Below are 96,616 nucleotides of genomic sequence, written 5' to 3'. Positions count from 1 at the left end.
TTCGCAACATCCAGATTTCCGGAGACCAGGGGCGCCTTACGTCACCGACACGCCGGTCCGCTGACCAGGCATTGCCCGCTCAACCTTGAAGAGCCACCAAACACAACAGGAGCCCAGCCTGACGGCTGTGCTCCTGAGCTTCACCCCTGAACGACGGACACCAGTCCTTTCGTTCGCGCGGGGTTTGAACTACGCGTCTATGGCGGAAGCGGAAGTGTGTGAGTTCACGACATAGGTGACACATGAGTCGAGACATGAGTGACACCAGCGGCGACGGTTGATGAGTCGCGACATGGTTAACACTCCTGATGGATGTCGAAAGCGCGCGTCGTCGTCCTCGAAGTTGTCTCTGGCCGGTTGACAGTCACCGAGGCTGCCCGGACTTACCAGATCTCACGCCAACACATTTACCGCCTGCTCGCTCGCTACCGAGAAGATGGACTCGAGGCGGTCGACCCCCGCTCACGGCGACCACTGAGCAACCCCCGAGGCACCCCGGCAGAGGTCATCGACGCCATCGTGACGCTGCGCATGCAACTGACTCGCGACGGACTCGACGCCGGTCCGCTGACCCTGCAATGGCACCTACGCAATCAACACCTTCCGGTGCCCTCAACCTCTACCATCCGCCGCATCCTGCACGCCCACACACTGGTCACACCCCAACCCCGCAAGCGGCCGAAAAGCTCCTACCGGCGATTCGAAGCCTCCCAACCCAATGAATGCTGGCAATCTGACATGACCCACTGGCGATTGGACGCCGGCGCCGATGTCGAGATCCTGTCCTGGCTCGATGACCACTCCCGCTACCTACTCGGCTGCAGCGCCCACCGACGAGTCAGCGGCCCCGACGTCGTGTCTGGATTCCTGAGCACTGCCGAGCACCACGGCTTCCCGTCCTCCACACTCACCGACAACGGATCGATCTACACCTCACGATTCACCAAAGGACACAACGACTTCGAACGATTACTCGCCAGCCTCTGCATCATCCAGAAGAACGGACACCCCGGCCACCCGCAATCCCAAGGCAAAATCGAGCGATTCCACCGCACACTCAAACTCTGGCTCCACACCCAACCCGCGGCACCAACCATCACCGACCTGCAAACCCAGCTCGACAGCTTCGCCACGATCTTCAACACCCGACGACCCCATCGAGCGCTGCGCCACGTAACGACACCAACCATCGCCTACCACGCTCTACCCAAAGCGCACCCCGCAGCCGACCACCTCGACCACTTCCGTCTACGCCACGACACCGTCGATCAATTCGGCAAACTCACCCTGCGCCACGCCAGCCGACTACACCACCTCGGCATCGGCCGCCAACACGCCGCGACACCAGTCCTGATCCTTGTCACCACCACGGTCATCGTCGTAGCCCGCACCGATCACCGAATCATCGCCAGCCACCACATCGACCCCGACCGCAACTACTGGCCCAACCAACAGAAAAACCCCGGCCGATAGCCGGGGTAAATCTGTAACCGATGACGCGACTCAGGTGTCACAGATGTCGCGACTCATCACACTGCGGAAGCGGAGGGATTTGAACCCCCGGTGCTGTTTAGGCACGCTCGCTTTCAAGGCGAGTGCATTCGGCCGCTCTGCCACGCTTCCCTGCCGGACAAGGGTACGTCAGCGATTTCGGGTAAGACTGCGCGGGCATGATCGCCGACCCCGCCTACCATCGGCTGCATGCGTGCCATCACCGTCGACCCCGACACCTCGCACCTGAACCTGACCGAAGTCCCCGATCCACAGCCCGCTCCCGGCGAGGTGGTGATCGACGTGGTCGCCGCCGGAGTGAACCGCGCCGACCTGCTGCAGCGCCGCGGTCTCTACCCGCCCCCGCTGGGTGCGTCGGAGATCCTCGGGATGGAGGTGTCCGGCCGGATCAGCGAGGTCGGGCCGAATGTGATCGGCTGGCGGGTCGGCGACGAGGTCTGCGCACTGCTCGCGGGCGGCGGGTACGCCGAGCGCGTGGCGGTGGCCACACCGCTGCTGCTACCGATCCCACCGTCGGTGGACCTGGTGTCGGCAGCAGGATTACCCGAGGTGGCCTGCACCGTCGTCTCAAACCTGCTGCTGACTGCCGCGCTCCGCGAGGGTGAGCTGGTCCTCCTCCACGGCGGCTCCAGCGGCATCGGCACCCACGCAATCCAGCTCGCGCACGCGCTCGGAGCGCGGGTCGCGGTCACCGCGCGCACCCCGGAGAAGCTCGAACGCTGCGCCGAACTCGGCGCCGATATCCTCATCGACTACTCCAGCCAGGACTTCGTCGAGATCATCCGCGACGCGGGGGGTGCCGACGTCATCCTCGACATCGTCGGAGCGGCCTACCTCGCCCGGAACGTGGCGGCGCTCGCCACCGGCGGGCGGCTCGTCGTGATCGGCATGCAGGGCGGTGCGAAGGCCGAACTCTCGCTGGCCACACTGCTGAGCAAACGCGCCGCGGTCTTCGGCACCACCTTGCGCTCACGGCCCCTGGACGGGGCCGACGGCAAGGCAGCGATCGTCGCACGCACCCGCGCCCACACGTGGCCGAAGATCGCCGACGGCCTCATTCGGCCGGTCATCGACTCTGTTTTCGATCTCGCCGACGCCGAGTCCGCGCATGCCCGGCTCGACAGCGGAGAGGCGATCGGCAAGGTGCTGCTCACGGTGTGATGAGTGGAGACCGTTGCCGGCGCGCATCACCTTCGGCGGGCCTGCGACGCGGGATCGCATACGGCAGCGATCTTGGCGAACGCCGCACCGAGCGCGCGGTACTCCTCGGGAGTCAGGGAGTCCACCACGTAGGTCCGGACGAGCTCGTCACGCAGCTCGAGGTGCCGGTCCAGGTTCTGCCGTCCCGCCTCCGTCATCCGCACCAGGCGGTGCCGACCGTCGGTGTCCGACCGCACGCGCACCACGTCACCACTCTCGATGAGCCGGGCGATCTGTCGCGACAACGTGCTCACACCGATGTGGACCGCAGCCGCGAGTTCGCTGATCCCGAACTCGCGACGAGTGCCGAGCACCTCGAGCAGTCGTAGATCCGACACCGACAGACCGCGCGCGCTGAATCCGGCGGCCACCTGCGCCATCAGCGCCCAGCCGCCGTCGACGACCTCGAGCCAGACCGCCACCTCGTCGCCGGTCAGCCGCTCGGAGTTTCCCTGCCCTGCGCTCGTCCGGGCGGATGATTGCTCAGGGCGAATTTCCTCCACGATCTCCAACCTAATAGGCGATGCCGACAAGCGCCGATCCGATTGGATCGAACGACCGACAGTGATGCGGCCTTCGTCACGTTACCCGAGCGACCCCAACGTCCGGATGAGGTGATCGACCTCGTAGGGAGTCGAGTACGGGCCGAGTCCGATGGTCACCGCGCCACCGAAATCGTCGGCACCCATCCGCGCGAGCGCGCGGCACGGCACATCCGCGAGCGCGCAGATCCCGTTGTCTGCCAGCCGCCGCACCACCTTGTCCGCGGGCACCCCGTCGACGGTGAAGCTCACCAAGGGAACCCGGTTCTCCGGCGCCCCGATCACCGACACCTGGTTGAGCTGTTCCAACGAGGACACCAGGTAGAAGCCCAGCCGCTGCAGATACTCGTACACCGACTCCAACGCGGCGACCACCCGGCGCCGACGCTTTCCCACCGTCGACTCGTCAAGCCCGGCAAGGTGTTCCACGGAGGCAACGATGCCTGCCAGTAGTGCCCCCTGATGCGGTTCGGGCTCCAGCCGGCCCGGACCGGAGGCCCGGGGGTCCATCGACATCGGGACCAGCCGATCGATCCGCCGGGGATCACGAAAGACCATCGCACTCATCCGCGGCCCGCCCCACCGCTCGGCGGACACGATCAGCACGTCGGCACCGAGTTCACCGATGTCGAGTGGCATGTAGGGGGCCGCACTGGTCGCATCGACCACCACCAGCGCACCTACGGCGTGGGCGAGTTCGGCGATCGCCCCGACATCGGTGACGGCGCCGAGAACCGACGACGCGAGGCTCACCGCCACCACCGCGGTACGGTCGGTGACCAGTTCGCGGTACTGCCACACGGGCAACTCACCGGTCTCGACGTCGATCTCCGCCCAGTGCGCCCTCCCGCCGTAGCGGTCCACCACACGCAACCACGGCACGATGTTGGGTTCGTCGTCCTGCCGGCTTACCACCACGTCGCCGCCGAGCCACGTATTGGGGGCGATCGACTCGGCCAGGGTCCACACCAGCGCCGACCGCGAGCTCCCGAGCACCACCCCCGCGGGTTGCGCGCCGAGGAGGTCGGCGATCGCCCGGCGGGCACCCGACACGGCCTCGCCGCTGCGCCGCGCGTCGGGGTAGACACCCCCCGGCGCCGACACGAGCTGCCGGAACCCGGTGGACACCGCGGTGGACACCGAATCGGGGATGAGCATGCCGGCCTGCGGATCGAGGTGGATCCAGCCGTCGCCCAGCGTGGGGAACAGCCCCCGCACCGCGGCCACGTCCAGAGTCATGTGGCCCACAGTAGACGTGCGCAATCGGCACGCCGCACGGTTCCCGACAGCGGGGTTCCCGAGACCCCGCGCACGCTGTTGGGCACAATGGGGCCCATGGCCATCGACGGGATCTCCCCAGCAGCGTTCGGCAGCCCCGACCCGTACCCGGCGGGCGGTTCCGCCGCCGACTCCGAACCGATCGTGATCGTCGGCGGCGGCGACCACACGGACGGTACCAGCGGGAACGACGGCAACGACGGTGGCGACGGGCAGAGCGTCGCCGACATGGTGGAACAGCCGGCCAAGGTGATGCGGATCGGCACCATGATCAAGCAGCTCCTCGAGGAGGTACGCGCGGCACCACTCGACGAGGCGTCGCGCAACCGGTTGCGCGACATCCACCAGACGTCCATCCGGGAACTCGAGGACGGCCTGGCCCCCGAACTCCGCGAGGAACTCGAACGTCTCGCACTGCCGTTCTCCGACGACGCCACCCCGTCGGATGCCGAGCTGCGGATCGCGCAGGCACAGCTGGTCGGCTGGCTCGAGGGCCTGTTCCACGGCATCCAGACCGCACTGTTCGCGCAGCAGATGGCGGCGCGCGCCCAACTCGAACAGATGCGGCAGGGCGCTCTGCCACCGGGCATCGTGGGTCCCGGCGGCGGCCCCGGGCACAGCACGGGTCAGTACCTGTAGGGACGGTCGCCGCTTGTATGCTGAGTCCCCGTGTCAGCGGTAGTGAACGAAACAGCGATCCCGCCGCGCCCGGAGAGCTCGGATTCGCGGACGCTGCGTCGGGCCTTCGACGACCTGAACACCGGTCTGCGCACATCCCAGTTGTGGCTGCACCTGGGCTGGCAGGACATCAAACAGCGCTACCGCCGGTCGCTGCTGGGACCGCTGTGGATCACCATCGCCACCGGCGTCACGGCCGTCGCGATGGGCCTGCTCTACGGCGAGCTGTTCAACATGGACATCGCGACCTTCCTGCCGTACGTGACGCTGGGCTTCATCTTCTGGAACTTCATCCAGAACTCGATCCTCGAGGGCGCCGAGGTGTTCTCCAAGAACGAGGGCCTCATCAAACAGCTGCCCGCACCGATCAGCGTGCACGTCTACCGCATGGTGTGGCGGCAGCTGATCATCTTCGCGCACAACATCGTGATCTACATCGTGGTGCTGATCGTGTTCCCGCAGCCGCTGAACTGGACCGTGGTGCTCGTGGTTCCGGCGATCATCCTCTACGTCCTCAACGGCGTGTGGGTGTGCTTGGTGTTCGGCATTCTTTCCACCCGCTTCCGCGACATCGGGCAGCTGTTGACCACCGCGGTGCAGCTGGTGTTCTTCATGACCCCGATCATCTGGACCACCGAGAGCCTCAGCAGCACCACCCACCAGGAGTCGTCGCGACTGAAACTGGTGGAGCTCAACCCCATGTATCACTACCTCGACATCGCGCGCGGCCCGCTGCTCGGACAGTCCGTCGCGTTCTACCACTGGGCGATCGTGCTGGGCTGCACCGCCGTCGGATGGCTGTTCGCGCTCGTGGTGATGCGTAACTACCGGGCCCGCGTGGCCTACTGGGTATAGCCGGGCGGACGAGCGGCTACCGGAGAGAAGGCAGAAGTGGCAACCAAGAGTTCGGTTCGCGTGGACACCTGGGACGCGTGCGTGGACTTCCCCATCTTCGACGCCAAGACCCGGTCGCTGAAGAAGTCGGTGATCGGCGCGGCGGGCGGCGTGATCGGCGCCAACGCGTCGAACGTGGTGGTGGTCGAAGCCCTGAAGAACATCAACCTGCACCTCGAACACGGGGATCGGGTGGGGCTCGTCGGCCACAACGGCGCCGGCAAATCGACGTTGCTGCGGCTGCTGTCGGGCATCTACGAACCCACCCGCGGCGTGTGTCAGGTGACCGGGCGGGTGGCACCGGTCTTCGACCTCGGCGTCGGCATGGACCCGGAGATCTCCGGGTACGAGAACATCATCATCCGCGGCATGTTCCTGGGGCTGACCCGCAAGGAAATGCTCACCAAGATCGACGAGATCGCCGAGTTCTCCGAGCTCGGCGACTATCTGCAGATGCCGCTGCGCACGTACTCGACGGGCATGCGGGTGCGGCTCGCGCTGGGCGTGGTGACCAGCATCGACCCGGAGATCCTCATTCTCGACGAGGGCATCGGAGCCGTCGACGCCGAGTTCATGAAGAAGGCCCGCACCCGGCTCGAAGCCCTGGTGGAGCGGTCGGGCATCCTCGTGTTCGCCAGCCACTCCAACGAGTTCCTCGCCCAGCTGTGCGACCGCGCCCTGTGGATCGACCACGGCGAGATCAAGATGGACGGCGGCATCGAAGAGGTGGTGGGCGCCTACGAGGGGCCCGACGCCGCCGAGCACGTGCGGGACGTGCTCGCCAAGCTCGACGATCCCGACGCGAAGTCGGCATGACCGCAGCACCGGGCGGGGCGTCGCACGATCGTGTGATCGCCGTGGTGGTGACCCACCGGCGCGCCGAACTCCTCGCCGCGTCGCTCGCGGTGGTGGCCGGGCAGACCCGGCCGGTGGATCATCTCGTGGTGGTGGACAACGCCGACGAAAAAGCCGTGGCGGATCTCGTTGCCGCACAACGCATTCCCACCACCTACCTCGGTTCGCAGCGCAATCTCGGCGGGGCCGGCGGGTTTGCGCTCGGCATGCTGCACGCGCTCGCGCTCGGCGCCGACTGGGTGTGGTGCGCCGACGACGACGGCCGCCCGGAAGGGCCCGACGTGCTCGCCTCCCTGCTCGACTGCGCCGCCCGGCACGGACTCGACGAGGTGTCGCCGGTGGTGGCCAACATCGACGACCCCGATGTGCTGGCGTTTCCGCTGCGCCGCGGACTGGTGTGGCGACGCAAACGCTCGGAACTCTTCGTCGACACGGGCACACCGTCGGATGACGACGACCTGCTGCCGGGTATCGCATCGCTGTTCAACGGGGCACTGTTCTCGGCGCGGGCACTCGAGGAGATCGGGGTTCCCGACCTCCGGCTGTTCTTCCGGGGCGACGAGGTGGAGATGCACCGCAGGCTGGTGCGGTCGGGGCTGCGGTTCGGCACCTGCCTCACCACCGCGTACCTGCACCCGTACGGCTCCGACGAATTCCGGCCGATCCTCGGTGGCCGCATGCACACCCAGTACCCCGACAATCCCACCAAACGCTTCTTCACCTACCGCAACCGTGGGTACCTGATGAATCAGCCGGGCCTGCGACGGTTGCTGCCGCAGGAGTACGCCCGGTTCGGGTGGTACTTCCTGGTGCAGCAGCACGACGTGGACGGCTTCCGCGAGTGGCTGCGGCTGCAGCGGCTCGGACGCCGCGAACACTTCATCCGGCCCTGACCTCGGGCCGGCTCCGGTCGGGTAAACGCGCCTCCAATCGGTAAACGCGGGTGGTGTACCACCCGCGTCTACCAGCTCGTGCCGCGTTTGACCGGACTCCCGCGCCAAGACTAGAACGTGTTCTAGTCTTGGGTGCATGAGGTTCACGTTCGCCGAGGCGATGACCGATCCGGGCTACTACGCGCCGCTGGCGCAAGCCGCGGAGAAGGCCGGGTTTCATGGGTTCACCATTCCCGACTCGCTGGCCTACCCGGAAGAATCCGACGCCACCTACCCCTACACACCCGACGGCAACCGCGAGTTCCTCGACGGCAAGGCGTTCATCGAGACGTTCATCGCCGCGGCGGCACTCGGCGCGGTGACCGAGACGATCCGCTTCACCCCGTTCGTCCTGAAACTCCCGGTGCGGCCACCGGCGCTGGTGGCCAAGCAGGCGTCGTCGGTGGCCTTCCTGACCGGCAACCGGCTGGCACTCGGCGTGGGCACCAGTCCGTGGCCGGAGGACTACGAATTCATGGGTGTCGACTTCCGGCGGCGCGGCAAACGGATGGACGAATGCATGGACATCGTCCGCGGCCTGACCAGCGGTGAGTACTTCGAGTTCCACGGCGAGTTCTACGACATCCCGCGCATCAAGATGACTCCCGCACCGACGCAACCGATCCCACTGCTCGTGGGCGGACACGCCGACGCCGCGCTACGCCGTGCGGTGATCCGCGGGGACGGCTGGATGCACGGCGGCGGACCACCCGAAGAACTCGACGCACTGCTGGAGAAGATCACCGACATCCGCAAGGCGGAGGGAAAACTCAACGACCCCTTCGAGATCCACGTGATCTCACTCGACGCCTACACGGTGGACGGGTGCAAACGCCTGGCCGACAAGGGCATCACCGATGTGATCGTCGGTTTCCGGATGCCCTATGTCACCGGCCCCGACACCGAGCCCCTGCAGAAGAAGATCGACCACCTCAACTGGTACGCCGACAACATCATCGCGAAGGTCAATCGCTGAGTCTGCCGCGCGTGGGTCTTGTGGGCCCAACTAGAACGGCCACTGGTCGAGGTACGCCCGGTAGGTGCCGTGCGGGACGCTCGCGTCGTAGATCATCTGCCCGTTCGGCCCGAACTCGGAGATGTGTCCACTCGTCCCCCAGCTTCCGAACACGTAGCCGTCGCCGACGGCCTGCGCGTTGCCCGTCGCGAACACAGATAGTCCACCCGGGTGGAACTGCGCACGCACCAGCGTGGCCACATGCCGCACCGGATCGACGCGGATCCACTTGATGGACGACTGGCCGCGGGGGATCGCACCGTCGACATTGTTGTCGAACACCCGCACGGTATGGGCGTCGGCGAACTCCGCGTCGTGCTGACCGAAGATGTCGGCGCCCGGTCCCATCCGCAACGACGTCTGCTTGCCGCCGAGCCGCCAGTTGACCGAGCCCGTGTGGCCGTCGACGTCGTAGACCGCGTTGACGTTGCGCATCGAGATCAGCAGGTCGCCGTCGGGGCCCAACGCGATGGAATTCATGTGGTATGGGTCGTAGGAGGCAGCACCCCCGACTCGTGGTCTCATCGACGAATCCGTGAGCGGCACATGAGCTTTGGCGGACCATTGCATCAACACCCGCCCGGTGGCCACATCGACCACGCTGGCGATCGAGTCCATCATCGTGCCGTTCACGGGGCCACCCACGGATGAGAGATCCGCGTTGATCTGCCGGTAGGCGGTGATCAGTGCCCGCCCGTCGGGAGTGAGCCGGAACTCGTGCGCATCCGATTGCAGCCCGTTGCCGGCGGTGAGGGTCTTGATGACGCGGAAGTGATCGTCGGCGATGACATCGCTCCCGGTCCCGTGACCATCGATGCCACTTCCCTGCCACCAGGTGAGCACCTTGTGTCCCTGATACATCTGGGTGCGGAAGTTCGCGACGCCCTGGCCCGCCGGTGCCGCCTGGTGAGCAAGCACGTGGCCGGATTTGTCGGCGATCACCAGGCCCTGATCGGCGCCCTCACCCAGACCCGGAATGGGAAGCGGGATGGCCACATTCGCGCCGGAAGTGTAGAAGATGGCACCGCCGGGCCCACCGGGAAGATTCGTGTGGACGGTGAACCCGTTCGTTACCGGCGGCAGCGACGGAATAGGCGGCACCGCCGATGCGGGCGCAGCAGCGAGCAGTATCGCCGATGCCGCGCAGGCCGCTGCGATGACCGACCTCTGCATTCGTTTCGTGACGGACCACGGCACACTTCGGCGCATTCTCGTTCTCCTACGTCGGACCGGCCGCGGCACAGTCTGGATGGATCGTCCTCATCACAGCCGCTGCGCCCGGCGATCACAACGCGCGGGGCCCGATTCTCACCGCTCTCTCACGTCACGCGTGCGGGACGCGGTTCCGCGCCACCGACGATTCAGCGCCGCATCTCGACGACCTGAGAGTTGTTGAACGGCATCGTGGACACGATGTGCAGCCCCGACTCGCGCAGGGCCGCATACAGCGGAGTGGACGTGAATCGGTACGGGGCGAAATGCCAATGCTCCATCCCGCCCGGATAGGCGTCGAATCCGCGATCGCGATCGCGGTCCGTGAGCACCCAGACGACCGCACAGGATGCCGCGAAGTCCCGATAGGCCGTGACGGGTTTGTCGCCGTCCCACAGCACACCGGCCCGCACCGGGTCTCGTGACGGTCCGATATCACGCAGTCCTGCGAAGTCATCAGGCTTGGCGCGCAACACGACTCGCTGCGACACCGGGCTCCACGACGGCGGTCGCGCGAACGCCACACAATCCCCGGGTTGGGCGTGCGCGGCAATGTAGTCGGCGACCGCCGAGTAGTCGGTGCCGCCCATCCTGCCGTACGGCCCGCGCCCTTCCAGATACGACGGCACCGCCGACGCCGCCAACACGCCGACACCGAGTGCCACGAACCACGTCGTGCCGCGCGTCACCTGGATCAGCGCCCACGCCACCACCAGGGCGAGACCGGGGAGCGTGAAGATCAGGTAGCGCGGCACGTACACCGGCGACACCAGCCACGACCAGCCGAGCACCACGATCGTCGGCACCACGACCCACAGGACACCGACGATCGCCGGACCCCACCCGCCGCGTGCCCCGGCGAGGAGTGCGACGAGCACGCCCAGCACCGACACGATCGTGACCGCAGACAACGACACCCACGATCCGACGAAGAACTCGAAACGCACATAGTGACGCAGCGTCATCCACGACATCTCCGGAATCCACGCGATCTGTCCTCGCTGCCCCAACGCCCATCGCGCGAAAGGCAGCACGATCAGCCCCACCGCGACGGCGGCGACGACGAAACCCCGGGAGAGGGCGCGGCGGTACAGCAGGATCACCAGATGTACCGCCAGCAGGGTGATACCCAGGAAGAACCAGAACACCAGCAGGGTCGAGACCACCGCGTACGCGGCCCACCACCAACGGCCCCGGTCGACGGCGATGAACAGCATCAGTGTCGCCGCCACGGCCAGGCACAGGGTGCCCGCATACGATCGCGCCTCGGCACCGGCCCACAACGTGCGCGGCAGGCACAACAGCACCAACCCGGCCACCACCCCGAAGCGGTTGTCCCACAACCGCTCTCCGAGTGGCACCATCAGTCCGGCGGCCACACCCACGGCGAGCGACGACGGGAACCGGAGCGCGAACTCCGAGTAGCCGAACGCCGACGACCACGCGTGCATCACGACGTAGTACAGCGCGTGCACCGCATCGGTGTGGGCCACCAGGTGGCCGAGTTCGGCGAACGGCCGGTTGGTCGCCGAGACCGTCGCCGCCTCGTCGTACCAGAAGGACGGACGCCAACTCGCCCAGACCGAAACGGCGAATCCCAGCAGCCCGACCGCAATCGCGGTCAGAATGCTGCGGGATCGCTCAGTCGTCGGCAAACAGTCTCGTCCAGTTCTCGCGGCTGGTGAGATCGGGCATCGCGTCACGCCACTGTGCGGCGACATCGTCTCCGCGGCGGCGCAATTCGAGACACGATCCGATCAGCTCGCGGGCGAGGCGCATCGCGGTGTCCTTGTCGCGCTTGCGAACCCGGACGCCCTGTTGCGACGCATCGGTGACGATGGCCGACGAGAACAGCCCCACATGCCACCACCGCGCGTCGTCGGCGGTGATCGACACCGGCGCGGATCGCAGGCGGCCGAGGAATTGGGCGAGGGCGCGTTTGACGAGCACCTGGGTGAGCTTGTCCTCGTCCGGTTTTGCGCCGCGACGGGTGATGCGTGTGTCCGAACTCGACTCGGCGAATACCTCGGCGGCATCGCGCAGCACGGTATCCGGGTAGGCAGAACGCAATTGCGCGAGTTCGGCGAGCTTGGCCTGCCCGCCGTCGGCAAGCACCGCCGGGCCGGTGAGGTAATCGCGCACCGCCAGCAACAAGGTGGCGGCCAGGCCGTAACGCATCGAGACGATGTGTTCGCCGATCTCGGTGGCCACCACATTTGCCATCGCCCGCGGGTCGAAGGGACCGTGGATCGCGGCGACGATCAGTGCGTTGCGCCAACTGAAGTAGCGTGACCAGTCGTCGTAGTCCTTGAGATGGAAGTCGGCGTGCCACACACCCGCGTTGGGCAGGGTGACCGTCGGAAATCCCTTGTGTCGGGCGCGAATCCCGAATTCGATGTCGTCCCACTGGAAGAACAGTGGCAGCGACATCCCCGCCTCATAGACCGCCTCGACCGGCAGCAGGCACGACCACCAGCCGTTCCATCCGGCGTCGGTGCGCGCGTCCTGCTGATTCTGCAGGGCGTCGAGCCCGTTCTTGCCGTAGGCACCGGGTTCACCGGCCTTCAGCTTTCCCAGCAACTCCCACTCGCCGGTCATGTGCACCCGGTAGGTCTCCGACGCGAGCAGCATCTGCGAACCCACCAGGGTGGGCCGCAACGTGTTGTTCGCGAAGGCCGACAGACGCAGCACCGACTCCGGTTCACAGAGGATGTCGTCGTCCATCACGACGATGTCGACGCTGCGGTCGCCGGTCTTGGTCACCTCGTGGATGCCGCGGTTGAAGCCGCCCGCACCACCGAGATTGGGCTGGGTGATGTAGTGCAAACGGTCGCCCAGGATATCGGCGACGGCGGCGAACCCGGGGTCGTCGGACACCCGCCGCGTGCCCTGATCGATCAGCCACACCGAGTCGACGAGCTTGAGCGCCTCGTCGTCGGAGGCCAACGTCCGCAGGGTGGCGACGGCGTCGGCGGGACGATTGTGCGTGCACATCACCACCGCGACCGGACGCCGCCGGACGCTGCGGTCCACCGTCCAGGTGACGTCGCAGACGCGTGCCGCGCCACCGATCGCGGTCAGTTCGAACCACAGTGCGCCGCCGTCGACGAATCGGCGCACGTCGAGGTCTGCCGACGCATGCCCGCTGCCCCGCAACTCGACGACCTCGACGGGTCGCGGGCGGCCGCTGATGTCGGAGGCACGGATGTCCACCCGCAGCACGGTGTCGGGGGCGCAGTCGTGGTCGAATTCGAGCCGCACCGAGCGCACCGGGGTGTGGCATTGCCACTGGGCTGCGGCGAACCGTCCGAAATAGGTGTTGGTGCTCAGGGTGGCGCCCGGGTCGAGCGCTGCCTCGGTACGGGTCAGCCGCACGCGCGCGAGGTCGGCGTCCACGTACATCCCGGTTTCCACGCGGGAGTGCGGGCAGTTGAACAGCGTCCGCTGGACGAGGACACGCGAATCCGCCGCACCCGAATCGCTGCCATGGCCTTCGGCGGCGGACCCGGCCGGTGACGGTCCTACCTGCTGTGTGGCTGTGGTCATGGCGATCCCAGTCGTCTCGAATACATTGCGTCCCGTCGGGTCCTGCGAGGTCCCTGACCGATACCTGGCAGCGCCAGCCTAACCCACCCCGTTTCCGGCACGGCGCACCCTGGCCCGCCGACACCCTCGCGCGTAGGCCGTTTGACCGATTGGCACCGACTGCCGGTATTGCGGCGTGCGGCAACGCGATTCGGGCCGAGTCCGGTTCTCGGGTGCGGGTTACCCGAGGCCGGCCAGTGCGGCACCGGCGGCGTGGAACCCGCACATGCCGTGCACTCCCCCGCCCGGCGGAGTGGCCGACGAACACAGATACACCCCGGGCACACCCGTTGCGTAAGGCGTCGGCGACAGCCGCGGCCGCGCGACGAGGTGCCCGAGCCCGTTGCGACCTCCTCCGATGTCGCCGCCGAGATAATTGGGATTGGCCCGTTCGAGCGAAATCGGTCCGGTGGCGTGCACCGCGACCACGCGGTCACGGAAACCGGGGGCGAAACGCTCGATCTGCGCGGTCACATGGTCGGTGGCGTCACCGCTGTACCCCTGCGGCACGTGTGCGTACGCCCACAGCGGTTTTCGAGTGCCTACGGCGCGCGACGGGTCGGCCACCCACTGCTGCCCCACCAGTGTGAACGGCCGAGCCGGCAGCCTGCCGGCCACCACCGCGGCTTCGGCCGCGGCGATCATCTCGACCGGACCGCCCAGGTGAACCGTGGCCGCATCGGCGCAGCCCGGCGCGGTCCACCCCACCTCGCCGTCGATGACGTAGTCGACCTTGAAGGCGGCCGGTCCGCGTCGCCAGCGCCGATAGGCGCGCGAGATGCGCCGTGGCATCCGGTCACCGAGCAGGCGTACCGCGGTCTCGGGCATCACGTCGAGGATCACCACGTCGGCGTCGATCTCCGCGAACCGGGTGACGTGGTGGCCGGTGACCACCTCCCCGCCGAGTTCGGCGAGATGACCGGCCAGTGCGTGCGCGATCGCCGCCGATCCGCCCTCGGCAACCGGCCAGCCACCGTGATGTCCGGCCGCGGCGAGCACCACCCCCGCGGCCGCCGACCCGGGCCGATCGAGCCGCGTGAATCCGTGCGCCGCGATCCCGGCGAACAGGGCACCCGCGCGTGGCCCCAGATAGCGCGCGACCGCCGTGGCCGGCAGCAGCGCCCGCAACCCGAACCGCGCCATCAGCGCGGGGTGGCGCGGCAGCGCGATCATCGGCGACAACACGTCGGTGGCCAGATCGGGGAACCGTGCGCTCGCCGCGCCGACCAGGGTGCGCCACCGCTGTCCCGCCACATCCAACCCCACCGCATCCAACTCGGCCGCATCCAACCCCACCGCATCCAACCCCGCCGCATCCAACTCGGCCACGGTGCGCTCGAGGTCGCGGCGCAGCAGCACGGCGCTGCCGTCGTCGAGCGGGTGCGCGCAGTCGACCGGCGCCCACCGCCAGCGCAGGCCGTGGCGCGCCAACGGCAACGTCGACAAGAACGGTGAGGCGAACCCCAGCGGGTGGAAGGCCGAGCAGTGATCGTGGATCAGGCCTGAGTCGGCACCGTCTGGCATGTCGATCTCACCCGAGCGGGTACCGCCACCGATCTCGTCGGCCGCCTCCACCACCGTGACCTCGAGCCCCGCCTGCGCGAGCCGGACCGCAGCACACAGACCATTGGGTCCGCTGCCCACCACCACGGCGCGCGGCACCGCGTCAGCGGATCTTGAAGATGATGGCGTGCTGGACGACGAAATTGATGACCGTTGCCAGGCCCTGCGCGATGACGTAGGCCAGCAGACTCCACAGCAGCATCTCCGGCCACACATGTGAGAGCCAGGTGTAGACACCCACGTTCACGAAGAAGGTGGTCAAGTAGAGCACGACGACGGCGACGAAGCGGGACACGCTCGGCGATGCGCGGAACGTCCAGCGCCGGTTGAAGAAGTAGGCGGTGGCCGTGCCGCAGATGAAACCTACCGCCTTGGCGAATTCCGGGGGCAGTCCCAGCGCGTACTGCAGGATCGCGGTGAGACCGAAATCGAGCACACCCGAGCCCACACCGGTGACGATGAAGCGGAAGATCTGCGTTCCCAGCGGGACATCGGTCGAGGCCTCCGCGTCGTCGAGGGGCAACTCCACCGGCATCGGGGCGTGGCGGGTCGCGAAATCCTCGTGCCGGGGCTCGTGGCCGTCTGGTGTCGGGTCGTGCACCCTGTCACCGTAGACGACCCGTCGGCCCGGTCACCTCGTTGCCGCCCACTCGGGTCGGTCAGAACTCTTCCTCGACGTCGGAGTCGCGGGCCGCCCGCTCACCACGATCGAGCGCGGCGAGCGCGGCGAGGTCATCCTCGTCGAGTTCGAAATCGAACAGGTCGGCATTCTCGAGTTGCCGACCATGATGCGACGACTTGGGCACCACGCCGATCCCGTGCTGCACCGCCCACCGCAGCGCGATCTGGGTGGGCGACTTGCCGTACTTGCGGGCGATCCGGATGATCTGCCCGTCGCCGAGCAGACCCTCCTTGCGGCCGGTGGGGTGCCACGCCTGTGCATGGATGCCCCGCTCGGCCATGAACTCGCGCAGCTCGGTGCGCGCGAGCGCCGGCGAACACTGGATCTGGTTGAGCTGCGGCCACACCCCGGTCTCGTCGTAGAGCATCTGCAGGTGATGTGCCTTGAAGTTGGAGACGCCGGGCACGGTGACGAAACCCTCCTCGGCGAGGGTGAGCAACGCCCGCCACGAATCCACAGTGCGCCCCAGGCTCGGGCACGGCCAGTGGATCAGATAGACGTCGATGTGCTTGACGCCGAGCCTGCGTGCGCTCTCCTTGGCCGCGTTGATGGCGTCGTCGTATCCCTGGTCGCCGCCGCCGAGTTTGGTCTGCACCACCACCTGGTCGCGGTCGACGTCGGAATCCCGCAAACCCATGCCGACGCTCAACTCGTTGCTGTATCGACTGGCGGTGTCGAGCAGCCGATACCCCGACGTCAGCGCACGGGACACAGCGTTGACGCAGGGCAGGCCGAGCATGTCGTAGGTGCCGAGGCCGACAAGCGGCAACGCGAATCCCGAGGAGAGGTCGACCGAGGGGATATCCACCCGATGAGGGTATCGCGCGGCGACCGCCGAAACCGGTCACCCGACTCACCGATCCCCCGGTCGGCGGACACCGGAGACCATGCGACCGGCTACCGGGTCTCACTCCTCTGTGGGGAAGCGGGTCCGCGGTGTTTAGTGGGGGTATGTCGAGTGAGAAGTACGACGACATCATCATCGGCGCCGGCCACAACGGTCTGACCGCGGCGGCATACCTGGCCCGTGCCGGGCGCAAGGTGCTGGTCCTCGAACGCGCCGACCATGTGGGCGGCGCGACGGTGTCGGCGACACCGTTCCCCGGTGTTCCGGCGAGGTTGTCGCGATATTCCTACCTCGTGTCGCTGATGCCGCAGCAACTCATGGCCGATCTCGACCTCGACATCCGACTCGTACGTCGGCGCTACTCGTCGTACACGCCGCTGCCCATCGACCCCACGCGCGGGATTCTGGTGGACACCCACGACGACGACGCCACCGCCGCGTCGTTTCGCGACGTCACCGGCTCCGACACCGCGTTCACGTCATGGCAGTGGTTCTACGACCGGATGGGCACCATCGCGCAGCGCGTGTTCCCCACCCTCACCGAGCCGCTGCGCTCGGCCGACGAGATGCACGACCTGGTCAGCGGGCTGAACTCACCGCGTGGACTGGATTCGTCGGAGGCAGGCATCTGGGAGTCGCTGACCGAACGTCCGCTGGGCGAACTGATCGAGCGCTACTTCGACGACGACGTGGTGCGCGGCATCGTCGCCACCGACGGCCTGATCGGCACCTTCGCCGACCTGCACGACGCCTCGCTGCGCCAGAACATCTGCTTTCTGTATCACCTGATCGGCGGCGGCACCGGCGACTGGGACGTACCCGTGGGTGGGATGGGCGCGGTGGCGGGGGCGCTGTATCAGGCGGCGGTCGCCGCGGGCGCCGACATCCGCACCGGTGTGCATGTCACAGGGGTCGATCCGGGCGACGGCTCCGTCGACTTCGATCGCACTTCGGCGCGCGCGGAGATGCTGTACGCCGCCTGTGCTCCCGACACGCTCAACCGGTTACTCGACGTCCCCATCGACACCGAACCCGATCCGACCGGTGCGCAACTGAAGATCAACCTGCTGCTCGACCGTCTCCCGGCACTACGTGACAGCAGAGTCTCCCCAGACGCCGCGTTCGCCGGCACCTTTCACATCAACGAGTCCTACTCGCAGTTACGCACCGCGTGGCAGCAGGCGCGCGACGAGCATGTGCCGTCGCTGCCGCCGTGCGAGATCTATTGCCACACGTTGTCCGACCGCTCGATCCTCGGTCCCGAACTCGACGGCATGCACACGCTGACACTCTTCGGCCTGCACATGCCGCCCGCGCTGTTCACCTCGCCGGGGGCGACCACCGCGGCCGTCGAGGCCACCCTCGAATCGCTCAATTCCGTTCTCGCCGAGCCGATCCAGTCGGTCGTCGCCACCGACGCGCACGGTAACCGGTGCTTGGAGGCCAAGACGCCCCTCGATCTGGCGGACTCACCCGGACTGCCCGGCGGGAACATCTTCCACCGGTCGCTGCAGTGGCCGTGGGCGCCGACGGCATCGGAGGTGGGGACGTGGGGCGTCGAGACGCGTCATCCGCGTCTGATGCTCGCCGGTGCCGGCGCACGCCGTGGTGGCGGAGTGAGTGGTATTCCTGGCCACAATGCCGCCGCGGCAGTTCTGGGCCGGTGAACGCGCGGTAATGTCGAAACCGATGACTACAGATGATCTGCCTCTGGAAACACGGACCCTGGAGGGGTGGTCGCGCACCACACCCACGGTGGGCAAGGTGCTCTCCACACCCGATGTGGAACTCATCGCCAAAGCGGTCGCCGAGGTTGCCGATCGCGAATCCGACAAACCCGATTACCTCAAGCGTGGCGTGATCGCCCGCGGTCTCGGCCGGTCCTACAACGAGTCCGCACAGAACAGCGGCGGGCTGACCATCGACATGACACCGCTGTCGAAGATCCATTCCCTCGACGAGGAGACCGACATCGTCGACGTCGACGCGGGCCTGTCGATCGACGACCTGATGAAGTTCGTGGTGCCGCGCGGTTTCTGGGTGCCCGTGATGCCCGGTACCCGGCAGGTCACCATCGGCGGGGCCATTGCGCATGACATCCACGGCAAGAACCATCACGCGACCGGGGCATTCGGCGACCACATCACCGAAATGCAACTCCTCGTCGCCGACGGTCGGGTACTGACCATCACACCGGAGGGCTCGGCCGACGACCCGGACGGTTCGCTGTTCTGGTGCACCGTCGCCGGCATCGGCCTCACCGGCATCATCCTGCGGGTCAAGATCGCCCTCAAGCGCACCGAGACCGCCTACTTCCTGGCCGACACCTTCACCACGAAGAATCTCGACGAAACCATCGACCTGCACCTCGGCCAGCGTTACGAGGACGGATTCGAGTACGCGTCGGGCTGGTTCGACACGATCAGCGGCGGCTCGAAACTCGGTCGCGGCTCGTTCAGCCGGGGCAATCTGGCCAAGTTCGACGAATTGCCGGACAAGCTGAAGAAGGACCCGCTGCGCTTCGACGTCAAGCCGCTGGTGGTGTTGCCCAACGTGTTCCCGCGGGGGCTCGACAACAAGCTCGACTTCTCGCTGATCGGCGAGCTCTACTACAAGATGGGTTCCAACAAACGCGGTGTGATCGAGAGTCTTCCGCAGTTCTATCACCCGCTCGACCTCATCGGTAACTGGAACAACGCGTATGGCCGAGGTGGCGGTTTCACCCAGTACCAGTTCATCGTGCCGACCGGTAATGAGCCCGAGTTCAAACAGATCATCACCGACATCCAGGCGTCGGGTCACATCAGCTTCCTCAACGTGATCAAGCTGTTCGGCGACGGAAATCCGCGTGCGCCACTGTCTTTCCCGTTCGAGGGATGGAACGTGTGCCTCGACTTCCCGTTGCGCAAGGGACTCGCGGAGTTCCTCAACGAGATGGACAAGCGGGTGATGGCGATCGGCGGTCGGCTCTACACGGCCAAGGATTCCCGGACGTCGGCAGAGAATTTCCACGCGATGTACCCGCAGATCGACAATTTCATCGCCAAGCGTCGGGAGATCGATCCGGACAATGTGTTCGTCTCCGACATGGCTCGCCGCCTGCAACTCCTCTGACCGTCCGGTCACTTCATCCTCGACACTCTGGAGATCTTCTCGTCATGTTCAATTCCGTCGGTGCCCCGCAGTCCATCCTGATTCTGGGCGGTAGCTCCGAGATCGGACTCGCCATCGCGTCCGCCTTCCTCGACCGCGGCCCGGCGAAGGTGATCCTCGCCGTGGTTCCCGGTGATCCCACAGCCGACGCGGCGGTGGCGCTCATGAAGGACGCGGGCGCGACGTCGGTGGAACTGATCGACTTCGACGCGCTCAAGCCCGAGACGCATCCCGAGCTGATCGACAAGGCTTTCGCCGGCGGTGATGTGGATCTGGCGATCGTCGCGGCCGGGGTGCAGTTCGACGACGAGCAGGTGTGGCAGGACCAAACCAAGGCCGTCACCGAGGTCACCATCAACTACACCGCCGCGGTCAGCGTGGGCGTGCTGCTGGGGCAGAAGATGCGCGCGCAGGGACACGGCCAGATCGTGGCGATGAGTTCGGTGGCCGGCGAGCGTGTGCGTCGCAGCAACTTCCTCTACGGCTCCACCAAGGCCGGCCTCGACGGCTTCTACCTCGGGCTCGGCGAGGCACTCGCGCCGTCGGGCGTGCACGTGCTGGTGGTGCGGCCCGGCCAGGTGCGCACCCGGTTGTCGGCGAACGTCAAGGAAGCGCCGCTCACGGTCAACAAGGAGGACGTCGCCAAGGCCGTCGCCGCGGCCGTCGACGCCCACAAGGAGATCATCTGGGTGCCGGGGCCGTTCCGGTTCATCATGACGGTGCTGCGCCACATTCCCCGGAAGATTTTCCGCAAGCTACCTGTGTAGCTCGTCGAGCGTGCCCAGGACCCCGTCGAGCGTGCCCAGATCCCCGTCGAGCGTGCCCAGATCCCCGTCGAGCGTGCCCACATCCCGGTCGAGCGTGCCCGTCAGGCCGCGCCGGATGCGTCGGTGTGGTCGTTTCGTTGTCGCGCATAGTCGTCGACATACGCCTGCCCGGTTGCGGCGGCGATTCTCGACATCAGCTCGTCGGTGACGGCTCTGATAGCCAATCCGACGGCGATCTGGGTGAAGTAACAAACGCCTACGTCGCATTCGCTCGTCGTCGACCTGCAATGTTCACTCTCATTTTCCGCCACGACCTCCTCGAAGGGTCGGGCGAAGAGCTGCGAAACGTATCCCGGCCGCTGTTCGAGTGGCTGGTTTCACTGGTGGAACCCTCGAGCGCCGATGCCGGCGACGCCAGGGCACGCGCCGCCACTCTATGGGCGAGCGTCCACGGCATCGCGATGCTCTCGTCGACGGGCGCGTTGGAGCTTGCGGCCACGGGTATTCCCGCCAGCGAGCTTGTCGACCGGGTCGTGCGCAACAGCCTGCGCTGAAGCCTTCCGCCAGGCCCAACCGGCCGGCCCCCGGCCTTCCGCGAACAGATTTGTCGGTGACCGAATGTATGTTCTAATCATGACCCCGACCGAGTCCGCAGTCGATGCCCGCCAGGCACTGCTCGCGCAACTGGCCGAGGACGAGGACCTCGAACCCGACGAGTTGGTGGAGGTGCTCTTCCACTCCCAGGCGAGCAAGGCCTCTGCCGACTACCGTATTCTGCAGGCGGCTGTCCTCATCTACGAACTGCGCGAGTACGACTACCTGGCCCGGGTGGAGGCACTGCTGGGGTCCCGCCAGATCGCCGCGCCCGAAGGGTGCACCGATCCTGCCGAACTCGCCCGACTGTTCGTCCGGCCGGACGTCGACCCGGCGGCAAGTTGTGGGCCCGACGGTCTGACCGCGGCCATCAGCGAGGTCGGCGCCACGCTCACGATGACGCCGGCGCAGGCCAAGCGCACGATCGAACTCGGTGGCTCCCTGCGCTACCGACTGCCGCTGACCGGACAGGCGCTGGCCGTGGGCCGCATCGACCTGGCCCGCTTCGCCGACATCGTTGCCCGCACCGAGCTCGTCGACGACGCTCACATCAAGGAACTCGACGCCGTCCTCGCCGATCTGATCTTCTCTCGCGAGCCCATGTCGACGACGCGGCTGCGGACGATGGTCGAGGCGACCGTCGAACGCATCGACCCCGATGCCACGCGGCGACGGCGCGAAACCGCTGAAAAGCGGCGTTACATCGCCATCCGGCCACATCGCGATCAGCCCGGACACTCGTCGATCGACGGACAACTGCCCGCAACACAGGCAGCGGTACTCGACGCACGGCTCAACGAGATGGTGGGCGGAGTTCACTCCACCGATCCGCGCACGCACGCGCAGCGCCGCGCCGATTCGCTCGTCGCCCTCGCGCGCGGCCACCAGCATCTCCCGTGCGAATGTGCGGAGTGCGCCAACCCTGCATCCCGCCCCGCCGACCCGGCGTCCCCGACAATCCACGACGCCTCCCCCGTACCCGATTGCGGCGCGGAGCACGGTCCCCGCCCCACCTTCCACATCGTCGTGAATCTGTCGACCGTGCTCGGCCACGACGACGATCCGGCATTCCTTGACGGACACGGCCTCATCGACGCCGACACGGCCCGCAGGCTGCTGACCGAAGCGCGTCGCAACTACGTCCACCCCGACCACGAGAACAGTGCCCGCGCCTCGTTCCGCTATCCCATCCCCCGGAAGCTGAAGGCGCTGGTGCAGGCCGGTGAACTGTGTTGCACCTTTCCCGGCTGCACCAACAAGGTCCGCACCGCTGATCTCGATCACACCGACCCGTTCAACCACACCGATCCCACCAAGGGCGGCCGAACCGAACGCCGCAACCTGAAACCGCTTTGCCGTCGACATCACCGCTATAAAACTTTCGCGGTCGGCTGGCGCGATCACCAGACTCCGTTGGGCACCGTCATCTTCGAGAGCCCCACCGGCCACATGTTCGTCGGCAACGCGTACACGGGACGGGATCTCTTCCGATCACTCGCCGAGCGCGACCAACCGCCCGACCACCGCGTCGCCGCCCGGCTCACCACGTCAGGCCGCGACGCCGTCGAGAAGGCCCGCGCCGCCACTGCGGCCCGCCGATCCGAACTCGGTCTCGAGGGTCCACCACCGTTCTGACGGCTGCTAAGAATAGTGGCGTGACGTCAACGCAGACCCCGGCCGTCGGAGACAACGACGCGTCCGAGGCGCCCACGCGGGGCGCCCGCGCTTCCCGCGTCGCCGACCTCGTCGAGATCGTCGTGGCCGCACTCGTCGGCGCCGTGGTGGCCTTCGTCGGGCTCAAGGTGATCGACTCGGTGCAGTGGCCCGCGTTCAACTCCTCGAATGTGACCCGGGCACTCACCACGACGGGCCAGGTGATCGCCATCGCGATCCTGGTGGTCGCGGCGCTGCTCTACCGGTACGGACGAGGCCGTGCGGTCACCACGTTGCTGTCGACGGTCGGGATCGCGGGCCTGGTGACGGTGACCATCGGAATGCCGCTGGGGGCGACGCGGCTCTACCTGTTCGGCCTGTCGGTGGATCAGCAGTTCCGCACCGAGTATCTGACGCGGATGACCAGCAGCCCGCACCTGGCCGACATGACCTACCTGCACCTGCCGCCCTACTATCCGGCCGGCTGGTTCTGGGCGGGCGGGAGGTACGCGTCGCTGCTCGGTATGCCCGGCTGGGAGGCGTTCAAGCCGTGGGCGATCATCTCGATGTCGGCGGCCGCCGCGGTGGGAGTGGTGCTGTGGAACCGGATGGTCGGCGCCGATCGCGGCGTTGCCACGGCGCTGGCGGTGACCACCGTGACCCTGATGTACGCCGCACCCGAACCGTACGCCGCGGTGCTCGTGATGCTCGGCGTGCCGATGCTGATTCCGATGCTCTACGCCCTGCGTGGCCGGTCGCGGCACGCCGACGGTCCCACGGGTTCGTTGCGCGCGGCGACGAGTTGGCCCGCGGTGGCGGCGGCGGGACTGTTCCTCGGGCTCAGCGCCACCTTCTACACCCTTTACACCGGCTTGTTCGCCGGAGTCGCCGTGCTGATGGCGCTCGCGCTCATCGTGCAGGGATGGGTGCTGGCGGGGAACAAGGCGGTGGCCGGCGGCACGGTGGCGGCGAGGCGACGAGCCGTGACCGTCGCGGTGCTCGTCAGGCTCGTGGTGATGGGGGTGATCGCCGGACTGATCGCACTCACCGTGTGGACGCCCTACCTGCTGGCCCGGTTGCGCAACGAACCGGCGAGCGGCGGAACCGCCGAGCACTACCTTCCCGAACGCGGTTCGATCCTGCCGCTGCCCATGTTCCATCTGTCGCTCGTCGGCGCGATCACCATGATCGGGCTGATCTGGATCGTGTTGCGGTTCCGGGAACGCACCATCGCCGCGGCACTCGGCATCGCCACCGTCGGTGTGTATCTGGTGTGCCTGTTGTCGATGCTGCTGACCGCGGCCGGCACCACACTCCTGTCGTTTCGCCTCGACCCGATCCTGGTGGGGGTGCTCTCGGCGGCAGGCGTGTTCGGGGTGGTCGAGCTGGCGCACTGGGCGGTCGGCAGATTCGGCGACGTCCGCATCGCGATCGGGGTCATCGCCACCGCCGCGGCGGTGATGCTGGCCCAAGGCATTCCGGGGTATCTCTCCAACGAGATCACCACCGCCTACACCGATACCGACGGCTACGGGCACCGCGCCGACGAACGTCCACCGGGAGCCGAATCGTACTTCCCGGAGCTGCATCGCCTGATCGCCGGGCAGACCGGCCGCCCGGCGACTGAGAACGTGGTGCTCACCGCCGACTACGGCTTCCTCTCGATCTACCCCTACTGGGGATTCCAGGGACTCACCTCGCACTACGCGAATCCGTTGGCGGAGTTCGACAAACGGGCGGCAGCCATCGAGAAGTGGTCGAAGTCGTCGACTCCCGCCGAACTGATCGACCACCTCGACACCGCACCGTGGACGCCGCCCAACGTCTTCCTGTTCCGCTACTCCGCCGACGGATACGCGCTGCGCCTGGCGCAAGACGTGTACCCCAACGATCCGAATGTCAAGCGCTACACCGTTACATTCGATCCAGCCCTGTTCGCCGACCCCCGATTCCAGGTGACGGAAGTGGGTCCGTTCGTTCTCGTCGTACGAAAGTAGCTGTTCTACCATGAAATTCGTCATCTCGAGCCTCGATTCGGGCGCCACCACCGCGCACCTCGTGCACAGCGAGTCGGTGAACTGGATTCTGCTGCAGGAGGGTTCAGACCTCACCCTGATCGACGGCGGATATCCCGGCCAGGCCGAGACCGTCCTCAAATCGATCCACGCGATCGGGCGTCGACCCGAGGACATCCGGGGGGCACTGCTCACCCATGCCCACGTCGACCACATCGGCGGTATGGCGAAACTGGTCGACCGCTTCGGTTTTCCCGTGTACGCCGACCCCGACGAAGTGGGCCACGCCCGACGTGACTACCTCCAACAGGCCGGTCCACTCGACATCGCGCCCTTCGCGTATCGTCCGCGCGCCTGGCGCTGGCTGGCAACGGTGACACCGCTGGGCGTGCTCAGCCGGGCGGGAATCGCTGGAACCCAACCCTTTCCGGAACCGCTCGACCTTCCCGGCCGCCCCCTTCCGGTCGCAGCGCACGGGCACACCGACGGTCACAGCGCCTATCTCGTCGCCGACGGCGAGGTATTGGTGTCCGGTGACGCGCTGGTCAGCGGACACCCGGTGTCGGCCATCACGGGTTGCCAATGCCTGCCCGGCGCCTTCAATCACGACGACGCAGCCAACCGGCGCAGCGTCGAGAAATTCACCGAACTCGACGCCACCACCCTGTACCCCGGGCATGGCCCACGCGCAGAGGGGTCGGTGGCCGACATGGCCGCCGAAGCGCTGAGCCGCTGACCCCGATCGCTCACGCATGGCTCACCTCGCCGGATCCGCCTCCTCGGCCAGCTGCTTGATGCGGGCGAGGCGCCGATCCCAGCCGCTCGCAATGCCTTCGAGCTGGCGAGCCACCTCGTTGAGTCGCGCGCCCACCGCCTCGAAGCGCACCTCTCGACCCACCTTGGACCCCGCCACGAGTCCCGCCTCGGAGAGCACGCGCAGATGTTTGGCGATCGCCTGCCGACTGATCGGCAACTCGTCGGCGAGCGCCGACGCCGACGCGGGCCGTCGCCCCAAGGCGACGAGCACCTGCCATCGGCTGTCGTCGGCGAGTGCGGCGAAGACCTCGACGGGAGCGGTGCCCTCAGGCACGGGTACCGGCATCGACGAGATGGTCACGAGCGAGGCCCAGTTCGACGCGCCATCCGTCGGTATGGTCGTCGAAACGGGATCGACGATCGGCCTCCGGTTCGTCGAGCGCGGCGAACCCGCTTTCGGCTACCTTGAGCAGAACTCCTGAATCGGTTGGTGTCAACCAGAATTCGACGAGGGTGGCCGAGCTGTCGGGATCATCGGCGTCGATCAGCCAGCGGAACGCCGCGTAGCGCGGCGCGTCGAGGTCGAGCACCCGCAGCGCAAACGAACCATGGGTGGGATCGTGGACCACGGTGAGATCGCCCCTGGTCTCGATCCGATGCTCGGTGATCACCCGGTTGTTGATATACCAGCCCGGCTCGCTCACCAGATCCCAGACCCGTTGCGCGGGTGCGTCGATGACGATTTCTTGCTCGATACGATCGAAGTCGGTATCCATCAGTTTGTCCTTCGGTAGCTGGATGCTTATATGCAACTCGATAGTTGCACATACCGCTTCCTACTGCAACCTTGGGGTTGCAGAAGAGTCGTCCGCTTGACCTCGAGCAGACTTGAAGTTGAAGACTCGACCGATGCACACACTTCACCGCATCGACAAATTCTCCGTACCCGTGGCGCACCTCGACGAGTTCGTCGACCAAGTCCGGCAATTGCATCTCGTGCTCGCCACACAAAACGGCATCAAGATCAACGAGGTGCTCACCCTCGCCAACGGCGACAGCCCATTCAACGTGGTCACCCACGTGTCGTGGGAGTCGCCGGCCGCGCTGGAATCGGCGGGCGCGGCGATGCGTCGCCACAGTGTCGAGTCCGGTTTCGACAGAGCGGAGTTCATGAAGCGTCTCGGCGTGACCGGCGACTTCGGCACTTACGTGTGAGTTCGAAGGCGCCATCGGCCCGATCCTGTCGACACAGATATAGATGCGGCGGCTGAGCGAGGCAACGACAACTATTGTTCTCGCGTCGCGCATACGCCGCAGTCATACTCGCGCCCGGGTGGTTTCGACAAGCTCAACCAGCAGAAGGGCACGCTCGCCGCAGTCATCTTCGCGCCGGGCTGGTTTCGACAAGCTCAACCAGCAGAAGGGCACGCTCGACGTGGTTGTGGGCACGCTGAACCCGCTGCGGCCGGCTCAGCCGACGAGTTCGACCAGCCGCCGGATGGCGAACTCGTAGCCGCGGATGCCGTATCCGGCGATGACTCCGGCCGCGATGGGTGACACATAGGAGTGGTGGCGGAAGGGTTCGCGCGCGGCGACGTTGCTGATGTGGACCTCCATCACCGGCACCTCCGGGATCACCAGGGCATCGGCGAGGGCCACCGAGGTGTGCGTCCAGCCGCCCGGGTTGATCACGATGCCGCTGACCCGACCGCGGGACTCGTGGATCCAGTCGATCATCTCGCCCTCGTGGTTGGTCTGCGCCGCACGTAGCCCGAAACCGAGTTCGGCGGCGGTGCGTTCGGCGAGATCCACCACGTCGGCAAGCGTCTCCGACCCGTAGACCTGCGGCTGACGGACCCCGAGGGTGTTCAGGTTGGGCCCGTTGAGCAGCATGATCGGGAGCGGCTCGGCGCCGGTTTCGTGCGCGGCGTCGGAAACGGTCGACATGGCCCTACCCTATCCGTCCCGCCCCACCAACACCTCAGGCTGTCGAAGAGGCAGATTCGACCGAACGGTTACCATCTCTCTTTGTGCCAACGCAGACCGTTCGACGCGCGAAGATCGTCGCGATCGTCACCGGTCTGCTCGGTGTTCTGCTGGCTCTGGCCACTCCGTTCATGCCGGTCAAGCAGACCACCGCGGAGATCAACTGGCCGCAGAACAACACCGTGGGATCGGTATCGGCGCCGCTGATTTCCTATGTCCCCGTCGACATCGACGTCTCGATCCCCTGCTCTGCGGCGACGTCGATGTCCCCCGACGAGACGGTGCTGCTGTCCACCACACCCAAGCAGGCCACGAAGGCCACCGAGCGCGGGCTGTTCATCCGGCGCACCGGCAGCCCCACCGACCCGCCCGACAAGCAGAGCATCGAAGTGGTGGTACGGAACGTGCCGCTGGTGTCGGCGACGCTCGCGCAGATCCGGTCGCAGGATTGCCGCGACATCGTGGTGCACGCCGACTCCGACGCGGTGACCGCGGAGTTCGTGGGGATGACCGGCGACGACGGCAAACCCCTGATGGGGACCACCGAGGGCCGCGAATCCGACACCTACAGCGCCGACCAGCGCCCCCAGGTCACCGGCCTGTTCACCGACCTGTCGGGCGACGCCGCGCAACTGCCGGGCCTGCGCGCCCACGTCACCGTCGACTCCCGGTACTCCACAGCGCCGACGGTGCTCAAGTGGCTGGTACTGATCGTCGGCATCGTCTGCACCCTGCTGTCGCTGGCCGCACTCGCCGCGCTCGACGCCACCGACGGCCGCAAGCACCGCCGCATCCTCCCCGCCAAATGGTGGCGGCTCAACGCCCGCGACTACGTGGTGATCGCCGCGCTGATCATCTGGCACTTCATCGGACCCAACACCTCCGACGACGGCTATCTGCTGACCATGTCGCGCGTCGCCCAGAACAGCGAGTACACCGCGAACTACTTCCGCTGGTTCGGCGCCCCGGAGGCACCGTTCGGCTGGTACTACGAAGTGTTCGGCCTGCTCTCGCACGTGTCGCTGGCCAGTCCCTGGATGCGGCTACCCGCACTGCTGTGCGGAATCGCGTCGTGGCTGATCGTCAGCCACGAGGTACTGCCTCGGCTGGGCCGGGCCGCCACCACCCGGCCCGCGGTCGGGTGGACCGCGGCGTTCGTGTTCCTGGCGTCGTGGTTTCCGTTCAACAACGGCCTGCGCCCCGAACCGATCATCGCGCTCGGCGCGCTGCTCACCTGGTGTTCGGTGGAACGTGCCATCGCCACCGGCCGCCTGCTGCCCGCCGCGATCGCCTGTCTCATCGGCGCGTTCAGCCTTGCCGCAGGACCCACCGGCCTGCTCGCGGTGGCCGCGCTGATCGCCGGCGCCCGCCCGATGATCCTGGCCCTGATCAAACGTGTGCGCGCGATCGGCGGTGGGGTGTGGTCGTATGTCGCACTGCTGGCGCCGATCGCCGCCGCGGGCACGTTCGTGATCTTCGTGGTGTTCTCCAACCTGACGATCCGCGCGTTCAGCGAGTCGTCGAGCATGAAGTCCGCGCTCGGTCCGTCGATGCACTGGTACAACGAGATCGACCGCTACTCGTCGCTGTTCGAGTTCTCCGCGAACGGGTCGATCGCCCGACGGTTCGCGGTCCTCGCCATGATCCTGGGCATGGTGGCCGCGGCCGCTGTCCTGATCCGTAAGTCCCGCATCCCCGGTACGGCGCTGGGACCCGCGCGACGGATCGTCGGGATCACCTTCGCCTCGCTGGTGTTCCTCATGTTCACGCCCACCAAGTGGACCCACCACTTCGGGGTGTTCGCCGGCCTGGCCGCGGCGCTCGCGGCCATCGCGGCGATCGCGGTGAGCCATTCCGCGATGCACTCGCGCCGCAACCGCACCCTGTTCGCCGCGCTGGTGCTGTTCATCGCGGGTCTGGCGTTCACCGCCCCCAACTCGTACTACTACTCGTCGGCATGGGGTATGCCGTGGGGCGTCAACCAGGTGTCGTTCGGTTTCTCGTTGGCCAACGCGATGCTCTACGCGTCGTTGCTGCTGTTGCTGCTGGCGTTGTGGTTCCACTTCCGGGAACCGTTCGCGGGCACCGACCCCCACGAGGACGACGCCGACGACGCACCCCTCCACCCACGGTGGTATCGAACGTTGTGGTCGTCGATCTCCGACGCACCGCTGGCCTACATGGCCGCGGCGGTGGTGATCTTCGAGTTGGTGACCGCCGTGTTCGCCGGCATCCAGCAGAGCAGTTCGTACTCGGTGCCCCGCTCCAACCTGGAGGCGCTGGCGGGCAAACAGTGCGGCATGGCCGACAAGGTGTGGGTGGAACCCGATCCCAACGAGTACATGCTCGCCCCGGTCGATCGCACGCTGCCCAATCCCCTGGCCGGCCCCGCCCAGGCGCCGAGCGGTTCGTCGCAACCGACAACCAGCGGCTTCGGACCCGACGGGGTGCCCGACGACCTCACCACCCAGGCCAGCGCCGGGTCGCTGGGTGTGCTGGCCGGCACTGCCACCTCCACCAACGACGTCCTCAACGCGAACAGCGGCGGCACCGGCGGCGGACGGGAATCCACGCCCGGCGTCAACGGCAGCTACGCAAGTCTGCCGTTCTTCCTCGACCCTGCGCGCACCCCCGTCGAGGGCAGCTACTCCACCACCGATCAGGTGCCCGCGCACCTCACCTCCGGCTGGTATGCACTGCCCAAGGACTACAAGAGCCGTCCGCTGCTGACCTTCTCGGTGGCCGGCGAGTACGACAACCCCAATCTGCTGCTGCAGTACACCACCGACCCCATCACGCCCTCCACCCGCGACGCCGACCTCGAGCCCACCGGCGAGACCGAGATGATCGACCCCGGCCCGCGGCCGTCGTGGCGCAACGTGCGCATCACCACCTCGTCGCTGCCCGACAACCTCACCGCGGTGCGGATCGTGGCCGACGACGACAACCTCTCGTCGGACCGCTTCATCGTGGTGACCCCGCCACGGCTCCCGGAGATGCAGACGCTGCAGGAACTCGTCGGCAGCTCCGACCCGGTGCACGTCGACTGGACGTCGGGTCTGGTGTTCCCGTGCCAGCGGCCGTTCACCCACCACTACGGGGTGGCAGAGATCCCCACCTGGCGCATCAAGCCGGGCGCCGATCTCGCCGCGGCGGTGTCGGCATGGCAGGACTCCTACGGCGGTGGCCCGCTGGGCTGGCTCGAGGTGTCCCAGGAACCGCAGACGGTGGCCAGCTACCTGCAGGGCGACATCGGACGTGACTGGGGATCGCTCGAGCGCTACACGCCGTACGGCGACGTGACCACCAAGGCCGAGATCACCACCGGCACCACCACCCGCAGCGGCCTGTGGAGTCCGGCGCCGATCCGCCAATGAGTCCGATCGCCTACCATCAGACACCGTGCCGCCGACAGCCACGACCTCCGATCCCGGAGAGCCGCAACCGCACGACCCCGGATCGGCCGGCAGCACCCCGAGCAGAATTTTCACGCCGCGTGTGACGCGGATCGTCGCGGCCGTCTCGGGCATCCTCGGCGCGGTTCTATGCGTCCTCGTCCCGCTGCTGCCGGTCAAGGCCACCGACGCCTCGTTCAGCTGGCCGCAAACGCAACCGGCGCAGCAGCAACAGACCGGCTCCGACACGTCGTCGGTGATGGCTCCGCTGATCGCGCAGACGGCGCAGTCGATGACCATCCGCATCCCGTGCCGGGTGCTCGCCGAACTGCCCGACGACCGCACCACCCTGGTGCTCGCGACGATGCCGACCGATGCCCCCGACAGCAAGGCGTCGGCCCTATACGTGACTGCCGGCCGCGACGCGGTTACCGCCACCTTTCGCAACTCCGTCGCCGCCTCGGCTCCGCGCGCCGACCTGAACCGCTGTACCGACCTGCGCATCTGGTCGGAGCCATCCGGACCGGGTGCGCAGTTCATCGGACTGGGACCGGCCACCACCCTCGACCCCGGCAAACGGCCCCAGGTGGCCGGGATGTTCAGCGACCTGACCTCCGCGCAGGCGATGTCCGCCGCGGCCGCGGGACTGCACGCCGACGTGCGCATCGACAACCGCTACGCCAGTTCCCCGACGCCGCTCAAGGTGGTGGTGATGGTGCTCGCGGTGATCGCGGTGGTGGTGTCGCTGATCGCCCTGCACATCCTCGACAGGCAGTCCGGACGGTCCCATCGCCTGCGGGCCGGCCGCTGGTGGCACACTCTGCGTCCCCGGCTCACCGATCTGGCGGTGACCGGGGTGCTGGTGGTGTGGCTGTTCCTGGGGGCGGGTAGTCCCGACGACGGCTACATCCTGAACATGGGCCGAACCGCAGGCTCGTTCGGCTATCTCGCCAACTATTACCGCTGGTACGGCATCGCCGAGGCGCCCTTCGACTGGTACTACAGCTTTCTCGCGCACTGGGCGGCGATCTCGCCGTCGATCCTGTGGATGCACATCCCGCCGCTGATTGCCGGGCTGGTGTCGTGGTTTGTGCTGAGCAGGGTGCTGTTGCCGCGAATGGGTCCCGCGGTGAACGCCGGAATCGGCCGCCGCTGGTATCGCAGCAACTGGCCGGTGTGGTCGGCGGCGGCGGTATTCACCGCGTTCTGGCTGCCGTTCTGCAGCGGTCTGCGCAGCGAGGGCATCATCGTGCTCGGATCGCTGCTGACGTGGTGGGCCGTCGAACGCGCGATCGCCACCCGGCGCCTGCTGCCCGCGGCCACCGCGGCGCTGGTGGCCGGGTTCACGCTGGCGCTGGCACCGCACGGGGTGATCGGGGTGGCCATCCTGATCGTGGCCGCCCGCCCGCTGCTGCGCATCCTCCTGCAGCGTCGCCGCACCGACGGAATCCTCGCCGCGGTGGCGCCCATCGTGGCGGCCGGGCTGGTGGTGCTGGTGGTGGTGTTCCGCGATCAGACACTGGCCACCGTCATCGAGGCGATGAAGATCCGCTACACGGTGGGCCCGGTGATCAGCTGGCATCAGGAATTCCTGCGCTACTACTTCATCTCCGTGGTCACCGACGACGGCGCACTCACCCGGCGTGTGCCGCTGTTGCTGCTGCTCGCCGCGATCGTGGTGACGGTCGCGGTCATGTTGCGCCGCAACGGCATCGCCGGTGTGGCCACCGGTCCCACGTGGCGGCTGATCGGCGCGGTGGGCGTCACGTTGCTGCTGTTCGCGTTCACCCCCACCAAGTGGACCATCCAGTTCGGTGTGTTCGCCGGACTCGGCGCGGCGATGGCCGCGGTCGCCACCCTGGCCGTGGTGGCCGCGGCGGCCAGCTCCACCCGCAATCTCACGGTGTTCGTGTCGGGTCTGTTCTTCGCGCTCGCCGCCGCCATGGCCGGCTACAACTCGTGGCCGTTCGCCTACGAGTACGGGATCTCCTGGTTCGACCGCGCACCGGTGATCGCCGGACGCCCGGTCTCGACGCTGTTCCTCATCCTCGCGGTGATCACCGGAGCCGTCGCGGTCTGGCAGCACCTTCGTCTGGACTACGTGCGCAACAAGGGCCTCGAACACGACACCGCCGGACCTCCCGAGGCGTCGCGGGCCAATCGCCGTCGATTGTTCCTCGCGTCGTCGCCGATCGCGGTGATCGCCGGGCTCATGGTGATCGCCGAACTCCTGGTGTTCGCCAAGGCCGCGGTGACCCGTTATCCGGCGACCACGGTGCTCGGCGAGAATCTGCACACGTTGCGCGGGGATTCCTGCGGGATGGCCGACGACGTGCTTGCCGAACCCGACCCGAATGCCGGCATGCTGACCCCCGCCGGCGGCGGGTCGGCGTCGGCGGCGCTGGCCGGAGCGGGTAGCGGCGTGACACCGGTGGGCTTCTCCCCCAACGGGATTCCCGACGACCTGTCCCCCGAACCGGGTACCCAACGCCCCGGTCAGATGAACGTGTCGGCCAGCGTGGCACGCCCGTTCGCGATCACCGGCGGCCTGGGTGCGGGCACCACCGGCGGCCGCGGACCCGAGACGGTCAACGGGTCGACGGTGGCGCTACCCTACGGCCTCGACCCGGCCACCACCCCCGTTCTGGGCAGCTACGGCTACGCCGGAGAGGCGCGCCTGACCACCGGCTGGTACGAGTTGCCCGCCGACCGCGCGGCCACACCGCTGCTCGCCTTCACCACGGCCGGCGCGGTGTCGACGATCGACACCTTCGGGGTCCGCAACTTCGGCCAGAAACTGGTGGTGCAGTTCGGCAGACCCGGACCGGACGGAACATTCGAACAGGCCGGTCCCGACGTGCTGCCCATCGATCCCGGCCCGGTGATCACCAACCGGCCGTGGCGCAACATGCGGGTGCCCATCACCGCCGCTCCACCGAAGGCCACCGTGATGCGACTGTCGTTGCTGGACAACAACCTCGGGCAGTACCAGTTCATCGGGATCACGCCGCCACGCGCGCCGCGGCTGCAGACGCTGCAGCAGTTGGTCGGTTCGCAGTCGCCCACGCTCATCGACTTCACCGTGGCCGCCCACTTCCCGTGCCAACGGCCGATGCAGGTGAGCAACGGGATCGCGCAGGTGCCGCGGTGGCGCATCCTGCCCGATTACCCGTCCACCAACTCCCAGTCCAAGACGTGGCAGGCCGGGGTCGACGGCGGGCTGCTCGGCATCTCGGAGGCCACCACGTCCGCGCAAGCGGTGCCGACCTACCTGTCGAACGAGTGGACACGCGAATGGGGTGCGCTCGAACGTCTCACCCCTCTGGTGCCCGGCGCACCGGCGGTCACGGTGAGCACTGCGCAGGTCACGCGCTGGGGTTGGTCGCGAACGGGTTCGATCAGGGTGGAGCCGCAATCCGATGACGACTGACACACGCGCCCGCACAGCGAAGATCGTCGCCGCGGTGACGGGCCTGCTCGGTGTGCTGCTGGCCGTGCTCACCCCGCTGTTGCCGGTCAATCAGACCACCGCACAACTGAACTGGCCGCAGGACGGCCGCGGAAGCGTCTCCGCCCCGCTGGTCGCGTTCGTACCGGTCGACATGGACGTCGAGGTGCCCTGCGACTCTGCGCGCAATCTGCCCGCCGCGGGCGGCGTGCTGTTGTCGACCATCCCGGCGGGCGGCGCGGACGCCAGCGCCCGCGGGCTGTTCGTGCGGGCCGACGCCACCAGCCTGACGGTCACCGATCGCGATGTGGTGATCCTCAGTACCGGTCGGGCTGCCGCACAAGCCGACCGGGGATGCGTCATTCGTTTCCACGCGGACGGCACGGGTGTGACCGCGTCGATCGACGGCCTGGCCTCGGGCAGCGACGGCACCCTGTCGTATGCGGTGGACGACCAGGAGATGCGGCCGCAGATCGTCGGCGTGTACACCGATCTGCCCGGCACCGCCATGTCCGACGGTGTCTCGCTGCGGGCGACGATCGACACCCGCTACGTCAGCACCCCCACTCCGCTGAAGCTGGCGGTGATCGTCGTCGGAATGGTCATGACGGTGCTGTCGCTGATCGCGCTCGGCATGCTCGATCAGCGAGACGGACGCAGACACAAGCGTTTCCTGCCCGCAGGCTGGTGGACCATCCGCGGCCCCGACGTGGCGGTGTTCGTGATCCTGGCGTTCTGGTGGTTCGCCGGGGCCAACACCTCCGACGACGGCTACAACTTCATCGTCGGCCGCATCACCGGCGACGCGGGCTACGCCGACAACTACTTCCGCTACTTCGGTGTGCCGCAGGATCCGTTCGGCTGGCATTTCCAGGTGATCGCCGCGATGACGCACGTGAGCCTGGCCGCCCCGTGGATGCGGCTGCCCGCGTTCCTGCTGGGCCTGCTCGGCTGGTGGCTGATCTCGCGGGAGGTGATCCCGCGGCTGGGCCGCGCGGTACGCACCAGCACTCCCGCGGTGTGGTCGGCGGCCTTCGTGTTCCTGGCGATCTGGCTGCCCTTCAACAACGGGCTGCGGCCCGAACCCGCCGAGGCGGTGGGCGCCCTGTTCACCTGGTGCTGCGTGGAACGCGCGATCGCCACCCGGCGTCTGCTGCCCTATGCGATCGCCGTGGTGACCGCGGCGTTCACCCTGGCGCTGGCCCCGGGCGGCCTGATGGCGGTGGCCGCATTGCTCGCCGGTATCCGGCCCATCGTCAAGACGGTGGTCTCCCGTCGCCGACGTGACGGCCTGGTGCCGATGCTGGCCCCGATCGCGGCCGCGGGGACTGCGGTGTTGTTCCAGATCTTCGCCGATCAGCCGCTGGCCCCGCTGATCGCCGGCAACAAGGTGGCCACCGACGTCGGCCCCACGCTGGAGTGGTGGCAGGAGCCGATCCGCTACTACTACCTGCTGCTGCCCACCGCCGACGGCACCCTGGCCCGCCGTTACGGCGTGCTCATCATGATCCTGTGCCTGGTGGTGGTGCTGCTGCGGCTGCTGCGTCGCAATCATCCCAACGGCGTCGCCCGCGCCCCCATCTGGCGGCTGATCGCGGTGACCCTGGGCACCATGTTCTTCATCGCGTTCACCCCCACCAAGTGGACGCATCACTTCGGTGTGTACGCCGGTATCGCCGGCGGATTGGCCGCGGCGGCCGGCGCGATGATGGCGCCGGCCATCATGCGGTCGCGGCGCAACCGGACCTTCTTCGCCGCCGCCGTGCTCGCCGTGGTCGGGATCTCGTTCGCCGGCACCAACGGCTGGTGGTTCGTCGGCAGTTACGGCATCCCGTGGTGGGACCGCCCGCCGACGATCGGCGGGATCGGGATCGCCTGGATCGTCGTGGCCCTCGCCGTCGCCACCGCGTGCGTGGGCCTGTGGTTCCATCTGCGCGATGACTACACCGACGAGGCCACCCGCACTGGCCACTCCACGCACTGGTACTCGCGGCTGAAGTTCTCACCGCTGCCGGTGATCTCCGCGCTGATGGTGCTGTTCATGGTCGCCTCTTTCGCCAAAGCCGCCTACGTGCAACGTGATTCGTGGTCGTGGCTCAATTCAAACGCGCGCGCGATCACCGGGAACGAGTGCGGCCTGGCCAATGACGTGCTGGTGGAGGCCAACCCCAACACCGGCCTACTCGCACCCGCCGCCGTCGGTGGACGGGCGGCGCCCAGCATCTCCGACGCGCTCGCGGGAATCGGGAACGGCGTGCCCGCACCGGCATTCACCCCGAACGGGGTGCCGGGCAAGCTGTCGGTGGATGCCACCGAGGACGACACCTCGAGTACCTCGGGTGCGGCGAACTCCGCCGGCACCGGCGCGGGCGCCGATGATCAGCAACAGACCAGCGAATCGTCGCAGGGCGGCACCGAAGGCGGCCAGGGTGCGCGTGGCGTGAACGGGTCCACGGTGCGACTGCCATTCGGCCTCGCCCCGGCGAACACCCCCGTGCTCGGCAGCTACGGCGCCCCGGGCGGCACCGGCACGCTCACCACCGACTGGTATTCCCTCCCGCCGCGCAGCGCCGCCGCACCACTGCTCACCGTGTCGGTCGCCGGTTCGGTCGAGGCCGTCGACGGGATCGGCGTGGTCCATCCCGGACAGCAGGTCACCGTCGAATTCGGCCGGGTGAATCCCGACGGCACCGTGGTGCGGGTGGGAACCATGTCGCCGATCGACGTGGCGAAGGCCCCGACGTGGCGCAACCTGCGCTTCCCGCTGGCCGACGCACCTCCGCGCGCCACCGTGGCGCGGGTGGTGGTGGCCGACACCGCCGGCGCGCCGGCGGAATGGGTGGCACTCACCCCGCCGCGGGTCACCACACTGGCCACCCTCAACGACGTGGTGGGCACCACCGATCCGGTGTTCATCGACTGGCTGCCCGGATTCGTGTTTCCCTGCCAGCAGCCGATGAAGGTGCGCTACGGCGTGCTGCAGGTGCCGCAGTGGCGCATCATGCCCGACGCCGAGGCCACCCAGAAGAACAGTCAGACCTGGATGTCGGGCAAGGCCGGTGGCCCGCTGGGCATCACCGAGGCGATGCTGACGCCCACACTGCTACCGACCTACTTGCGCAACAACTGGGGCCGCGATTGGGGTGGGCTGCAACGCTTCACGGAGATCAAACCGGCACCGCCCGCCCAACTCGACATCGGCACCCAACGCCGCTCCGGGTTGTACAACCCGGCACCGATGCGCTCGAGCGGCTACTGAGACCACTACCCCCGGCAGCAACGGACCTGTCAGTGAGGCAACCATAACCTTGCTTGCGCGCGTGCGACTTCCGGGTTTGAGTGGGACGCATGACCTTCAACCGATCGGCCGCCGACGATCCCGGCGCCGACACCGAGGTGCCCGGTCAGCACACCGGTGAGCCGCACGCAGGTTCACTCGCGAACCGGCTCAACTGGCTGCGCGCCGGTGTGCTCGGGGCCAACGACGGAATCGTCTCCACCGCGGGCATCGTGGTGGGTGTGGCCGCCGCGAGCGCCGACCGCGGACCGATCTTCACCGCGGGCATCGCCGGACTCGCCGCGGGGGCGGTGTCGATGGCGCTCGGCGAGTACGTCTCGGTGAGCACGCAACGAGACACCGAACGCGCCCTGCTGACCAAGGAGGCGCGAGAGTTGCGGGAGGAGCCCGAGGCAGAGTTCGCCGAACTCGTCGGACTCTATGAACAAAAGGGTCTCAGCCATGCGACGGCCTGCCAGGTGGCACGCGAATTGACCGCCCACGACGCGTTCGGGGCACACGTCGACGTGGAACTGGGCATCGATCCCCACGACCTGACCAACCCGTGGCAGGCCGCGCTGTCCTCGGCGGTCTCGTTCACCGTCGGCGCGCTACTGCCGCTCATCGCGATCCTGCTGCCACCCGCGGCGTGGCGGATACCGGTGACCTTCGTCGCGGTGATCGCGGCATTGGCCCTGACCGGCGCGGTCGGGGCGCTGCTGGGTCGGTCGAGCCCGTGGCGCCCGATGTGCCGCGTGGTGGTCGGCGGCGCCATCGCGATGGCGGTGACCTTCGCCATCGGCCACCTCGTCGGCCACGCGGTCGCGTAGCCGCCGGGGGTGATGCCGACGCGCGAAGCGGGGTAGGTTCATTCCTGCACACTCTGTCCGCTAGGACGGTCCGCCCGGACTGTCCGACGAGGGAACGCGATGGCCCGGGATCATCTCATCGACACCCCCGATTCGGGGGGTGGATCGATCCTGGACGGAATCAGCCTCTATCCGCAGATCACGCCGGTGTGCCGACTCTCCGACGGCGCGCTGGTGGCGACGACACTGGAGGTGCACGGACCGCCGGGCACCAGCCTCGCCTCGGCCACCGCCCTGCGACGCGCCGCGCGGATGATGGCGCAGGAGCCGATCCTCGACGCCCGACGGAGCAGATTCCTCGCCTCCGATCCGGTGCGCGGGCTCGCCGCGCGGGTCCCGCTGTTCGTCGGCCTCGACATCGGGCTCTATCGCAGCGGCTGGGCACCGCTGGAGAGCACGACGGCCCGCGCCTCCCACCAGGTCATGACGATCACGCCCCAGGCACTCGCCGATCAGCCGCGCGAGGTCCTCCGCGTCGTCGACGCTGCCCGGGAACAGGGCACCACCATCTGCCTGAACCCGGTGACGGCCACCACCGCGTCACTGACCGCGCTGATCCTGCTGGAACCCGACGTGGTGCTCCTCGGCCCCGACCTCCTGCGCCGCCCGATCGGTCCCGACGCGGCGCGCCTCGCGCACGCCGTGTGGGCGCACACCGAACGCTGCGATGCGCTCGTCGTCGCAACGGGGGTGGACGACGAGCAGCATCTCGTGCCGGCACAGACCCTGGGCGCCGCGGTGGGGATGGGTGGGCTCTATCCGTCGGTGACCGATCCCACCGAACTCGATCGCTACCCGACCGCCGCGCTACCCGAGTTGCCCGTCCGCACCACACCGCCGCCGCAGCAGGCCACGCCGTTCGCGATCGTCGAAGCCGCGATCGTCGCGCGTCCGGCCACCAAACGACTGCTGGTGGCGATGAGCAAGGAGATCGAACGGCAGGCGCACGCCACCCACGCGGCGGTGGTGCTCGGCACCTTTCAGTTCGAGCGAAACTTCAGTTCCTCGACCGCCCGGCGCTGGCAGGCGATGTCGGAGACCGTCGGTCTCGTGGGCGTGTACGGGGTGGGGGTCACCGCCATCCGGGACGGCAACGTCCACCGCGCCCCACTCGATCCCGACGACGACCTCGTCGAGGAGTGGACCGTGGCCGTACTCGGACCTCACTTCGCCGCGGTTCTCTCGGCCCGCGACCGCCACGAGGACGCACCGGAACTCGACCGGCGCTTCGACTTCGTGCAGTCCTACGACCGCACCGTCGTGACCCAGTGTGTGCACTCGATACTGTCGCGGTTCGTCTGACCCGTGATCAGATGGGCATCAGCAACGACTTGCGCGGAGTGCGCATCATCTGCTTGTCGCGCAACTGTGCCAACGCCTTTCGTAGCTGCAGCCGTGTTTCGGCCGGTTCGATGACGGCGTCGATGTATCCGCGCTCGGCGGCCAGATACGGCGTGGCCATCATGGCGTTGTAGAAGTCGATGAAGTCGCGGCGCACCTTGTCGGCCTCGGCCGCCGACATGCCCTGCGTCTGCCGCCGGGTGAGCACCGCAGCCGCCGACTCGGCACCCATCACCGCGATCTTCGCGGTGGGCCAGGCGAAGTTGATGTCGGCGCCGAGTTGCTTGCATCCCATCACCGCGTACGCACCGCCATATGCCTTGCGCAACACCACGGTCACCTTCGGTACATCGGCCTCCACGTAGGCGAACAGGAACTTGCCCGACCGCCGAATGGTGCCCTTCTGCTCCTCGGCCAGGCCGGGCAGGATGCCGGGGGTGTCCACCAGGAACACCAGCGGAATGTTGAACGCGTTGCAAATGCGGACGAAACGCGTTGCCTTCTCCGAGGAGTCCGTGTCCAGCACCCCCGACATCACGCTGGGCTGATTGGCCACCACACCCACCGCGTGTCCGTCGACCCGGGCGTAGCCGGTGAGGATGTTCGGCGCGAACAGTTCGCCCACCTCATGGAAGGCACCGTCGTCGAACAGTTTGATCATGATGTCGTGCATGTCGTAGCCGGCGTTGTCGTTGTCCGGCATGAAGTCGTTGAGCGACAGATCACTCTCGGTGATCTCCGGTTCGAGGCCCGGATTGATCACCGGGGGCTTCTCCCACGTGCTCGCCGGCATGTACTGCAGGTACTCCCGCACCCACTCGAAGGCGGCCTTCTCGTCGGGTGCGACGTGATGGATGTTGCCCCAGCGCGCCTGATTGTGCGCACTGCCCAGGTCTTCGGCCGAAATGTCTTCTCCGTTGACCTGTTTGAGCACATCGGGTCCGGTGACGAACATGTACGACTTGTCCTCCACCGCCACCAGGATGTCGGTGTTGGCGGGGGTGTACACCGCGCCGCCCGCGCATTTGCCGAGGATCACCGACACCTGCGGGGACAGCCCCGACAGCAGGTCGTTGCGGCGGCCCATCTCGGCGTACCAGGCCAGCGACGTCACCGCGTCCTGGATACGCGCACCCGCGGAATCGTTGATGCCCACCATCGGGCAACCGATCTTGCCGGCCCACTCCATCAGCGCGGACACCTTGCGGCCGAACATCTCTCCGACGGTCCCGCCGAACACCGTCTGATCGTGCGAGAACGCCGCCACCGGCCGCCCGTGCACCAGTCCGTAACCGGTGACCACGCCGTCACCGTATCCGGTGTGCGCGGCGCCCGGCATCTTGGCGAGCGCACCGATCTCGACGAAAGTGCCCGGATCGAACAGCATGTCGAGACGCTCACGCGGCGAACAGATTCCCTTGGCCGCGCGCTTCTCGATCGCCTTCTCACCGCCCGGTTCCCGGGCGAGTTCCAGCTTCTGGCGCAGATCGGCCAACTTGCCCGCGGTGGTGGTGTCGCTCACGTGTTCCTCACTTCTGCTGGTTCGCGGTGTCCTGTCCGATTGGCTTACCGGTTGGGCCCCTACCGATTTGCGGCCGTCACACCCAGCCGGCTGAGCCGGGCGGTGAGGTCGGCACCGATCTTCGCCACGAACGGTTCGTCGACGATCGACAGGTGATCACCGCCGACGTGCACGATCTCGAGGTCGGGGGCCAGGGGCGCCCATCCGCCGTCCTCGGTGACATTGGCCCACTGGGGCTCCAATTCGATTGCGCCGTCATGCATACGGTCGGCGCGGTAGAGCACCACCGTGCCGTCGTAATGCGTGGGATCGATGTTGGTCAGTGCACGGTTGTCGACGAACGACGTGCGCTGGTGTTCGATGATGCCGCCGGGGATCTTGGTGCCGGACATCGACACCATCTCCATGATGATCTGGAACTGGCCTTCGTCGTCGGCCTCCACCAGCCGGTCCATCGGGATCGGCGCGTCGGGATCGAGATCGTAGTTGCGGATCGCGAAGTTCTTCCAGCGTTCCAGCCGTTCACGTTTCGTGTCCGGGGTCTCCGCCACACGTTCGGCGGGCATCACGGCATCGATCAGGCCGACGAACGCCACATCCTCACCCTCGTCGCGGAGCACCTGCGCACAGCCGTAGGCCAGGCCACCGCCCAGCGACCAGCCGACCAGCACGTAGGGGCCGTGCGGTTGCACCTCGCGCAGTCGCGGCAGGTATTGCCGGACCCGCTCCTCGATGGAGCCCTCCACGCGGTCGAATCCGATCACCGGCTGATCGGCGGGTAGCCGCTTGAGCAGCGCCTCGTATGCCGAGGTGTTGCCACCGGCGGGATGGAAGAGCAACACCGGCACGGGATCTCCGGCGGACGGGTCGTAGGTCTTCTTCGCCGGTTCATCCCCGTCCCCCTTCGCCAGGCGCAGGTAGCGGATGAACCCGTCGGTGTCGGCGGAGGCGTCGAGGTACTGCCGCACGTAGTCGGCCATTTCCTCGATGGTCTCCGAGTCGAGGATGTCCTCCATGTCGATGTCGCCGCCGGTGCGCTCGTTGAGCTTGTCGGTGAGCTTCTGCGCCGTATCCTCGTCCAGCACGGGCAGCTTGGTGAAGATGCCCCCCGCCGAGCGTCCGGTGACCACCGCGTACACGCCGAAGGTGAGACGTTCGGCGGCGTCGCGCGGCGGCACGTCGGAGCCCGCGGCCTCGGCGACGGCCTTCTGATCGGAGAGGTCGGTTTCGACAGGCTCAACCAGCGAGGACGACGGCTCAACCAGCGAGGACGACGGCTCGGCCGGCGCGGACGACGGCTCGGCCGGCGAGGACGACGGCTCGGCCGGCGCGGGGGCGGGCTCGGCCGGCGCGGGGGACGGCTCGGCCGAGGCGGGAGACGGCTCGGCCGGCGAGGCGGGCTCCGAGGCTTTCGCGTTCTGCTCGTCGATGTAGGCGTTGAGCGCGGCGGTGTCGAGTTCCCCTCCGCCCGCGGCGTTCTGGGAGAGATCGTCGAGCTGATCACGATGCGTCACCGCGAACGTCACGAACTTCTCCACGTCGGCCAGATTCGCCTGACGCATCGCCTGCAATTGCAATTGCGGGATGTCGAACTCGTACTCCACGCGGTTCTTGATGCGGACCGCCATCAACGAATCGAGCCCCAGCTCGATCAGCGGGATCTCCCGCGGCAGGTCCTCAGGGTCGTAGCCCATCGACTCGCCGACGATCACCGCGAGCCGATCACCCACGGACTCATCCGATTCCGGGTTCCACTTGTTGCCGATGTCGTCGACCACATCGTCGTCGGTGACCACCCGGTTGTCGGCGAACACCTCGGCCTCCGACTGCGTGGGCTCGCCCGCCGGCACGGGTGCGAGTGCGGCGTCGTCGATCGCGCCGGTGACGGCCGCCTCGAACAGGAGGCGGAAGTTCTTGTCCGCCAACGCGTCCGAACTTCTGGCGTGGATGGTGACCGATGCGCCACCGGGGTGCGGGCTCAGCGTGGTGGTGAGGGTGCCCGACGCCGGGATCTCCCCGTGGGCGATCGCGGCCCCCACCGTCACATCGCGCAGCACCTGAGCGGCGGCGGCACGCACGAGTTCGCGCGGGTCGGTCACCGCCGCGGCGTCGACCTCCCACGCGTGACGGCCGTCGGGCAGCGCCACGTGGGAGCCGGGAACACGGCCAGAAGAACCGCCGCCGGCGATGGTGGCCTTGAGCCAGAATTCCTTGCGTTCGAACCGTGTTCGTGGGATGTCAGCGAAATTGCCGGTGCCATACAACGATCCGACGTCGACCGGCTGACCGTGGACATAGAGCTTCATCAGCGCATTGACCACGCCGTAGCTCTCATCCTCCTTGCGCCGCAGCGTCTCGATCAGTTCGGCATCGTGCAGTCCCGCCGAAAAGGTCACGGCGGCAACCGAGATCAGCACGGCCGGGTTGGGCGAGAGTTCCAGGAAGGTGCGGTGACCGTTCTCCACGGCCTTGGCGATGGCCTGACTGAACCAGACACTGTGCCGCAGACCCTTGAGGAAGTAGTCGATGGTGTGCACCGGCTCGTGCCCGGGACGGTAGTACGTCTCCCGGTCCACCGAGCTGTAGAAGCCGACGGTGGGTCGCTGCGGTGTGATGCCGGTGAGCTCGTAGGAGAGCTCGCCGAGCAGCGGGTCCATCTGAGAGGTGTGGCTGGCGCCCTTGGTCTGCAGTTTGCGACCCAGTTTGCCCTCGGCCTCGGCGCGCGCCACGATCGCATCCACCTGGTCCTCGGGACCGCCGATGACGGTGTGGGTGGGCGCCGCGTACACACAGATCTCGAGATCGGGATAATCGGCCAGGACGCCGGTGATGTCGTCGGCGCTGTACTCGACGAGCGCCATCAGCCGGATGTCGTCACCGGTGAGGGTGGCCTCGCCCTCGCCCATCAGACGTGAACGCTGACAGATCACCCGGGTGGCGTCCTCCAGCGACAGACCGCCGCTGATGTAGGCGGCCGACGCCTCGCCCATCGAATGCGGTACCAGCACACCGGGTTGCGCGCCGAAGTGCCGCAACGTGTCGGCCAGTGCCACCTGGATGGTGTAGATGCCCACCTGGGCGGTCTCGATGCCGTAGGTCTGCGCGTCGTCGAGGAACATCTCCGCGATGGAGTAGCCCAACTCGTTCTGCACGAACTCGTCCACCCGGTCGACGTACTTCTTGAAGACCGGATTCTCCAGGTAGAGCTGCTTGGCCATCTTGCGGTGCTGCGATCCGAAACCGGAGAGCAACCACACCGCCGACGCCGTGTCGGGCGAATCGACCGAGTAGACAAGCGGATTGGCCTTGCCCTCGGCGACGGCGCGCACCCCCTTGACCGCGTCCTCGTGCGTACGGGCCATCACGACGGCCCGCGAACGCCCGTGGTTGCGGTGAGCCAACGCCCGGCCGATGTCGGCGAGCGGAGTCTGCTGTCCCGCATCGGATTCCAGCCACTCCAGCAGATCCGCGGCAGCCTTGCGGCGCCGCGACGGGAGGAAACCGGAGATCACCAGCGGCGCCGCCGCACCGTCGACCGCGCACGGGGCGAAGCCGTCGGCCGGGTCGACCGCGGCGAGGACGGCGGGCTCGGGGGCCTTCGTGGCCTGCGCGGCGAGCACCGCCCGCTCGGCGTCGGTGAGGAAGTCCTCGTCGTCGTCGGTGGTTTCGGCAGGCTCAACCAGCGAGTGGGGCTCAACCAGCGAGTGGGACTCACCCAGCGAGTGGGACTCACCCAGCGAGTGGGAGTCACCCAGCGACTGGGGCTCATTCAGCGGGGCGGGTGCGAGGTCGGTGGGGAGCACCTCACGCACCACCACGTGGGCGTTGGTGCCGCCGAAACCGAACCCGGAGACACCGGCCACCGCGTGACCGGAGTAGCGCGGCCAGTCGCTCGCCTCGTCGATCACCCGCAGGTGACCGGCGTCGAACTGGATGTATGGGTTGGGTCCGGCATAGTTCAGCGAGGCGGGCAGCTTGTCGTGGCGCAGGGCGAGCACCACCTTGGCCAGCGCACCGGCACCGGCTGCGGACTCCATGTGCCCGAAGTTCGTCTTGACCGACCCGAGCAGGGCCGGGGCGTCGGCGGCGCGACCCTTGCCCACCACACGTCCGAGCGCGTCGGCCTCGATCGGATCACCCAGGATGGTGCCGGTGCCGTGCGCCTCGATGTAGTCGACGCTGCGCGGATCGATCGCGGCGTCGGTGTAGGCCGCCCGCAGCACATCCACCTGGGCCTCGGGGTTGGGCGCGGGCAAGCCGTTCGAGCGGCCGTCGGAGTTGACCGCCGACCCGGCGATCACCGCGAGCACCGCATCGCCGTCGCGGCGGGCGTCGGCCATCCGCTTGAGCACGAACAGGCCGCCACCCTCGGCGCGGATCATGCCGTCGGCGTCGGCGGAGAACGCCTTGATGTGGCCGTCGGGCGCCTGCGCGCCGATGCTGTCGAAACCGAGCGTGGCCGCCGGGGTGATCAGCATGTTCACCCCGCCGGCCAGCGCCACGTCGGATTCGCCCGACCGCAGGCTACGCACCGCCTGGTGCACCGCCACCAGCGACGACGAGCAGGCCGTGTCGAGCGCCACCGACGGTCCGCGGAAATCGAAGAAGTAGGAGACACGGTTGGCCACGATGGACGTGGAGGTGCCGGTCAGGGCGTAGGCGGCGGTGTCGCTGGCGCCCTCGTCGAGGCCCATCGCGGCCAGCAGCTGGTAGTCGTTGGTGGAGGTGCCGACGAAGACACCCACCGGGGCACCCTTGAGGTCGCTGGCCGGGATGTGCGCGTCCTCCAGCGCCTCCCACGCCAGTTCGAGCGCGAGTCGCTGCTGCGGGTCGACCATCTCGACCTCACGCGGACTCATCTGGAAGAAGTCGGCGTCGAACGATTTCACGTCGTCGAGGTAGCCGCCGTGGACGTTGGCCTCCTCGATCACCTTCGCCAGGCGTGAATCCGAGGTGAACTCCGTCCACCGGTCGGCCGGGAGATCGGAGATGCCGTCGCGGCGCTCGATCAACGCCTCCCACGTCGACTCGGGGGTGTGCCCGGCCTTCGGGAAGCGTGTGGACAGACCGACGATCGCGATGTCGTCGTCGTTGCTGCGTTCGCGAATCCAGAACGTCTCGGCGTCGAGATCGAGACCTTCGTCGGGGTCGCCCTCGATGATGCGTTTGGCCAGCGACGCGATGGTCGGATGGTTGTAGGCGGCGGTGGCGGTGAGCACCACGCCCGTCTTGTCCTCCACGTCGGCGGCCAGGGCGACGGCGTCGCGCGAGGACAGCCCGAACTCCTCCATCGGCCGGTCGTCGGAGACCTGGTCGACGGAGATGCCGGTGGCGGTCGAGACCCATTCCCGCAGCCACTCACGCAGTTCGCCGACGGTCAGGCCACCGGCGGTCTCGCCGTCGGTCGACTCGGTAACAGGCTGGTCGTTATTCAGTTCAGACATCACTAACCAATGTATCGGGCGGCGCTACCGACGCACTCAAGCGTGGTCCGGGAAGGCCTCTTGTTTGTATCCGCCACGCAGGCTGCCGTCGATGTAGGCGGTCTTGGTGGCACGTCGGGCGATCTTGCCGCTGCTGGTACGTGGAATCGATCCGGCCGGCACCAGCAACACGTCGCGGGCCATCACACCGTGACGCTGCGCGACGGCGGCGCGCACCGTGTCGGCGATCTCCTGCGGATCGTTCTTCTTGCCCGGGCCGCGCTCGGCGACGATGACGAGCTGCTCGGAGGCGTCGTCGGCGTCGAACTTGAGGCCGCTGGCCGCGTTCTGGAACACCACCTCGGGCAGCTGATTGGCCGGCACCGCGAACGCGGCGACAAAGCCCGGACGCAGCGCCGGGCTGGCCTCCTGCGCGCTGAACTCGAGGTCCTGCGGGTAATGATTGCGGCCGTCGACGATCACCAGGTCCTTCACGCGACCGGTGATGTAGAGCTCGCCGTCGAGCCACACACCGTAGTCGCCGGTCCGCATCCACTGCGCATCCGCGGGCGTGCCCTCGGTGTGGCTGCCCTGCGGCAAGGGATGGGGGATCGTGTTGTGGAAGGTGCTCTCGGTTTCCTCCGGCTTGTTCCAGTAGCCGGCGCCGATGTTGAGGCCGTGCAGCCAGATCTCGCCGACCTCGCCGTCGGGCTTCTCGGTGGCGGTCTCGGGTTCGACGATCGCGGCCCACTGGCTCAGTGCCACCTGACCGCACGAGACCTGCGCGACAGCGTTCGATGCGTGCTGATCGACCACCTTCATGTGACCGGCGTTGAGGGCGTCGCGGTCGACGTAGATGATCTTGGCCTCGTTGTTGCGCTGCGTCGCCGACACGAACAGCGTGGCCTCGGCCATGCCGTAACACGGTTTGATGGCGGTCTTCGGCAGACCGTAGGGCCCGAACGCGTCGTTGAACTTCTTCATCGAGCTGACCGTGACCGGCTCGGACCCGTTGATCAGACCGATCACGTTGGAGAGGTCGAGATGCTCGCCCTCCTTGGGCAGGCCGCGCACCGCGGCATGCTCGAACGCGAAGTTGGGCGCCGCGGCGTAGGTTTCGGCGCCGTCGGAGGCCGCCGCGAGTTCCTTGATCCACCGGCCGGGGCGCCGCACGAACGCCTGCGGGCTCATGATCGTGATGTAGCGGCCACCGAGCGCCGGCAGGATCACGGTGAGCAGACCCATGTCGTGGAACATCGGGAGCCAGGTGACGCCGCGCGCGTTGCGGTCGATCTCGATGCAGTCGTAGATCTGCAGGCAGTTGGCCGCCACGGCCTCATAGGTGATCTCGACACCGGCGGGCACGCGGGTGGAGCCCGACGTGTACTGGAGATAGGCGACGGTGTCGCGGTTGTGGTCCTTGCCCGCAACCGGGGCGACCCAGCTCGAACCGACCGAATCGGGCACGGCGTCGACCGCGATCACGCGGGGCCGTTCCTTGGCGGGAACGCCGGCGAAGAAGTCGCGGACCGCCTCGGCGGATTTGGTGGAGGTCAGGATCGCGGCGGGTTTGCAGTCGGCGAGCACCGCGGTGAGCCGGTCGTGGTGACCGGGCTCGTCGGGGCTGAACAGCGGTACCGCGATGTTGCTGGCGTAGAGCGCGGAGAAGAAGCCGATCACGTATTCCAGGGACTGCGGCGCGAGGATGGCCACCCGGTCGCCGGGCTTGGTCACCTGCTGCAGCCGCGCCGCCACCGCCCGCAGCCGTTTGCCGAATTGCGCCCACGTGAGGTCCTGGGCCTCGCCATCGCGCTCGCGGCTGTAGTCGATGAAGCGGTACGCGAGGGTGTCCGCCTCGTCGCGCACGTTGCGCTCGACGTAGTCGACCAGCGTGGCGTCCTCGGTGAAGTGCAGGTTTCCCGTCTCATCGAGGAACTGCTCAAATTCAGTGTTCAGCATTCAAATACTCCTGTGGACCCCTCGGGGCACCCGGCGTCGGACGCCGGGTCGGCGGTTGTCGTGGTGCTCCCCCACAGGCACCACTGAGTTCGCGTGGCGTGCACGCATGTCCACCGCGTGACACGGTAGCGCACGGACACCGAACCCTACGAATTCGTGACTACTGGTGAATTCTGCCTTCACCGGGCTGCAAATCGGTCCTCGACCCGCAGCTTTCGGTCGGGGAATTCACAGCTCCTCACCTGGCGGTTCAGTCACCTACCGACCGGTAACCTTACTCCCCTTTCAGTAGCGCGAGCACCGGGGCGAACGCGTCCATCTGCGTCGGGAACACCCCGACGTAGGACATGCCCGTGCGGCGCCGCACCTCGCGGATCTGATCGGCGATCTCCTCGAATGTTCCCATCGCCAGGTACGGCGACGTCATTACATCCTCGACCGTGAAGTCGGTGTCGCGCTCGATGTTCGGCGGATAGCCCTGGGCGAGCGCCTTGAGTGCCATCTCCGCGGTGGCTTCGCGGTCGTCGGTGATCACGATGACCGCGATGGTCCAGTTGAGTTCGATGTCGGCGAAGCGGTCGCCGGCGGCCTGGCGGATGCGGTCCACGCGCGCGGCGGTGGCGTCGATGGTCATGTCCGACAGCTTCATCTTGCCCTCGGGGGTGGTTCCCGGTGCGATCGAGATGATGTCGGCATGCTTGGCGGCCAGCGCCAGCATCTTGGGGCCGCCACCGCCCACCGCGATCGGCGGTCGCGGGCCCTGCCGGGGTCGCGGGCTGCCTTCGAGGCCCTTGATCTGATAGAACTCGCCGTCGAAGTCGACGGTCTCGCCCCGCATCAGCTTGTCGAGGATCGTCAGCGACTCGTCGAGGCGGCGAATCCGCACCCCGGGACTCTCGAATGCGATGCCCGCCTTGTCGAACTCCTCCTTCATCCAGCCCGCACCGATGCCGAGTTCGAGTCGCCCCTTGCTCAGCACGTCGATGGTGGTGGCCTCCTTGGCGAGGATCGCCGGGTGCCGGAAGCCGTTGGCCAGCACCGATGTTCCCAATCGGATGCGGTCGGTGGCCTGGCTGAGCGCCCCGAGCGCGGCCAGCGGTCCCACCTGGTTGCCGAGGTGATCGGGCACCGCGAAGGTGTCGTAACCGTATTCCTCCGCCGTCTGCGCGAGCTTCACGAACTTGCGGGCACCGCCCTCGTCCTTGTTGCCCTCACCGCCGGCGCCGAAGCGGAACTTGCGGAGCCCGTCGGGGGCTTCGGCCTGCGTCATCGGTGCACTCCTCGTATCGGCTAACCCCGGACCGGACCTCAGGTTAGTGCAGCACCGGAGGCCGCCCCAAACCGCTTGCGTGCGCGAGTCAGTTGTGCGCGGGTTTGGGCGCCTTGTCGATCACCGAACTCGCCCAGCCGTACATCCACTGGGTGGCGGTGGCGCCGTCGAGCGACCAGTACCGCGGCGTCGCATACATCGCGTGCACCGGATTGTTGATCGCGCCGGCGAGTTGCCCCACCGCCCCGATCGGATTGGCGACGGTCGGTGAATCACAGATGAGATCGCCTGGCGCACAGATGGAATTGACGCGATCGCGCAGGTCGCCGAACCCGCCGTCGCGGGGTCCGGTCATGGTGATGCCGGGTACCAGTGAGCTCATTCCCCCGAGTGCGATCTCGGCACCCACCCCATTGGGGTCGGGTCCGATGTCGTTCTGCTGGCCGCGTTCGCGCCTCCCGTCGGCGATCAGGCCGACGCCGAGCACGAGGTCATGGTCGGCGGGGTCGAGCACACCGCGCCCGTTGCCGATGTTGCTCGCGAGGTCCCCGGCGATCACGGCGCCCTGCGAGAAGCCCATGATCACGTAGCGGGTGAGCGGACACTTCTTGTTGGTCTCGGTCACCTTCGCCGCGGCGCGCTGATACCCCTGGGCGCGCGAGACGTTGTAATCGGCCTGGCGGTCGCCGAGCACGGTCGGATTCCGGAATTGCGCCACGTAGGGAACGGTGTAGACCTCGGTCCGCGAATTCGGGAACTCGTCCTGCAACGCCGTGGAGACCCGACGCATCAGCGACGCCTTGTTCGCCGTCGGGTTGAGCGGATCGTCGTCGGCAGCCGACTCCCACGTGCCGGGGACCACCAGGGTCAGCACGTCGGGACAATCGGCCGACTGCGCTTCCGGCCGCGAGGGCGGGGCGCTCGTCGACGGCCCCTTGCCGCCCGGAATCCGCGGTGGTCCCGGTGTGAGAAGGGTGATCACGAGGATCACCACCAGAATGATCGCGACGACCGCGAGCGCTGCGATCAGCAGGGCGAACCTGGTGAGCCCTCGGCGCTTACGCTTTCGAGTGGCTTCTCGCTTGGCATTCACGCTCAGCAGTAGTTCTCATGGGCGGCCTTGATCACCTTGTCGGCCTTGGCGCCCGCTTCGTTCACGTTCTGGGTCCCCGGACCGACCAGCGCGGTGACGAACGCCTTCACGGTGGTGGGATCGGCACCTTTCGCCTGCTGCGCGCAGACGTAGTCGGCGGCATTGAGCGCGACGGTGTTGTCGGTGTCGCCCATGAACGTGACGTTCTGCGCCTTGAGGGCCGCGAGGTACTTCTGGCCCTTCGCGCTGACCGGCTCACCGTTGGGTCCGGGGAAGCTCGGCGGCACGGTGGTGCCCGTGGTCGGAGCCGTCGCGGGGAGCTTGGTGGCCCCCGACACCGGAGTGGTGACCTTCTGGGTCGTACTGCCGGGCGCCGCAGAGGTCGCCGACGACGCGGCCGGCGACGAGTACATCGATGTCGTCGTGATCGGATCGCTGGTGATCGGAGCACTCGCCGTCGAATCGTCGGAGCACGCGCTGACCGCCCCGACGAGCATTGCCACGCCCGCCACCATCACACCGACCCGAAAGAACTTGCTCATCATCACTTCCTCGTCACACTCCGCCAATGGGCTGACCCACCGAGCGCAAGGCTACCCCGGCGGGGGTGGTCCGCCGACCAGCGCACACCCGCCACCTGCGAAAACCTCCGGATTCCACAGAGAGATCTCAGGGCAGCCACACCGCACACCGAACATCACGGCGTCACTTGGTGATCTGGGCGCCACCGGTGGGGGTCCAGGAGATCTTGCCGCGCTGGAAGAGGTTGAACCGACCCTTGCCGTCGCGGGTGGGCAGTTCGTCGCTCAGCGGCAAGCCCAGCCGTCCCCCCGGACCGCCGACCGAGACGTAGGCGCCACCGATCGCGCCGGTGACCTCCTTCGGCCCCTTCGGCCCGGTGATGATCCGGCCCTTGTAGAAGTCCTGCGCGCGCCCGCCCGGCACGGCGTACTCCGGGGTGAGGCACCCGCCGAGCTGGTTGGCGTCGGCCACCTTCTTGAACGGTCCCGACACCGTGCAGGCCACCTTGTCGCCGGCGAGGCCGAGAGCGGCGGCCGCCTGCGGCCAGGCCTGGGCCATCTCGAACTCCCAGTAGGGCCACGTGTGGGTGCCCGACGGCCGGTAGACGGCCTGCCCGGGGATGCCGAGTTCGTTGAGTTTGATCGCGAATTGCTGTGAGGTGACGCGGCTGAGCAGTTCGAGTCCCACGCCCGAGTAATTGGTGGCCAGCAGCGGGATGTCCGACGGCTTGTCGTGCGGGCCCACCATGCCGTTGCCCGACGAGATGTACAGACTGGTGCCCTGCAGCTTGTCGGCGAGCAGGTAGGGATCGTGTTCCTTCCAGGCGGGGTCGCTGGGCGGGCCGAACATCTTCATCGAGTCGTAGCCGCCACCATCACGCACGGCGAACTGGATGGCCTGCGGCATGCCGGTCGACGACATCTGCAAGATGCCCGAGAACGACGCCGCGAACTTGTAGAACCCGGGGTTGCGGGCGGCGAGCATCATCGCGGCCGAGCCGCCCATGGACAGCCCCTCGATACCGCGGACGTCCGTCGAACGCCACTGCCCCTCGATGATCGGCGGCAGTTCGTGGATCAGGAACGTCTCCCACTTGTAGTTCTTGCCCTTGTCGGGTTCTTTCCAGTCGGTGTAGAAGCTCGACTCACCGCCGATCGGCAGGATGACGTTGACGTTCTTGTCCTTGTAGAAGTCGACGATGTTGGTGTTGAGCACCCATCCGCTCTGATCGTCCTGCGCGCGCAGTCCGTCGAGCATGGTCAGCTGCGGGAACTTCGCGTCGGGGCGGGCCCACCAGTCGCGCGCGAGGAGCAGTTGCACCTGGATGTCGGTGTTCATGGCCGGGGAATGCACCCACAGCGCGACGCGGCGGTCGGTGTACCAGTACGTCTTGGTGACCCGCGCCGGCTCGGTGGGCGCGGCCGCCGGGCTGGGGGCCGGCGCTGCGGGCGCGGCCTGCGGCGCGGGCGGATTTGCCGGCGGGTTAGCCGGCGGGTTTGCCGGCGCACCGGGAGCGACGGGCGGTGCTGCGGGCGGATCTGCCGACGCCACACCCGCGACCATCACACCCGACACCACGGCCACCGTGGTGGCCACGGTCGCCACCATGCGCGCGATACGTCTCGCAGGTGTCGACCCGCGTCTCGCGCCACGGTCGACCCATTCACCCTCAACCACTCGCCGCATCCGTCTCCAGCTCCTTCAGCACCTGTCGGTGGCGTCGCCTTCGAGGAGCGGGCCGTCAACTGCTTCCCCAACAGTCACACACGCCTCAGCAACCTCATTACGCCTCAGGTGTTTCTTACACGGCCGCGAGGGGGTTATCGCGACGCCACGCTGTGATTGATGAGATTTATGTGACTTGTGGGGTGGTTGATACTTCCCGGGTTGGCTTGGCAGCCAACGGCGACGGCCCCGCCCGGACGTGAATCCGGGCGGGGCCGCCGAGGTACTGCGAGGTGGGATCTAGCGGAAGAAGCCTCGTGCGTAGGCGTTCCAGACCATGTCCTGCCAGTAGCCCCACGCGTGGGTGCCGTTGGCGTCGTAGGTCATCAGGTTGATGCCCTGGATGGTGGCCGCGAACTGGAAGGCCAACCGCTGCGAGAGGGCCAGCATTTCCAGCGTCGAACCCTTGAACAGGTCGTCGAACACGTTGGGCAGCGCGTTGTAGCGGCCGAACAGTCCGTTACCCGAGCCGGTGAACACCTTCAGGTGATGCATCCGGTTGATGAGCAGGAACGGGTCGTTGTCATCCCACCGCGGGTCCCACGGAGGACCCCACATGGCGTCGACGTTCCACGGCCTGGGATCGACGTCGAGCATGGCCAGTCGCAACATCGTGTGCATACCGGGGGCGCTCAGGAAGTCGTAGCCCGAGAGCGATCCGGCGGCGTAGTACAGATCGGGCCGCTTGGCGGCGAGAACCAGCGCGGCGTTGCCGCCCGACGAGATACCCATGACCGCGTACTTGCCGTTCTTGCCCTTGAACCCGCGGGCACGCAGGGCAGGCACCAGGCGGTTCTGGATGACGCATTCCCACATGTACCGACGCTGCTGGCCGTTGAAGTTACTCGGCGCGTTCCAGTTGGTGTAGAAGCTGGCCGGTCCGCCGATGGGCTCGACGACGTTGACGCCGCGGTTCACCAGTTCCTGGACGTTGGTGTTGATCTCCCAGCCGCTGAAGTCGTACTGGGCGCGCATGCCGTCGAGCAGGATCACCGTGCGCTGGTTCTGCGGCTTGAACCACGACCGCACACGGACCACGCCGGGACGCATCGACTTGTTGCCGAAGGCACCGTTCGTCGGCATCCCGCAGGCGTCGATCGTCCAATCGTTCTTGCCGACACGCGTGCCGTTGATCGTTGCCTGCGCCTCACCCGCTCCGCCGGTGACCGCAGCCAGACCCGCGACGGTCAGAATCGCGAGCGTCGCCGCTACGAGGCGGCTACGCAGCCCCACCCGGCTCCTCGACCGGCGCTTGCGCCGCGCCCCGTTCTCCAACGCACCTGTCCCCATCGACTGAACTCTCCTCTGGTACCGGCGGCGACGCACTCGCACGAATGCGTCTCCGGCCGGATCGTTATGTCTACGACACCGTGTCGACCCCGAATCGCGGCCGTCACATGCGGCACAACCGCCTCATCAGCCGCACTGGCCGACGAGTGGCGAGCCTATTGCATGTCTGCCACGCCGACAATTGCTGTGATGTTCGCCATAGCAATTGTCGTGGTGAACAGCACGGTGGCTTCCGGGTGTCGCCCGGTCCCCCCTCTTATCGGACCCTCAGGTGCCGACGTTACCGATTCGAGACAAAAAAGATCAAACTCATCGAGGATGAATTCGCGGTGGGATCGGTAGCCCGCACCGCTGCAGCTCGTACTCGGGATTGCGCTGGATCCGATAGTCGGTGAACGTGAATGAGTCCTTCAGATTCTGTTTGAACCGGGCGAAGGACCACACTCCCTCGTAGGACTTCACCCGTGCCTTCGTGTCCGGGCAGGTGAGCGCCACCTTGGCCTGCGCGACGACGTCCTCGTCGAGCGAGAGCGGCAGCACCGGGCGACGCGGATAGGCGCCCGCCTCGGCCACCACCCACTCCGCGGGCAGGTTCTTGTCGTGCCCGATGCGACCGTCCTCGAGACGTTCGGTGTGTGCCGCGATCGGGTACGCCAGTCCCATCTGATCGATGACACGGACGTCGAGCGGCGCGTTCATGCTGGTCATACCCATGTTGAGGAAGTAGACGGTGACCTTGCGCTTGCTCTCGGGAGTGTTGTCGGGCAGTTTCACCACGGTCCAGTCGTCGTAGTTCGCCGTGGGCAGCACCACGCCGCCCTGCGTGCGGAACTCGTCGATGCGTTCGACCATGGCCCGCATCCGCGGATAGTCGAGGTAGTCCGCGGCGGTCACCGGGTTCTCGATGCCCATGTTGGTCACGTAGAACCGTCGTTCGTCGACGATGCCGCTGCGACCGATGTCGATACCGGCGTTGGGCAGCTCGTTCTCGTGGTTGACCACGGCCCAGACGATGGTGGTGATGCAGATGGCCGCCATCACGGTGGCGCCACCGAGCTGCACCAGGGCGCGCCGACGGCGGGTGGTATCCGCTGGGCGAGACGCCGAGCGATCGGCCGAGCGGGCAAACACCGCGCGCAGCGCCGCCCGGCCGGGCACCGTGACCGGTACCACCATCACCGGCAGCAGCAGGGTGAACAAGGGGGTGAGCAGCACGCGGCCGTGCATGAAGTCGCCGCCCTGACGCAACCAGTACAGACCGACGATCAGGCCGGCGAGCAGAATCGCCACCACCACCCCGGTCGGGGTCTGCAAGCCCTGCGACCAGCCCGCCAAACGGGTGCGCAGGCCGCGCCGGGACGCGGGCGGCGACGCGGGGTCGGAGACTTCAGGGTCGGGGGCTTCGAGGTCGGGGGCTTCAGGGTCGGGGGCTTCAGGGTCGGGGGCTTCGAGGTCGGGATCGGTACGGGTGTCGGCTCGCAACCTGTTGCCGACGATGAGCAGCACACCGGCCACCACCGCCAGGATCACCGGCAGTACCAGCAGGTACGGGCCGAACAGATTGCCGAGGTAGACGAAACCCTGATGCCACTTTGACCCACTCGCATCCTTGGCCACGGCCGGATTGGGTACGAGCAGCGCGTAATAGCCCATCCGGAAGATCTGATAGCCCACCGGCAAGACGGCCGCCACCACGATCACCGCGATCCGCATCTTCCATCCCAGCGGGGCCAAGAACACCACCAGCAGCGCGATCCCGCCGATGATGGTGAGCTCGGGACGCACCAGGGGCGCGAGGCCGGCCCAGAACGCCAGGAACAGCGTGGCCGCGCTCCCCCAGGCAGTCGCGGCGTCGCCGCGGGGCCGTCGACTCCAGGCCACCAGCTGACACCACAGCACCGCCACCCAGAAGATGCACAGCCCGTTCTCCAGTCCGCTGGTCGCGAAATCGCGTGCGGGCGGAATCGCGATGTAGACCACCGCACCCAGCGGAACCAGCAGGCTCACCGCCGTACCGTCGAGGCCGCCGAGCCGGGTGCGCAGCAGTCGTGCGGTGCCGTACATGGCGATCGGCACCGCCGACACGGAGAGCACCAGCGCCACCCACAGGGCCACGTACTCGAGCTGACCGTCGGTCACCCAGGCCCAGAACCACAACAGATAGGTCCACGCGACCGAGGTGTTGGCCTCCACGCGTTCGCCCATGTTGAACACGGGGCCGTTGCCCGCGAACAGGTTCCGCAATGTGCGCAGGACGATCAGTCCGTCGTCGGCGATCCAGCGGCGTTGCCAGGCGCCGATGGCGAAGAACGTGGTGACCGCGATCGCACCGACGAGAAAACTGCCGATAGCGGTCCACTCCCGCGGGCCCCACGAACGCCACGTCGTCACGCGCCGGCTGGGCGGTGGGGTGTCGGCACCGTCGTCGGAATCGTCGGAATCCTGGGCACGCTCGACGGGATCCTGGGCACGCTCGACGGGATCCTGGGCACGCTCGACGGGATCCTGGGCACGCTCGTCGGGATTCTGGGCACGCTCGACGGGTTCGGGCTCCGGGTCGTGCTGGAGACGGTGTCGGCCGGCGGACACCCGCGGGAGGACCAAGGTCGGCGACTCCGCATCGGCCACAGGCGCGCCGGGCGGCGGCGTTCTAGACGGCATAGACCGCGACCGCCACGCACACGATCCAGGCCACGGCGAGCACCTCGAGCACACGGTCGGAGAACGCGATCTCTTCCGGCTCCCCCGCCGACCCGCCGTCGACGACAACCGCGTAGCGGAGGATGGCAATGGTGAAGGGCACCATGGAAATGGCGTAGAACACGTTGGTGTCGTGCCCGGAGTTCTTGTCGAAGGCCCACAGCCCGTAGAAGGCCACCACGGCCGTGGCCGCCAGCGTCCACACGAACCGCAGGTAGGTGGTGGTGTAGTACTGCAGCGCCTTGCGGATCTTGGCGCCGGTCCGCTCGGCGAGCTGCAACTCGGCGTAGCGCTTGCCCGCGGCCATGAACAACGAGCCGAAGGCCATGACCAACAGGAACCACGACGAGAGCTTGATCTCGGTGGCGGTACCACCGGCGATCGCGCGCAACAGGAACCCCGACGAGACGATGCAGATGTCGAGCACCGCCTGGTTCTTCAGGCCGAAACAGTAGCCGAGCTGCACCACCAGGTAGATCGCGATGACCACCGCGGTCTGCCAGTTGGCCACCAGCGACACCGCCAGCGATGCCACGCCGAGGACCACCGCGAGGGTGTAGGCCAGCGGCACCGGGACCACGCCCGCCGCGATCGGCCGGAAGCGCTTGGTGGGGTGATTGCGGTCGGACGCGACGTCGATCGCGTCGTTGATCAGGTAGATGCACGACGCCGCCAGGCAGAACGCGATGAACGCGATCCCGGCGTGCCAGAGCACGTTGACGTCGGTGATGTTGCCCGCGGCCAGCGGCGCTGCGAGCACCAGGACGTTCTTGACCCACTGTCGGGGGCGGAGTGCCTTGATGAGTCCTTCGGCCAAGTTCTTGGGTGGCCCGAGCACTTTTCCGTGCTCGATCGGCTCCTCGCTCATGCCTCTCCTCGGTTCCTCGTCGCCGGCCCGGCTGCGGCACGCTCGATCCACGTGTCGCCGGCGATGACGGCTCCGGCACTCAGTGCGCCGATCGCGGCGCCCGCGGCGACGTCGCTCGGGTAGTGCACGCCGAGAACGAGCCGCGACGTGAGCATAGGCGGCACCAGCAGAGCGGGGAGCAGGTAGGGCGGCAAACCGGCCGCCCGGCCGATCAGGATGGCCGCGGCGGTGGTCGACGTGGCGTGCGACGACGGGAAGCTCAACTTGCTCGGCGTGGACACTCCCACACTGATGCGGGGGTCGTGGGGCCGTGGGCGACGGACGATGCGTTTGATGATGACCGACGCGGCATGAGAACCGAAGGCGCCCACGCCCGCCTCGACCCAGCGTCGCTGCGCGCGCTCGTCGCCGCGGCGCGCGGCCACGCCCCAGCCGAGCGCGCTGATCGCCAGCCAACCCAGGGAGTGCTCACCGAAGTGTGAGAGCGCACGTGCGGTGGGCAGCACGCCGGGCTTCGATGTCAGCGCGTGCTGGATCGCGATCAGTGCCGCGACCTCGCCTGTCGGCGCAGGTGACGAGTCCCCCGCCGGCTGTGGCACACCGTCACTCGATTCCGAAGACACCCGCCCAGCTCTCCTTACTGGTCAGTTCCCGGTGCTTGGCGCGGTACTGCTGCGCCATGTCCGGGAACCTCTCGTTGAGTTCGCGGATCAGTGCCGCGGATTCTCGGGCCAGCGCGATCATCTTGTCGCGGTCGCGCTGGCGATACACCACGCCGCGCCCATCGGCGGTGGTGACGGTGACACCGTCCACCCGGCCCAGACTGAACCACCGCGCCTCGATCGGCGGGTAGTTCGCCTGCGGCACCTCGTGATGACGAGGGTCGGCCGGGCGCAGGTTGTTGCGCACCACGCCCGCCAGCGCCCGCAGCTTGCTCACCGGGTTGGTGGGCACGTGGGTGCCCAGGTGGGTGGCCTCACCACTGGTCTTGGGCAGCACCTGCGCCGACGGCAGCACCACCGCGTCGGGGAACTGCTTGCGCATCTGCGCCACCTTGGGCAGCGCGGTGGGCAGCAGGTCACGGATGTGGTCGGGACCCGCCAAGAAGTCGCGAATCGCCTCGTTCTGAATCGCAACCGTCGAATACTCAAGGCAGAGAAGATGTTTGGCGGTGGCCTTGGCCATCGACTGCAGAATGCCCTTGATGGGCCCGTCGTGATGGATCGCCGCGACCACCAGCCGGTTCCGCAGATGGAAGTAGGCCTGCCAGTCGATGGCGTCGTCCTTGTCGCTCCATGCCATGTGCCAGATCGCGATACCCGGGACTGTCGCCGTGGGGTACCCGGCTTTGGCCGCGCGCAAAGCGAATTCCCAGTCGTCCCACTTGATGAACAGCGGCATCGGCAGACCGATCTGCTCCGCGCATTCGCGGGGGATCATGCACATCCACCAGCCGTTGCCCTCGACGTCGATCCGTCGATGCAGGTTCTTCGAGTTCTCCAGATCGCGCAGCGGGTAGCGCGCGAAGTTGTGGTCGTATTCGACGAACGGTGCCGAGGTCCACATGAAGTTGTGGTGGTTGATCACCTCGCCCATGCTGTGCAGGTGGCTGCGGTCCTGCAGATTGAGCATCTGACCGCCGACGAGCATGGGGGACTTGGCAAATCGCGACATGGCCAGCGCACGCAGGATCGAGTCCGGCTCGATGGCGATGTCGTCGTCCATGTAGAGGATGTAGGGACTGTCGGTGAGCCGCAGCGCCTCGTACATGATGCGGGCGTAGCCGCCCGAACCGCCGAGGTTGGGCTGGTCGAAGATGTGCAGCCGGTCACCGAGCGCCGCGGCGGCCTCGGCGAATCCGGGCTCGTCGACCACCTTGCGCGTGCCCTGATCGGGCATCAGCACCGCGTCGATCACCTGATCCACCAACGGATCCGACGTCAGCGCGGCGAGCGCGTTCACCGCGTCGGTGGGCCGGTTGAAGGTCGGGATACCGACGGTGACACCGCCCCCGCCGGTCGAGCCGCCCCCGCCGGCCGAGCCGTCCCCGCTGGTCGAGCCACCCCCGCCGGTTGAGCCGCCCCCGCTGGTCGAACCGTCCCCGCTGGTTGAGCCGTCCCCGCTGGTTGAGCTTGTCGAAACCACCGGCGCATACCAGCCCGCGGAGATGATTTCGGTGTCGGTGTCGGTGGTGACGTCGAACCAGATCCAGCCGCCGTCCTCGAACGGACCGAGATCGAGTTCGAATTCGATGACGCCGTGGCCGTTCTCGTCGGTGGGCACCAGATCGCCACCGATACCGATCCGCGCGCCGTTGAACTTCGACCGGTAGAGATCCACGCGGCAGGCGCCCACCACCTCGATGCGCAGCACCACCGAGGTGAGCACGGTCCAGCGTCGCCAGTACGACGCCGCGAAACCGTTGAAGTAGCTCTCGAAACTCACTTCCGATTCGGCGCCGAGCAGCACGGAGGTGCGCGACGGCGAGTGGGCCCGCCGAGTGTTGCTCCACGACTCGACCAGGTAGAGCGACCGCACGTCCAGCGGTTCACCCGGACGCGGAAAGATCACTCGCTGCAGCAGTTCGACGGCCTTCGACGTCGGTGCCGTCTCCTGACGCAGTTGCGGTTCGCCGCCGGTTGCGCCCGATGCCTGTTCGGTCGGGGTCACGCTCATCTACTCCACCTCCGCCAGCGGCGTCCCGTCGCGCAGGTGCGGCGCCAGCGTGTTGTCGAACATGGTGAGCGCACTCGCGATCGCCATGTGCATGTCCAGATACTGGTAGGTGCCCAACCGGCCGCCGAACAGCACCTTCGCGGTGCCGGTCTCGGCGCGGGCCAGGTCCCGGTAGGCGGCGAGCTTGGCGCGGTCCTCCGGGGTGTTGATCGGGTAGTAGGGCTCGTCGTCGTCTTCGGCGAATCGGCTGTACTCCCGCATGATCACGGTCTTGTCGGTGGGATAGGTGTCCCGCTCCGGATGGAAGTGCCGGAACTCGTGGATGCGCGTGTAGGGCACGTCGGCGTCGTTGTAGTTCATCACCGGGGTGCCCTGGAAGTCGCCGGTGGGCAGCACTTCGGTCTCGAAGTCGAGCGTGCGCCAGCCCAGGCGGCCGGCGGAGTAGTCGAAGTAGCGATCCACCGGTCCGGTGTAGACCACCGGAGCGTCGGGACTGGTCGCCCGGATCTCGTCGCGCACCGCGAACCAGTCGGTGTTCAGGCGTACCTCGATGCGCTCGTCGGCCGCCATGTTCTGCAGCCACGCGGTGTACCCGTCCACCGGCAGACCCTCGTAGGTGTCGTTGAAGTAGCGGTTGTCGAAGGTGTAGCGCACGGGCAGTCGGGTGATGTTCCCGGCCGGCAGTTCCTTCGGGTCGGTCTGCCACTGCTTGGCGGTGTAGTGCTTGACGAACGCCTCGTAGAGCGGGCGGCCGATCAGGCTGATCGCCTTTTCCTCCAGGTTGCGCGCCTGGGCGGTGTCGATCTCGCTGGACTGCTCGGCGATGAGCGCACGCGCCTCGTCGGGGCTGTAGTAGCGGCCGAAGAACTGGCTGACCAACCCGAGGCCCATCGGGAACTGGTAGGCCTGGCCCTGGTACATCGCGAAGACGCGATGCTGGTAGGAGGTGAAATCGGTGAATTCGTTGACGTAGTCCCAGACCCTCTTGTTGGAGGTGTGGAACAGATGCGCACCGTACTTGTGGATCTCGATACCGGTCTCGGGCTCGGGTTCGGAGTAGGCATTGCCACCGAGGTGGTGGCGCCGTTCGATCACCAACACCCGCTTGCCGAGCTGGGTCGCCGCGCGTTCGGCGATGGTGAGTCCGAAGAAGCCGGAACCGACGACGATCAGGTCGACCGCACCCGGAGAGGTGCCGCCCGCCTCGACGCTGTTATTGGTGGCCACGGGTGTTCAGCCTAACCGACCACGCCCCCTCGACCTCCGGGCACACGGGCGCGTGGCATCACCGAACCCGGACGCGGTGTAATCCTCAACCGATTCACAGCTTGATCTCACATTCGGCGTAACATCTTCTCATCGGCCTGCAGCCAACCGGGCCATCCAACCGATCACATCGCGAAGGGCTGCAGCGTGACGACAACTCCTTCCCCGCCCGAGCGCGAGGCACCCGCGACTCCGGCCGAGTCGGCTCCACCGCTGGCGGCTGTACACCCCGGCGACGCCGCCCACGCCGAGGCCGGGTGGCTGCGCTGGTTGGCACTGCCCCACGGCTGGCAGCCGCTGAATCTCGACGTCAAGCGGCTGGTGGTGATCGCTGCTCACCCCGACGACGAGGTGCTCGGAGCCGGGGGGGTGGTGTTCTCCGCCGCGACTCAGGGCGTCGAAGTGGTCACCATCTGCCTCACCGACGGCCGTTCGGCTCATCCGGGCTCCTCGCCCGAACAACTCGCCGACCGTCGTCACGTGGAGATGGACACCGCCGCTGCCCTCCTCGGCCTCCACCCGCCCCGTTGGGCCGGGCTCCCGAGCGGATCACTGAGTGATTTCGCCGACGCGCTCGTCGATCTCATCGACGCCGCGGTCGCGGAGAAGCCGACCATACCGACGGGGTTGCTCGCGGTGTGGGAGAACGACGGCGAGCCCGATCATGATGCCGCCGGGGCTGCTGCGGCGTCGGTGGCCGCCCGCCGGGGCCTGCCGCTGTGGATGTACCCGGTGCGGATGTGGCACTGGGCTCACCCCGACGATCCCGCGGTGCCGTGGTCGCGGATTCGCGTCCATGACGTCGACCCGACCGTTCTCGCGGTGAAACATGCCGCCGCCCGCTCGTTCGCCGCGCAGAAGCGCGCATGGTTGCCAACCGACGAATCCCAGCCCGAACTGGGGCGTAATGTCACGTCACATCTGCTCCGGCGAACGGAGTACATCATCTCGTGAGCACCTGGCTTGGGAGTGAAGGAGGTCCGGTGACCGAAGCGATGTCGAGCAGTTTGTCGGAGGTCGCGCAGACGGTCCGGCAGTTGCAGGCCGAGAGCATCGACACCGACACCGTGCTGCGTGGCATCACCAAGGCCGCGGTGGAGACCGTCGACGGGGCCGAGTACGCGAGCGTCACCTTGGTCACCTGTGGGCGCATCGAAACCCCGGTGATGGTCGGCGACCTCGCCGGTCAGTCCGACGAGCTCCAGGCGCAACTGGGTGAGGGACCATGCGTGCGGTCGGCGGTCGACGACGTCACCGTGTGGGTCGACGACATGCGGACGGAGACGCGGTGGCCGTCGTTCGCCCCGGCCGCCGCCGACCTGGGCATCCTCTCGATGGTGTGCTTCTGCCTCTACATCGACGGCAACGACTTCGGGGCGCTCAACCTGCACAGTCCGCATCCGCATGCCTTCGACGAGGACGGGCGGGCCGTCGGACGACTGTTCGCAGCGCACGCGGCCACCGCCTTCTCCGCGGTACGCGAGAAGGAGCAGTTACGCACCGCGCTGGGCAGCCGCGATCTCATCGGGCAGGCCAAGGGCATGCTGATGGAACGCTATCGACTCGATGCCGACGCGGCCTTCTCGCTGCTGGCGCGACTCTCGCAGGACACCAACACCAAACTCGTCGACGTGGCGCGCCAGGTGATCGACGCCGGGCCCGGATAGCCGACTCATCCCGTCACCCCGGGTTCACGCGGGTGGTCTCGGTTCGCGCGGGTGGTCGACAGTCCGCGCGACCGGAGAGGTTCCGCGGGAATCGTGGTCACCGCAGCACGTCGGCCCTCGGGTAGCCGAGCACCGGGATGCCACCGCGACGCTGGTAATCGGCCAGACCCCGGCCGGCCAGCACATGCGCGCCGGTGCGTTGCGAGAAGAACATCATGCCCCGCTGGAAAAGCTGGGTGACGCCGGAGCCGTCGGGCGAAAGGGTGGGCAACCCCAGCGCCTGTCCGAGGGGCCCGGTGACGCCACCGAGGTCACCGAGTTTGCCGTTGAACGCGTCGGTGGCGATGGTGAGCAGTTGCGACGAACCGGGGATCAGGTTGTCGGCGAGACCCGCGAGTGAACCCGGATCGAGCCAGCCGAGGTCGAGCCCACCGCCGCCGGGCGCGGTGGGCGGCGCGACGATCTTGGGTTTGCTCGTCTGACCCTTCACCGCGAACCACGAGGACTTCAGCTGCAACTTGGTGCGCGCCTCCTCGCCGGTGGCCTCGACGGTGCCGCCGGAACCGGACACCCGCACCTTGAGCGCGCGGCCGTTCTCCGGACCGAGACCGTTGGCCTCGATCACCTCGAAGCTGCGCAACGCCCCCACCCCGAATGCGGACCCGATACTGGCCGCGCTCACCGTGGCGGTCCAGTTGTGGTCGGGGGAGAGCACGTCACCCTCGTCGACCACCGCCGGGAACCTGCCGCCCGCGGTGTAGCCGCCGGTGGAGGCGGAGAACTCGGCGAAGGCGGGCTGGCCGTTCTGCCGCAGGATCTGACCCGCGGTGGCGTCGGCCGCACGGTTGGTGCGGGGGTCCTCACCGGCGACGCCGCCGTACATCTGCGAGTTCTGCGTGTCGTCGATCTTCTTGCCGCCCGCAATCGCGGCAAGCGCGTAACTGCGGGCCACCACGGCCTGGGCTTTGAGCGCTTCCATGCCGCCGGAGTCGCCCCAGCCGGGCATCGACTCCTTGGCGATCACGCCCTTGACGTAGTCGTCGATGTTGAGTTTGTTCACCACGCGTCCGCCGTCGAGCCCCAGCGAGCCGCGATAGGTGGCGTTGGAGCCGCAGAATTTGAGCAGTTCGTTGAGCGGGCGCCCTGGCGCGAGGTTGATCGGGTCCACGAAGGACGCCGGGACGCTGCCCGCGGCGGCGCCGCCGCACCCGTTGGTGATGGTGGCGGTGTTGCCGGAGATGCTCACCGCCTGCCCTGGCGCGACCGGCTTGCCGCCGACGTTCGCACCCGCGGGGGCGAGCACGTTCACCGCGCCCTGCTGGCTCAGCCTGACGGTGATGTCAGGTTTGTCGGCCTTGCTCAGCGTGGTGCCGCCGTAGAAGTGGCGCAGGATCTGGGCGGCCGACCAGCCACGTTTGGCGTACCCGTAGGCGCCCCACTGTCCCATGCCGCGGCCGTGTCCGTGGCCGTGTCCGATCAACACGATCGCCGAATCGGCGGTGAGTCCGATCCCGTCGGCGCTGTGGCGGGCGCCGGGTCCGCCGAGCAGCACGCCACCGACGAGCAGAGCAGGTGCCACGGCCAGTGCCACCAGGGAGACCTTGCGGTCATGAAGCCGTCGTGGGCGCACCCTGGAGATGAACGGGTTCGACAGTCGAGACACGGCTGTCCTCGCTTCCACGCGCGCTGCTGTTACTACTGTGACTAGTGAGACCTATGTGACGATAGTGAAGTCACAACAGAATCAGCAACCACAGGACATAACAACCGCATCACGAACGCCTGGCCGGTACCGGCGGCGTCCGCGCGAAGCTCCAGGGCACCCCCGCGGGTGGAGTTCGATCAGTCGGGGTCGGCGTCGGTGCTGTCTGTTCGCGACAGCTCAGCCGAACCAGCGGGCCAGCACCCTGGCCACACCGTCCTCGTTGTTGCCGACGGTCACCTCGTCGGCTGCCGCGAGCGCCGCTGAATGCGCGTGTCCCATCGCCACTCCGTGGTGCGCCCACGAGAGCATCTCGATGTCGTTGGGCATGTCGCCGAAGGCGATGGTGCGCTCGGCCCCGAGTCCCGCGATCTCGATCAGCGTGTCGAGCCCGGATGCCTTGTGCGTGTGGGGAACCGAGAGTTCCACGAGTCCGTTGTCGGTGGAGTAGGTGATCTGGGCAACCTCACCCAATTCGGGCCGCAGCCGGGCAGCCATTTCGCTGCTCGTCATATCCGGTTCGCGCACAAGGAGTTTCACCGCAGGCTCGGAGTACACCTCGTCGTCGCCGACCTCCACGTGGTCGGGGTTGAGCCAGGCGTGCCGATAACCGGCGGTGGCGACGAACGGCGGCGTGGCCGCGTCGTGGGCGGAGACACCGACGCGCTCGGCGGCGATACCCGCCGTCGGCAGGCATCGTGCGATCGCCGAGCGCATCCCCCACAACTCGTCGGGGGTGAGCAGGGCCGAGTGCAGCACCTCGTCGCGTTCGACGTCGTAGACGATGGCACCGTTGGCGCACACCGCAAATCGCACGCTCACGCCAGTGTCGACGAACTGGTCGGTGACCTCGGCGATCCATCGTGGCGGACGGCCGGTGGCGAGCACGAATTCGGCCCCGGATACGCATGCCGCCGACAGCACGTCGAGGGTGTAGCCCGAGACGATGTTGCGGTCGTCGATGAGCGTGCCGTCGACGTCGCTGGCGATGAGTGTCGGCGGGCCGTCGAACGCGACGGCTGGTGCGCCGGCCACGCTGGCGTCGGTCATCGTGATGCCTTCCCCCCGGTGGCCTTACGCTCGCGGGCGGCGGCCCTGCGCTCGGCTTCTTCCTTCTCGATGACCGCCGCCTCCGCGGGGGTCGGTGCCGAACCGCCGAGGCGGTTGGGCACCCAGAACTCGCCGGCCGGGTGCGGGCCGTAATCGTCTTGCACCTCATACAGCAACTCGCGCATGGTTTCTCGAAGTTGCGCGGTGACCGTGCCGGCATTCGCGTCGGCCGGCACGGTGATCGGTGTACCGAACCGCACGTGCACGGGCAGCTTGCTGCGGCCCATGTTGCGTGTGCTGCCCTTGGTCCACTGCCGTTGTGATCCCCAGACGATCGTCGGGATCACCGGGACGCCCGACTCCGCCGCCATGCGCGCAGCACCGGTCTTGAACTCCTTGAGCTCGAAGCTGCGGCTGATGGTGGCCTCGGGATACACGGCCACGATTTCCCCCGCTTCAGGGAGTCCACTGCGGCGCGATAGGCGTCCTCACCGCGTGACCGGTCCACCGGCACCGTCTTCGTGCGGGTCACCAGAAACCGCATGATGGCCACGTCCATCACCTCGGACTTGATCATGAAACGCACGCGGCGACCGGCGCGGTAGACGCCGATGGCGGCGGGCAGAAAGTCGACGTACCCGGTGTGATTGATCAGCAGCACCCCGCCGCCGCGGCGCGGGACATTCTCGACGCCACTGATGTGCAGGTCGAGGCCCTGCGCCCAGCTGAGCGAGTGCGCGATGATCTCGAGGGTCCGGAACACGGGCTCGCGCTGCCGGCGAGTACCCGACGATCTGGCCGCTGTGCTCATGTCCACAGCTTATCGGCCGGTCGGCGACGCTCCGGTTCTACTGTTGCTCGTCTCCAGAACCCGCGCGCCGGGCGTCACGCGCAGCCTTCTCCTCGGCGTCGAGCTGGTTGGCCTCCTCGAGGGTGGGCGCCGACCCACCGAGCCGTGCCGGCACCCAGAACTCGCCCTGCGGATGTTCGCCGTAGGCGTCCTGCAGTTCGAGTAGTTTCTCGCTCATCACCTTGTGTAGTTGCGCGGTGAGGGTGTCGGGGTCACCGACCGGTTCGATCGGCTCGGCGACACCGATCATGATCTTGTAGTGGTGTCGACCCAGCCGCTTGGGGTAGCCCTTGGTCCATACCCGCTGAGCCCCCCAGATCACCGTCGGGATGATCGGTGCACCCGACTCCAGGGCCATCCGTGCGGCCCCGGACTTGAAGTCCTTGATCTCGAAACTGCGGCTGATCGTCGCCTCCGGGTAGACCCCCACCAGTTCACCGCGTTGGAGATACTCGACGGCGGCGCGGTAGCTCTCGGCACCCGCGGCGCGATCCACCGGGATGTGCTTGAGCGCCCGCATGATGGGACCCGAGATCTTGTTGTCGAAGACCTCTTTCTTGGCCATGAACCGCACGTAGCGATGGCCTTGCAAGAAGGCCGGAATCCCGGCGTAGGTGAAGTCGAGGTACCCGGTGTGGTTGATCGCGATCACCCCCGGACCCGTCTTCGGGACGTTCTCCACCCCCGAGATCTCGAACTTCAAGCCCTCGGCCAGCCACAGCAGTCGGGCGGTGGTGATCACGGAGGCGTAGACGGGTTCCATAGCTGACGAGCTTAGCCGCGCGTCCACTTGCGCCATTCGCGTATTCGGCGGTGAGTGCCGTTGCGGGCACGCTCAACGCGGATGCGGGCACGCCCAACGCGGATGTGGGCACGGTCGACGCGGATGTGGGCACGCTCGACGCGGATGCGGGCACGCCCAACGCGGATGTGGGCACGCTCAACGCGGATGCGGGCACGCTCGACGCGGATGCGGGCACGCTCAACGCGGATGCGGGCACGCTCGACCGGCGAGCTGGTACCGAAGGCCCATGACGCCCACCGGCCGCGCTCGATAGATTGGTAAGTCGAGTGCACCACCCGCGCCAGCCCGCGCACGCCCCACGAAAGGTCCCACGTTGCAGATCACGAGCATCGGACACGCCGGTTTCCACCTGCAGACCAAGGCGGGATCGATCCTCTGCGATCCGTGGACCAACCCCGCCTACTTCGCGTCGTGGATACCGTTCCCCGACAACTCCGAACTGGACTGGAAAGCCCTCGGGCAGTGCGACTACCTCTACGTGTCGCACCTGCACCTCGACCACTTCGACGCCAAGAACCTGCGCGACAACGTCAGCAAGGACGCCACCGTCCTGCTGCCCGACTATCCGGTGCCCGACCTCAAGCGGGAACTCGAGAAGCTCGGCTTCACCAAGTTCGTGGAGACCACCGATTCGGTCAAGACCACCGTCGAGGGTCCCAAGGGCCCGCTCGACGTCATGATCATCGCGCTGCGCGCACCCGCCGACGGCCCGATCGGCGACTCGGGCCTGGTGGTGTCCGACGGCGAGACCACGATCTTCAACATGAACGACGCCCGCCCGATCGACCTCGACGTGATCGGCGAACAGTTCGGCCACGTCGACGTGCACATGCTGCAGTACTCGGGGGCCATCTGGTACCCGATGGTCTACGACATCCCGCGGCGCTCCAAGGCCAACTTCGCCACCCAGAAACGGCAACGTGGCATGGACCGTGCGCGGTCGTACATCGAGCAGGTCGACGCCACCTGGGTGATCCCGTCGGCCGGCCCGCCGATGTTCCTCGACGACGACCTGTTCGCGGTCAACGACCTCGGTTCCGGCCTCGATCTCCCCGAGAATGCGCGGCCGAGCGACGTGACGTCCATCTTCCCCGACCAGGAGACGTTCCTGGAGCAGATGCGCGTCCACGGCACCGATGACGGCGAACACCACCGCGGGCTGATGATGGTGTCGGGTTCGGTCGCCGAGTTCACCGGGTCGAGACTCGACGAAGTCAGTCATCCCTACCCGCCGCGTGACGTGTTCGGCGAGAACAAGCAGGCCTATCTGGAGCGGATGAAGGAGAAGTTCGCCCCGGTCATCGCCGCGGAGAAGGCCACCTGGGCACCCGCCGACGGTGACCCGTTGCTCCCGCAACTCAAGGAACTCTTCGAGCCGATCATGGTGCAGTCCGACCTGATCTGCGACGGCATCGGCTACCCGGTGGGCCTGGTGATGGGCGACGAAACCGTGGTCCTCGACTTTCCCAACCGGACCGTGCGTGAGCCCAAAGAGGGAGAAGGCAAGTATCGCTACGGTTTCCGCATCGCCCCCGAGCTCGTGCGGACGGTGCTGCGCGACGACGAACCGGACTGGGTGAACACCATCTTCCTGTCCACCCGATTCACCACGTGGCGCATCGGCGGTTACAACGAATACCTCTACACGTTCTTCAAATGCCTGACCGACGAACGGATCGCCTACGCCGACGGCTGGTTCGCCGAAGCGCACGACGACTCCTCGTCGATCACCAAGGACGGCTGGGAGATTCAGCGTCGCTGCCCGCACCTGAAGGCCGACCTCTCGAAGTTCGGCGTCATCGAGGGCGAGAAGCTCACCTGCAACCTGCACGGCTGGCAATGGGACCTGCCCACCGGCCGCTGCCTGACGTCCAAGGGACACGAACTGCGGGCCTCGCGTCTCGACGACTGACCCCGCACCCACCCGCGGCAGAGATGACCTCCGAATGGAGGTCTCGTCGGCCCCGGTGATGATCACGCAAACGCACCCGGACTGATCGCGCGACACCCCGGTATCCCTGGCACACCCTCGAGCAAAAGGACACGACATGACGACTCCATCAGCGAGTTACGGGGTTCACTCCGAGGTCGGGCGACTCCACAAGGTTCTGGTGTGCGCACCCGGACTCGCCCACGAGCGGCTGACCCCCACCAACGCCGACGACCTGCTCTTCGACGACGTGCTCTGGGTGCAGAATGCCAAGCGCGATCACTTCGACTTCATCACCACGATGCGGGATCGCGGCGTCGACGTGGTGGAACTGCACAACGTGCTCACCGAGACCATCGAGAATCCCGAGGCCCGTAGCTGGCTGCTCGACCGCAAGATCATCGCCAATGAGACCGGCATCGGGCTCGTCCGCGCGACCCGCGAGTTCCTCGACGAACTCGCCCCGCGCGACCTCGCCAAGTTCCTCATCGGCGGCCTGTCCACCACCGACCTGCCGGCCGAGGTGCGCCCGACCGGGTACATCTCGCTCGTCGACGAGGCCACCGGGCGTGGTGAGTACCTGATGCCGCCGCTGCCCAACACCCTCTACACCCGTGACACCACCTGCTGGGTGTACGGCGGGGTGACGTTGAACCCGCTGTTCTGGCCGGCGCGACACGACGAGACACTGCTCATGAAGGCGATCTACGAGTTCCATCCCGACTTCGTGGGCTCCACCGTCTGGTGGGGAGATCCCGAGAAGGATTGGGGCACAGCCACCATCGAGGGTGGCGACGTACTCGTCCCGGGTAACGGTGTGGTGTTGATCGGGATGAGCGAGCGCACCTCGCGTCAGGCCATCACACAGGTGGCCCGCGACCTCTTCGCCAGCGGAGCGGCCGAAAAGGTGGTGGTGGCCGGCATGCCGAAACTCCGTTCGGCCATGCACCTCGACACCGTGTTCACCTTCGCCGACCGCGATCTGGTGTCGGTATATCCGGCGATCATCGACACGGTCCGCCCGTTCACCCTGCTGCCCAGCGACTCCGAACCCGGTGTCGAAGTGATCGCCGAGACCGACCACTTCCTCAAGGTGGTGGAGAAGGCGTTGGGCCTGCAGAAGCTGCGCGTGGTGGAGGCCGGCGGCACCGCCTACGCGTCGGAACGGCAGCAGTGGGACAGCGGCAACAACCTCGTCGCGGTGGAGCCGGGTGTGGTGTTCGCCTACGACCGCAACACCTACACCAATGCGCTGCTGCGCAAGGAAGGGGTCGAGGTGATCACCATCGTGGGTGCCGAACTCGGTCGTGGCCGCGGCGGCGGCCACTGCATGACCTGCCCGATCATCCGCGATCCGCTGCCCGCGTGAGGCGGGTCCGGCCGTCGCGTCGCCTCGGTCGTGTCACCTCAGTTCGAGGATGCCCTCGGGTAGCGAATCGGCCACCACGTCGATTCCGTCGTCCCGCACGCTGACGGTCACGCGTTCGGCCGGTGCGCAGTGGCCGACCACGTCGACCACCGCCGTCTTCGCCGACCGTTGCGTCTCACGGTCGGTGGGGTGACCGAGCACGTGCAGATCGAGGCGTACGCCGGCCTGACGCGCGGCGGCGATCACGCGTATCCACTCCTCGTCGAGGTGGTCGCCGAGCACGATCGCGGTGCGTAGGCACGACTCCTCCACCCGCGCCGCTGCGCGCACCGCCGGATCGGTGACCAGCGCCGGGTCGGCGGCGATCTCGGTCAGCAGTGCGCGCGAGGGCGCCAGCATGTCGGCGTCGAGTTCGGTCTGCTCACGTCGCGCCAGCCGCTGGCGGGTCTGTTCCTCGCGGGCGAGAAGTTCCCCGTGATGGGCGCGCTCGATCAGTCCGGCCGGTGCGGCGGTGAACACCGCGAGCAACAACGCCGGCGCGATCACCCGTGACCGGCCGTCCACGAGGACCAGGACGATCACTATCACCACCGTGCAATCCCCCGCCCAATCGAGATTCGAAGCGGGACCGGCGATACCGGCGTCGACGGGCGGTGCGCGCAGCGTCGCCACCAAGACCACCGCTGCCGCAACCCCCATGGCGACGTGGACCCCGGCGACGACCGATGCCGGCAGGGTCGGCGCCCGACGACCGACAGCGGTGAGCACCAACAGAATTGCCGCGACAATGATCAGCACCGTGAGCGCCGGGATCGCCGAGCGGACCGTCCAGCCGCCGCGGGCGGTGGTGGCGATCAGCGCGACGGCGACGAATTCGGCGTACAGCACGGCCGCCATGTAGGTCGCCATCTCGGCGAGGGCCCGGGTCATCACACCGCGGTCGTCGACCATCTCGAGCGGCGGCACGGTCAGGGTCACCGTGGTTCCCCGCCGGGGGGCCGATTCCACGGCGACGTCGACCATCGCATCGGCGGCGCGCTGGGCGAGGGCGTTGCGCAGCTCATCCGTGCGCACGGTGCCGTCGCCGGTGTCACCGATGACGATGCGGCCGGCGGCCTGATCGACCTCGAGGGTCACCCGGTCGGCGCCGGAGTGCTTGGCCGCGTTGGTGACCGTCTCCAGGATCAGTCCGAGGATCTCCCCGCGCCGCCAGTCCGGTTGCCGCGCGAGCATGCGTTGCAGGCCCGCCGCATCGGTGATCGCGAACTCGATGTCGAGGGACCGTGCGTAGTCCACGACCTCCCCGACCGTCGCGGACGGGCGTGCGCGGACGCGGGTGAGGTCGTCGATGGCCTCGATGTCGGCGCGACACCGCGCCCGGATGAGGTCGGCGTCGCTGAGTACCGCACCCATCCCGACAGCAGCCAGGGTGTTGATCACCGTGTCGTGCAATACCCGCGATCGGCGGTCGAACGCCGCCGCCGCGGCGGCACTGCGAGCTGCCGCGCGCCGACTCCGTCCCCAGGAGCGCAGCCGGCGATCGGCGGCGTCGGCCACGTCACCGAGCCCCCCGACGGTCACCGCGACCGCCAGGGTGGAACACACCGTGTACACCGGGACGATCAGCGCGTAGTACACCCCGCCGGGAACCATGAGCGGCCCCGGCCACACCGGGGCCGACGACAACGAGAGCCCGAGCAGAACCAACACGGCGGCGAGGCTCGACAACACCGCGGCGATCAGCACCGACCGGCGCCCAGGCGTCACCATCGCCGCGGCGATGCCCACTCCGATGCTCGCATTGAGCACCACCCGCGGGGCCGACAGGTCCGAACCGGCCGCCGAGAGCGCCAGGCAGACGGCGAACACACCCCAGCTCACCACCGGCGCCCACACCGGTAACGGCCGCCACCGCAGTGCCGTCTGCGTCCGCACCGACAGCGGCAACCGGGCAAGAACGGTGGCCGTCCAGCACGCGCAATGGACGGCGAAGACGGCGACCACCAGTGCCCGATAGCCGAAAGTCGGGTCGGCGACGAAAGCGAGGAACTCGGCGGCGGGCAGCGCCCCGGACACCAGGAGTGACGCGGCGTGCAGCACCCGGGTGAGTCCCTGGGAATAGCCGGGCGGGTCCGTTACGTCCGCTACCGGGTCGCCACCGGACGGCGCATCATCGGTCGAGCTGCCCGCAGGCGCGGGCAACTCGACTTTCCGACCTCGATCCACCAGACCTCCGCGTGAGCGCTGCCAGACCATCCTCCCAGATGGGTGGATCCGGTGCCGACCGAGTCGCCCCAGCCGTCAGGCCCCGCAGCCTCCCGCCGGTCGTCCGGCGAACCGGTCGTTGAGGTAGGCCACCGCGTCGGCTGCCCACGGCAGGAACGCGTCGGTGTGATTCTGTTTCGGATAGATGCGCAGCTGCGTGGGAAGTCCACGTGCACAATATGTTCGGGCCAGCCCCGCCACGTCGGCCACCAGCATCACGCCGTCGCCGCGCCCGTCGACATCACCGACGCCGAGCATCATCGGGGCGCGTGGTGTTCCCACCGAACCCATCACGTTCTGGGCCATGGCCTCCGAGATGCCCGGAACGTCGAGGAGCGAGGGATACTGCGGTTTGAGCAGGGACGCATCCGTGAGACCCGGGTACTTTCCGATGAAGTCGAGGATGCACTCTCCGCGCACTTGATCGATCACCGCAGTTCCCTTGGGCGACAAGTACTTGTCGAGTCCGATGTCGTAGGTCTCGTCGTACACCGCCATCAGCGCCGGGATCACCGCCGACCACTTCTCGGTGCCGTTGACGTAGGCGAGGTTGTGGCGCGGATCGACCAGCACCCCGCCGGCCGCCGCGCCGATGATATTGAGCTCCGGCGCGTACTTGGGAGCCACCTCGGCGCCGAAACCGGTGGGGATCGACCCGCCGGAATACCCGTACAGCGCCACCGGCGACGACGACGGGGCACGCAGATGCCGCTGGGCAGCGCGGATACCGTCGAGTGCCGCGTACGCCGACTCACGCCCGATGGTCCACCGCAGATTGGGCCCCTCGTAGTCCGGGACGACCACGGTGTAACCCGCGGCGACCATGGTCGCGATGCTCGCGAGATCGACGTTCCCGGATTCAGAAGGGCCGCCGCGCAGCGTGTACGACGGATCGCACTGGCTGCCCAATGCGTCGTAGAACTCGTGATAGGAGATGATGCGTCGCGCGGTGCCGGGCCGTGCGCCCGGCGGTGAGATCACCGTGGTCACCGTCGCCGACGGATTGCCCTGCTCGTCGGTGGTGCGGTAGAGCAACTGGGTCGCAGTGGCCGGCAGAGCGGTGCCGTTGCTGCCGAGTTGCACCACGCGTGAGTCGATGACGGCGCCCGGCCGCAGTCCGGCGATCGGCACCTTCGGCGTGTAGAAGGGGTCGCGTGCGGGCGGCAGCAGGGGTGCCGCAACGGGTGCCTGCGCCCCCGGTTGTGCGGGGGCCGCCACGGCCGGAGCCGCGGCGAATCCGAGGGACGCGAGGATCAGCGTGATGGTCAGCACGACTCTCACGCCGCGCAGCTTCGTGGGCAACTTCGCGGCGCGCGTCACACGCGAGAACTCGGTCACGCCGAAGACAGTACCGCCACCCGCGAGGGTCGATGCCCCGAACCGCCGATGCCCCGAACCGCCGCACCACCGGTCATCGGCGACCGGGGCGGGTCACACGTCGACCACCGCGCGGCGCACCGCCGCCTGCCAGCCGGCCGCCTCCCGCCGCCTGCGCTGGGCATCCATCGTCGGGGTCCACGATGCGGCGACGTGCCGGTTGCGCCGAAGGTCGTCGAGTCCCTCCCAGTAACCGACCGCCAGGCCCGCCGCATATGCGGCACCGAGCGACACCGTCTCGGACACGAACGGCCGCACCACCGGCACGTCGAGCACGTCGGCGATGTGTTGCATCAGCAGGTTGTTCGCGGTCATCCCGCCGTCGACCGCGAGTCGCTGCAGCCGGACGCCCGATTCCGCACGCATCGCCTCCACCACGTCCCACGTCTGCCAGGCCGTGGCCTCGAGCACCGCGCGAGCGAGGTGACCCTTGGTCACGTATGACGTCAAGCCGACGACGATGCCCCGCGCCTCGGAATTCCAGTGCGGCGCGAAGAGTCCCGAGAAGGCGGGCACCACGTAACACCCACCGTTGTCGGTGACCGTGCGGGCGAGAGTCTCTATCTCCGGAGCGGAGTCGATGAGCCCGAGCTGGTCGCGGCACCACTGCACCAACGAGCCGGTCACCGCGATAGGCCCCTCGAGCGCGTACACCGGGTCTTCGCCGGGAAGACTGTAGGCGACGGTGGGAATCAGTCCCCGTGAGGACTCCACCGCCGTCGTGCCGACGTTCATCAGCGCGAATGCGCCTGTCCCGTACGTGCATTTCACGTCGCCCGGCTCGAAGCAGGTCTGGCCGAACAGCGCGGACTGCTGGTCGCCGAACGCCCCGCCGATCGGGACCCCGGGCAGCACCGTGGTGCAGGTCGCGTACACCTCGCTGCTGCCGACCACCCGGGGGATCATGTCCTCGGGAATGTCGAGAAGGCGGAGCATCTTGCTGCTCCATTCGCGGCGGCGCAGGTCGAGCAGCATCGTGCGACTCGCGTTGGTGACGTCGGTGACGTGGATACCGCCCTTGGGTCCGCCGGTGAGTTGCCAGATCAGCCAGCATTCCAGCGTGCCGAACAGTGCGTCGCCGTGTTGGGCGCGAGCCTCGAGCCCGCCGATGTTGTCGAGGAGCCAGCGCAGCCGGGGTGCGGCGAAATACGATGCGGGGTTCACCCCGGTGACGTCGCGGATCTCTCTTGCGTGGGCGCCGAGCTGATCGACGATCGGGCCGGTGCGGGTGTCCTGCCAGGTGATCGCCGGCGCCAACGGGCGACCGGTGCGGCGGTCCCACACCACCGTCGTCTCACGCTGATTGGCCACCCCCAGCGCCACCACGTCGGCGGGCGTACGGCCGGCCAGCGACAGCGCCTTGGGTACCACACGCTGCACGTTCACCCAGAGTTCGTGCGCATTCTGCTCCACCCAGCCCGGCCGGGGAAACGACTGCTTCTGCTCCACCTGCGCGATGGACACCATCCGCCCGTGACGATCGAAGAGCATGCAACGACACGACGTGGTGCCCACGTCGACGGCGGCGACCACACGGTTGTCGGTCATCGCACCGCACCGAGTTCCCGATCGATCGACGTCGCCGTCTCCCGCATCTGTTCGACGATCCGGGCGTGGGGTTCGGTGCCCACCCGGTACAGGGCGGCGCGCGGGCCGACCACCACGAGTGCACCGAACGAGCCCGGACGCCTGCCGTGCACCGGAACCGCGAGCGCCGCGACGTCCGGGTCGTACTCGCCGGATTCGGTCGCCAGCCCCGAGCGACGGGCCGCGCCGATCTCCGCACCCAGCACCGACCGTGACGTGATGGTGGCGGCCGTGAACCGTTCGAGAATCATGTTGCGCAACAACCGCTCCCGGTTGCTGGAATTGGCCAACAGAATCTTCCCGCCCGCCGTGGCGTGCAGCGGAAGGTGCTCGCCCACCCGCATCCGCTGCGGCGAATCGTCGGGACGGAACACGTGGTGCACCACCTCGGCCACGTCGACGCGCAGCACGCCGAGCCACACCTGCGCACCGACCATTGCGGCGAGGGTGTCGCACCACCCCATCGCCGCCGACCGGAGCACGTTGCCGTCGAGTTCGCTCGCCCCGGCGCCCTGCTGTCGCGCGCCCAGGGTGTATGCCCCGCCCTCGTCGTGCTCGACGTAGGCGAGATCGACCAGCGTCTGCAGAATTCCGTGCGCGGTGGCCTTGGGCAGTTCGAGCTCGTCGGCGATCTCGCGCAGTTCCAGCGGTCGCGGAGTGCGTTCGAGCAGATCGAGGACCGCCGCGGCCCGCTGGATCGACTGGATGGGTCCAGGCATGCCGTCACCTCCTAACGCTCCGGCCGTCGTGGTCGGCCCGGACGCTCCGGGTGGACGGCCCGTACCGGCAGACTCTACGACCGCCTACACCATTCCCCGAACGTAACGCCGGGGGCCTGTTCGACATTGTCGAACGCCCGATATTGATCTGCGTCACACTCCGGCCTAGTTTCACCCACACCGGCTTGATCCCGATCGCACGTCGATCGGCCCGGCACAAAGGAGTGAAATCATGAAACGAGTTCCGCTGGCAGGTGAGCTGTCCGCCGAATGCATCGGCACGATGATCCTGATCCTCTTCGGCTGCGGCGTGGTGGCACAGGTGGTGTGCGGCGGATTCCCGAAATCCGTTGGCGGGGGCGATCACAACTCCATCGCGTTCGCATGGGGATTCGGTGTCACGCTCGGCGTCTACGTCGCCGGCCGCCTCAGCGGCGCCCACCTCAACCCCGCGGTCACCATCGCACTCGCGGCATTCAAGGGATTCGAGTGGCGCAAGGTGGCGCCCTACATCGGCGCCCAACTCGTCGGCGCGTTCCTCGGCGCCCTGATCGTCCGGTTCGCCTACGCCGACCAGATCAACGCGGTCGATCCCGACCACACCAAGGCGACGCAGGGAATCTTCTCCACGTCCCCGGGACCGGGCGTCTCGATGACCACCGCGTTCTTCGACCAGGTGATCGGCACGGCGATCCTGGTGGCCGTGATCTTCGCCCTGACCAGCGCGATCAACAATCCTCCGCTGGCCAACATGGGTCCGCTGCTCATCGGCTTCCTGGTGGTGGCAATCGGCATGGCGTGGGGCACCAACGCCGGATACGCCATCAATCCCGCCCGAGATCTCGGACCGCGCCTCGCGTCGTTCGTCACCGGCTACGGTGATGCGATGTACTCGGCCAATGGGCCCGAACTCTACTTCTGGCTGCCGATCGTCGCCCCGATCGTCGGCGGACTCATCGGGGGCGCACTCTTCGTGGTCGGCATCGAACACTTCCTGCCGCCGGTCGAGGAGAACGTGAGTCAGGAGATCGGCGTCGACGAGCCCACCGCCCGGGACACCGACCGCCCCAGGGTGACCGCGGGTCACCGTCACGACCGCTGACCCCAGCCGTCACCCACATCCATCCAACGATCGATCACGAGAGATACGAGAAGAACCCATGGCAGAATTCGTCGGCTCCGTCGACCAGGGAACCACCAGCACCCGATTCATGATCTTCGACCATTCCGGGCGGGAGGTGGCACGCCACCAGCTCGAACACGAGCAGATCATGCCCCGCGCGGGCTGGGTGGAGCACAATCCCGTGGAGATCTGGGAACGCACCTCGTCGGTGATCCAGACCGCGATGAACAAGGCCGGGCTCAGCGCCAAAGACCTTGCCGCGCTGGGCATCACGAATCAGCGCGAAACCACGGTGGTGTGGGACCGCAAGACCGGGCGCCCCTACTACAACGCCATCGTGTGGCAGGATACGCGCACCGACAAGATCGCCAAGGCGCTCGAACGCGACGGTCACGGTGACACGATCCGGCACAAGGCCGGACTGCCACCGGCCACCTATTTCGCCGGCGGCAAGATCAAGTGGATTCTGCAGAACGTGCCCGGTGTCCGGGAGGCGGCCGAACGTGGTGATGCGATCTTCGGCACCACCGACACCTGGCTCACCTGGCACCTCACGGGTGGATACCGCGGCGGCGAGCACGTCACCGATGTCACCAACGCCAGCCGCACAATGCTGATGAACCTGGAGACACTCGACTGGGACGACGAACTGCTGTCGATCTTCGAGATCCCGCGCGCGATGCTGCCCGATATCCTGCCGTCATCGAGTCCGGGCGGCTTCGGGGTCACCGATCCCACCGGGCCGCTCGAGGGCGAGGTACGGCTCACCGGCGTCCTCGGTGATCAGCAGGCAGCCACCGTCGGACAGGTCTGCTTTTCCCCCGGCGAGGCCAAGAACACTTACGGCACCGGCAATTTCATGTTGCTCAACACCGGCACCGAGATCGTGCGGTCCAAGTCGGGGCTACTGACCACGGTGGCGTACAAGCTGGGCGACGACGACGCGGTCTACGCCCTCGAAGGCTCGATCGCGGTCACCGGCTCGGCCGTGCAGTGGTTGCGTGATCAGCTCGGGATCATCAGTGGCGCATCACAATCGGAGGCGCTGGCCCGCCAGGTCGAGGACAACGGCGGGGTCTACTTCGTGCCGGCCTTCTCCGGCCTGTTCGCTCCCTACTGGCGTTCGGACGCACGCGGGGCGATCGTGGGGCTCTCGCGCTACAACACCAACGCGCACCTGGCCCGGGCGACGCTGGAGGCCATCTGCTTTCAGACCCGCGACGTGACCGAGGCGATGACCAAGGACTCCGGCGTGTCACTCGACGTGCTCAAGGTCGACGGAGGCGTGACGGCCAACCAGCTGTGCATGCAGATCCAGGCCGACGTACTCGGCGTCGAGGTGAGCAGGCCGGTGGTGGCCGAGACCACCGCACTCGGTGCGGCGTACGCCGCCGGACTGGCCGTCGGATTCTGGAAGAACACCGACGAACTGCGGGAGAACTGGGACGAGGACCAGCGGTGGAAGCCCGAATGGGACGAGGAGCAACGGAACACCGCATATGCCCAGTGGCACAAGGCGGTTCAGCGCACGCTCGACTGGGTGGACGTCGACTGACCGGCGCGGTGCAGCAGTAACCGGGCCAGCGTCTCGTCGAGCACGATGTCGGTGATCAGCTCCGCCGCGAACGCCCCCTCGGTGGCGGCGGCCTTCGACTCCCCCGAGACGACGCACACCCGGCGGGGCACCTCGCGCAGCGTGTTGAGTCCGGGACCCGACGACCGCTTGTTCAGCTCGATGCCCGCATCGCTGCCGTCGTGACGATAGAAGACGGTGGCGACGTCGCCCACCACTCCTTCGGCGCGCAGGGAATCGAAATCGGCGGTCTCGAGGTATCCCCCGATGTAGACGTGACTGGGCACGTCCGCGTCGGGGGAACCCAGCCCGAACAGCGCGACGTTCATCCTGCGTTGGGTGTCGAGGACCCGTCGGGTCGAACGCTCACGCCACAGGGCCACCTTGGTGGCGGGATCGTCGAAGAAGGTGGGTACCGGGAACTGCTCCACCCGCGCCCCGTACGCGGTGGCGAATCTGCGCAGGATCTCGCTCGCGTAGTCGATACCCGTGGTCGTGGGATTTCCCGCCCCGTTGAGCTGCACCACCTCCATGTTCCACAGTTCGCGCGGTACCAGGTGGCGGCTCACCTCACTGACGGTGGACCCCCAGGCGATCCCCAGCACCGTGTTCGCCTCGAGCAGTTCACCGAGGACACGGGCCGCGGCATGACCCACCCGGTCGAGACGGTCGGCGTCGGTCATCTGCGAGGTGGTCGGCACCACCTGGGCCCGCACCCCGAAGGCACTCTCGAACTGGTCGGCGATCTCCCCGGTACGCCCGCCCGCGGCGTTGATCCGGATGTCGACGAGCCCGGTGTCGCGGGCGAAGGCCAGCAACCGCGACACCGACGACCGCGACATCCCCATCTCGCGGCCGATCGCGGCCATGTCGAGGTCCTGCATGTAGTAGAGGTGTGCCGCGCGCACCGCCTGGGCCGCCCGACGCGGGTCGTCGGGCGCCCTACGTTCTTTCACCGCACCGTTCTTTCACTGCACCGTTCTTTCACCTCTCACGTTCTACCAGCCGCGACCAATATTGCACATACGTGCACAAGCGTTGATTGTTTGTGCACACTACGCGAGGATTGCTTCATGACCACAGACATCAGCTCTCATCTCCCGACACGAGCCTCCGTGGCCGCACTCACCGACCGCCCGTCCGCGCAGGTCCTGATCATCGGTGGCGGAATCAACGGGATCTCGACCTTCCGCGATCTGGCCCTGCAGGGCGTCGACGTCGTGCTCGTGGAGCGCGACGATTGGGTCAGCGGCGCCTCTGCGGCGTCGAGCCACATGATCCACGGCGGCATTCGCTATCTCGAGAACGGCGAGTTCCGCCTCGTCCGCGAGTCGGTGCATGAGCGAAACGGATTGCTGCACACCGCGCCGCACTACGTGAAGCCGCTCGAGACCACGGTGCCGATCTTTTCCACCTTCAGTGGAATCCTCAACGCGCCCAAGCGTTTCCTCACCCACAGCACCGGCAAGCCGAACGAGCGTGGCGCCGTGCTGATCAAGGCCGGACTGGTGATGTACGACGCGTTCTCGGGTGCGGGCAAGCGTCGCGTACCCCGTCACAAGTTCCGCACCGGCGAGCGCGCCCGCGCCGACATGCCCAGCCTGAACTCCGATCTGCGTTACACCGCAACCTATTTCGATGCGTCCGTGCACGACCCGGAGCGTTTGGCGCTCGACGTTCTCAAGGACGGCCTGGCGGCCGGCCCGCACGCACGCGCCGCCAACTATCTCGAGGCGGTGGGCATCCGCGGTGGTGACGTGGTGCTGGCCGACCGTGTCAGCGGCACCCAGTTCACCGTGTCCGCCGAGGTGATCGTCAACGCCAGCGGCCCGTGGACCGACCTGACCAACGACGCCCTGGGTGGTGACACCCGCTACATGGGCGGCACCAAGGGGTCGCACATCGTGCTCGATAACCCCGAACTCGTCGCCGCGACCCGCGGCCGGGAGATCTTCTTCGAGCACTCCGACGGCCGCATCGTGCTGATCTATCCGCTCAAGGACCGGGTCCTGGTGGGCACCACCGACATCGACGCCAACCCGGCGGAGCCCTCCCGCTGCACAGACGACGAGATCGAGTACTTCTTCGAGCTCATCAAGCATGTGTTCCCCGAGATCGAGGTGTCCACCGACCAGATCGTGTACACGTTCTCCGGTATCCGCCCGCTGCCGCGCCACGACGACACCACCCCGGGTTTCGTGTCCCGCGACTACAACGTGGAACAGACCGAGCTGCCAGGGGTTTCGGTTCCCGTGCTCAGTCTCGTGGGTGGTAAGTGGACCACCTTCCGCGCACTGGGTGAGCAACTCTCCGACCGCATTCTGGAGATCCTCGGGGCCCAACGCCAGGTGTCGACGGTCGGCCTTCCGATCGGCGGGGGGCGCGACTTCCCCACCACCGATGCCCAGCGGCGCGCGTGGGTCGACAGCCGACGAGGCCAGATGCCCGCAGAACGTGCCGATCAGCTCCTCACCCGCTACGGCACCCGCGCCGCCGAGGTCATCGAGCGCGTCGCCGCCGGACCCGATTCCCCGTTGCCGGCGAGCGAACTGTCGACGGCGGAGCTGCGCTACATGATCGAGGTGGAACAGGCCGTCCACATCTCCGACATCTTGCTCCGCAGAACGGATCTGGCGTTCCTCGGCGCGGTGAATGCCGCCGTGCTGGCCGAGCTCGCCGACGCGATGGCCGAGATCCTCGGCTGGGACGCCCAGCGCCGCGCGTCCGAGATCGAGGATGCCGTGGAGGGATTGCGTACCGATCATCTCGTGACGCTGACCGAGGCACCCGTCTCGTCGCCGTCGCAGCCCACCGCGAGTGTGTGACCGATACCGTTCCAGCGAGTCTGTTTTCCACCGGGTCCGCGGCCGTGATCAGGCCGCGGACTCGGCCGTCTCCACCGCCGACGACATCGCCACCACCACCGCCCCGGTGACCGCGGCAACGAAGGCGATCAGGGTGATCGGACCCCAGCCGGGGCGCGTGGTGTCGCCGAGCAGCAGGATGCCCAGTGCGCCGGGCACCACCGTCTCGCCGACCACGATCGACGCCGACGCCGCGCTGACCGCTCCGGTCTGCAGCGCGACGGTGAACAGGTAGAAGCCGCCGGGGCCGGACACAACGATCGCGTAGGCGGCGGGATCGCTGAGCAGCGCTCCGAGGTCGAAGGGGCTCACCCCGTCGAGGATGCGCACCGACACCGCGAGCAGACCGAACAGCACACCGGCGAGCAGGCCCGCGAGAACCGCCACCCGATGCGTCATCAGCCGCAGCACGATCACCCCGCCGAGCAGCAAGATCACCGCAGCCCCGAGCACCGCCCAGTGCAGCCACGGCTTGTCGTGGCCGTGGCCCTCGGACCTCGCGGTGAGGCCGAGCACCACCAGCGACGCCACCACCACCCCGATCGCCGTCCAGTCCCGCCGGCTCAGCCTCGCGTGCAAGGCGAGCGTTGCCAGCACCGCCGTCACCACCAGATTCGAGCTGATGATGGGCTGGCACAGGAACAGCGGCAGCGTCCGCGCGGACACCAGACTCCCGACGAAACCCAGTGCGTCGAGCACCATCCCGGCCAGGAAGGTCACGGTGAGTATCGCCGCGATCGTCGACCGCAACGTCGGGGCGGCGCCGGTGCCGCCGCTGTCGGCCTGCGGGTCCACGCTGCGGGCGCCGTAAGCCTGCAGAACCGACGCGGTGCCGTAGGCCAGGGCGGCGCCGACCGCCGCGATGACCCCCAGGATCATCTCGCGGCCCGGTCGGCGGCGTCGGAATGCCTGCGGACGTCGGGCATGTGCGCGGCGTCGGCCGTTTCCACCGCCTGCACCGCACCCGACGACGCCACCACCACCCCGCCGATCACCGCGGCGGTGAACGCCAGCCCGGTGACCACATCCCATCCGGGCGCGATCTGGTCACCGAGGAGCAGGATGCCGACGGCTCCGGGGACCACCGTCTCGCCGACCACCAGCGCGGCCGCCGCGCCGTTCACCGAGCCGGTCTGCAACGCCACGATGAACAGGTAGAAGCCGCTGACGCCGGTGAACACGAGCGCGTAGAGGGCCGGGTCGGTGAGCAGCGCGGCCGGTTCGAACGGGCTGACGCCGTAGAGGATTCGCGATGCGATGGCCATGATTCCGAACAACACACCGGCCACCAGTCCGGTGGTGGCGGCGATATGTCGGCGCACCACCCGCGTGAGCCCCATCCCGAGGGCGAACAGCACAAAGCCCGCGCCCAGCACGGTCCAGTGCATCCACGTGTGGTTGTCGTGTCCTTCCGCGCCGGCACCCACGGCCAGCAACACCAGCGCGGCGATCACCACGGTGCCGGCGATCCAGTCCCGCAGCCGCAGAGCCACTTTGAGGACCACCCAGGCCAACAACGCGGTCACCACCAGGCGGGCCGCGATGATCGACTGCGACAGGAACAGCGGGATGAGCCGGGCCGAGACAATGGTGGCGCCGAACCCGATCACGTCGAGCACGAGTCCGATCAGGAAAGGCGTGGTGGCCATCGTCAGGAGCGTCGACTTCAGCGACGGATGGGAGGTGGGTGTCGGTGCCTCGCACCCGGATTCGGAGGGGTCCTGACGGGCCAGCTTTCGCGTGGTGCGGTCGGCGCCCATCGACTGCAGCACAGCTGCCCCGGCGAAGGCGAGCGAGCCGATGACCGCGATGACAATTCCGAGCATCATGCGACGAGCACCGTCCGGCTACACGGGCTTGAGGACGTCGGTGCCGACGAACCGCGCGAGTTCGGGCGGCAGTGTCACCGAGCCGTCGGGTTGCTGATGGTTTTCCAGGATCGCCACCAGCCAGCGGGTGGTGGCCAGGGTGCCGTTCAGCGTCGCGGCGACCTGCGGTTTGCCGCTGTCGTCGCGATACCGGATCGACAGGCGCCGTGCCTGGAAGGTGGTGCAGTTCGAGGTGGACGTCAGTTCCCGGTAGGTCTGCTGGGTCGGCACCCATGCCTCGCAGTCGAATTTGCGGGCGGCCGACGAACCGAGGTCGCCGCCGGCGACGTCGATCACCCGGTAGGGCACGTCGATCGCGGCCAGCATCTCCTTCTGCCAGGCGAGAAGTCGCTGGTGCTCGGCCGCGGCGTCCGCGGGTGTGCAGTAGACGAAGCCCTCCACCTTGTCGAACTGGTGCACGCGGATGATGCCGCGGGTGTCCTTGCCGTAGCTGCCCGCCTCGCGCCGGAAACAGGTGGACCAGCCGGCGTAGCGTTTGGGTCCCGCCGACAGGTCGAGGATCTCGTCCATGTGGTAGCCGGCCAGGGGTACCTCGGAGGTGCCCACCAGGTAGAGGTCGTCGTCCTTGTCGAGGTGATAGACCTCGTCGGCGTGGGCGCCCAGGAACCCCGTACCGCCCATCACCTCAGGACGCACCAGCACGGGCGGGATCATCAGCGTGAACCCGTTGGCGGTGGCCTTCTGCGCGGCCATCGTGAGCAGTCCCAGCTGCAGCATCGCGCCGTGGCCGGTGAGGAAGTAGAACCGCGATCCCGACACCTTGGCGCCGCGCTCCATGTCGATCAGGCCGAGCGATTCGCCGAGTTCGAGATGATCGCGTGGGTTCTCGATCACGCGGGGCTCGCCGACGTGCTCGAGCACCACGTAATCGTCCTCGCCGCCGGGGGGAGCCCCCTCGACGACGTTGGAGATCGCCCGTCCCGCGGTGGTGGCCGCCTCGTCGGCCTCGCTCTGCCGGGCGACGGCCGCCTTGACCTGGTCGGCGAGTTCCTTGCCCTTGGCCAGCAGCGCGGCCTTCTCGTCCCCGGATGCCTTGCCGACCTGTTTGCCGAGGGCCTTCTGCTCCGATCGCAGGGTGTCGGCTTCGACGATGGCCGCCCGCCGTGTCGCATCCGCGTCGAGCAGCACGTCGACGAGTCCCGGGTCCTCCCCCCGCACGCGCTGGGATTCACGGACGAGTTCGGGATCGTCACGCACGATTTTCAGGTCGATCACGCCTTCAAACCCTACTTGAGCGCGTCCGACGACCTGCGTGCGTGGGCACCGGACAACCGAAAACGACCGCCCTGATCGCACACGCGTCACTGCGTCGCCGACACAGCAGGCATGATGGATGCCGATGAACGACCATCCCGACGAGCAACGACGCGGCGGTGTGCGCACCACACTGGCGCGAAACCCCATGCGCATCGTGCTGGCCGCCATTGTGATCGGTGCCGTGATCGCCGGTGGTGTGGCCTTCGCGATGGGCGCCTTCCAGGACAGCGGCAGCGTCGGCGGCACCGACATCGGCGCCAACGAGCGCCTCACCCAGAACGCGTTCACCCGTTCGGTGGCGGGTGATTGCCTGGACTGGCCCGCCGGGCAGCCCGGGCAGCCGACGAAGGTCGGCTGCGATCAGCCGCACCGATTCGAGGTGGCCGGACCGCTCGACACGTCGGTGCTACCCGGCTCGGAGTTCGGTGAATCGGCGCCATGGCCCGGACCGCAGCGCTTCACCGAGATCCGCGACGAGCAGTGCCCGGTGATCGTCGACGATTACGTCGCCGGCAAGCTCGATCCGCAGGGCCGGTACTCGGTGGGAATGATGTACCCGTCGCAGGCGCAGTGGGACAAGGGTGCCCGCGAGTTGCGCTGCGGGCTGCAGCAGACCGGCAAGGACGGCACGCCCGAGCAGGTCTCCGGCCGGGTGGCCGACAACGATCAGTCGTTCGCGTGGCCGCCGGGCACGTGTATCGGTATCGACCAGGCCACCCGGCGTCCCACGGTGCCCGCGACCGTGGTGGCCTGCACCGAGCCGCACGCGTTCCAGACCACCGGCATCGTCGACCTCGCCGCACGCTTCGGCGCCAAGAACTCCGGCAAGCCGTGGCCCAAGGAGGCCGACCAGAACTCGTTCCTCGCCACGATCTGCCCGGTGCAGGCCGAACGGTTCCTGGGCGGCAAGAACAAGCTGGAGGCCACCACCCTGAACGTGCAGTGGTCGGTGATCAGTGAACCGAGCTGGCTGGCGGGCAGCCGCAAGGTGGTGTGCTATCTCGGACTGCCCGACCGTGGCGGTTTCGCGACCCTGGTGGGCGACGCACGCTCGACGCTGCTGATCAACGGCAAGATCCCGGCGCCGCCGCCGCAGGCGCCGCCCGGTCGAGTGCTGCCGACGCCGGTCCCGTTGCCACCGGGCGTACAGCCCAATCCCGAAGAGGTTCCCGCCCCCGCCGGTGGCGGCTGAGAAGGAGTCGCAGACCATGCCCGTCGCGATGTCCGACGACGAGTTCGAGATGCTGGTGTCCGACGCCCTCGACACCATCCCCTCCGAACTGACCAACGCCATCGACAACGTGGTGATCCTGGTGGAGCCGATCAACCCGGAGTCACCCCACATCCTCGGCCTGTATCACGGGGTGGCGCTGACCAGCCGCGACCACGACTACGGCGGCTTCCTGCCCGACACCATCACCATCTACCGCGAACCGATCCTCGCGATGTGCCACACCCACGCGCAGGTGGTCCACGAGGTCGCGGTGACCGTGATCCACGAGATCGGCCATCACTTCGGCATCGACGACGACTGGCTGCACGCCCACGGCTGGGGATAGGCCCACCCCGTCGAGCGTGCCCAGATCCCCGTCGAGCGTGCCCAGATCCCCGTCGAGCGTGCCCACAACCGAGTCGAGCGTGCCCAGATCCGCGTCGAGCGTGCCCACAACCGAGTCGAGCGTGCCCAGATCCGCGTCGAGCGTGCCCACAACCCCGTCGAGCGTGCCCAGATCCCCGTCGAGCGTGCCCAGATCCGCGTCGAGCGTGCCCCACGGGGAGTGGTTTCGACAGGCTCAACCAGCGGAGAGAGCTCAACCAGCGGAGGCAGCTCAACCAGCGGAAGGGACCTCAACCCATCGGGTTGACGATGAACGCCTCGCCGGTGGGGTCGAGTTGGTCGAGTTCTCGCTGACCGAATGGCGCGATGGTGGCTCCCCAGCGGTGACAGACCCATTTCCCGTCGTCGGTGTATTCGAGCTCGATCGACCCGGTGTTGGGCAGATGAGTCTCCGCCGCGAATGTGCCGTCGATTCCGGCGAGCCGCGCAGCGACCAACCGGATCGCCGCACCGTGACTCACCACGTAGACATCGGTGGTGGACGCGCCGGTCAGATAGAGCCGCGCAACCTCGTCCACGACGGGCAGATACCGGTCGTAGACCATGTCCAGCGACTCTCCACCGGGGACGCTCAACTCTGGCTCGCCGCCGTACCAGCGATCGAGCAGGTCGCGGTACGCGCGGTGCGCGTCGTCGTCACTGCGATCCTCGAGTTCTCCGGCCTGCACCTCATGGATACCCTCGACCACCTCGGACCGCATACCCCACACCGAACCGATCAGTTCCGCGGTCTGCTGCGCGCGTCGCGCCCGCGAACTGATCAGCACCGCACCCGCGCTCGGTGCGTTCTCCAGTCCGTAGCGCACCCCCTGCCGGATGCCGAAGTCGGTGAGCGCGGCCCCGGGCAGTGCGGTGTCGAGTCGTCGCATCACATTCGACGTCGTCTCGCCGTGCCGCACCAGATGCAACCTCGCCATCAGTCCCCGACCTCCTCGCCGTAGGGTTCGCCGCGACGCATCGCCGACAGCCACGCCGCGCTCTCACGATGGCTCGGCGGGTTGGACCCGTTCGCTCTATGCGCCGGCCATGATCCGAGGAACACCACCGCATCCGACCGCCGGTGCAGCGCCCCCAGTGCCTCGGCCACCGCGTCGTCGCTGATGTGGCCGACGGCGTCGAGAAAGAACCGGTACTGGCCGGCATTGGTGGTCCTCGTTGCCGGATCGCGTCGCGGCCGTGATTCGATCCTGGTGAGATCTATTCCGCGGGAAGCGAATTCATTCATCGCCGACATCAGGCTGCCGGGCTCGTTGGGCAGTTCGAGGATCACCGCGGTGCGGTCGGCGCCGGTACGCGGTGCCGGTTCGGTGGGTCGACCGACGAGCAGAAATCGGGTGGAGGCATCCACCGCGTCGCAGACGCCATCGGCCAGGACGGTGAGCCCCGAGAGCCGGGCCGCCAGCATGGTGGTCACCGCGGCATCCGCACGCCCGGCGGCAACATCTTGCGCGGCACCGGCATTGGACGACGACGTGACGAATTCCGCACCCGGATAGAGCTTTTCCACCGACTGTCGCACCTGCGCCGCCGCCACCGGGTAGGCCGCAACCCGGCGCACCGACGACGCGTCGAGCGCGCTGGTGGCGGCGATCGCGAACGAGATGTCCAGCACGGTCTCGGCAACCACCTGCACCCGCGACACCCCGGCGGAGACGCCCGGCGGCACCGGCACCAGGGCATCCATCGTGGCCGGAACGGAGCCCTCCAGTGAGCTCTCGATCGGCACACACGCGAAGTCGGCCGCACCGCTGCGCACCATCGCCACGGCGGCCGCCGGGCTCGACGCAGACTCCTTACGAACCTCATCGTCATCGGTCATGCGGGGCACCCCCGCAACGCGCGTTTCGACGTCGAGAATCGTGTCCAGCGCCATCTCGGTAAAGGTTCCGGCTGGGCCGAAGTACGCGAAGACTGACACGACAAGAGTTTAGTCGAGGACAACCGCTGCGCGGGCCCGCAGGCGTTGACGCCACCCGCGACATGGCTTTAGGTTAGGGTTACCTACATTGCCTTCACCTGCACGCCTGTGAGGCGCATACCGCTGGGAGTGAGCATCGCATGACACGAGCCGTCACCGACCGACCGTCGGACGCCGAGGTGATCGCCACCGCGTGCCGCCGCGCGGGCAGCGCCATGCTGGCCATCGAAACCCCCGATCCGTCGACCGAACTCGCGTCCCCCGCCCCGGCCGGATTGGTGCATCTCTTCGACACCCAGGCCTTCGTACTCGTCCCGACGGATTCGCCGGCCATGACCGCCGCCGACACCGCGCCCGACGGGTTGCCGGCAATGCTGGAGGTGACCGATTGCGCGCCGATCGACCTGCGGGAGCGGGTGCGCTCGCTCATCTGGTTGAACGGCACCCTGCACTCGGTGCCGCGCGACCTCGAGCGCGAACTGGCCATCGAAATCGCCGCCGACCATCCCGACGAGGAACTGCTCGACATCGGTCACGGCCGTTCGATGATGCGCCTGCAGATCGACACCGCAGTGGTCGCCAGCGGGGCGGGCGCGGGATCGGTGGCCCCCGCCGACCTCGCCTGCGCGGTCCCCGACCCGTTCTGGGAATACGAGCACGACTGGATCAGCCACCTCGACGCCGCGCACTCCGACGTGATCGAGCGGCTCGCCCGCAAACTGCCCCGCCACCTGCGCCAGGGCCGGGTGCGGCCACTGGGACTCGATCGATTCGGCATCCGCTTTCGCGTGGAGGGTTCGACCGGGGATTCCGACGTCCGGCTGCCGTTCGGTCGCCCCGTCGGCGACGTCGCCGAACTCTCCCGGGCACTGCGCACCCTGGCCGGGTGCCCGTTTCTCAACAGCCTGCCCGACTGACTGAATCACTCGGCTGGGGATCACTCGGCTGGGGATCACTCGAGTGCGGGGCCTCACCGACCGGGCGGCTCGCTCGCGATTGCCAGGCGGATGACATCGGAGATCGCATCGCCGCGAACTTCCATGCCGACTCCTCCGGTCTGCACCGCGGTCAGCAGCAACGCCATCATGATCGACTCGAGCCCCAGCGACACCCGCTCCACATCGATCCCGGCGCGCACACGGCCCGCCCGCTGTCCGTAGTCCAAGGACACCTCGATCGCGGTGCGCAGCCGACGCGATACCTCGCCGTTCGTCAGCCGAGGAAGAAGTTCCGGCTCGTCGCCGCGGACAACGCGCATGACCAGCGGATAGTCCGGCATCGCCGCCAGCAGCGAGAGCAGTAGCGCCTTCAGATACCCGTCACCGACGGCCTCCGGGTCCTCGGTGAACACGGCATCGGCCAGCATCGCCGCCTGCCGATCGTAGGCGGCGAAGAACAGCTGCTCCTTGCTCGCGAAATGAAAGTAGATCGCCGACGGCGTGATGGACAGCTCGCGAGCCACCGCGGCCAGCGACGTGTGGCGGAAGCCGTTGCCGGCGAAGTGCGCCGCAGCCACGTCGAGCAATCGATCACGCGTGGACGCCCGCGACCCACTTTCTCGCGAATCCGCAGGCGTGCTTGCGATGGACACCGGCCCAGTCTATCGATGCGAACCCTCTGACCCGAACGGTTGCACAACTGACTCTTTTCATAAATCATTCAGTTCGTGACTCGCAGTCCGAACGTGAAGCCGGTCGGTACCACATCGCATCCGCACCCATACCGCATTCGTCGCGGCGCCATAGGAGCGCGGACGGTGTGGCTCACCGCCCTGATCGTTGCCGCAACACTCGGCATCCTGGCCGGCACCACCCCACGGGCGCACGCGTTCGCCGAGGACTACTGCTACGCCGGTGCCCACGACGACAACTGCACACCGCTGCCGGCGGACTGCCCTCTGCACGAACCGGTGCCGCCCGCTTGTCTCGCACAAGCGGTGACGACGACCGTCGTCTCATCCCGTAATCCGCGTGGCGCAAGGAGTCTCATACACACCGACTCGACCTACATCATGGCGCGGGTCGTCGGGTTCGATCCGAGCGCGGCGTATTGGATCGCCGCATACGACGAGGCCACCGATCTGGGCACGTTCACCCCCAAGTTCCCCGACGGCACACCGGTTCCCGACGCTGCGGCGCGCACCACGCGGGACATCAGCGGTCTGGTACGCACCAACTTTCCCACCGGCGGTCTGCTCATCCACTTTCCCGTGCCGATGGCCACCGGCCATCCGGTCGACGGATTGCATCCCGTCACCTCGGCACGCACCGAGCCCGTGATCGCAGGCCTGCGCCGATGGGCTCTGGCCGGTGCCGGAACCTCGGTGCCGCTGTGCACCGGGGGACTCACGCTCCCTTCGGTGAACGCGGACTACACCAGCGGGAATCGTTGCTACACAGACACTTCGGGAAGATCGGTGCCCATCGTCGGACTGCTGAGCGTCATGTCGACCGCAGCCATCCCGTTCGCGACATCAACCGGGGCACAGGTCGTGTCCGGTTCGATTCGCTCCGGCCAATTCGACAGCTACATCGGCCCCCACGGTCCCGAGGCCCGGGCGGGGATCTACGTGCATTCACTCGCCGATCGGATATCGCACCATCGTTGCCTCGACGCTTCGGGGATCAGGGCACCGAGCACACAGTTCGGCGGATTCGTCGTCGACCTCAACAATCCCGAGTGCGATCAGGGAGTTCATGCACTGCGGCACGCATACGAAACCGGTGTGCCGTTCGACTCGCTCGACGCGCCCGACCGCACCACGTCGGCCGCGCTCCCCGCGGTCTACGACGCGCTCGTCGAACTCGCACGCGCTCGGGGCGTCCTCGCTACGACGGCCACGAATCCGGAGACCCGCGATTCGGTGCTCGACGAGCTGACGCTGGCGCTTCAGGTGAAAGACGGTCCGCGGCGGTTGGGCGCGGTGACCGCGGTTGGTTGCCGACGCGGCATCCCGGCGTTCCCGGGTGCGGCGTGCCCGAAGCCTGCCGGGCAGCCCTGAGCCCGTCACCATCCCACCCTCGTCGCTACGCTGCTCTGCATGCCCGAACGTAGCCGTAGCCGACGGGTGCGAGCGGTACTGCAGCCGCCGGAACAGCGCGTTGTCGAGGTCGTCGATGATCGGACGCAACGCCGCGCGCTGATCGTCGAGCTCGTCATCGTCGGCGTGCTGACCTTCGCCTTCTCGGCATTGTCGGCGGTGCTGTCGCTCATCGAGCTGCAGATGGCGGGCGGCGTGGGCAATGCGACCGTCGCACTCAACCCCCGCCGGTCGGACATATCGACCATCGATCTGATCCGGCAGGTGATGAGCGTTGTCCGGCTGGTCGCGATCGCCGGATTGGGTGTCTATCTGCTCTGGCGCGGCGGGGTACGTCTACGCAGCGTCGGGTTGACGTGGCCACCGCGCGGCCGTGACGTGCCGCCGGGACTACTGCTGGCCGCTGCGGTGGGACTGCCCGGTCTCGGCCTGGTGGCACTGGCCCGCGCGCTGGGCGCCAATGCCCATCTCGTGCCCAGTGAGGTCGAGGGCGCGTGGTGGCGGTGGCCGATGTGGGTGCTGCTCGCCGCCGGCAACGCCGCGGCCGAGGAGATCGTCGTCGTGGCCTACTTCATCACGCGGTTGCGCCAACTCGGCTGGGGGGAGAATTCGTCGCTGGCCGCGAGCGCGGTGCTGCGCGGCGGCTATCACCTGTATCAAGGTGTGGGTGCCGGGCTGGGCAATCTCGCGATGGGTGTGGTGTTCGGACGGTATTTCCAGCTGACGGCGCGGGTGTGGCCGCTGGTGATCGCGCACACGCTGATGGATGTGGTGGCCTTTGTCGGATATGCCCTGCTGCACGACCATCTCGGCTGGGTGGGCTGAAATGCTCCGCTGCCTGAATGACGGGTCGGCGCAAGGGCCATGCGTACATTTGATGGGATGAACGAGCCAGATCCGCGCCAGGTGCGACGCAGCGGCGGCGCTGCGTCTCCCCCACCTGGCCGCAATCCGGCTCCCCCACCCCCGCCACACCGCCATTCGATGCCCCGAGACCAGCCGCCGGGATATCAGCCGCCGAGACAAGAGCCGCCGAGACAAGAGCCGCCCAGGAATGCGATGCCGGGACAGATGCCCGGAAATCAGTCACCCAGGCACTCGGCGCCCAGAAACCCGGCACCCAGAAACCCGGCGCCCAGAAACTCGGCACCCGGACAGCAGGCGCGACGGGACGGCTCGCCTGACCCGACCCGACATGTACCACCCCCTCGGGTACCGCCTCCGCGTGTACCACCCGCACAGGTGCCGCCGGAGCGACGACCACCGGTGCACCGGAGCGAGCGGACGTTGCCGCCGGAGCCGCCGACCGTCATGTCCGGCGGCGACGACCCCACCCGGCGCACGCCACCGCGCCGCCACGACGACTATCACCCGCCCCGCGCCTGGTCGGCTGCGCCGGGCGGGTCGGCCGCGGCGGGCAGGTCGACGAGAGGCGGAGCATCGGCGGGGGCCGTGGGCTACGCGCCCACCCAAAAGCCTGAGCCGGTGCCGCGGGAACGCGTACCGAACAGGGAACCCGATCGTCACAGAGACGGATCGCGTGCAGGATCGGCCGCGCCGCCGAGGTCACCGCGACGAGGTACCCGACCCGCCGAACCGCCTGCACCCGCACCGCGGCGGCGGGCCCGGCTGCCGCGGCTACGCCGGCCGCGGCGCCTGGGCCGCATCATCCTCATCCTGTTGCTCGTCATCGTGCTCGGCACGGTCGGTTTGCTCTTCTACTACGACAGCCAGCTGAACCGGGTCGACGCGCTGCCGAGCTACGCCGGACGACCCGCCGACACCCCCGGCACCACATGGCTCATCGTCGGCAGCGATTCCCGCTCGGATCTGTCCGCCGAACAGAAACGTGACCTGTCCACCGGAGACAGCGACGGGTCCCGCACCGACACCATCATGCTCGTGTACAAGCCCCCGTCGGGAAAGGCTGCGCTGATCAGCATCCCGCGCGACCTCTACGTGCCGATTCCCGGTCAGGGACAACACAAGATCAACGCCGCCTACAACTTCGGCGGCCCGCAGCTACTCACCCGGACGGTCGAACAGTTGTCGGGTATCCGCATCGACCATTTTGCCGAGATCGGGTTCGGCGGCTTCGACACCCTGGTGGATTCCGTTGGCGGAGTAACCATCTGCCTCGATCAGCCACTGAACGACCCCAAGGCCGGTCTCAATCTGCCCAAGGGATGCCAGAAACTCAACGGCCGTCAGGCGCTCGGATTGGTTCGCACCCGAGCCTTCCCCAACGCCGACCTCGAGCGCGTCGTCAATCAACGCAAGTTCCTCGCCGCACTGATGGCGAAGGCCACCAGTCCATCGGTGCTGCTCAACCCATTCCGGCTGTTCCCGTTCGTCAGCGGAGCGGCCGACAGTCTCACCGTCGACGAGAGCACCCACATCTGGAACCTGGCCTTCCTGGCGTGGTGGCTACGCAGCGACCCCATCACCACCACCACACCGAACGGCGGCTCGGCATCCACCGACGACGGCGACTCCCTGCTGGTCGACGACGACACCGAACGGTTCTTCGCCAGTATCCGCTCGGGCCAACGGATCCCGGAGGATCTGATCTCCAACAACGGCGGCGCCATCGGCTGACCGGGGCCCAGCCCCTTTTAAAGCCCAGCCTGGCCTCAGTAAGCCATGACTGATCTTTCCGGCCGCGTGAGAGCCGATACCATCAGACAGATGACCGGTACCGAGCGCACCAAGTTCCACCAATTGCTCCACGACCAGATCGGCCACGAGTTCTTCGCCTCACAGCAGTACATCGCGGTGGCCGTGTACTACGACAACCACGACATGCCGCAGTTGGCCAAGCACTTCTACTCGCAGGCCGTCGAGGAACGCAATCACGCGATGATGATCGTGCAGTACTTCCTGGATCGCGACATGGACGTCGAGATTCCCGGGATCGAGCCGCCGCGAACCACTTTCAGCGACTACAAGTCGCCGATCGAGCTGGCACTGGCGCAGGAGCGGTCGGTCACCCAGCAGATCGTCGACCTGGCCAAGTCGGCCCGCGATTCGGGTGACTACCTCGGCGAGCAGTTCATGCAGTGGTTCCTCAAGGAGCAGGTGGAGGAGGTGGCCACGATGACCACGCTGCAGACGATCGCCGAACGCGCACAAGGCAACCTGTTCGACCTGGAGAACTTCGTCGAGCGCGAATTCAACTCGACCGCGTCGGCCGCGGCAGCCGCCCCGCCGGCGGCAGGCGGCAACCTCTGAACCGGCCGCACTCTGGAGCTATCCGGCGTGGTGGAGTCGGACGATGTCGGTTCCGTCGGGGGTGTGGGTGTAGGTCACGTGGCTGTGGGTGGAGATGTGTGCGATCCGTTGGTGGTAGAGCATCGATTCCAGGGTGGATTCGATCTCGGATTCGTGTGCGGGTGGGGGCTCGTCGGGTAGGCCCTCGTCGGGTGTGGTGGGTGGATCGTCTGGTGGCGAATGCTGCTCGGGGGGTGGGCCGTGGATGTCGGCTCGAACCGCATCCAACGTCTCGGCGAATACGGCGCCGATGTCGGGGTGGCGGTTGATGTGTTCGGGGTTGGGGGGCATGCCGGGGTGGGTGTTGAGTTGCCAGGCCACGCGGCCGGTGTCGGGGCCGTCGTCGATGATGCGGGTGGTGTATTGGCCGGGGTTGGGGC

Annotated in this window: 73 protein-coding genes, 1 tRNA gene and 2 pseudogenes; 35 read left to right on the top strand and 41 right to left on the bottom strand. The window is 67.6% G+C overall.

Features of this window, described 5'->3' with window-relative positions:
* The first annotated feature begins 312 nt into the window (after positions 1-312).
* On the top strand, positions 313-1,473 hold the full coding sequence (locus ACWDTD_RS18090) for an IS481 family transposase (RefSeq protein WP_449748515.1): 1,161 nt from the start codon (positions 313-315) through the stop codon (positions 1,471-1,473).
* A gap of 64 nt (positions 1,474-1,537) precedes the next feature.
* On the opposite strand, the gene ACWDTD_RS18085 is transcribed toward ACWDTD_RS18090, so the two are convergent.
* Positions 1,538-1,623: transfer RNA gene (locus tag ACWDTD_RS18085), tRNA-Ser, on the bottom strand.
* Positions 1,624-1,701: 78 nt separating this feature from the next.
* On the opposite strand from ACWDTD_RS18085, the gene ACWDTD_RS18080 reads away from it, so the two are divergent.
* Positions 1,702-2,673, top strand: coding sequence for an NAD(P)H-quinone oxidoreductase (locus ACWDTD_RS18080; protein WP_449748514.1), 972 nt, complete (start codon positions 1,702-1,704; stop codon positions 2,671-2,673).
* Positions 2,674-2,699: 26 nt separating this feature from the next.
* On the opposite strand, the gene ACWDTD_RS18075 is transcribed toward ACWDTD_RS18080, so the two are convergent.
* Both ACWDTD_RS18075 and ACWDTD_RS18070 read right to left on the bottom strand, forming a co-directional pair.
* Positions 2,700-3,215: a MarR family winged helix-turn-helix transcriptional regulator gene (locus ACWDTD_RS18075; protein WP_449748513.1), complete on the bottom strand. Its 516-nt coding sequence runs from the start codon at positions 3,213-3,215 to the stop codon at positions 2,700-2,702.
* A gap of 81 nt (positions 3,216-3,296) precedes the next feature.
* Positions 3,297-4,493 (bottom strand): cysteine desulfurase-like protein, encoded by a 1,197-nt coding sequence (locus tag ACWDTD_RS18070; RefSeq protein ID WP_449748512.1) that lies wholly within the window; start codon positions 4,491-4,493, stop codon positions 3,297-3,299.
* Between the two features lie 96 nt (positions 4,494-4,589).
* Between ACWDTD_RS18070 and ACWDTD_RS18065 the strand changes: the two genes are divergently transcribed.
* The 5 genes from ACWDTD_RS18065 (at position 4,590) to ACWDTD_RS18045 (ending at position 8,867) form a co-directional block, all read left to right on the top strand.
* Positions 4,590-5,171, top strand: coding sequence for a bacterial proteasome activator family protein (locus ACWDTD_RS18065; protein ID WP_449748511.1), 582 nt, complete (start codon positions 4,590-4,592; stop codon positions 5,169-5,171).
* Positions 5,172-5,201: 30 nt separating this feature from the next.
* A complete protein-coding gene (gene wzm, locus ACWDTD_RS18060) occupies positions 5,202-6,065 on the top strand; it encodes a galactan export ABC transporter permease subunit Wzm/RfbD (RefSeq protein WP_449748510.1) in 864 nt (287 codons plus the stop codon).
* A 36-nt stretch (positions 6,066-6,101) separates the two neighbouring features.
* Positions 6,102-6,920, top strand: coding sequence for a galactan export ABC transporter ATP-binding subunit Wzt/RfbE (gene wzt / locus ACWDTD_RS18055; protein WP_449748509.1), 819 nt, complete (start codon positions 6,102-6,104; stop codon positions 6,918-6,920).
* Positions 6,917-7,852, top strand: coding sequence for a galactofuranosyltransferase GlfT1 (gene glfT1, locus ACWDTD_RS18050; RefSeq protein ID WP_449748508.1), 936 nt, complete (start codon positions 6,917-6,919; stop codon positions 7,850-7,852). The genes wzt and glfT1 overlap by 4 nt, the downstream gene beginning before the upstream one ends.
* A gap of 136 nt (positions 7,853-7,988) precedes the next feature.
* Positions 7,989-8,867 carry a TIGR03619 family F420-dependent LLM class oxidoreductase gene (locus tag ACWDTD_RS18045; RefSeq protein WP_449748507.1) on the top strand — a complete coding sequence of 293 codons (879 nt, stop codon included), beginning with the start codon at positions 7,989-7,991 and terminating at the stop codon, positions 8,865-8,867.
* A 30-nt stretch (positions 8,868-8,897) separates the two neighbouring features.
* Here the strand turns inward: ACWDTD_RS18045 and ACWDTD_RS18040 are convergent, their stop codons facing one another.
* The 6 genes from ACWDTD_RS18040 to ACWDTD_RS18015 all read right to left on the bottom strand — a co-directional run bounded on the left by ACWDTD_RS18040 (position 8,898) and on the right by ACWDTD_RS18015 (position 16,756).
* Positions 8,898-10,079 carry an arylsulfotransferase family protein gene (locus tag ACWDTD_RS18040; protein WP_449748506.1) on the bottom strand — a complete coding sequence of 394 codons (1,182 nt, stop codon included), beginning with the start codon at positions 10,077-10,079 and terminating at the stop codon, positions 8,898-8,900.
* 188 nt (positions 10,080-10,267) lie between these two features.
* Positions 10,268-11,773, bottom strand: a complete 1,506-nt coding sequence (locus ACWDTD_RS18035; RefSeq protein ID WP_449748505.1) for a glycosyltransferase family 39 protein — start codon at positions 11,771-11,773, stop codon at positions 10,268-10,270.
* Positions 11,760-13,664 (bottom strand): glycosyltransferase, encoded by a 1,905-nt coding sequence (locus ACWDTD_RS18030; protein WP_449748504.1) that lies wholly within the window; start codon positions 13,662-13,664, stop codon positions 11,760-11,762. The genes ACWDTD_RS18035 and ACWDTD_RS18030 overlap by 14 nt, the downstream gene beginning before the upstream one ends.
* Positions 13,665-13,883: 219 nt before the next feature.
* Complete coding sequence (locus ACWDTD_RS18025; RefSeq protein WP_449748503.1) at positions 13,884-15,365, bottom strand: phytoene desaturase family protein; 1,482 nt, start codon at positions 15,363-15,365, stop codon at positions 13,884-13,886.
* A 4-nt stretch (positions 15,366-15,369) separates the two neighbouring features.
* The gene (locus ACWDTD_RS18020; RefSeq protein WP_449748502.1) at positions 15,370-15,867 is read right to left on the bottom strand and encodes a GtrA family protein; all 498 of its coding nucleotides are present in this window, start codon (positions 15,865-15,867) and stop codon (positions 15,370-15,372) included.
* A gap of 58 nt (positions 15,868-15,925) precedes the next feature.
* Positions 15,926-16,756 carry an aldo/keto reductase gene (locus ACWDTD_RS18015; RefSeq protein WP_449748501.1) on the bottom strand — a complete coding sequence of 277 codons (831 nt, stop codon included), beginning with the start codon at positions 16,754-16,756 and terminating at the stop codon, positions 15,926-15,928.
* 143 nt (positions 16,757-16,899) lie between these two features.
* On the opposite strand from ACWDTD_RS18015, the gene ACWDTD_RS18010 reads away from it, so the two are divergent.
* From ACWDTD_RS18010 to ACWDTD_RS17980, 7 genes are all read left to right on the top strand, one after another.
* Entirely contained in the window at positions 16,900-18,462 is a 1,563-nt protein-coding gene (locus ACWDTD_RS18010) for a phytoene desaturase family protein (RefSeq protein ID WP_449748500.1), read from the top strand.
* A gap of 22 nt (positions 18,463-18,484) precedes the next feature.
* The gene (locus ACWDTD_RS18005; RefSeq protein ID WP_449748499.1) at positions 18,485-19,909 is read left to right on the top strand and encodes an FAD-binding protein; all 1,425 of its coding nucleotides are present in this window, start codon (positions 18,485-18,487) and stop codon (positions 19,907-19,909) included.
* Positions 19,910-19,953: 44 nt separating this feature from the next.
* The gene (locus ACWDTD_RS18000; protein WP_449748498.1) at positions 19,954-20,715 is read left to right on the top strand and encodes a decaprenylphospho-beta-D-erythro-pentofuranosid-2-ulose 2-reductase; all 762 of its coding nucleotides are present in this window, start codon (positions 19,954-19,956) and stop codon (positions 20,713-20,715) included.
* A gap of 125 nt (positions 20,716-20,840) precedes the next feature.
* Positions 20,841-21,269, top strand: a complete 429-nt coding sequence (locus ACWDTD_RS17995; protein WP_449748497.1) for a TetR-like C-terminal domain-containing protein — start codon at positions 20,841-20,843, stop codon at positions 21,267-21,269.
* A gap of 79 nt (positions 21,270-21,348) precedes the next feature.
* A complete protein-coding gene (locus ACWDTD_RS17990) occupies positions 21,349-22,944 on the top strand; it encodes a DUF222 domain-containing protein (protein ID WP_449748496.1) in 1,596 nt (531 codons plus the stop codon).
* A gap of 20 nt (positions 22,945-22,964) precedes the next feature.
* On the top strand, positions 22,965-24,959 hold the full coding sequence (locus ACWDTD_RS17985; RefSeq protein WP_449748495.1) for a galactan 5-O-arabinofuranosyltransferase: 1,995 nt from the start codon (positions 22,965-22,967) through the stop codon (positions 24,957-24,959).
* Positions 24,960-24,969: 10 nt separating this feature from the next.
* Positions 24,970-25,713, top strand: a complete 744-nt coding sequence (locus ACWDTD_RS17980; protein ID WP_449748494.1) for an MBL fold metallo-hydrolase — start codon at positions 24,970-24,972, stop codon at positions 25,711-25,713.
* 21 nt (positions 25,714-25,734) lie between these two features.
* Here ACWDTD_RS17980 and ACWDTD_RS17975 read toward each other — a convergent pair whose 3' ends face one another.
* Positions 25,735-26,079, bottom strand: a complete 345-nt coding sequence (locus ACWDTD_RS17975; RefSeq protein WP_449748493.1) for an ArsR/SmtB family transcription factor — start codon at positions 26,077-26,079, stop codon at positions 25,735-25,737.
* Positions 26,060-26,509, bottom strand: a complete 450-nt coding sequence (locus tag ACWDTD_RS17970) for an SRPBCC domain-containing protein (RefSeq protein WP_449748492.1) — start codon at positions 26,507-26,509, stop codon at positions 26,060-26,062. The genes ACWDTD_RS17975 and ACWDTD_RS17970 overlap by 20 nt, the downstream gene beginning before the upstream one ends.
* Before the next feature lie 133 nt (positions 26,510-26,642).
* Between ACWDTD_RS17970 and ACWDTD_RS17965 the strand changes: the two genes are divergently transcribed.
* Positions 26,643-26,948 (top strand): antibiotic biosynthesis monooxygenase family protein, encoded by a 306-nt coding sequence (locus tag ACWDTD_RS17965; protein WP_449748491.1) that lies wholly within the window; start codon positions 26,643-26,645, stop codon positions 26,946-26,948.
* A gap of 255 nt (positions 26,949-27,203) precedes the next feature.
* Here the strand turns inward: ACWDTD_RS17965 and aroQ are convergent, their stop codons facing one another.
* Positions 27,204-27,680, bottom strand: coding sequence for a type II 3-dehydroquinate dehydratase (gene aroQ, locus ACWDTD_RS17960; protein WP_449748490.1), 477 nt, complete (start codon positions 27,678-27,680; stop codon positions 27,204-27,206).
* An 83-nt stretch (positions 27,681-27,763) separates the two neighbouring features.
* Between aroQ and ACWDTD_RS17955 the strand changes: the two genes are divergently transcribed.
* The 5 genes from ACWDTD_RS17955 to ACWDTD_RS17935 all read left to right on the top strand — a co-directional run bounded on the left by ACWDTD_RS17955 (position 27,764) and on the right by ACWDTD_RS17935 (position 40,010).
* The gene (locus ACWDTD_RS17955) at positions 27,764-31,096 is read left to right on the top strand and encodes an arabinosyltransferase domain-containing protein (RefSeq protein WP_449748489.1); all 3,333 of its coding nucleotides are present in this window, start codon (positions 27,764-27,766) and stop codon (positions 31,094-31,096) included.
* 25 nt (positions 31,097-31,121) lie between these two features.
* Positions 31,122-34,544, top strand: coding sequence for an arabinosyltransferase domain-containing protein (locus tag ACWDTD_RS17950; RefSeq protein WP_449748488.1), 3,423 nt, complete (start codon positions 31,122-31,124; stop codon positions 34,542-34,544).
* The gene (locus tag ACWDTD_RS17945; RefSeq protein ID WP_449748487.1) at positions 34,534-37,821 is read left to right on the top strand and encodes an arabinosyltransferase domain-containing protein; all 3,288 of its coding nucleotides are present in this window, start codon (positions 34,534-34,536) and stop codon (positions 37,819-37,821) included. The genes ACWDTD_RS17950 and ACWDTD_RS17945 overlap by 11 nt, the downstream gene beginning before the upstream one ends.
* A gap of 89 nt (positions 37,822-37,910) precedes the next feature.
* Positions 37,911-38,669 (top strand): VIT1/CCC1 transporter family protein, encoded by a 759-nt coding sequence (locus ACWDTD_RS17940; RefSeq protein WP_449748486.1) that lies wholly within the window; start codon positions 37,911-37,913, stop codon positions 38,667-38,669.
* A 99-nt stretch (positions 38,670-38,768) separates the two neighbouring features.
* Positions 38,769-40,010, top strand: a complete 1,242-nt coding sequence (locus tag ACWDTD_RS17935) for a DICT sensory domain-containing protein (protein WP_449748485.1) — start codon at positions 38,769-38,771, stop codon at positions 40,008-40,010.
* 7 nt (positions 40,011-40,017) lie between these two features.
* On the opposite strand, the gene ACWDTD_RS17930 is transcribed toward ACWDTD_RS17935, so the two are convergent.
* The 13 genes from ACWDTD_RS17930 to glf form a co-directional block, all read right to left on the bottom strand.
* Positions 40,018-41,571, bottom strand: a complete 1,554-nt coding sequence (locus tag ACWDTD_RS17930; protein ID WP_449748484.1) for an acyl-CoA carboxylase subunit beta — start codon at positions 41,569-41,571, stop codon at positions 40,018-40,020.
* A 59-nt stretch (positions 41,572-41,630) separates the two neighbouring features.
* Positions 41,631-47,015 carry a polyketide synthase Pks13 gene (pks13, locus tag ACWDTD_RS17925; RefSeq protein WP_449748483.1) on the bottom strand — a complete coding sequence of 1,795 codons (5,385 nt, stop codon included), beginning with the start codon at positions 47,013-47,015 and terminating at the stop codon, positions 41,631-41,633.
* A 36-nt stretch (positions 47,016-47,051) separates the two neighbouring features.
* Complete coding sequence (fadD32, locus tag ACWDTD_RS17920) at positions 47,052-48,953, bottom strand: long-chain-fatty-acid--AMP ligase FadD32 (RefSeq protein ID WP_449748482.1); 1,902 nt, start codon at positions 48,951-48,953, stop codon at positions 47,052-47,054.
* A gap of 274 nt (positions 48,954-49,227) precedes the next feature.
* Positions 49,228-50,223, bottom strand: coding sequence for an LLM class F420-dependent oxidoreductase (locus tag ACWDTD_RS17915; RefSeq protein ID WP_449748481.1), 996 nt, complete (start codon positions 50,221-50,223; stop codon positions 49,228-49,230).
* Positions 50,224-50,311: 88 nt separating this feature from the next.
* Positions 50,312-51,316, bottom strand: a complete 1,005-nt coding sequence (locus tag ACWDTD_RS17910; RefSeq protein ID WP_449748480.1) for a cutinase family protein — start codon at positions 51,314-51,316, stop codon at positions 50,312-50,314.
* 2 nt (positions 51,317-51,318) lie between these two features.
* Positions 51,319-51,861 (bottom strand): DUF732 domain-containing protein, encoded by a 543-nt coding sequence (locus ACWDTD_RS17905; protein ID WP_449748479.1) that lies wholly within the window; start codon positions 51,859-51,861, stop codon positions 51,319-51,321.
* Between the two features lie 160 nt (positions 51,862-52,021).
* Positions 52,022-53,446, bottom strand: a complete 1,425-nt coding sequence (locus ACWDTD_RS17900) for an alpha/beta hydrolase-fold protein (protein ID WP_449748478.1) — start codon at positions 53,444-53,446, stop codon at positions 52,022-52,024.
* 357 nt (positions 53,447-53,803) lie between these two features.
* Positions 53,804-54,853, bottom strand: coding sequence for an alpha/beta hydrolase (locus ACWDTD_RS17895; RefSeq protein ID WP_449748477.1), 1,050 nt, complete (start codon positions 54,851-54,853; stop codon positions 53,804-53,806).
* Positions 54,854-55,162: 309 nt separating this feature from the next.
* Complete coding sequence (locus tag ACWDTD_RS17890; RefSeq protein WP_449748519.1) at positions 55,163-57,244, bottom strand: hypothetical protein; 2,082 nt, start codon at positions 57,242-57,244, stop codon at positions 55,163-55,165.
* A 259-nt stretch (positions 57,245-57,503) separates the two neighbouring features.
* Complete coding sequence (locus ACWDTD_RS17885; RefSeq protein WP_449748476.1) at positions 57,504-58,421, bottom strand: decaprenyl-phosphate phosphoribosyltransferase; 918 nt, start codon at positions 58,419-58,421, stop codon at positions 57,504-57,506.
* On the bottom strand, positions 58,418-59,044 hold the full coding sequence (locus ACWDTD_RS17880; RefSeq protein WP_449748475.1) for a phosphatase PAP2 family protein: 627 nt from the start codon (positions 59,042-59,044) through the stop codon (positions 58,418-58,420). The genes ACWDTD_RS17885 and ACWDTD_RS17880 overlap by 4 nt, the downstream gene beginning before the upstream one ends.
* Positions 59,025-61,097, bottom strand: a complete 2,073-nt coding sequence (locus ACWDTD_RS17875) for a glycosyltransferase (protein ID WP_449748474.1) — start codon at positions 61,095-61,097, stop codon at positions 59,025-59,027. Before ACWDTD_RS17875 ends, ACWDTD_RS17880 begins: the two co-directional genes overlap by 20 nt.
* A complete protein-coding gene (gene glf, locus ACWDTD_RS17870) occupies positions 61,098-62,324 on the bottom strand; it encodes a UDP-galactopyranose mutase (RefSeq protein WP_449748473.1) in 1,227 nt (408 codons plus the stop codon).
* Between the two features lie 186 nt (positions 62,325-62,510).
* Here glf and ACWDTD_RS17865 point away from each other — a divergent pair, with 186 nt between their 5' ends.
* Together ACWDTD_RS17865 and ACWDTD_RS17860 are read left to right on the top strand one after the other, a co-directional pair.
* Positions 62,511-63,317, top strand: coding sequence for a PIG-L deacetylase family protein (locus ACWDTD_RS17865; protein ID WP_449748472.1), 807 nt, complete (start codon positions 62,511-62,513; stop codon positions 63,315-63,317).
* A 41-nt stretch (positions 63,318-63,358) separates the two neighbouring features.
* A complete protein-coding gene (locus ACWDTD_RS17860) occupies positions 63,359-64,030 on the top strand; it encodes a GAF and ANTAR domain-containing protein (protein WP_449748518.1) in 672 nt (223 codons plus the stop codon).
* 97 nt (positions 64,031-64,127) lie between these two features.
* Here the strand turns inward: ACWDTD_RS17860 and ACWDTD_RS17855 are convergent, their stop codons facing one another.
* From ACWDTD_RS17855 to ACWDTD_RS17840, 4 genes and pseudogenes are all read right to left on the bottom strand, one after another.
* Positions 64,128-65,693 (bottom strand): SpoIID/LytB domain-containing protein, encoded by a 1,566-nt coding sequence (locus ACWDTD_RS17855; RefSeq protein WP_449748471.1) that lies wholly within the window; start codon positions 65,691-65,693, stop codon positions 64,128-64,130.
* Between the two features lie 219 nt (positions 65,694-65,912).
* Positions 65,913-66,782, bottom strand: a complete 870-nt coding sequence (locus ACWDTD_RS17850; protein WP_449748470.1) for an HAD hydrolase family protein — start codon at positions 66,780-66,782, stop codon at positions 65,913-65,915.
* Positions 66,779-67,593 (bottom strand): annotated as a pseudogene (locus tag ACWDTD_RS17845) (lysophospholipid acyltransferase family protein). Before ACWDTD_RS17845 ends, ACWDTD_RS17850 begins: the two are co-directional and overlap by 4 nt.
* 37 nt (positions 67,594-67,630) lie before the next feature.
* A complete protein-coding gene (locus ACWDTD_RS17840) occupies positions 67,631-68,395 on the bottom strand; it encodes a lysophospholipid acyltransferase family protein (protein ID WP_449748469.1) in 765 nt (254 codons plus the stop codon).
* Positions 68,396-68,445: 50 nt separating this feature from the next.
* Between ACWDTD_RS17840 and ACWDTD_RS17835 the strand changes: the two genes are divergently transcribed.
* From ACWDTD_RS17835 to ACWDTD_RS17825, 3 genes are all read left to right on the top strand, one after another.
* On the top strand, positions 68,446-68,667 hold the full coding sequence (locus tag ACWDTD_RS17835; RefSeq protein ID WP_449748468.1) for a hypothetical protein: 222 nt from the start codon (positions 68,446-68,448) through the stop codon (positions 68,665-68,667).
* 83 nt (positions 68,668-68,750) lie between these two features.
* On the top strand, positions 68,751-70,349 hold the full coding sequence (locus ACWDTD_RS17830; protein ID WP_449748467.1) for a Rieske 2Fe-2S domain-containing protein: 1,599 nt from the start codon (positions 68,751-68,753) through the stop codon (positions 70,347-70,349).
* Positions 70,350-70,485: 136 nt separating this feature from the next.
* Entirely contained in the window at positions 70,486-71,736 is a 1,251-nt protein-coding gene (locus ACWDTD_RS17825; protein ID WP_449748466.1) for an arginine deiminase, read from the top strand.
* Between the two features lie 33 nt (positions 71,737-71,769).
* Here the strand turns inward: ACWDTD_RS17825 and ACWDTD_RS17820 are convergent, their stop codons facing one another.
* From ACWDTD_RS17820 to ACWDTD_RS17805, 4 genes are all read right to left on the bottom strand, one after another.
* Positions 71,770-73,962: a hypothetical protein gene (locus tag ACWDTD_RS17820; protein WP_449748465.1), complete on the bottom strand. Its 2,193-nt coding sequence runs from the start codon at positions 73,960-73,962 to the stop codon at positions 71,770-71,772.
* Positions 73,963-74,037: 75 nt separating this feature from the next.
* Positions 74,038-75,303, bottom strand: a complete 1,266-nt coding sequence (locus tag ACWDTD_RS17815) for a lipase family protein (RefSeq protein ID WP_449748517.1) — start codon at positions 75,301-75,303, stop codon at positions 74,038-74,040.
* 129 nt (positions 75,304-75,432) lie between these two features.
* A complete protein-coding gene (gene glpK, locus ACWDTD_RS17810) occupies positions 75,433-76,926 on the bottom strand; it encodes a glycerol kinase GlpK (protein ID WP_449748464.1) in 1,494 nt (497 codons plus the stop codon).
* Complete coding sequence (locus ACWDTD_RS17805) at positions 76,923-77,684, bottom strand: IclR family transcriptional regulator (RefSeq protein WP_449748463.1); 762 nt, start codon at positions 77,682-77,684, stop codon at positions 76,923-76,925. Before ACWDTD_RS17805 ends, glpK (ACWDTD_RS17810) begins: the two co-directional genes overlap by 4 nt.
* A gap of 232 nt (positions 77,685-77,916) precedes the next feature.
* On the opposite strand from ACWDTD_RS17805, the gene ACWDTD_RS17800 reads away from it, so the two are divergent.
* On the top strand, positions 77,917-78,786 hold the full coding sequence (locus ACWDTD_RS17800; protein ID WP_449748462.1) for an MIP/aquaporin family protein: 870 nt from the start codon (positions 77,917-77,919) through the stop codon (positions 78,784-78,786).
* A 58-nt stretch (positions 78,787-78,844) separates the two neighbouring features.
* Positions 78,845-80,362 carry a glycerol kinase GlpK gene (gene glpK, locus ACWDTD_RS17795; RefSeq protein ID WP_449748461.1) on the top strand — a complete coding sequence of 506 codons (1,518 nt, stop codon included), beginning with the start codon at positions 78,845-78,847 and terminating at the stop codon, positions 80,360-80,362.
* On the opposite strand, the gene ACWDTD_RS17790 is transcribed toward glpK (ACWDTD_RS17795), so the two are convergent.
* Positions 80,329-81,336 (bottom strand): sugar-binding transcriptional regulator, encoded by a 1,008-nt coding sequence (locus ACWDTD_RS17790; protein ID WP_449748460.1) that lies wholly within the window; start codon positions 81,334-81,336, stop codon positions 80,329-80,331. The genes glpK (ACWDTD_RS17795) and ACWDTD_RS17790 overlap by 34 nt on opposite strands.
* 117 nt (positions 81,337-81,453) lie before the next feature.
* On the opposite strand from ACWDTD_RS17790, the gene ACWDTD_RS17785 reads away from it, so the two are divergent.
* Positions 81,454-83,205, top strand: a complete 1,752-nt coding sequence (locus tag ACWDTD_RS17785) for a glycerol-3-phosphate dehydrogenase/oxidase (RefSeq protein ID WP_449748459.1) — start codon at positions 81,454-81,456, stop codon at positions 83,203-83,205.
* A gap of 48 nt (positions 83,206-83,253) precedes the next feature.
* Here ACWDTD_RS17785 and ACWDTD_RS17780 read toward each other — a convergent pair whose 3' ends face one another.
* Genes ACWDTD_RS17780 through serS form a run of 3 tightly spaced genes read right to left on the bottom strand, consistent with a single transcriptional unit; the run spans position 83,254 to position 86,348 of the window.
* The gene (locus ACWDTD_RS17780; RefSeq protein ID WP_449748458.1) at positions 83,254-84,123 is read right to left on the bottom strand and encodes a hypothetical protein; all 870 of its coding nucleotides are present in this window, start codon (positions 84,121-84,123) and stop codon (positions 83,254-83,256) included.
* Positions 84,120-85,073, bottom strand: coding sequence for an EamA/RhaT family transporter (locus ACWDTD_RS17775; RefSeq protein ID WP_449748457.1), 954 nt, complete (start codon positions 85,071-85,073; stop codon positions 84,120-84,122). The genes ACWDTD_RS17780 and ACWDTD_RS17775 overlap by 4 nt, the downstream gene beginning before the upstream one ends.
* Positions 85,074-85,091: 18 nt before the next feature.
* A complete protein-coding gene (serS, locus tag ACWDTD_RS17770; RefSeq protein ID WP_449748456.1) occupies positions 85,092-86,348 on the bottom strand; it encodes a serine--tRNA ligase in 1,257 nt (418 codons plus the stop codon).
* Between the two features lie 118 nt (positions 86,349-86,466).
* Here serS and ACWDTD_RS17765 point away from each other — a divergent pair, with 118 nt between their 5' ends.
* Both ACWDTD_RS17765 and ACWDTD_RS17760 read left to right on the top strand, forming a co-directional pair.
* A complete protein-coding gene (locus ACWDTD_RS17765) occupies positions 86,467-87,582 on the top strand; it encodes a septum formation family protein (protein WP_449748455.1) in 1,116 nt (371 codons plus the stop codon).
* A gap of 16 nt (positions 87,583-87,598) precedes the next feature.
* On the top strand, positions 87,599-87,949 hold the full coding sequence (locus ACWDTD_RS17760; protein WP_449748516.1) for a metallopeptidase family protein: 351 nt from the start codon (positions 87,599-87,601) through the stop codon (positions 87,947-87,949).
* Positions 87,950-88,238: 289 nt separating this feature from the next.
* Here the strand turns inward: ACWDTD_RS17760 and ACWDTD_RS17755 are convergent, their stop codons facing one another.
* On the bottom strand, positions 88,239-88,925 hold the full coding sequence (locus ACWDTD_RS17755; RefSeq protein ID WP_449748454.1) for a histidine phosphatase family protein: 687 nt from the start codon (positions 88,923-88,925) through the stop codon (positions 88,239-88,241).
* Positions 88,925-89,926 (bottom strand): prephenate dehydratase, encoded by a 1,002-nt coding sequence (pheA, locus tag ACWDTD_RS17750; protein WP_449748453.1) that lies wholly within the window; start codon positions 89,924-89,926, stop codon positions 88,925-88,927. Before pheA ends, ACWDTD_RS17755 begins: the two co-directional genes overlap by 1 nt.
* Positions 89,927-90,066: 140 nt before the next feature.
* Between pheA and ACWDTD_RS17745 the strand changes: the two genes are divergently transcribed.
* The gene (locus ACWDTD_RS17745) at positions 90,067-90,843 is read left to right on the top strand and encodes a DUF2470 domain-containing protein (protein ID WP_449748452.1); all 777 of its coding nucleotides are present in this window, start codon (positions 90,067-90,069) and stop codon (positions 90,841-90,843) included.
* Positions 90,844-90,896: 53 nt separating this feature from the next.
* Here the strand turns inward: ACWDTD_RS17745 and ACWDTD_RS17740 are convergent, their stop codons facing one another.
* On the bottom strand, positions 90,897-91,517 hold the full coding sequence (locus ACWDTD_RS17740; protein ID WP_449748451.1) for a TetR/AcrR family transcriptional regulator: 621 nt from the start codon (positions 91,515-91,517) through the stop codon (positions 90,897-90,899).
* Positions 91,518-91,592: 75 nt separating this feature from the next.
* On the opposite strand from ACWDTD_RS17740, the gene ACWDTD_RS17735 reads away from it, so the two are divergent.
* The 4 genes from ACWDTD_RS17735 (at position 91,593) to ACWDTD_RS17720 (ending at position 96,197) form a co-directional block, all read left to right on the top strand.
* Positions 91,593-92,927, top strand: a complete 1,335-nt coding sequence (locus tag ACWDTD_RS17735) for a hypothetical protein (RefSeq protein WP_449748450.1) — start codon at positions 91,593-91,595, stop codon at positions 92,925-92,927.
* Between the two features lie 39 nt (positions 92,928-92,966).
* Positions 92,967-93,791, top strand: a complete 825-nt coding sequence (locus ACWDTD_RS17730; protein WP_449748449.1) for a CPBP family intramembrane glutamic endopeptidase — start codon at positions 92,967-92,969, stop codon at positions 93,789-93,791.
* A 486-nt stretch (positions 93,792-94,277) separates the two neighbouring features.
* Positions 94,278-95,564 carry an LCP family protein gene (locus ACWDTD_RS17725; protein WP_449748448.1) on the top strand — a complete coding sequence of 429 codons (1,287 nt, stop codon included), beginning with the start codon at positions 94,278-94,280 and terminating at the stop codon, positions 95,562-95,564.
* Between the two features lie 90 nt (positions 95,565-95,654).
* Positions 95,655-96,197 (top strand): ferritin, encoded by a 543-nt coding sequence (locus ACWDTD_RS17720; protein ID WP_449748447.1) that lies wholly within the window; start codon positions 95,655-95,657, stop codon positions 96,195-96,197.
* 18 nt (positions 96,198-96,215) lie between these two features.
* Here ACWDTD_RS17720 and ACWDTD_RS17715 read toward each other — a convergent pair.
* A pseudogene (locus tag ACWDTD_RS17715) lies at positions 96,216-96,616 on the bottom strand (hypothetical protein); the annotation flags it as partial.

It is taken from the genome of Gordonia sp. NPDC003425, assembly GCF_053588635.1.
This window is presented reverse-complemented; position numbering and strand designations above follow the sequence as displayed.

Bases quoted from the DNA above. Each gene is read 5' to 3' on its own strand.
- ACWDTD_RS18090 (WP_449748515.1), top strand. From the start codon at position 313: ATGTCGAAAGCGCGCGTCGTCGTCCTCGAAGTTGTCTCTGGCCGGTTG.
- ACWDTD_RS18080 (WP_449748514.1), top strand. From the start codon at position 1,702: ATGCGTGCCATCACCGTCGACCCCGACACCTCGCACCTGAACCTGACC.
- ACWDTD_RS18070 (WP_449748512.1), bottom strand. From the start codon at position 4,493: ATGACTCTGGACGTGGCCGCGGTGCGGGGGCTGTTCCCCACGCTGGGC.
- ACWDTD_RS18065 (WP_449748511.1), top strand. From the start codon at position 4,590: ATGGCCATCGACGGGATCTCCCCAGCAGCGTTCGGCAGCCCCGACCCG.
- glfT1 (WP_449748508.1), top strand. From the start codon at position 6,917: ATGACCGCAGCACCGGGCGGGGCGTCGCACGATCGTGTGATCGCCGTG.
- ACWDTD_RS18045 (WP_449748507.1), top strand. From the start codon at position 7,989: ATGAGGTTCACGTTCGCCGAGGCGATGACCGATCCGGGCTACTACGCG.
- ACWDTD_RS18040 (WP_449748506.1), bottom strand. From the start codon at position 10,079: ATGCAGAGGTCGGTCATCGCAGCGGCCTGCGCGGCATCGGCGATACTG.
- ACWDTD_RS18030 (WP_449748504.1), bottom strand. From the start codon at position 13,664: ATGACCACAGCCACACAGCAGGTAGGACCGTCACCGGCCGGGTCCGCC.
- ACWDTD_RS18010 (WP_449748500.1), top strand. From the start codon at position 16,900: ATGTCGAGTGAGAAGTACGACGACATCATCATCGGCGCCGGCCACAAC.
- ACWDTD_RS18005 (WP_449748499.1), top strand. From the start codon at position 18,485: ATGACTACAGATGATCTGCCTCTGGAAACACGGACCCTGGAGGGGTGG.
- ACWDTD_RS18000 (WP_449748498.1), top strand. From the start codon at position 19,954: ATGTTCAATTCCGTCGGTGCCCCGCAGTCCATCCTGATTCTGGGCGGT.
- ACWDTD_RS17990 (WP_449748496.1), top strand. From the start codon at position 21,349: ATGACCCCGACCGAGTCCGCAGTCGATGCCCGCCAGGCACTGCTCGCG.
- ACWDTD_RS17980 (WP_449748494.1), top strand. From the start codon at position 24,970: ATGAAATTCGTCATCTCGAGCCTCGATTCGGGCGCCACCACCGCGCAC.
- ACWDTD_RS17975 (WP_449748493.1), bottom strand. From the start codon at position 26,079: ATGCCGGTACCCGTGCCTGAGGGCACCGCTCCCGTCGAGGTCTTCGCC.
- ACWDTD_RS17970 (WP_449748492.1), bottom strand. From the start codon at position 26,509: ATGGATACCGACTTCGATCGTATCGAGCAAGAAATCGTCATCGACGCA.
- ACWDTD_RS17965 (WP_449748491.1), top strand. From the start codon at position 26,643: ATGCACACACTTCACCGCATCGACAAATTCTCCGTACCCGTGGCGCAC.
- aroQ (WP_449748490.1), bottom strand. From the start codon at position 27,680: ATGTCGACCGTTTCCGACGCCGCGCACGAAACCGGCGCCGAGCCGCTC.
- ACWDTD_RS17945 (WP_449748487.1), top strand. From the start codon at position 34,534: ATGACGACTGACACACGCGCCCGCACAGCGAAGATCGTCGCCGCGGTG.
- ACWDTD_RS17940 (WP_449748486.1), top strand. From the start codon at position 37,911: ATGACCTTCAACCGATCGGCCGCCGACGATCCCGGCGCCGACACCGAG.
- ACWDTD_RS17935 (WP_449748485.1), top strand. From the start codon at position 38,769: ATGGCCCGGGATCATCTCATCGACACCCCCGATTCGGGGGGTGGATCG.
- pks13 (WP_449748483.1), bottom strand. From the start codon at position 47,015: ATGTCTGAACTGAATAACGACCAGCCTGTTACCGAGTCGACCGACGGC.
- fadD32 (WP_449748482.1), bottom strand. From the start codon at position 48,953: ATGCTGAACACTGAATTTGAGCAGTTCCTCGATGAGACGGGAAACCTG.
- ACWDTD_RS17915 (WP_449748481.1), bottom strand. From the start codon at position 50,223: ATGACGCAGGCCGAAGCCCCCGACGGGCTCCGCAAGTTCCGCTTCGGC.
- ACWDTD_RS17905 (WP_449748479.1), bottom strand. From the start codon at position 51,861: ATGATGAGCAAGTTCTTTCGGGTCGGTGTGATGGTGGCGGGCGTGGCA.
- ACWDTD_RS17900 (WP_449748478.1), bottom strand. From the start codon at position 53,446: ATGGTGGCGACCGTGGCCACCACGGTGGCCGTGGTGTCGGGTGTGATG.
- ACWDTD_RS17895 (WP_449748477.1), bottom strand. From the start codon at position 54,853: ATGGGGACAGGTGCGTTGGAGAACGGGGCGCGGCGCAAGCGCCGGTCG.
- ACWDTD_RS17885 (WP_449748476.1), bottom strand. From the start codon at position 58,421: ATGAGCGAGGAGCCGATCGAGCACGGAAAAGTGCTCGGGCCACCCAAG.
- ACWDTD_RS17875 (WP_449748474.1), bottom strand. From the start codon at position 61,097: ATGAGCGTGACCCCGACCGAACAGGCATCGGGCGCAACCGGCGGCGAA.
- ACWDTD_RS17860 (WP_449748518.1), top strand. From the start codon at position 63,359: ATGTCGAGCAGTTTGTCGGAGGTCGCGCAGACGGTCCGGCAGTTGCAG.
- ACWDTD_RS17850 (WP_449748470.1), bottom strand. From the start codon at position 66,782: ATGACCGACGCCAGCGTGGCCGGCGCACCAGCCGTCGCGTTCGACGGC.
- ACWDTD_RS17840 (WP_449748469.1), bottom strand. From the start codon at position 68,395: ATGGAACCCGTCTACGCCTCCGTGATCACCACCGCCCGACTGCTGTGG.
- ACWDTD_RS17825 (WP_449748466.1), top strand. From the start codon at position 70,486: ATGACGACTCCATCAGCGAGTTACGGGGTTCACTCCGAGGTCGGGCGA.
- glpK (WP_449748464.1), bottom strand. From the start codon at position 76,926: ATGACCGACAACCGTGTGGTCGCCGCCGTCGACGTGGGCACCACGTCG.
- ACWDTD_RS17805 (WP_449748463.1), bottom strand. From the start codon at position 77,684: ATGCCTGGACCCATCCAGTCGATCCAGCGGGCCGCGGCGGTCCTCGAT.
- ACWDTD_RS17800 (WP_449748462.1), top strand. From the start codon at position 77,917: ATGAAACGAGTTCCGCTGGCAGGTGAGCTGTCCGCCGAATGCATCGGC.
- glpK (WP_449748461.1), top strand. From the start codon at position 78,845: ATGGCAGAATTCGTCGGCTCCGTCGACCAGGGAACCACCAGCACCCGA.
- ACWDTD_RS17785 (WP_449748459.1), top strand. From the start codon at position 81,454: ATGACCACAGACATCAGCTCTCATCTCCCGACACGAGCCTCCGTGGCC.
- ACWDTD_RS17780 (WP_449748458.1), bottom strand. From the start codon at position 84,123: ATGATCCTGGGGGTCATCGCGGCGGTCGGCGCCGCCCTGGCCTACGGC.
- ACWDTD_RS17775 (WP_449748457.1), bottom strand. From the start codon at position 85,073: ATGATGCTCGGAATTGTCATCGCGGTCATCGGCTCGCTCGCCTTCGCC.
- ACWDTD_RS17765 (WP_449748455.1), top strand. From the start codon at position 86,467: ATGCCGATGAACGACCATCCCGACGAGCAACGACGCGGCGGTGTGCGC.
- ACWDTD_RS17760 (WP_449748516.1), top strand. From the start codon at position 87,599: ATGCCCGTCGCGATGTCCGACGACGAGTTCGAGATGCTGGTGTCCGAC.
- ACWDTD_RS17755 (WP_449748454.1), bottom strand. From the start codon at position 88,925: ATGGCGAGGTTGCATCTGGTGCGGCACGGCGAGACGACGTCGAATGTG.
- ACWDTD_RS17745 (WP_449748452.1), top strand. From the start codon at position 90,067: ATGACACGAGCCGTCACCGACCGACCGTCGGACGCCGAGGTGATCGCC.
- ACWDTD_RS17730 (WP_449748449.1), top strand. From the start codon at position 92,967: ATGCCCGAACGTAGCCGTAGCCGACGGGTGCGAGCGGTACTGCAGCCG.
- ACWDTD_RS17725 (WP_449748448.1), top strand. From the start codon at position 94,278: ATGTCCGGCGGCGACGACCCCACCCGGCGCACGCCACCGCGCCGCCAC.
- ACWDTD_RS17720 (WP_449748447.1), top strand. From the start codon at position 95,655: ATGACCGGTACCGAGCGCACCAAGTTCCACCAATTGCTCCACGACCAG.